Source organism: Kribbella sp. NPDC005582 (assembly GCF_040605415.1).
GTDB lineage: Bacteria > Actinomycetota > Actinomycetes > Propionibacteriales > Kribbellaceae > Kribbella.
Genome location: NZ_JBEXCU010000006.1, coordinates 398704 through 511860, shown reverse-complemented (window position 1 = coordinate 511860; position 113157 = coordinate 398704). Strand labels below are relative to the sequence as shown.

At 68.8% G+C, this 113157-nt stretch carries 107 protein-coding genes, 1 pseudogene and 1 riboswitch (2 of these 109 cut by a window edge); of the genes and pseudogenes, 42 read left to right on the top strand and 66 right to left on the bottom strand.

The features are described from left to right. The 3 genes from ABZS29_RS31695 to ABZS29_RS31685 all read left to right on the top strand — a co-directional run. Window positions 1-1241, top strand: the 3' portion of a protein-coding gene (locus tag ABZS29_RS31695; protein ID WP_355467499.1) for an acyl-CoA dehydrogenase family protein. The gene continues 391 nt to the left of window position 1, outside the view; only the last 1241 of its 1632 coding nucleotides appear in the window; its start codon lies off the left edge, out of view; the stop codon is at window positions 1239-1241. Beyond that, a riboswitch (ZMP/ZTP riboswitch) is annotated at window positions 1240-1322 on the top strand. Its footprint overlaps the gene before it by 2 nt. A 28-nt stretch (window positions 1323-1350) precedes the next feature. Further along, window positions 1351-2799: a glycine hydroxymethyltransferase gene (locus ABZS29_RS31690; protein ID WP_355467497.1), complete on the top strand. Its 1449-nt coding sequence runs from the start codon at window positions 1351-1353 to the stop codon at window positions 2797-2799. Window positions 2800-2864: 65 nt separating this feature from the next. Next, the gene (locus ABZS29_RS31685) at window positions 2865-3329 is read left to right on the top strand and encodes a MarR family transcriptional regulator (RefSeq protein ID WP_355467495.1); all 465 of its coding nucleotides are present in this window, start codon (window positions 2865-2867) and stop codon (window positions 3327-3329) included. Here the strand turns inward: ABZS29_RS31685 and ABZS29_RS31680 are convergent. The 4 genes from ABZS29_RS31680 to ABZS29_RS31665 form a co-directional block, all read right to left on the bottom strand. After that, window positions 3326-4480 carry an amidase gene (locus ABZS29_RS31680; protein WP_355467493.1) on the bottom strand — a complete coding sequence of 385 codons (1155 nt, stop codon included), beginning with the start codon at window positions 4478-4480 and terminating at the stop codon, window positions 3326-3328. The genes ABZS29_RS31685 and ABZS29_RS31680 overlap by 4 nt on opposite strands. Continuing rightward, complete coding sequence (locus ABZS29_RS31675; RefSeq protein WP_355467491.1) at window positions 4474-4842, bottom strand: ACT domain-containing protein; 369 nt, start codon at window positions 4840-4842, stop codon at window positions 4474-4476. Before ABZS29_RS31675 ends, ABZS29_RS31680 begins: the two co-directional genes overlap by 7 nt. A 28-nt stretch (window positions 4843-4870) precedes the next feature. Continuing rightward, the gene (locus ABZS29_RS31670; protein ID WP_355467534.1) at window positions 4871-6706 is read right to left on the bottom strand and encodes a glycoside hydrolase family 9 protein; all 1836 of its coding nucleotides are present in this window, start codon (window positions 6704-6706) and stop codon (window positions 4871-4873) included. A gap of 70 nt (window positions 6707-6776) precedes the next feature. Further along, the gene (locus ABZS29_RS31665; RefSeq protein WP_355467489.1) at window positions 6777-7337 is read right to left on the bottom strand and encodes a helix-turn-helix domain-containing protein; all 561 of its coding nucleotides are present in this window, start codon (window positions 7335-7337) and stop codon (window positions 6777-6779) included. A 382-nt stretch (window positions 7338-7719) separates the two neighbouring features. On the opposite strand from ABZS29_RS31665, the gene ABZS29_RS31660 reads away from it, so the two are divergent. The 8 genes from ABZS29_RS31660 to ABZS29_RS31625 all read left to right on the top strand — a co-directional run bounded on the left by ABZS29_RS31660 (window position 7720) and on the right by ABZS29_RS31625 (window position 16617). Then, the gene (locus ABZS29_RS31660) at window positions 7720-9420 is read left to right on the top strand and encodes a nitrite/sulfite reductase (protein WP_355467487.1); all 1701 of its coding nucleotides are present in this window, start codon (window positions 7720-7722) and stop codon (window positions 9418-9420) included. A gap of 142 nt (window positions 9421-9562) precedes the next feature. Beyond that, window positions 9563-10249, top strand: a complete 687-nt coding sequence (locus ABZS29_RS31655) for a phosphoadenylyl-sulfate reductase (protein ID WP_355467485.1) — start codon at window positions 9563-9565, stop codon at window positions 10247-10249. Beyond that, the gene (gene cysD / locus ABZS29_RS31650; protein ID WP_355467483.1) at window positions 10246-11181 is read left to right on the top strand and encodes a sulfate adenylyltransferase subunit CysD; all 936 of its coding nucleotides are present in this window, start codon (window positions 10246-10248) and stop codon (window positions 11179-11181) included. Before ABZS29_RS31655 ends, cysD begins: the two co-directional genes overlap by 4 nt. Next, on the top strand, window positions 11181-12467 hold the full coding sequence (locus tag ABZS29_RS31645) for a GTP-binding protein (protein WP_355467481.1): 1287 nt from the start codon (window positions 11181-11183) through the stop codon (window positions 12465-12467). The genes cysD and ABZS29_RS31645 overlap by 1 nt, the downstream gene beginning before the upstream one ends. Further along, entirely contained in the window at window positions 12464-13243 is a 780-nt protein-coding gene (locus tag ABZS29_RS31640) for a sirohydrochlorin chelatase (protein ID WP_355467479.1), read from the top strand. Before ABZS29_RS31645 ends, ABZS29_RS31640 begins: the two co-directional genes overlap by 4 nt. A gap of 66 nt (window positions 13244-13309) precedes the next feature. Then, complete coding sequence (locus ABZS29_RS31635; protein ID WP_355467477.1) at window positions 13310-15292, top strand: hypothetical protein; 1983 nt, start codon at window positions 13310-13312, stop codon at window positions 15290-15292. Between the two features lie 39 nt (window positions 15293-15331). Continuing rightward, entirely contained in the window at window positions 15332-15559 is a 228-nt protein-coding gene (locus ABZS29_RS31630; RefSeq protein WP_132414664.1) for a ribbon-helix-helix protein, CopG family, read from the top strand. Continuing rightward, window positions 15559-16617 carry a Clp protease N-terminal domain-containing protein gene (locus tag ABZS29_RS31625; RefSeq protein ID WP_355467475.1) on the top strand — a complete coding sequence of 353 codons (1059 nt, stop codon included), beginning with the start codon at window positions 15559-15561 and terminating at the stop codon, window positions 16615-16617. The genes ABZS29_RS31630 and ABZS29_RS31625 overlap by 1 nt, the downstream gene beginning before the upstream one ends. A gap of 2 nt (window positions 16618-16619) precedes the next feature. On the opposite strand, the gene ABZS29_RS31620 is transcribed toward ABZS29_RS31625, so the two are convergent. From ABZS29_RS31620 to zapE, 3 genes are read right to left on the bottom strand one after another with little or no spacing between them, the layout of a single operon-like run. Beyond that, on the bottom strand, window positions 16620-17486 hold the full coding sequence (locus tag ABZS29_RS31620; RefSeq protein WP_355467473.1) for a polyphosphate kinase 2 family protein: 867 nt from the start codon (window positions 17484-17486) through the stop codon (window positions 16620-16622). A gap of 14 nt (window positions 17487-17500) precedes the next feature. Then, window positions 17501-18103: a hypothetical protein gene (locus tag ABZS29_RS31615; protein WP_355467471.1), complete on the bottom strand. Its 603-nt coding sequence runs from the start codon at window positions 18101-18103 to the stop codon at window positions 17501-17503. Window positions 18104-18128: 25 nt separating this feature from the next. Beyond that, window positions 18129-19133, bottom strand: coding sequence for a cell division protein ZapE (gene zapE / locus ABZS29_RS31610; RefSeq protein ID WP_355467470.1), 1005 nt, complete (start codon window positions 19131-19133; stop codon window positions 18129-18131). 30 nt (window positions 19134-19163) lie between these two features. Between zapE and ABZS29_RS31605 the strand changes: the two genes are divergently transcribed. Beyond that, the gene (locus tag ABZS29_RS31605) at window positions 19164-20111 is read left to right on the top strand and encodes an aldo/keto reductase (protein ID WP_355467468.1); all 948 of its coding nucleotides are present in this window, start codon (window positions 19164-19166) and stop codon (window positions 20109-20111) included. On the opposite strand, the gene ABZS29_RS31600 is transcribed toward ABZS29_RS31605, so the two are convergent. After that, on the bottom strand, window positions 20032-20568 hold the full coding sequence (locus ABZS29_RS31600) for a hypothetical protein (RefSeq protein WP_355467466.1): 537 nt from the start codon (window positions 20566-20568) through the stop codon (window positions 20032-20034). The two genes, ABZS29_RS31605 and ABZS29_RS31600, sit on opposite strands and share 80 nt — an antisense overlap. Before the next feature lie 61 nt (window positions 20569-20629). On the opposite strand from ABZS29_RS31600, the gene ABZS29_RS31595 reads away from it, so the two are divergent. Continuing rightward, window positions 20630-21604 (top strand): zinc-binding dehydrogenase, encoded by a 975-nt coding sequence (locus ABZS29_RS31595; RefSeq protein WP_355467465.1) that lies wholly within the window; start codon window positions 20630-20632, stop codon window positions 21602-21604. 98 nt (window positions 21605-21702) lie between these two features. Here the strand turns inward: ABZS29_RS31595 and ABZS29_RS31590 are convergent, their stop codons facing one another. Next, window positions 21703-25020, bottom strand: a complete 3318-nt coding sequence (locus ABZS29_RS31590; protein WP_355467463.1) for a M28 family peptidase — start codon at window positions 25018-25020, stop codon at window positions 21703-21705. Window positions 25021-25218: 198 nt separating this feature from the next. On the opposite strand from ABZS29_RS31590, the gene ABZS29_RS31585 reads away from it, so the two are divergent. After that, entirely contained in the window at window positions 25219-26196 is a 978-nt protein-coding gene (locus tag ABZS29_RS31585) for a LysR family transcriptional regulator (RefSeq protein ID WP_355467461.1), read from the top strand. Here the strand turns inward: ABZS29_RS31585 and ABZS29_RS31580 are convergent, their stop codons facing one another. Both ABZS29_RS31580 and ABZS29_RS31575 read right to left on the bottom strand, forming a co-directional pair. Continuing rightward, on the bottom strand, window positions 26197-26784 hold the full coding sequence (locus ABZS29_RS31580) for a DUF1707 and FHA domain-containing protein (protein WP_355467459.1): 588 nt from the start codon (window positions 26782-26784) through the stop codon (window positions 26197-26199). 44 nt (window positions 26785-26828) lie between these two features. Then, a complete protein-coding gene (locus ABZS29_RS31575) occupies window positions 26829-27533 on the bottom strand; it encodes a hypothetical protein (RefSeq protein WP_355467457.1) in 705 nt (234 codons plus the stop codon). A gap of 87 nt (window positions 27534-27620) precedes the next feature. Here ABZS29_RS31575 and ABZS29_RS31570 point away from each other — a divergent pair, with 87 nt between their 5' ends. Next, complete coding sequence (locus ABZS29_RS31570) at window positions 27621-28697, top strand: ATP-dependent DNA ligase (protein ID WP_355467455.1); 1077 nt, start codon at window positions 27621-27623, stop codon at window positions 28695-28697. Beyond that, window positions 28697-29473, top strand: a complete 777-nt coding sequence (gene uppS, locus ABZS29_RS31565) for a polyprenyl diphosphate synthase (RefSeq protein WP_355467453.1) — start codon at window positions 28697-28699, stop codon at window positions 29471-29473. The genes ABZS29_RS31570 and uppS overlap by 1 nt, the downstream gene beginning before the upstream one ends. On the opposite strand, the gene ABZS29_RS31560 is transcribed toward uppS, so the two are convergent. From ABZS29_RS31560 to ABZS29_RS31550, 3 genes are read right to left on the bottom strand one after another with little or no spacing between them, the layout of a single operon-like run. Then, window positions 29470-29763 (bottom strand): DUF1330 domain-containing protein, encoded by a 294-nt coding sequence (locus tag ABZS29_RS31560; protein ID WP_355467451.1) that lies wholly within the window; start codon window positions 29761-29763, stop codon window positions 29470-29472. The two genes, uppS and ABZS29_RS31560, sit on opposite strands and share 4 nt — an antisense overlap. 28 nt (window positions 29764-29791) lie before the next feature. Next, window positions 29792-31183 (bottom strand): MFS transporter, encoded by a 1392-nt coding sequence (locus ABZS29_RS31555; protein ID WP_355467449.1) that lies wholly within the window; start codon window positions 31181-31183, stop codon window positions 29792-29794. After that, a complete protein-coding gene (locus tag ABZS29_RS31550; RefSeq protein ID WP_355467447.1) occupies window positions 31180-31614 on the bottom strand; it encodes a MarR family transcriptional regulator in 435 nt (144 codons plus the stop codon). The genes ABZS29_RS31555 and ABZS29_RS31550 overlap by 4 nt, the downstream gene beginning before the upstream one ends. A gap of 132 nt (window positions 31615-31746) precedes the next feature. Here ABZS29_RS31550 and ABZS29_RS31545 point away from each other — a divergent pair, with 132 nt between their 5' ends. Then, window positions 31747-32250 (top strand): hypothetical protein, encoded by a 504-nt coding sequence (locus tag ABZS29_RS31545; protein ID WP_355467445.1) that lies wholly within the window; start codon window positions 31747-31749, stop codon window positions 32248-32250. Here the strand turns inward: ABZS29_RS31545 and ABZS29_RS31540 are convergent, their stop codons facing one another. Both ABZS29_RS31540 and ABZS29_RS31535 read right to left on the bottom strand, forming a co-directional pair. Continuing rightward, the gene (locus ABZS29_RS31540; RefSeq protein WP_355467443.1) at window positions 32251-32427 is read right to left on the bottom strand and encodes a hypothetical protein; all 177 of its coding nucleotides are present in this window, start codon (window positions 32425-32427) and stop codon (window positions 32251-32253) included. It abuts the gene before it with no gap. A 24-nt stretch (window positions 32428-32451) separates the two neighbouring features. After that, window positions 32452-34329, bottom strand: coding sequence for an ABC transporter ATP-binding protein (locus ABZS29_RS31535; RefSeq protein WP_355467532.1), 1878 nt, complete (start codon window positions 34327-34329; stop codon window positions 32452-32454). Window positions 34330-34475: 146 nt separating this feature from the next. On the opposite strand from ABZS29_RS31535, the gene ABZS29_RS31530 reads away from it, so the two are divergent. From ABZS29_RS31530 to ABZS29_RS31520, 3 genes are read left to right on the top strand one after another with little or no spacing between them, the layout of a single operon-like run. Next, a complete protein-coding gene (locus ABZS29_RS31530) occupies window positions 34476-34907 on the top strand; it encodes an SRPBCC domain-containing protein (protein ID WP_355467441.1) in 432 nt (143 codons plus the stop codon). Then, window positions 34907-35257, top strand: a complete 351-nt coding sequence (locus tag ABZS29_RS31525; protein ID WP_355467439.1) for a metalloregulator ArsR/SmtB family transcription factor — start codon at window positions 34907-34909, stop codon at window positions 35255-35257. Before ABZS29_RS31530 ends, ABZS29_RS31525 begins: the two co-directional genes overlap by 1 nt. A 3-nt stretch (window positions 35258-35260) precedes the next feature. Next, window positions 35261-35701 carry an SRPBCC domain-containing protein gene (locus tag ABZS29_RS31520; RefSeq protein ID WP_355467437.1) on the top strand — a complete coding sequence of 147 codons (441 nt, stop codon included), beginning with the start codon at window positions 35261-35263 and terminating at the stop codon, window positions 35699-35701. Here the strand turns inward: ABZS29_RS31520 and ABZS29_RS31515 are convergent, their stop codons facing one another. Together ABZS29_RS31515 and ABZS29_RS31510 are read right to left on the bottom strand one after the other, a co-directional pair. After that, the gene (locus ABZS29_RS31515; protein WP_355467436.1) at window positions 35702-36472 is read right to left on the bottom strand and encodes an enoyl-CoA hydratase/isomerase family protein; all 771 of its coding nucleotides are present in this window, start codon (window positions 36470-36472) and stop codon (window positions 35702-35704) included. Between the two features lie 24 nt (window positions 36473-36496). Next, window positions 36497-38095: an ABC-F family ATP-binding cassette domain-containing protein gene (locus ABZS29_RS31510; protein ID WP_355467434.1), complete on the bottom strand. Its 1599-nt coding sequence runs from the start codon at window positions 38093-38095 to the stop codon at window positions 36497-36499. A 97-nt stretch (window positions 38096-38192) separates the two neighbouring features. Between ABZS29_RS31510 and ABZS29_RS31505 the strand changes: the two genes are divergently transcribed. Next, a complete protein-coding gene (locus tag ABZS29_RS31505; RefSeq protein WP_355467433.1) occupies window positions 38193-39092 on the top strand; it encodes a neutral zinc metallopeptidase in 900 nt (299 codons plus the stop codon). A 188-nt stretch (window positions 39093-39280) separates the two neighbouring features. Here the strand turns inward: ABZS29_RS31505 and ABZS29_RS31500 are convergent, their stop codons facing one another. The 12 genes from ABZS29_RS31500 to ABZS29_RS31445 form a co-directional block, all read right to left on the bottom strand. Continuing rightward, window positions 39281-42280 (bottom strand): BTAD domain-containing putative transcriptional regulator, encoded by a 3000-nt coding sequence (locus ABZS29_RS31500; RefSeq protein WP_355467431.1) that lies wholly within the window; start codon window positions 42278-42280, stop codon window positions 39281-39283. 24 nt (window positions 42281-42304) lie between these two features. After that, complete coding sequence (locus ABZS29_RS31495; RefSeq protein WP_355467429.1) at window positions 42305-43249, bottom strand: hypothetical protein; 945 nt, start codon at window positions 43247-43249, stop codon at window positions 42305-42307. 103 nt (window positions 43250-43352) lie between these two features. Further along, a complete protein-coding gene (locus ABZS29_RS31490; protein WP_355467427.1) occupies window positions 43353-43997 on the bottom strand; it encodes a hypothetical protein in 645 nt (214 codons plus the stop codon). Window positions 43998-44008: 11 nt separating this feature from the next. Next, a complete protein-coding gene (locus ABZS29_RS31485) occupies window positions 44009-44821 on the bottom strand; it encodes a pilus assembly protein TadG-related protein (RefSeq protein ID WP_355467425.1) in 813 nt (270 codons plus the stop codon). Beyond that, a complete protein-coding gene (locus tag ABZS29_RS31480) occupies window positions 44811-45242 on the bottom strand; it encodes a TadE/TadG family type IV pilus assembly protein (RefSeq protein ID WP_355467423.1) in 432 nt (143 codons plus the stop codon). Before ABZS29_RS31480 ends, ABZS29_RS31485 begins: the two co-directional genes overlap by 11 nt. After that, window positions 45239-45703, bottom strand: coding sequence for a TadE family protein (locus ABZS29_RS31475; protein WP_355467421.1), 465 nt, complete (start codon window positions 45701-45703; stop codon window positions 45239-45241). The genes ABZS29_RS31480 and ABZS29_RS31475 overlap by 4 nt, the downstream gene beginning before the upstream one ends. A 6-nt stretch (window positions 45704-45709) precedes the next feature. Continuing rightward, on the bottom strand, window positions 45710-45934 hold the full coding sequence (locus ABZS29_RS31470; protein WP_355467419.1) for a hypothetical protein: 225 nt from the start codon (window positions 45932-45934) through the stop codon (window positions 45710-45712). An 81-nt stretch (window positions 45935-46015) separates the two neighbouring features. Continuing rightward, window positions 46016-46927: a type II secretion system F family protein gene (locus ABZS29_RS31465; RefSeq protein ID WP_355467417.1), complete on the bottom strand. Its 912-nt coding sequence runs from the start codon at window positions 46925-46927 to the stop codon at window positions 46016-46018. Further along, on the bottom strand, window positions 46927-47823 hold the full coding sequence (locus ABZS29_RS31460; protein ID WP_355467415.1) for a type II secretion system F family protein: 897 nt from the start codon (window positions 47821-47823) through the stop codon (window positions 46927-46929). Before ABZS29_RS31460 ends, ABZS29_RS31465 begins: the two co-directional genes overlap by 1 nt. Before the next feature lie 4 nt (window positions 47824-47827). Next, on the bottom strand, window positions 47828-49138 hold the full coding sequence (locus ABZS29_RS31455; RefSeq protein ID WP_355467413.1) for an ATPase, T2SS/T4P/T4SS family: 1311 nt from the start codon (window positions 49136-49138) through the stop codon (window positions 47828-47830). Next, window positions 49128-49928 (bottom strand): hypothetical protein, encoded by an 801-nt coding sequence (locus ABZS29_RS31450; RefSeq protein WP_355467412.1) that lies wholly within the window; start codon window positions 49926-49928, stop codon window positions 49128-49130. The genes ABZS29_RS31455 and ABZS29_RS31450 overlap by 11 nt, the downstream gene beginning before the upstream one ends. Beyond that, window positions 49928-50659 (bottom strand): hypothetical protein, encoded by a 732-nt coding sequence (locus ABZS29_RS31445; protein WP_355467410.1) that lies wholly within the window; start codon window positions 50657-50659, stop codon window positions 49928-49930. The genes ABZS29_RS31450 and ABZS29_RS31445 overlap by 1 nt, the downstream gene beginning before the upstream one ends. Window positions 50660-50864: 205 nt before the next feature. On the opposite strand from ABZS29_RS31445, the gene ABZS29_RS31440 reads away from it, so the two are divergent. Both ABZS29_RS31440 and ABZS29_RS31435 read left to right on the top strand, forming a co-directional pair. Next, window positions 50865-57755, top strand: a complete 6891-nt coding sequence (locus ABZS29_RS31440; RefSeq protein WP_355467408.1) for a hypothetical protein — start codon at window positions 50865-50867, stop codon at window positions 57753-57755. Beyond that, window positions 57755-58318, top strand: a complete 564-nt coding sequence (locus ABZS29_RS31435; RefSeq protein ID WP_355467406.1) for a hypothetical protein — start codon at window positions 57755-57757, stop codon at window positions 58316-58318. The genes ABZS29_RS31440 and ABZS29_RS31435 overlap by 1 nt, the downstream gene beginning before the upstream one ends. Here the strand turns inward: ABZS29_RS31435 and ABZS29_RS31430 are convergent. Genes ABZS29_RS31430 through ABZS29_RS31390 form a run of 9 tightly spaced genes read right to left on the bottom strand, consistent with a single transcriptional unit; the run spans window position 58297 to window position 65484 of the window. Continuing rightward, complete coding sequence (locus tag ABZS29_RS31430) at window positions 58297-58929, bottom strand: acVLRF1 family peptidyl-tRNA hydrolase (RefSeq protein WP_355467404.1); 633 nt, start codon at window positions 58927-58929, stop codon at window positions 58297-58299. The two genes, ABZS29_RS31435 and ABZS29_RS31430, sit on opposite strands and share 22 nt — an antisense overlap. Then, entirely contained in the window at window positions 58926-59321 is a 396-nt protein-coding gene (locus ABZS29_RS31425; protein WP_355467402.1) for a metal-sulfur cluster assembly factor, read from the bottom strand. The genes ABZS29_RS31430 and ABZS29_RS31425 overlap by 4 nt, the downstream gene beginning before the upstream one ends. Next, on the bottom strand, window positions 59314-59772 hold the full coding sequence (gene sufU / locus ABZS29_RS31420) for a Fe-S cluster assembly sulfur transfer protein SufU (RefSeq protein ID WP_355467400.1): 459 nt from the start codon (window positions 59770-59772) through the stop codon (window positions 59314-59316). Before sufU ends, ABZS29_RS31425 begins: the two co-directional genes overlap by 8 nt. A 2-nt stretch (window positions 59773-59774) precedes the next feature. Next, complete coding sequence (locus tag ABZS29_RS31415; protein ID WP_355467399.1) at window positions 59775-61031, bottom strand: cysteine desulfurase; 1257 nt, start codon at window positions 61029-61031, stop codon at window positions 59775-59777. Beyond that, window positions 61028-61789: a Fe-S cluster assembly ATPase SufC gene (sufC, locus tag ABZS29_RS31410; protein WP_355467397.1), complete on the bottom strand. Its 762-nt coding sequence runs from the start codon at window positions 61787-61789 to the stop codon at window positions 61028-61030. The genes ABZS29_RS31415 and sufC overlap by 4 nt, the downstream gene beginning before the upstream one ends. A gap of 26 nt (window positions 61790-61815) precedes the next feature. Further along, window positions 61816-62154 carry a non-heme iron oxygenase ferredoxin subunit gene (locus ABZS29_RS31405; protein WP_355467395.1) on the bottom strand — a complete coding sequence of 113 codons (339 nt, stop codon included), beginning with the start codon at window positions 62152-62154 and terminating at the stop codon, window positions 61816-61818. Continuing rightward, window positions 62151-63353, bottom strand: coding sequence for a Fe-S cluster assembly protein SufD (sufD, locus tag ABZS29_RS31400; RefSeq protein WP_355467530.1), 1203 nt, complete (start codon window positions 63351-63353; stop codon window positions 62151-62153). The genes ABZS29_RS31405 and sufD overlap by 4 nt, the downstream gene beginning before the upstream one ends. After that, window positions 63350-64762, bottom strand: coding sequence for a Fe-S cluster assembly protein SufB (sufB, locus tag ABZS29_RS31395; protein ID WP_355467393.1), 1413 nt, complete (start codon window positions 64760-64762; stop codon window positions 63350-63352). Before sufB ends, sufD begins: the two co-directional genes overlap by 4 nt. Beyond that, on the bottom strand, window positions 64759-65484 hold the full coding sequence (locus tag ABZS29_RS31390; RefSeq protein WP_355467391.1) for a metalloregulator ArsR/SmtB family transcription factor: 726 nt from the start codon (window positions 65482-65484) through the stop codon (window positions 64759-64761). Before ABZS29_RS31390 ends, sufB begins: the two co-directional genes overlap by 4 nt. Before the next feature lie 127 nt (window positions 65485-65611). Between ABZS29_RS31390 and ABZS29_RS31385 the strand changes: the two genes are divergently transcribed. The 3 genes from ABZS29_RS31385 to ABZS29_RS31375 are packed head-to-tail and all read left to right on the top strand — an operon-like array spanning window position 65612 to window position 68053. After that, window positions 65612-66334 carry an ABC transporter ATP-binding protein gene (locus ABZS29_RS31385; RefSeq protein ID WP_355467389.1) on the top strand — a complete coding sequence of 241 codons (723 nt, stop codon included), beginning with the start codon at window positions 65612-65614 and terminating at the stop codon, window positions 66332-66334. Beyond that, window positions 66331-67107 (top strand): ABC transporter permease, encoded by a 777-nt coding sequence (locus ABZS29_RS31380; protein WP_355467388.1) that lies wholly within the window; start codon window positions 66331-66333, stop codon window positions 67105-67107. The genes ABZS29_RS31385 and ABZS29_RS31380 overlap by 4 nt, the downstream gene beginning before the upstream one ends. Before the next feature lie 19 nt (window positions 67108-67126). After that, a complete protein-coding gene (locus ABZS29_RS31375; RefSeq protein WP_355467386.1) occupies window positions 67127-68053 on the top strand; it encodes a COX15/CtaA family protein in 927 nt (308 codons plus the stop codon). On the opposite strand, the gene ABZS29_RS31370 is transcribed toward ABZS29_RS31375, so the two are convergent. Together ABZS29_RS31370 and ABZS29_RS31365 are read right to left on the bottom strand one after the other, a co-directional pair. Beyond that, the gene (locus ABZS29_RS31370; RefSeq protein ID WP_355467384.1) at window positions 68046-69080 is read right to left on the bottom strand and encodes a ScyD/ScyE family protein; all 1035 of its coding nucleotides are present in this window, start codon (window positions 69078-69080) and stop codon (window positions 68046-68048) included. The two genes, ABZS29_RS31375 and ABZS29_RS31370, sit on opposite strands and share 8 nt — an antisense overlap. Window positions 69081-69563: 483 nt before the next feature. Then, the gene (locus ABZS29_RS31365) at window positions 69564-70457 is read right to left on the bottom strand and encodes a heme o synthase (RefSeq protein ID WP_355467529.1); all 894 of its coding nucleotides are present in this window, start codon (window positions 70455-70457) and stop codon (window positions 69564-69566) included. Between the two features lie 297 nt (window positions 70458-70754). Between ABZS29_RS31365 and tkt the strand changes: the two genes are divergently transcribed. The 7 genes from tkt (at window position 70755) to ABZS29_RS31330 (ending at window position 80194) form a co-directional block, all read left to right on the top strand. Next, a complete protein-coding gene (gene tkt, locus ABZS29_RS31360) occupies window positions 70755-72923 on the top strand; it encodes a transketolase (RefSeq protein ID WP_355467382.1) in 2169 nt (722 codons plus the stop codon). Window positions 72924-72964: 41 nt separating this feature from the next. Beyond that, a complete protein-coding gene (gene tal / locus ABZS29_RS31355; protein ID WP_355467380.1) occupies window positions 72965-74074 on the top strand; it encodes a transaldolase in 1110 nt (369 codons plus the stop codon). After that, window positions 74071-75648 carry a glucose-6-phosphate isomerase gene (locus ABZS29_RS31350; RefSeq protein WP_355467378.1) on the top strand — a complete coding sequence of 526 codons (1578 nt, stop codon included), beginning with the start codon at window positions 74071-74073 and terminating at the stop codon, window positions 75646-75648. The genes tal and ABZS29_RS31350 overlap by 4 nt, the downstream gene beginning before the upstream one ends. Before the next feature lie 22 nt (window positions 75649-75670). Then, window positions 75671-77221 carry a glucose-6-phosphate dehydrogenase gene (gene zwf, locus ABZS29_RS31345; RefSeq protein WP_355467376.1) on the top strand — a complete coding sequence of 517 codons (1551 nt, stop codon included), beginning with the start codon at window positions 75671-75673 and terminating at the stop codon, window positions 77219-77221. Beyond that, on the top strand, window positions 77218-78471 hold the full coding sequence (locus tag ABZS29_RS31340) for a glucose-6-phosphate dehydrogenase assembly protein OpcA (RefSeq protein WP_355467374.1): 1254 nt from the start codon (window positions 77218-77220) through the stop codon (window positions 78469-78471). Before zwf ends, ABZS29_RS31340 begins: the two co-directional genes overlap by 4 nt. Beyond that, on the top strand, window positions 78468-79241 hold the full coding sequence (gene pgl, locus ABZS29_RS31335; protein ID WP_355467372.1) for a 6-phosphogluconolactonase: 774 nt from the start codon (window positions 78468-78470) through the stop codon (window positions 79239-79241). The genes ABZS29_RS31340 and pgl overlap by 4 nt, the downstream gene beginning before the upstream one ends. 125 nt (window positions 79242-79366) lie before the next feature. Then, window positions 79367-80194 carry an isocitrate lyase/phosphoenolpyruvate mutase family protein gene (locus ABZS29_RS31330; protein WP_355467370.1) on the top strand — a complete coding sequence of 276 codons (828 nt, stop codon included), beginning with the start codon at window positions 79367-79369 and terminating at the stop codon, window positions 80192-80194. A 46-nt stretch (window positions 80195-80240) separates the two neighbouring features. Here ABZS29_RS31330 and ABZS29_RS31325 read toward each other — a convergent pair whose 3' ends face one another. The 3 genes from ABZS29_RS31325 to ABZS29_RS31315 all read right to left on the bottom strand — a co-directional run bounded on the left by ABZS29_RS31325 (window position 80241) and on the right by ABZS29_RS31315 (window position 84220). Then, the gene (locus tag ABZS29_RS31325; protein WP_355467368.1) at window positions 80241-82502 is read right to left on the bottom strand and encodes a S8 family serine peptidase; all 2262 of its coding nucleotides are present in this window, start codon (window positions 82500-82502) and stop codon (window positions 80241-80243) included. A gap of 92 nt (window positions 82503-82594) precedes the next feature. After that, window positions 82595-83539 carry an XRE family transcriptional regulator gene (locus tag ABZS29_RS31320; protein ID WP_355467366.1) on the bottom strand — a complete coding sequence of 315 codons (945 nt, stop codon included), beginning with the start codon at window positions 83537-83539 and terminating at the stop codon, window positions 82595-82597. A gap of 63 nt (window positions 83540-83602) precedes the next feature. After that, complete coding sequence (locus ABZS29_RS31315) at window positions 83603-84220, bottom strand: NAD(P)-binding domain-containing protein (protein WP_355467364.1); 618 nt, start codon at window positions 84218-84220, stop codon at window positions 83603-83605. A gap of 65 nt (window positions 84221-84285) precedes the next feature. Here ABZS29_RS31315 and ABZS29_RS31310 point away from each other — a divergent pair, with 65 nt between their 5' ends. Next, window positions 84286-84633 carry a helix-turn-helix domain-containing protein gene (locus ABZS29_RS31310; RefSeq protein WP_355467362.1) on the top strand — a complete coding sequence of 116 codons (348 nt, stop codon included), beginning with the start codon at window positions 84286-84288 and terminating at the stop codon, window positions 84631-84633. Here ABZS29_RS31310 and ABZS29_RS31305 read toward each other — a convergent pair. Continuing rightward, window positions 84630-86141 (bottom strand): ATP-binding protein, encoded by a 1512-nt coding sequence (locus tag ABZS29_RS31305; protein WP_355467360.1) that lies wholly within the window; start codon window positions 86139-86141, stop codon window positions 84630-84632. The two genes, ABZS29_RS31310 and ABZS29_RS31305, sit on opposite strands and share 4 nt — an antisense overlap. A gap of 58 nt (window positions 86142-86199) precedes the next feature. Here ABZS29_RS31305 and ABZS29_RS31300 point away from each other — a divergent pair, with 58 nt between their 5' ends. Beyond that, window positions 86200-87015, top strand: coding sequence for an LLM class F420-dependent oxidoreductase (locus ABZS29_RS31300; RefSeq protein ID WP_355467358.1), 816 nt, complete (start codon window positions 86200-86202; stop codon window positions 87013-87015). A gap of 28 nt (window positions 87016-87043) precedes the next feature. Further along, window positions 87044-87643, top strand: a complete 600-nt coding sequence (def, locus tag ABZS29_RS31295; protein ID WP_355467356.1) for a peptide deformylase — start codon at window positions 87044-87046, stop codon at window positions 87641-87643. Between the two features lie 4 nt (window positions 87644-87647). Here the strand turns inward: def and ABZS29_RS31290 are convergent, their stop codons facing one another. Continuing rightward, complete coding sequence (locus ABZS29_RS31290; RefSeq protein WP_355467355.1) at window positions 87648-88199, bottom strand: AAA family ATPase; 552 nt, start codon at window positions 88197-88199, stop codon at window positions 87648-87650. A 7-nt stretch (window positions 88200-88206) separates the two neighbouring features. Then, entirely contained in the window at window positions 88207-88728 is a 522-nt protein-coding gene (locus ABZS29_RS31285) for a GNAT family N-acetyltransferase (RefSeq protein WP_355467353.1), read from the bottom strand. A 29-nt stretch (window positions 88729-88757) separates the two neighbouring features. Between ABZS29_RS31285 and ABZS29_RS31280 the strand changes: the two genes are divergently transcribed. Beyond that, window positions 88758-89795, top strand: coding sequence for a LacI family DNA-binding transcriptional regulator (locus ABZS29_RS31280; protein ID WP_355467352.1), 1038 nt, complete (start codon window positions 88758-88760; stop codon window positions 89793-89795). Here ABZS29_RS31280 and ABZS29_RS31275 read toward each other — a convergent pair. After that, a complete protein-coding gene (locus ABZS29_RS31275; protein ID WP_355467350.1) occupies window positions 89790-90170 on the bottom strand; it encodes a nuclear transport factor 2 family protein in 381 nt (126 codons plus the stop codon). The two genes, ABZS29_RS31280 and ABZS29_RS31275, sit on opposite strands and share 6 nt — an antisense overlap. A gap of 82 nt (window positions 90171-90252) precedes the next feature. Here ABZS29_RS31275 and ABZS29_RS31270 point away from each other — a divergent pair, with 82 nt between their 5' ends. After that, window positions 90253-91011: a helix-turn-helix transcriptional regulator gene (locus ABZS29_RS31270; RefSeq protein ID WP_355467348.1), complete on the top strand. Its 759-nt coding sequence runs from the start codon at window positions 90253-90255 to the stop codon at window positions 91009-91011. Here the strand turns inward: ABZS29_RS31270 and ABZS29_RS31265 are convergent. The 4 genes from ABZS29_RS31265 to ABZS29_RS31250 are packed head-to-tail and all read right to left on the bottom strand — an operon-like array spanning window position 91001 to window position 95457. Continuing rightward, complete coding sequence (locus ABZS29_RS31265) at window positions 91001-91852, bottom strand: carbohydrate ABC transporter permease (RefSeq protein ID WP_355467346.1); 852 nt, start codon at window positions 91850-91852, stop codon at window positions 91001-91003. The genes ABZS29_RS31270 and ABZS29_RS31265 overlap by 11 nt on opposite strands. Beyond that, the gene (locus ABZS29_RS31260) at window positions 91849-92736 is read right to left on the bottom strand and encodes a sugar ABC transporter permease (protein WP_355467344.1); all 888 of its coding nucleotides are present in this window, start codon (window positions 92734-92736) and stop codon (window positions 91849-91851) included. The genes ABZS29_RS31265 and ABZS29_RS31260 overlap by 4 nt, the downstream gene beginning before the upstream one ends. A gap of 1 nt (window position 92737) precedes the next feature. Beyond that, the gene (locus ABZS29_RS31255; protein ID WP_355467342.1) at window positions 92738-94042 is read right to left on the bottom strand and encodes a sugar ABC transporter substrate-binding protein; all 1305 of its coding nucleotides are present in this window, start codon (window positions 94040-94042) and stop codon (window positions 92738-92740) included. Between the two features lie 8 nt (window positions 94043-94050). Then, window positions 94051-95457 carry an aldehyde dehydrogenase family protein gene (locus tag ABZS29_RS31250; RefSeq protein ID WP_355467341.1) on the bottom strand — a complete coding sequence of 469 codons (1407 nt, stop codon included), beginning with the start codon at window positions 95455-95457 and terminating at the stop codon, window positions 94051-94053. A 177-nt stretch (window positions 95458-95634) separates the two neighbouring features. Between ABZS29_RS31250 and ABZS29_RS31245 the strand changes: the two genes are divergently transcribed. After that, complete coding sequence (locus tag ABZS29_RS31245) at window positions 95635-96462, top strand: MarR family transcriptional regulator (RefSeq protein ID WP_355467339.1); 828 nt, start codon at window positions 95635-95637, stop codon at window positions 96460-96462. Here the strand turns inward: ABZS29_RS31245 and ABZS29_RS31240 are convergent. The 3 genes from ABZS29_RS31240 to cobT all read right to left on the bottom strand — a co-directional run bounded on the left by ABZS29_RS31240 (window position 96459) and on the right by cobT (window position 99734). After that, a complete protein-coding gene (locus ABZS29_RS31240) occupies window positions 96459-97313 on the bottom strand; it encodes an RNA methyltransferase (RefSeq protein ID WP_355467338.1) in 855 nt (284 codons plus the stop codon). The genes ABZS29_RS31245 and ABZS29_RS31240 overlap by 4 nt on opposite strands. Window positions 97314-97467: 154 nt before the next feature. Beyond that, a complete protein-coding gene (gene cobA, locus ABZS29_RS31235; protein ID WP_355467336.1) occupies window positions 97468-98697 on the bottom strand; it encodes a uroporphyrinogen-III C-methyltransferase in 1230 nt (409 codons plus the stop codon). Next, window positions 98694-99734 carry a nicotinate-nucleotide--dimethylbenzimidazole phosphoribosyltransferase gene (cobT, locus tag ABZS29_RS31230; protein ID WP_355467334.1) on the bottom strand — a complete coding sequence of 347 codons (1041 nt, stop codon included), beginning with the start codon at window positions 99732-99734 and terminating at the stop codon, window positions 98694-98696. Before cobT ends, cobA begins: the two co-directional genes overlap by 4 nt. A 133-nt stretch (window positions 99735-99867) precedes the next feature. On the opposite strand from cobT, the gene ABZS29_RS31225 reads away from it, so the two are divergent. After that, window positions 99868-100395 (top strand): YbhB/YbcL family Raf kinase inhibitor-like protein, encoded by a 528-nt coding sequence (locus ABZS29_RS31225; RefSeq protein WP_355467332.1) that lies wholly within the window; start codon window positions 99868-99870, stop codon window positions 100393-100395. A 308-nt stretch (window positions 100396-100703) separates the two neighbouring features. Here the strand turns inward: ABZS29_RS31225 and ABZS29_RS31220 are convergent. From ABZS29_RS31220 to ABZS29_RS31195, 6 genes and pseudogenes are all read right to left on the bottom strand, one after another. Further along, window positions 100704-101426: pseudogene (locus tag ABZS29_RS31220) on the bottom strand (AAC(3) family N-acetyltransferase). A 165-nt stretch (window positions 101427-101591) separates the two neighbouring features. After that, on the bottom strand, window positions 101592-102476 hold the full coding sequence (locus ABZS29_RS31215; RefSeq protein ID WP_355467330.1) for a carbohydrate ABC transporter permease: 885 nt from the start codon (window positions 102474-102476) through the stop codon (window positions 101592-101594). Beyond that, window positions 102476-103411 carry a sugar ABC transporter permease gene (locus ABZS29_RS31210; RefSeq protein WP_355467328.1) on the bottom strand — a complete coding sequence of 312 codons (936 nt, stop codon included), beginning with the start codon at window positions 103409-103411 and terminating at the stop codon, window positions 102476-102478. The genes ABZS29_RS31215 and ABZS29_RS31210 overlap by 1 nt, the downstream gene beginning before the upstream one ends. Beyond that, window positions 103408-104694: a sugar ABC transporter substrate-binding protein gene (locus tag ABZS29_RS31205; protein ID WP_355467326.1), complete on the bottom strand. Its 1287-nt coding sequence runs from the start codon at window positions 104692-104694 to the stop codon at window positions 103408-103410. Before ABZS29_RS31205 ends, ABZS29_RS31210 begins: the two co-directional genes overlap by 4 nt. 263 nt (window positions 104695-104957) lie before the next feature. Beyond that, window positions 104958-107111, bottom strand: a complete 2154-nt coding sequence (locus ABZS29_RS31200) for a 3-hydroxyacyl-CoA dehydrogenase NAD-binding domain-containing protein (RefSeq protein ID WP_355467324.1) — start codon at window positions 107109-107111, stop codon at window positions 104958-104960. Further along, window positions 107108-108325: an acetyl-CoA C-acetyltransferase gene (locus ABZS29_RS31195; RefSeq protein WP_355467322.1), complete on the bottom strand. Its 1218-nt coding sequence runs from the start codon at window positions 108323-108325 to the stop codon at window positions 107108-107110. The genes ABZS29_RS31200 and ABZS29_RS31195 overlap by 4 nt, the downstream gene beginning before the upstream one ends. Window positions 108326-108386: 61 nt before the next feature. Here ABZS29_RS31195 and ABZS29_RS31190 point away from each other — a divergent pair, with 61 nt between their 5' ends. Together ABZS29_RS31190 and ABZS29_RS31185 are read left to right on the top strand one after the other, a co-directional pair. Beyond that, window positions 108387-109130, top strand: a complete 744-nt coding sequence (locus ABZS29_RS31190; RefSeq protein ID WP_355467320.1) for a MerR family transcriptional regulator — start codon at window positions 108387-108389, stop codon at window positions 109128-109130. A 33-nt stretch (window positions 109131-109163) separates the two neighbouring features. Further along, window positions 109164-110288, top strand: a complete 1125-nt coding sequence (locus tag ABZS29_RS31185) for a hypothetical protein (protein WP_355467318.1) — start codon at window positions 109164-109166, stop codon at window positions 110286-110288. Here the strand turns inward: ABZS29_RS31185 and ABZS29_RS31180 are convergent. The 5 genes in view from ABZS29_RS31180 to ABZS29_RS31160 are tightly spaced (at most 60 nt apart) and all read right to left on the bottom strand, a layout consistent with a single transcriptional unit that may run on beyond the window. After that, window positions 110264-110524 (bottom strand): DUF6510 family protein, encoded by a 261-nt coding sequence (locus ABZS29_RS31180; RefSeq protein ID WP_355467316.1) that lies wholly within the window; start codon window positions 110522-110524, stop codon window positions 110264-110266. The two genes, ABZS29_RS31185 and ABZS29_RS31180, sit on opposite strands and share 25 nt — an antisense overlap. A 3-nt stretch (window positions 110525-110527) precedes the next feature. Further along, window positions 110528-111298: a ferredoxin reductase gene (locus ABZS29_RS31175; RefSeq protein ID WP_355467314.1), complete on the bottom strand. Its 771-nt coding sequence runs from the start codon at window positions 111296-111298 to the stop codon at window positions 110528-110530. Continuing rightward, complete coding sequence (locus tag ABZS29_RS31170) at window positions 111268-111864, bottom strand: sulfite oxidase-like oxidoreductase (protein WP_355467312.1); 597 nt, start codon at window positions 111862-111864, stop codon at window positions 111268-111270. Before ABZS29_RS31170 ends, ABZS29_RS31175 begins: the two co-directional genes overlap by 31 nt. Window positions 111865-111924: 60 nt before the next feature. Further along, window positions 111925-113067 (bottom strand): acyl-CoA dehydrogenase family protein, encoded by a 1143-nt coding sequence (locus tag ABZS29_RS31165; RefSeq protein WP_355467310.1) that lies wholly within the window; start codon window positions 113065-113067, stop codon window positions 111925-111927. Between the two features lie 13 nt (window positions 113068-113080). Continuing rightward, on the bottom strand, window positions 113081-113157 hold the final stretch of the coding sequence (locus tag ABZS29_RS31160) for a CaiB/BaiF CoA-transferase family protein (RefSeq protein WP_355467308.1). The gene runs 1045 nt beyond the window's last position; only the last 77 of its 1122 coding nucleotides appear in the window; its start codon lies off the right edge, out of view; the stop codon is at window positions 113081-113083.

The window sequence follows — 113157 nt, the reverse complement described above, 5'->3', positions numbered from 1 at the left end:
GCCCGATCTCGATGACGTACGCCGCCGTACCGGCTCTGCGCGCGGATGAGCGGCTGGCGGCGGAGTGGGTGCCGCGGCTGGCCTCGACCGAGTACGACGTACGGCGGTTGCCCGGGGCAGCGAAGCGTGGCGTGCTGGCCGGGATGGGGATGACCGAGAAGCAGGGTGGTTCCGATGTGCGGGCCAATCTGACGACTGCGACACCGGTGGGTGCGGACGGTGAGTACCTGCTCGACGGACACAAGTGGTTCTGCTCGGCGCCGCAGGTCGATGTGTTCCTGGTGCTCGCGCAAGCGCCGGACGGGTTGAGCTGTTTCGTGGTGCCGCGGGTGCTTGCTGATGGCAACCGGAACGCCTTCGCGTTGCAACGGTTGAAGGACAAACTCGGCAACCGCTCGAACGCGTCCAGCGAGGTCGAGTTCCACAGCACCGTCGGCTACCGCCTCGGCGACGAGGGCGCCGGCGTCCGCACCATCATCGAGATGGTCGCCGCCACCCGCCTCGACTGTGTCCTCGGCTCCGCCGCTCTCCAACGCCGAGCGCTGGTCGAAGCCACCTGGCACGCCCAGCACCGCTCCGCCTTCGGCGGCCTCCTCGCCGACAAACCCGCCATGCTCAACGTTCTCGCCGACCTGGCAATAGAAAGCGAAGCCGCCACCGCCCTAGCCATGCGCCTAGCAGCCGCCGCCGATGCCTCGACCGCAGGCAACGCCGAGCGGGAAGCGGCGTTCCGGCGGATTGCGCTTCCGTTGGCGAAGTTCTGGGTGTGTAAGCGGACGTCGTTCATGGTCGCCGAGGCGTTGGAGTGTCTCGGCGGGAACGGGTTCGTGGAGGAGTCGGGGTTGCCGTTGCTGTTCCGGGAGTCGCCGCTGAACTCGATCTGGGAAGGCTCGGGCAACGTGAACGCGCTCGACGTACTGCGGGCGCTGCGCAGGCCGGAGTCGCTGGAGGCTTGGCTGCTGGAGGTCGGCGCGGCGCAGGGGGCGGACCACCGGCTGGATGCCGCCGTGAACGACGTACTGCAGGCGTTGGCAGATATCGAAGGCGCCGAAGCAGGGGCGCGGAGGCTCGCGGCGCGGATGGCGTTGTGTTTGCAGGCGTCGTTGCTGGTGCGGCACTCGACCCCGGCCGTGGCGGACGCGTTTGTGGCCAGCCGGCTGGGCGGGGACTGGGGTGGGGTGTTCGGGACGCTCCCGCGGACGACACCGTTCCGGGAGATCGTCGAGCGCACGATAGGCTGACCGCTGTCGCGACTGGCGCGCTGAAGGTGGAGTACCACCGGGGAGCGAAACCCGTCGGCACCGTGCGCCTGGGTGCCTTCGACCGACTGCAACCGCAGGAGACTTGATCATGACTCAACCCTTCGACGCCGCCGCGGCGTCGGCCGCGTACAACAACGCCCTGCAGGTGATCGCCAGCGTCGAGCCGACCATCGCCGGTGCGATCAAGGCCGAGCTGGCCGACCAGCGCTCCTCGCTGAAGCTGATCGCGAGCGAGAACTACGCCTCCCCGGCGACCCTGCTCACGATGGGCAACTGGCTCTCGGACAAGTACGCCGAGGGCACCGTCGGGCACCGTTTCTACGCCGGCTGCCAGAACGTCGACACCGTCGAGCAGACCGCGGCCGACCACGCCAAGGCCCTGTTCAACGCGCCGCACGCCTACGTCCAGCCGCACTCCGGGATCGACGCGAACCTGGTCGCCTTCTGGGCCATCCTGGCCAACCGGATCGAGGCCCCGGCGCTGGCCGAGGCGAGCGCGAAGCACGTCAACGACCTGTCCGACGAGGACTGGGACAAGCTCCGCAAGGCGCTCGGCGACCAGAAGATGCTCGGCATGTCGCTGGACGCCGGCGGTCACCTGACGCACGGCTTCCGGCCGAACATCTCCGGCAAGATGTTCAACCAGCACTCCTACGGCACCGACCCCGAGACCGGCCTGCTCGACTACGACAAGGTCGCCGAGGCCGCCCGCGAGTTCAAGCCGCTGATCCTGATCGCCGGCTACTCGGCGTACCCGCGCAAGGTGAACTTCGCCAAGATGCGTGAGATCGCCGACGAGGTCGGCGCGACCCTGATGGTCGACATGGCGCACTTCGCCGGTCTGGTCGCGGGCAAGGTCTTCACCGGCGACTTCGACCCGGTACCGCACGCGCACGTCACCACGACCACCACCCACAAGTCGCTGCGCGGCCCGCGGGGCGGCATGGTGCTGTGCCAGCCCGAGTACGCCGACGCCGTCGACCGCGGTTGCCCGATGGTGCTGGGCGGCCCGCTCAGCCAGACGATGGCCGCCAAGGCGGTCGCGCTGGCCGAGGCCCGGCAGCCCTCGTTCCAGACCTACGCGCAGGCTGTCGCCGACAACGCGGTCACCCTCGCCGAGGGCCTGATGAAGCGCGGCGTGAAGCTTGTCACCGACGGCACCGAGAACCACCTCGTTCTGCTCGACGTCTCGTCGTACGGGATCACCGGCCGGCAGGCCGAGTCGGCGCTGCTCGACGCGGGCATCGTCACCAACCGCAACGCGGTTCCGCGCGACCCGAACGGCGCCTGGTACACATCGGGCGTCCGGATCGGTACGCCGGCGCTGACCACGCGCGGGTTCGGCGCCGACGAGTTCGACCGGGTGGCCGAGCTGATCGTCGACGTACTGTCCGCGACCACGCCCACCACCACCGCGGCCGGCGCCCCGTCGAAGGCGAAGTACGTGCTGGCCGACGGCGTCGCCGACAAGACCCGTGCGGCCTCGGCCGAGATCCTCGATAAGCACCCGCTCTACCCGGGCCTCGAGCTCAGCTGATCACGCCTGCGAGCGCCCGTTCCTGGTCACCGGGAGCGGGCGCTCGGTTTGTGTAGGGTTCAATCATGGCGCCCACCACGGAAGAGATCAGTCAGTACGTCGAGCGCTTCGCGGGTGTGATGGCGAGCAGCGGCGTACCGACGATGTCGGCCCGGGTGATGGGCCGGATGCTGGTCAGCCCGAACGGGACGATGACCGCGGCCGAGCTCGCCGAGACGCTGCAGATCAGCCAGCCCGCGGTCTCCGGCGCGGTGCGGCAGCTGATCCAGATGTCGTTCATCTCCCGGGAGCGGATGCCCGGTTCGCGCAAGGACCACTACCGGATCCGCGAGGACGTCTTCGCCGCGATTCTCGAGCGCCGCAACCAGGCCCTGACTGAATGGGCCGCGAGCAGCAGCTACGGCGCTGCGCTGTTCGGGCCTGACACGACCGTCGGTCGCCGGCTCGCGGAGGCGGCGGACTTCTTCACCTTCGTGCACAACGATCTCGAGCAGACGATGAAGGACTGGCGCGCCAAGAACCCCAGCTAACGCAGCTGGACCATCAACCGCTTCGCCACCGCGAGCGCCGTCGCGTCGTCGCCGTACGGCGTCACCACCTGCGCGCCGACCGGCAGACCGTCCAGGAGCCCGACCGGGACGCTGACCGCAGGATGCCCGGTCACGTTGAAGGCCCAGCACGGGTCGCCGACGATGATGTTCTCGTTGTGCTGGTCGTAGCCGTGGGCAACGGTCAGCGTGGTCGGCGTAACCAGCGCGTCGACCACCTCGAAGAGGTCGGCGAGCGCGGTGTGGTTGTGATCCCGCACTTCACGAGCCCGCTGCGCCTCGGCAGCGCTGGCTCCCCGGCCTGCGTCAAGCGCGGACAACACCTGCCAGGCGTCATCGGTCGGCAACAGCTTCAGCGGTACGTCGACCACCTCGACCACCGAGAGCCGGTCGCGAATCACCTGGTCGACGCCCGGATCCACGGCGTACTGGGTGTTGAGCGTGGGCAGATACGCCACCCGAAAGGGGCCCTCGGCAAGGATCGGCTCCGGCCACTGCGGCAACGCCGTCGGATCGAGCCGATGCGGGCCGCTCACCACACTCGTTGCCAGCATCACGTCATCGAGGTTCGCGCCGATCACACCTGCTGTGGTCAGTCCGCCGAGCGACCGTCCCACTGCCCGCGGCACCCGGCCGTAGGTGCCTTTCAACCCCACCAATCCACAGAACGACGCCGGAATCCGCAGCGACCCACCGCTGTCCCCACCGGTCGCCAACGGCACGACCCCCGCCGCGATCGCCGCTGCTCCCCCGGCCGTCGACCCACCCGGTGACCTCGAGACGTCCCAGGGATTCCGGGTGTACTCACGCCCGTTCCACCCGTAGGTCTGCGACCCCGGTCCCGGCCGCGCGCGAGTCGCCGTACCGATCGGGATCGCGCCGGCCGCCAGCAACCGCTCCAGAATCGGCGACTCCGGCGGCGTCCGCGCCTTCACCACAAACGGCACCCCGGCCAACGGGCCGCCCGGATCCACCTCCCGAGCCAGCCGCAACGCCGTACCGGCGTCAAGCTCGTCGAGAAAATGTAGTATCGGATCCAACCGCCGAGCCGCCTCCAACGCCTCCTCGACCACGGCCACCGCCGACAACGCCCCCGCCCGAACCCCAGCCGCAATCTCCCCCGCACTCAGCACGCCGCCACCACGATGATCGTGTGGCCGGCGGCTTGGAGGGTTTGGATGGCTGCGTCCAGATCAGGCTCGGCGACCAGGACGAGGTCGGCCTGGTAGGTCGAGGCGGCGCAGACGGAGAGTCCGACGGCGGCCAGCGGCTGGACGATGGCGGCGAGCATGCCGGGCTGGTCCAGAGCATGCGGTTCGTTGTTGTAGAAGGCTCGCCAGGGCTCGACCGCATCAAGGGACTCGGCGATGACCGTGGTACCGAGAGGGGTTCGGGACATCGCCCACCAGTCGCCGGACGGGACAGCCGGTACGCCGTCGGTGACGTGGGTGATCGTGAAGCGCGGCCGGAGGAGGGTCAGGGTTTGGGCTGGCATGGACCCAGTCTCCACCGGCCGCGGTTTGTCAGCGGGTGAGGGCGTAGACGGCGATGGCGGCGAAGTCGTCGGCCGGTTCGGAGGCTTGCCAGGAGCGGACGTCGTCGACGTAGCGCGAGCCGCGGCCGGTGAACTCGGCGTACTGGTCGACGCCGTTGGCCGGGCAGGGGTTCATGCCGTCGAGGTGGTCGCCGAGTCCTTCGTCAAACAGAGAAGCCGAGTTCGGGCCGTTGACGACCGCGCCGATCACCTGCTTGCCGGCGATGTTGCCGATCTGGTGATGCGGGCAGCGTCCCGCGTTGGCGCCGACGCCGACCATGAACGAGACACCCCAGGCGTTGGCGCCGAAGGCCCAGTCGAGCTGTTGCGCGCCGAAGGTGTCGTAGCGGCGGTCGCCGGTCGCCTTCCGGTAGAGCCGCGCGGTCGCCGCCAGACCGAACGTGTGCGGTACGGCGTCGAAGTTGTCGTACTGCGCCCCCGCGCGGAAGGGATCGCCGGCTGCCCGCTGCGTGCCGATCGCGAGCTGGGCCCGCAGATCGCCGGTGAGCTTGGCGACCAGCGCTCGATCAGCACGCGCTGCCCGGATCAGATCCGCATGCGCCAGCGCGCTCACGTCGTACAGGTTCAGCGTGTCCCCACCGGCTTCGTGCTCCAGGTATTGCCCAGCCCAGTACGCCGCCTGCCGCACCCAGCCGGATGCCCGCCGATCGCCGAGCCGCTGTGCGGCCAGTGCGAGCTCGGTCGCCCCCAACTCCAAGTCGTCGCGCCACGCCGACTCCGGATAGAACGCGAACGGCAGCGACGTCACCAACTGCCCGACATCACGCGTCTTGGCCTGCGCGAAGATCTGCGCGGCCGTCTCGAGGTGCTTGCGCGCCAGCCGACGATCGGTCCGCGCCTCGACCTGCGCCGCGAGCGCGAAGGCCGCCGCGGTGCGGCCGGCCAGGTTCGGGCTGATCGGCTGCCCCGGCGCAGCGGCCCGGAAGACCGGCCGGTTGCGCAGATGCCGCTCGGACGGGTCGGTCAGGTGGTCGTCCACCTCCGGCAATCGCCAGACATCGTGATCACCGATGAACGTTTCCTCGACGTTCCCGGTACCGACGCCGACCTGGATGTAGAGCGTCTTCGACCGCTCGTCCCACATCTTGTCCAGCCACTTCAGCCCGTGCCGAGCTTCGTTGGTCACTTGACGATCCGGCCGCTTGGCGTCCCGAGCCGATGCCCACAGCAACGATTCCGAGTACGCCGCGATGTGCGTGAACTTCAGGTAGTCACCGGCGTCGTACCAGCCGCCCTCGACATCCACCGGACCGCCGATCCGGCGCAGCTCACCGACCGTCTGATCGGTGTCCGGGTCGACGAAGGTCGGCGTCTCGTAGACCTGCGCCGCCCGATCGGTCAGGTGCGCGGGCTTGCGTCCCAGCGACCCCGGTACGACGTTCGCGCCGTCCCGCTGCTCGGTGAAGAACGTGACCGCCTTGTCCTTGGCCGACGTCGCCAGCGCGTCCCCGTCGGCGCGGACAACGAACGGCGGTGAGGCCGCCACTCCCGGCACCTCGACCCGATATGTCCCCGGAACCCACAGCCGCGTCAGGTCCAGCTGCGAGACGTGCTGGTACTTCGCGTTCCACTCCCCCAACTCCGCGCCGACCCGACCGGTCAGCACTCGCCGGCCGCGGCTGTCGACCACTCGAAACGACTTACCGGTCACCGCGCCCTGGCTCAGCACGTACGCCGCTTTGCCGTCGAAGGCGCCGTACCCGAGCTGGTTGACCCGGACCGCGCCGCCCGTCGCCGCCTCCACGGGACCGACGAACCCCAGCACCAGCCCCGCCGCCACCACAACCGACCCCACCCGGCGCATCGCCTTCACCGCAGCCTCCTCGAAGAACAGTTAGGAAAGTTTCCTGTCCTTTCGCGGAAAAGTACAGGCCTCAGGGCTGGGCGGGCACACCCTGGGCGAAGACGTACACCGGCTCAGCCTCCGGCTCGGTCGACGGTTGGTCGACGTAGTCCTCGAGGACCTCCTGGATCCGCTCGCGCAGCTCGACCAGCCGCTCGGGCGTGAGCTTCAGCCAGACGTCGATCGACAACTCGGCCTCACCCCAGGCCGCCCCGTACTCCGGCCGCTTGGCGACCCAGTCCCGGATCTTGCCGGCGCGGTACGTGACATTGCTCTCCTCGGCCACTCCGCCGATCAGCTCAGCCCCCGGCTCGTCGTCGCCGACGCGCCACGAGTACGACGACCAGACGCTCTTCCACCACCGCTCGCGCCGATCCTTGGCCAGCTCGGGGACTTCCTCGATCACGCCCGCGGTCGCGAGCACCTTCAGGTGATGACTGATGTTGCCGACCATCTCCCCCGTCCGCGCAGCGAGCACCGACACGGTGGACGGCCCGTCGACTGCCAGGATGTCCAGCAGGCGGCGCCGTAGCGGATGGTCTACGGCCTGCACTCGAGAAGCTCCCGGCGACCGGGTCTTTTTCGGGGTCATGGCTCCAGGGTAGTTAGACAAGATTTCTTGTACAAGCTCTATTGCCAGCGTGTTCCCGAGCGCGAAACAATACCCACCAGACTGGTAGAGATAGCCACATCGTGAGATTGCGTCTCGCGATGCAGGATGATGGGTTGATTTGTCAGCCGTTCCCGCTGACTCTTGTGGACATGCTCGCTGCCCGCTCCACTCACCTCGTAGGTCGGATTCACGTCGACCTCGGGCGGATGCGCAGCGCCATCTGTCGTCCTTCGATGCTCTGACAGCCACCCTGCTCGAAACATCAGCTGGGTGCGCACCGCGCAGACCAGGTCGAATCGACGACGCTTCGAGCTAGGCCCCCGCGGACGCACCTGTCTCTAGGACAAGGACACCGTTCCGGATGACTGGCGTCTCCTCACCGCAGGCCGGTACCCCCCGCAAGCCCGCCCGCCCCCGCAAGGGCAAGGGTGAAGGTCAGTGGGCGCTCGGCTACCGCGAGCCCTTGAACAAGAACGAAGAGAACAAGAAGAACGACGACGGCCTGAACGTCCGGGCCCGGATCGAGAACGTCTACGCGCACCGCGGCTTCGACTCGATCGACCCCGCCGACCTGCGCGGCCGGTTCCGCTGGTGGGGCCTGTACACGCAGCGCAAGCCCGGGATCGACGGCGGCAAGACCGCGACCCTGGAGCCGGAGGAGCTGGACGACAAGTACTTCATGCTCCGGGTCCGGATCGAAGGCGGCCAGCTCAGCGCCGAACAGCTCCGGGTGATCGCCGAGATCTCCAGCACCTATGCCCGCGACACCGCCGACATCACCGACCGGCAGAACATCCAGCTGCACTGGATCCGGGTCGAGGATGTGCCGGCGATCTGGCAGAAGCTCGAGGCGGTCGGTCTCTACACGACCGAGGCCTGCGGTGACGTCCCGCGGGTCATCATCTCCAGCCCGGTCGCCGGGATCGCCGCGGACGAGATCATCGACCCGACCCCGGCCATCGACGAGATCGTCGAGCGGTACATCGGCAGCACCGAGTTCTCGAACCTGCCGCGCAAGTTCAAGACCGCGATGACCGGCCACCCGTCGCACGACGTCGTACCGGAAGTGAACGACATCAGCTTCGTCGGCGTCGTGCACCCCGAGCACGGCCCCGGCTTCGACGTCTGGGTCGGCGGCGGCCTGTCCACCACACCGATGCTCGCTCAGCGCGTCGGTGCGTGGGTCCCGCTCGACGAGGTGCACCTGGTCTGGAAGGGCGTCGTCGGCATCTTCCGCGACTACGGCTACCGCCGGCTGCGCAACCGCGCCCGGCTGAAGTACCTGGTCGCCGACTGGGGCATGGAGAAGTTCCGCGAGATCCTGGAGAGCGACAAGTACCTCGGCTACAAGCTGATCGACGGCCCCGCGCCGGAGATCCCCGCCGTCCAGGGTGACCACGTCGGCGTCCACCAGCAGAAGGACGGCCGGTACTACGTCGGGGTCGCTCCCGTCGTCGGCCGGGTCTCGGGGAGTTCGCTGGCCAAGGTGGCCGATGTTGTCGCCGCCCACGGCTCGGACCGGATCCGGACCACCGCCCAGCAGAAGTTCATCGTGCTGGACGTCGAGGAGTCGAAGGTCGAGTCGCTGGTCGCCGCGCTCGCCGACCTGGGCTACCAGGCCCGGCCGTCGGCCTGGCGGCGGAACACGATGGCCTGCACCGGGATCGAGTTCTGCAAGCTGGCGATCGTCGAGACCAAGGCCCGCGCGGCCGAGCTGATCACCGAGCTCGAGGAGCGGATCCCCGACCTCGACGTACCGATCACCGTCAACGTGAACGGCTGCCCGAACTCCTGCGCCCGGATCCAGGTCGCCGACATCGGCCTCAAGGGCCAGCTGGTACTGGATGCCGAGGGCAACCAGGTGCCCGGCTACCAGGTGCACCTCGGCGGCGGGCTCGGCCTGGACGCCGGCTTCGGTCGCAAGCTGCGCGGTCACAAGGTGACCTCGGCCGGCCTCACCGACTACGTCGAGCGCGTCACCCAGAACTACCTGAAAGAGCGGTCCGAGGGCGAGCGCTTCGCCCAGTGGGTCGTCCGTGCCGAGGAAGGAGCCCTCCAGTGAGCGAACGAGCTGCACCTCTGTACTGCCCGTACTGCGGGGACGAGGACCTTCGTCCTTCCGAAGAAGGCCATGGCGCGTGGGAGTGCCGGCCGTGTGCACGGGTGTTCTCGCTGAAACTGATCGGACTGCGGGTGAGTGTGGAATGAGTACGGATCTGAAGACGATCGCCGAGGAGGCGAACGAGCGGCTGGCCGATGCCTCGCCGCAAGAGGTGCTGGCGTGGGCACGCGAGACCTTCGGCGACGACCTGGTCGTCACCGCCTCGATGGCTGACGGCGCACTCCCCCACCTGGCGGCCGAGGCCGCGCCGGGGGTCGACGTACTGTTCCTGGACACCGGCTACCACTTCGTCGAGACGATCGGCACCCGGGACGCGGTCGCCTCGATGCTGCCGATCAACCTGATCAACGCCACGCCCAAGCAGACCGTCGCGGAGCAGGACGCCGAGTACGGCGAGAAGCTGTACGAGCGTCAGCCGGACAAGTGCTGCGCACTCCGCAAGGTGGAGCCGCTGAACCGGCACCTGTCGCACTACAAGGCCTGGGTCACCGGCATCCGCCGCGAAGAGGCACCGACCCGCGCGAACACCCCCGTCGTCGAGTACGACGAGAAGCGCGACATGGTCAAGCTCAACCCGATCGCGCCGTGGACGCAGGAGGACCTCGACTCCTACATCACCGACAACGGCGTACTGGTCAACCTGCTCCAGTACGACGGCTATCCGTCGATCGGCTGCGAGCCGTGCACCCAGCGGGTCGCGCCGGGCGAGGACCCGCGCAGCGGCCGCTGGTCCGGCACCGGCAAGGTCGAATGCGGGCTGCACACATGACCGCCGTACTTGAGACAACGGAGGCTCCCCTGAACACGCACACGGTGACCGAGCTGGACGCACTCGAGAGCGAGTCCATCTTCGTGTTCCGTGAGGTGGCGGCGGAGTTCGAGCGGCCGGTGGTCTTGTTCTCCGGTGGCAAGGACTCGATCGTGATGCTGCACCTGGCTCGCAAGGCGTTCGCGCCGGCCGGGGTGCCGTTCACCCTGCTGCACGTCGACACCGGCCACAACTTCCCCGAGGTCCTGGCCTACCGCGACTCTGTGGTGCAGCAGTTGGGTCTGCGGCTCGAGGTCGCCAAGGTCGAGGACTACCTGGCCGACGGCCGCCTGCGCGAGCGCTCCGACGGGACGCGGAACCAGTTGCAGACGGTGCCGTTGCTGGACGCGATCAACGAGCACCGCTTCGACGCGGTCTTCGGCGGCGGCCGGCGCGACGAGGAACGCGCGCGCGCCAAGGAGCGCATCTTCAGCCTGCGTGACGAGTTCGGCCAGTGGGACCCACGCAACCAGCGCCCCGAGCTGTGGTCGCTCTACAACGGCAAACACAAGCCCGGCGAGCACGTGCGGGTCTTCCCGCTGTCGAACTGGACCGAGCTCGACGTGTGGAACTACATCGAACGCGAGCAGATCCCGCTCCCCTCGATCTACTACGCCCACGAACGCGACGTGTTCGAACGCGACGGCATGCTGCTGGCCGTCGGCCCCTACTCCCAGCCCCGCGACGGCGAAACCGTCACCGAACGCACCGTCCGCTACCGCACCGTCGGCGACATGTCCTGCACTGGCGCCGTCGCCTCCACCGCGGCCACGGCGGCTGAGGTTGTTGTCGAGGTCGCCGCCTCCACCATCACCGAACGCGGCGCGACCCGCGCCGACGACCGGGCCAGCGAGGCCGCCATGGAAGACCGCAAACGAGAGGGGTACTTCTGATGAGCACTCTTCTGAGACTGGCCACGGCCGGTTCGGTCGACGACGGCAAATCCACGCTGGTCGGACGGCTGCTGCACGACTGCAAGGCGATCCTGGCCGACCAGATCGCGCACGTGAAGACCGTGTCCGAAGCCCGCGGTGGTGACTTCGACTTCGCGCTGCTGACCGACGGGCTGCGGGCCGAACGCGAACAGGGCATCACGATCGATGTCGCCTACCGGTACTTCGCGACCGACAAGCGCTCGTTCATCCTGGCCGACTGCCCCGGACACGTGCAGTACACCCGCAATACCGTCACCGGGGCCTCGACCGCGGACGTCGTCATCATCCTCGTCGACGCCCGGCACGGTGTCCTGGAACAGACACGGCGGCACTTGGCCGTCGCGGGCCTGCTCCGGGTCCCGCACGTCGTCCTCGCGGTCAACAAGATCGACCTCGTCAACTACGACGAGGCCGTCTACACCGCGATCACCAAACAGGTCCAAGAACTCGCCGAGCAGCTCGGCATCACCGACCTCAAAACCATCCCCGTCTCCGCCCTCGTCGGCGACAACATCGTGCAGCGCTCCGAGAACACGCCCTGGTACGCAGGTCCCGCGCTGCTCGAGGTCCTCGAGAACGCGACCGGCCGCACCGACACCTCGAACCAGCCACTACGGTTCCCGGTCCAGTACGTCATCCGCCCACAGACCGACGACCAGTACCGCGACTACCGCGGCTACTCCGGAACCGTTGCCTCCGGCACCGTCACGGTCGGCGACCAGGTCATCGTGCTTCCGGCAGGACGTCGTACGACGGTCGCCGGCATCGATCACGCAGTCGTGTCCGCGACCGCGACCGCAGTCGCCGAACGGCCCAGCGCGGTCGCCGGGGAAGCCGTCACCGTCCGGCTCGCCGACAACCTCGACGTCGCCCGCGGCTCGGTCATCGTCGCGGCCGAGTCCTCTCCCGGCACCCGCCGGGAACTGTCCGCGACCGTGGCCTGGCTGTCGGACCGCCCACTCACCGTCGGCGCGAGGCTGCTGATCAAACACACCACCACAACGGCCCAAGCGATCGTCACCAAGATCGCCGGGGTGCTCGACCTGGACACGCTCGGCGTCATCGACGCCGCCGGGCTGGACCTGAACGACATCGGCAAGGTGCAGCTCAAGATCGCTGCACCCTTGGCGGCCGACCCGTACTCCAGTAACAACATCACTGGATCCTTCCTGCTCATCGACGCCCACGACGGATGGACGCTGGCCGCAGGCATGATCGACGACGAAGAAGGGGAACTGCTGTGACTGCTCCAGCTCTTGTGATCCTCGCCCACGGCAGCCGTGACCCGCGCTCGGCCGCCACCGTCCACTCGCTCGTGAAGTGCCTGCGCGAGATGCGTGACGACCTGCGGATCGAAGCCTCCTTCCTCGACCACTGCCCGCCCACGCCGTACCAGGTGCTCGGCAAGCTCGCCGCCGAGGGCGTCGAAGAGGTCGTCGTCCTGCCGCTGCTGCTGTCGTCCGCCTTCCACGCCCGGATCGACGTACCGGCCGTGATCGACGAGTCGCGCAGCCGGTTCCCGCACCTGCGGATCATCGCCTCCGACGTCCTCGGGTACGACGACACGCTGCTCGACGTCCTGGACCGGCGGATGCGCGCCGAGCTCAAGGACGGCCGGGTGCGTGAGCTCGACGCGCTCGTCCTGGCCGCGGCCGGTTCCAGCGACTCGCAGGCCAACGCCAGCGTGACCCGCCTGGCCCGCCTGTGGGGTCAGCGGCACAAGTTGCCGGTCACCGCCGCCTTCGTCTGCGCCGCGACGCCGTCACCGGCCGAGGCTGTCCTGCAGTGGCGGCTCGAGGGTCGCCGGCACGTCGCGGTCGGCTCGCTGTTCCTGGCACCCGGCGTACTGCCGGACCGCGCCGAGTCGATGGCGCGCAAGGCCGGCGCGGTCGCGGTCTCGCAGCCCCTCGGCGTCAGCGCCGAGGTCGCGCGCCTGGTCCTCCTCCGGTACGGCGTCGCCGGGCTCGACCTGCTCACGCTCGCCCCGGCCCCACGCCCGGTGCTCGTGCAGTCGGCCTAAAGCTGGACCCTCCGGGAGCTACGGTTTCGCGCAACAGGCGAGCCGTAGCTTCTGGAGGTGCAACCCTTGTCCGAGCAGGTGAAGTCTTTCGACGCGTTGGTGCGTTCGGCCGCCGGCACAACCGTTGCCATGGACAAGTGGGCGCGCAGCTCGCGCTGGACCGAGGGCTCGATCCACCTCGCGCCTGAGCGCATCCAGGCGCTGCGTGAGATGTTCGACAATCCGCAGACTGACCCCTCGGCCCTGACTCGCTACCGCGGAGCGCTCCAATCGCTGCTGCGTGAACACAGCCGACTGCTCAACCGCGCCGGGTACGACGGGAAGCGCGCCGAGGCCATCGCCGATCACACCTGGGCGCGTGTGCTGGACCAGGGCGTCTCCGAACTCTGGGCGGCGTGGAACGTCGACGACTTCATCGACCGGCTCGGGCTGGAACAGGTTGCCCCCGGCCTCAAGTCTGTGAAGGCCGATCCTGAGTTCACCAAGGAGGGCGCCGCGGCCGTCGGCTACGTCAGTACCTTGGCGACCACCTGGAAGTGGCGCACCGAGCGGATCGTCGAGGAGGTCCACCGGCGCCCGCCGCACCAGAAGCTCGAATGGGCCAGCAAGCTCTGGTACGAGAGCGAGGAGCTCGAGTTCCTGGTCCCGCCGCATTCCCAGCACGTGACGATCGGGCGGGCCGAGAAGGTCGTCCGGGACCAGCTCGACAAGATCGACGACGTCCGCGGCGAGGATCCGCTCAAGGTGTTCACCGCGTGTCAGGCGCATGGCGAGCAAGCGGTTCGCGGGCTCGAGGCCGAGCTCGCGGCGATGCGCAAGGAGTACGACAATCCGGCGCTGATGGCGTTCCTGACCAAGGACGCGCAGGCCGCCGTACTCAAGATCACCAAGGCCGGCCAGTCCGCGCACAACAAGGCACTGGACGAGACGAAGGTTGCCGGGGGCATCGCTGCCTGGGACGGCCGGATGCACCTGCACAACAAGGCTGTCGTGCAGCAGCTGCGGGAGATGTTCGCCAACCCCGGGCAGCAGCACGACGAGCAGACGCTGCGCAGATTCCGGTGGGCGGTGGGCGTCGTACTGCACGAGAACGCGCACTTCGCGATTCCGGACAAGGAGAACTACCAACTGTCGGCGCAGCCGTTCGGCGATCGCAAGTGGTTGCGCTGGGGTGAGGAGGGCTTCGTCGAGGCGTTCAACAGCGCCTATCTGGACCAGTTCATCAAGGAGACCGGGATCGACAAGGTTGCCCCCGGCATCCTCGAGGTCGAATCGCCGGAGACTTACGAGTCGTTCGCGCCGGCTGCCCGAGCCGTTGCCCAAGGCCTCGACAGCCGAACCGGGATGATCGGCGAAGCCCTGCGACGGCAAGCGGCGGCCTCGCCGCGCGGGCAGTGGGACGCGTTGGCCGACCAGATGTTCGAGAGCAGCAAGCTGCCGGAGCTCGTGCCCGCGCCGGACGTCGCGTTGGTGAAGCGCGAGATCGGCGAGGCCATGCGGACCCACTTCGCCTGGCTGGACGAGAACACCGGGCGCGGCAACGTCGAGCAGACCCGGGCGCTCAGCACGCTGCGCGGCCAGCAGGCGTTCCAGGCCGGCGTCTACACGGTCGAGTCCTTCGAGAAGCTCTACAGCAGTCCCACGGCTCAAGCGCTGTACGAGTCGCGCCTGACCGGCGCCGGTGTCGCCCAGCCGACGCCCGAGTTCGAGTCCGGACCCGTGCGGGAAGGTCAGTGGGAGCGCGCCGCCGCCGACCTGTACGCCGGCAGCAAGCTGCCCAAGCTCGTACCGCCGCCCGAGGTTTTCCACGTCAAGCGTGCGATCGAGACGGCGCTGGGCCCCGACGGAGCTGCCGAGCCCGCACAGTCGTTGATCACCCAACTCGAAGCGCAGTACGCCAGCTCGGACTCCAAGGCGCTCTACCAGTCGCTCATCGCGGCACACAGCGGTGTGGCGCCGGCCGGGTCGGCGAAACCGGCCCAGGACTCCCCCGCAGCCGCCGCCGTCGCGGCCCGCGTCGCCGCTTGCCGCCACGATCGGGAGCTCTGACATCTTGCGATAGCGTGATATCACGCTATCTTGGTAGCCATGGCGAAAGAGGCAACCAAGAACATCCTGCTCCGGCTCGACCCGGAGCTGGCTGAGCACCTGCAGACGGTGGCCGCGGTCGAGGGCCGCTCGGTGTCGGACGTCGCCCGCGAGGCGATCGCCGAGCTGGTCGACCGGCGCCGTACCGACAGCGGGTTCAGCCGGCTGCTGGAGGAGAACCTGTCCCGGCACGAGGAGTCCTTGCGCCGCCTGCGCGGGGACGACTGATGCGTCACCTCGACCTGTACGACGTCCTCGCGGTCGCCGCGAGGGTGTTGCGCTGCGAGTCCGAGGAGGCGGTCCGCCGTACCGATCTCGACTGCGTCCAGCGGGTGCTGTCCGACGTACGGCGTGCTCGCGGTCTGGCGGAAGCGGCGGCGGTGCTGCTCGCCGGACTGGTCCGCGACCGGCCGTTCAGCGGCGCGAACCGGGTGGTCGCGGTGGCGGTCGTGCTGCAGTTCGTCACGCTCAACCACGCCGACCTCCGGCTCGAACCGGTCGCGGAGGTCGACGACGTACTGGATCGGATCGCCGCTGGTGACAGCAGCGGAGCAGCGGACTTCGTCCGTGAACGACTGGTGCTGCCCGATGTGACGGCAGCGCTCGAAGAACACCTACGGCTCGACCTGAATCTCGAAGACGAGATCGGCAACTGGATCTGGAGGCGAGTCGGTATGTACGAACGGTTCACCGAGACGGCGCGCAAGGTCGTCGTCCTCGCACAAGAAGAAGCCCGGCAACTCGATCACAGCTACATCGGCACCGAGCACGTCCTGCTCGGCCTGATCGGTACGGCGGAAGGCGGCGCGTCGAAGCTGCTCTCCGGAGCAAGCGCACCGACGGTGCGTGAACTCGTGATCGAGATCGTCGGTCGTGGCCAGCGCTCACCGGACGGGTTCGTCCCGTTCACCCCGCGCGCCAAGTCCATTCTCGAAGAGGCCAACAACGAAGCCCGCCGCCTCGGTTGCGACCACATCGACACCGAGCACCTGCTGCTCGGCCTGCTCAAGGACACCGAAGGCGTCGCGGCCCAGGTGCTCTCCCGGCTCGGCATCGACCTCGACGAGGTCCGGGGTCTCGCCGAGCAGCGACTCGATCGGCGCCAGCGGTCCCGGACAGCGGTCGAGGCGATGGTGGCCGGCGATCCGGACTGGACGACGTACGGGCGCAGGCATCACCTGATCGCCGAACTGCACGCCGTCCTCGACGAGAACGAGCGCCTGCACGAGCAGGTCGCCCGCCTCCGCGACCTGCTCCGCAAGAACGACATCGACCCAGAAGCCTGACCTCAGGTCGCGGCGAGGCGCTTCTTCTCGCCGGCGACGTCGAAGTCGGCGGTCGGCCACTGCGGGTCGAGCGACTTCAGGGTCTCCAGCAGGAGGGTGGTGACCGCCCAGTTGCGATACCACTTGCGGTCACTGGGGATCACGAACCATGGGGCCTGCGGGCCGTTGCAGCGCTCGATCGCGGCGTGGTAGGCGTCCATGTAGTCCGGCCAGAGCTGGCGCTCGTCGACGTCGCCGGGGTTGTACTTCCAGTGCTTGGTGGGGTTGTCGAGGCGCTCCTCCAGGCGGATCTTCTGCTCCTCCGGTGAGATGTGCAGGTAGCACTTCAGCACCGTCACACCGCTCTCGGCGAGCTCTGCCTCGAAGTCGTTGATCTGGTCGTACCGCTTGTCCCAGACATTCGGTGCGACCAGGTTGCGGACGCGCGCGATCAGCACGTCCTCGTAGTGCGAGCGGTCGAAGATTCCGATCATGCCGGGGCCGGGCGTGGCTTGCCGGATCCGCCAGAGGAACCCGCGGCGCTTCTCGGCCGGCGTCGGCGCCTTGAAGGACGTGATCTTCAGGCCCTGCGGGTCCATCAGGCCGGCGCCGTGGCGGATCACGCCACCCTTACCGGAGGTGTCCATCCCCTGCAGCACCAGCAGCACGCTGCGCTGGCCGCCCTTGCGGCCTTCGGCGAACAGCCGTTCCTGCCAGTCGGAGACCTCGGCGCCGAGCGTTTCCAGCGCGGCCTTGCCTTCGTCCTTGGTGCCGGCGAACCCGGTCGTCGCGCCCGGATCGTAGGTGGTCAGATCCACCGGGCCGACTGGGACGCGCAACTGTTCGAGCAGCCCCCCGGCCGCTGCCTTCGCCTTCTTCTGCTTCGCCATCTGCCTATCCTGCCCTATCGAGCGACCGGCATCACGGAGGAGCGACGGCGCCGCCACAGCACGACCTCGATCACCACGATCGCGACCAGGCAGACCACGACGGCACCGGCACCCCAGAACATCCCGCCGAGCAGCGCGAGGCAGTCGCCGCTGTCCTCGGGCGAGCACATGGTCTTGTCGTAGTACGCCGTACCGACGCGGACCGCGAGGTAGCCGACCAGAGTCGTACCGCACACATAGGCGACGATCCGCGACGGCCAGCCGGCGCGCAGCCGCACCGACAACGCGGTACCGATCAGGATCACCGCCAGCACGAGCAACAGGAACTCGAAGGCGGCGAGCTCGAACTCGTCGCGTGCCCAGACGAACCTGAAGCCGGCGCTGGCAATCCCGATCACGATCAGCAGCACGCTCAACGCGGCCAGCTCGGCCCCTAGCCAGATACGGGCCTTCGGCAACGGCCAGGCGACGGCCGGCGCTGCGATCCCGAGCACGGCCGCGAGATAGCCCAGCGGCAGGTTCCATTGCTCGGAGCCGAAACCCGAGGCGTCGTCGAACTGGACGAAACCACCGACGGCGAGCAGCACGAGACCGATCACGAGGAGCGCGGAACCCACTAACCCACGGTTCTTCACCATGTGCTCAGCGTGACAGGGCGATCAATCGAGACAAAGCCCGGAGGTACTTCTTCCGGTAGCCGCCCTTGAGCATGGCCGGCGAGAACAACTGATCCAGCGGCACGCCGCTCGCGAGCAACGGCAGATCGCGGTCGTACATCCGGTCCGCCAGGACCACCATCCGCAACGCGACGTTCTCGTCGTCGAGCGGCCGGATGTCGGTGATCGCGACCGCCTCGATGCCGTCGAGCAGAGCGCCGTACCGGCTGGGGTGGAGCTCGGCCAAGTGATGGTGCAGGTCGACGAAGTGGTCGCACGACGCCGCTGGACGCTCGGCCGCGGCCTGCTCGACACGCTCGTCGGTCCACGGCTCGGGCGCTTCCGGCAGGCCGCGATGACGGTAGTCGGGCCCGTCGATCCGCCGTACGTCGAAGTTGGCGGCGAGCGCCTGGATCTCGCGGAGGAAGTCGACCGCCTGGAAGCGGCCCTCCCCCAGTTTGTCGGGCAACGTATTCGAGGTCGCGGCGAGCTGGACGCCGGCCGCGACGAGTTGACCGAGGAGACGGCTGATCAGCATCGTGTCGCCGGGATCGTCGAGCTCGAACTCGTCGATACAGATCAACCGGTACGACGACAACGCCTCGACCGCTGCTCGCAGTCCGAGCGCGCCGACGAGGTTGGTGAGCTCGACGAACGTGCAGTACATCTTCGGCCCGGCCGCTTCGTGCCACAGCGAAGCGAGCAGGTGCGTCTTGCCGACACCGAACCCACCGTCGAGATAGATGCCAGGCTTGCCCGGGTCCGGCGTACGGCCGCGCAGCCTCGACCACAGGGTCGGCGCTTGCCGTGGCTTGGCCAGCAACTCGGCGCGCTCGGTCAGCACACCCAGCGCTTCGGCCTGGGACGGCTCCGCCGGATTCGGCCGGTACGTCGCGAACCGCGCATCCGCGAACCGTGGCGGCGGGACGCACTCGGAGAGCAGCCGATCCGAGCTGACCTCCGGCCACCGCTCGCTCAGCCGAATCACCATGCAGCCAACCCTAGTCGTAGGCTCGTCGGCATGGACCTACGACCACTGGGCAGCACCGGACTGACCGTCTCCCCCGTCTGCGCCGGCGGCAGCGGGCTGGGCAGTATGCCCGCCGTCTTCGGGTACGACGTACCGGCCGAGCAGGCGATCGAGGTCGTCCTCCGGATCTTCGACAGCCCGATCAGCTGGATCGACACCTCGAACGGCTACAGCGACGGCGAGAGCGAGCGCCGGATCGGCGCCGCCATCCGCCAGTACGGCGGCCTCCCCGACGGCTTCCTGGTCGCGACCAAGGTCGACGCCGACGGCGCGGACTACTCTGGCGCGCGGGTCCGCGCGAGCGTTGCCGAGAGCAAGGAACGTCTCGGCCTCGACGACCTGCCGCTGGTCTACCTGCACGACCCCGAGTTCCACGACTTCGACTCCATGCGCGAAGCGGTCGACACGCTCATGCAGCTGCGCGCCGACGGCGAAATCGGTCACGTCGGCCTGGCCGGTGGCAACCCGACCGAGCTCGCCCGCTACCTGGATCTCGGCGGGTTCGAGGTGCTGCTGGTCCACAACCGTTGGAGCCTCGTCGACCACTCCGCCGAAGTGTTGATCCAGAGGGCGCTCAAGGATGATGTCGCCGTGGTCAACGCCGCGATCTACGGCGGCGGCATCCTCGCCAACCCGCAGGCCAGCACCAAGTACGGCTACCGCGAAGCCCCCGCCGCCGTACTCGACGCAGTCACCAAGATGGACGCCGCCTGCCGCGAGTACGGCGTCGACCTCGCCACCGCCGCGCTACGCCACTCGGTCGACAACCCCGCCATCACCGGCACAGTCGTCGGCATCACCAAACCAGCCCGCGTCGACGCCCTGCTGACCGCGCTGGCCGTCGACTTGCCCGAGGCCCTTACCACCCAACTCGACGCCCTCCTTCCGAACTCGCAGTACTGGCTCGACCCCAGTCCCTCGCGCACGATGCCCGCCTGAAGTGCCAGATCGCGGAGTCCGCGAGGTCCGCTCGCTGCATGACCTCGCGGCCCTCGCGGCGGCGCTCCGGATGTGAGCTCCACGCCCAGCGCAGCGGATGCGTCCGGTCGCGCCACGCGCCGAAGCCACCGGGGCGGTGCGCACCCACCGTTCGGCGAAGGACTTCGACGGCGAATGTGCGTCGCAGGACTCGCCACATCACGAACCACCTGGGGTAGTCGAGGACGATGACAGTGTCGGCCGCCGCGTAGATGAGGTCGTCCTCGTAATAGGGCGCGCCGTCCAGGATCCAGGCCGGCTGGTCGGCCAGCCCGACGAGTGCCTGGCGATACTCGGGCGACCCCATGACGCCAAGGGCGTCCCGCTCTGTCAGCGGCAAGCCGGTCCGGGCCGCCAGTTCACGACACAGTGTTGACTTGCCACTGCCGGCACAACCGATGACCACAACACGCTGCACGGTGACCAGTCTGTCAGCAATGATTGACCTCAAGCTTGGTTGAGGTCATAGCTTGCTCGGCATGAAGAGTATTCAGCTGCATGCGTTCGGACCGCCGGAGAATCTGCGCTACGAAGAGGCGCCCGATCCGGTGCCGGGATCCGGGATGGTGCTGATTCAGGTGGAGGCGGCCGGGGTCCATCTGCTCGACACGTTCCTGCGGGCCGGCGACGTGTCAGGCACAGCTTTCGCCAAACCGGAGTTGCCGACTATCCCCGGGCGCGAGGTCGCTGGGATCGTGCGTGAGGTCGGGCCTGACGTCGACGAGAGTTGGGTTGGCAAGCGGGTCGTCGTGCATCTCGGGATGGTGCCGGGCGGGTACGCCGAGCTCGCGGTGGCCAAGGTGGAGTCGCTGTACGAGTTGCCGGACCACGTCGACGGCGTACAGGCGGTGGCGGCGATCGGGACCGGGCGGACCACCGCGGGGATCCTGGCGGAGGCGGCTCTGACCGCGGAGGACGTCGTACTGGTGACTGCGGCCGCGGGTGGGATCGGCAACTACATCGTCCAGGCGGCGCGCAATGTCGGCGCCACGGTGATCGGGCTCGCCGGTGGACCGGACAAGGTTCAGCTCGTGCGTGACCTCGGCGCGCAGTACGCCGTCGACTATCGCGATCCGGACTGGGCGAGCGCTCTCCGGAAGGATCTCGGCGGCGAGCGTCCGGTCACAGTGTTGCTCGACGGGGTGGCCGGGCCGAACGGACTGCAGGCGCTGGACCTGGTCGCGGATGGCGGACGGGTCCTCACGTTCGGGTGGTCGGGTGGTGAACCGCTGCCGGTGGACTCCCCTGATCTGTCCACCCGCCGCGTCTCGGTGACCGCGCCGCTCGGTGACATCCGCAGCCGGCTCCGGGAATTCGAGGGTGCGGCCCTCGACGAAGTCGTCGAGGGCCGCTGGAGAACGCTCTCGACCACGTTCCCGCTCTCCGAGGCACCCTCCGCTCACCGGGCCCTCGAAGAACGGCGAACCGTGGGCAAGGTCGTTCTCCTGCCGTAATCCGCACACACCGGAGCCTTCTCCCACCTCATCAGGAGAAGGCCCGGTGCGGGGACGGGCCGCGGAAGACCTGGTGGGTTCCGCCGCGGCCCCGCTTGTTAATAGATGGTGTAGCTGAAGGTCGCCTTGCCGGTGGCGCCGCTGGAGTCCTTCCCGGTAGCGGTCACGGAGTAGTTGCCACGGGTCGTCGGCATCCCGGAGATCGAGCCCGAGGAGCTGATCGTCAGGCCGGGCGGCAGACCGGTGGCGGTGAACGTCACCGGCAGGCCGGCGCTCGAGGTGGCCCGCAACTGCAGCGGGAAGCTCGACCAGCCGACGAATCCGAACTGGCTGCCCGGGTTCTCCACGGTCACGGTGCCGGTCTGCGTCCCGGTCACCGTCAGCCGGTACGTCGACTGGTGGCTGACCGCGCCGGTGCCCTTGACCACGACGTCGTACGAGCCGGCCGCCGTTGACGCCGACGCGGCGATCGTCAGCGTCGACGACGAGCCCGACGTCACGCTGGTCGGCGAGAACGTCGCGGTCACTCCGCTCGGCAGCCCGCTGGCGGCCAGTTGCACCGACTGCGCGTCACCGCTCGTGGTGGCCGTCTTCACGGTCGTCTGCACCGAGTTGCCCGGGGCAACCGATCCGTTGGCCGGGTCGAGGCTCAGGCTGAAGTCGTTCCCGGCCGGCGGCTGATCGCCGACGGCCAGCTTCCACAGCCCGTACGCCGTCGCGTCGGCGCTGCGGTCGAGCACCGTCGTGGCGATGTTCGACGGGTACTTGTCACACGCCGAGTGGTAGCAGGAATCGTAGGCCGAGCCAGCGGTGCCGCCCCACTTCTGTGCCTGCGCGCTCGTCTTGCGGGCACTTGCCCCGGCGGCGACACCGCTGGTCGGGATCCCGGCATTCTTGAAGGACGCGTCGTCCGAACGTCCCGCACCTTCGGTGTTCTCCTCCGGCGCCAGGTTCAGCCCGTCGTAGAACGCCTTGAGCACCTTGCCGGTGTCCGAGGTGATGTTGTTGATGAAGTACCCGGCGTTGGTCGAGGCGACCATGTCGAAGTTCAGGTAGGCCTTGATCTTCGACTTGTCGGTCGACGACAGCTGGCCGACGTAGAACTCCGAGCCGTTCAGGCCCTGCTCCTCATCGGTCCACCACGCGAACCGCACGTGCTTGGCCAGGGTCGGCTTCTGCTGTGCCAGCGCCAGCGCCACCTCGAGGATCGTGGCCGATCCCGAACCGTTGTCGTTGCTGCCCGGACCGGCGCTCACGCTGTCCAGGTGCGCACCCAGCATGACGACCTGGTTCGCGTCCCCACCCGGGAAGTCGGCGATCAGGTTGTCCGACGGGTACTGGCAGTTCGTGCAGCGCTGCTTGGCCACCGTGTAGCCGGCGTCGCGCAGCTTGCCTTCGATGTAGCTGACCGACGCGGTGTGGCCCGCGCTACCGGCCCGGCGGTTACCGCCGTTGTTGTCCGCTGCCGTCTGGAGCGCCTGCAGGTGCGCCTTCACCTTCTCGACATCGATGTTCGGTACGTCGGCGGGCGGGGTGGAACCGCCGACGGTCAACCGGTACGTCGCGGTCCGGTCGACGTTCGCGCCGTCACCGGTGATCCGCACGTCGTACGCGCCTTCCGGCGTACTCGAGGTGGTGGTGATCTTCAGCGTCGACGAGTTGCCGGACTGGATCGAAGCGGGGTCGAACGACGCGGTGGCGCCGGACGGCAGCCCGCTGGCGGTCAGCTGGATCGACTGGGCCGAACCGCTGCCGATCACGGTGTTGATCGTCGCGGAAGCGCTCTCGCCGGGCTTCACCGTGCCGCTCGCGGGCGAGACCGACATCGTGAAGTCGTTGCCGGTCGGGGCGCAGGTCGCCTCACCGGACTGGGCCGGGACCGAGACGGCGTCCCAGGCGGCCTTGACCTTCCCGTGCCAGGCGCAGCTGCTGTCCAGGTTCTTCGCGGCGGTCAGGGTCACCGAGCGCCACTTGCCGTAGGACATCCCGGAGGTCTTCGACAGCATCGCGTTGTAGACGATCTTGCCGGCGTCCTTGATCCCGATCCCGGTCAGCGTGGTGTTGTTGCAGGTCGGGCTGTCCGGCTTGCCGTTGCCGGGGTTGGTGCCCTCGGCAAGCAAGTAGAACCAGTGGTTCATCGGACCGGCCGAGGCGTGGATCTCGTTCGGCAGGCTGCTGGAGTTGCAGTCGGGGTGGCCGGAGACGTTGGACGGTTTGTACATGACCCGGATCGGGCCGTTGCCGGTCAGGTCGATCTTCTCGCCGACCTCGTAGTCGGGGGCGTCGTTGGGGTTGTTCAGGTACGCCTCGGTGAGCGCTCCCCAGATGTCCGCGACGGCCTCCTGTGAGGGATAGCCCGAGATGCCGCCGGGCGTGTTCGCGTCCAGCCCGTGGCCGTACTCGTGGGCCACCACGTCGGTCGCGGTGATCCACTCGCGGGCGTTGTTGTAGCCGAAGACGACACCGTCGGGGTTGTACTGCGAACCCCAGTAGGCGTTCACGTCGCCGAGACCGACGAGCGCGTCGGCCCACTTGCCCTGGTTGTCCAGGCCGTTGCGCCCGTACCAGTTCTTCAGCAGATCCCACTCGCCGGCGGCGATGTTCATGACATCGACGCATCCGGCTTCGCGGTCGGTCTTCGACGTGCTGCCCCAGGTGTCGTCCGGTCCGGAGTACGTCGTGCCGTTGGACTGGTTGCCGCACCGCAGGGACGGGCGGGCCGGGTCGGTCATCGTGTACGTCGAGCCGGACTGCGTCGTACCGATGGTCAGGTTCGAGCCGTTCCAGATACCGGTACCGGTGCCGGCCGCGCTCTCCTCGATCGCGTGGACGACCTTGCCGGTGTGGGCGTCGACGTACACCTTCTGGCGGGTCGCCGTACCGTGGTCGTGGCCCTGGACGCGGGCCTCCCAGGCGAGCACCGGCTTGGCGCCACCGGCGTACACGACCAGCGTCGGCTCACCAGGCGTCGCGTCGGCCTTCTGGATCGTCTTCCGCGCCGCCTTCTGGGCGGCCGCCTTCGTCACCGTGGGGGTGCGGTCGACGCCGATGGGCTGCTTCTGGGCGACCGTGATGCCCTTCGCGTTCCCGGCGGCGTCGGTGGTGACGACGAAGTCGCCGCCGATCACGGCCAGGTCCTGGTACGTGCGCTGGTAGGCGACGTACTGCAGACCCCACGGCGTGCTGATCTCCTGCTGACGGATGAACCGGTCCCCGGAACCGGCCTTCAGCTCGGCGGCCCGGCCGCCGACCAGGCGGTCGGCGGTGCGGATCGCGGCCGCCCGGGGATCGGGCTTCGGTGCGGCGCTCGCGTCGGCGTCGGCCGACGGGAGCTTGGTGGTGACCACGGCGGTGGCCAGGAGCGCGAGACTGAGCACGCCTCCGACCGTCGCCGTACGCAGGGCAGTGCGTTTCACTGGGACACGTCCTCACTGGATGGGGGCGGAGCATCCGCCACCGGCCGCTGGGGCTGCAGTCCGGGCCGGCCGGTGGCGGATGCAGAGGAGACCGGAACCGGCAGGGCAGGCAGGTGAACGTCCGATGTCCTCTGTCCGTTGAGATTGACACCTGCACGTGATGGCTGTGATATCCCAGCAGGGCATAACCTCGCCGCTATGGAGCTCGAACTTCGCCATCTGCGCGTGGTCTGCCGCCTTGCGGACACCGGCAGCGTCTCCAAGGCCGCCGCCGCACTGGGCGTCTCACAGCCGTCACTGACCGCCCAGCTGCACCGGATCGAGGAGGCGGTCGGCGGATCGCTGTTCGAGCGCGCGTCGACCGGCGTCGTACCGACTCCGCTGGGCAAGCACGTGCTGAGCCGGTCGCGGGCGATGCTCGCGGACATGGACGAGCTGATCGGATCGAGCCGGCGTTATACCTCCGGCTCGGGCACGCTGCGGCTGGGTTCGTCGCGCACGGTCATGTTCGGTGCCTGGCTGGCGCGGCTCGAGGGAGTGCTCGCCGACCGGGAGATCGCGACCCAGGTCGACTCGTCGAGCGCCGTACTGACCGATCTGCTGGCCGCCGACGTACTGGACATCGCGATGATCGGCCGCGCCGAGGACGCCTATGCGCCGCAGTGCCCGCCCGGCATCCGCGAGCAGACGATGGTCTTCCCCGAACCGTTCGGGATCGCGCTCCCCGCCGACCACCACCTGGCCGCCGCCGACGAGGTGAAACTCGCCGACCTGGCCGACGACATCTGGATCTGCCCGCCGGCCGGCAAGGAAGACGGCGAGCTCGCCTACCTGCGCGAGGTCTGCGAGGACGCCGGCTTCACCCCGCAGTTCCGGTACGGGAACCTCGACACGACCGAGATCGAGCAGCTGATCGGCGCCGGCCGCGGTATCTGCCTCTGCGCGCCGACCGTCCGCGAGCTCCCTCGGACAATCGTGAAGCCGCTGGCCGGCCAGCCCTTCTCGTGGCGCCGTACGCTGCGGTGGCGCGTCGACAACGTGCCCCAGGAAACCGTCAACACAATCCACCGCGCCTTCGTCGAGACCTACCGCGAAACCATCGCCGAAAACTCGTTGGCCCGCCCCTGGTGGAGCGCACACCCCGAGTCGCATCCCACCGTCATCGATCCGGACTGACTACTCGGGTTCGTCCGACCAGGTGAGCGTGAACGGCACGGCGCCGAAACTGAGCCGGTCACCGGGGCGAACGCGAACCGGCGTCGTGATGCGGCGGCCGTTGTGCTCGGTGCCGTTCATCGAGCCGAGGTCGCGGACCATCCAGCCGTCGCCGACATGCCGCAGTTCGGCGTGAAAGCGCGAAACCGAGATGTCGCCCAACCGAAGCGTCGCGCCCGGCCCCCGACCGATCCGGACGGTCGGCGACCCAGCCGGCGGCAGCGCAAGATTCGTCACCGGTACGGCGGGGCGCTCGCGCCGGGCCAGCGGAATCCCGAACACGTCCTCGAGCCGCCGCCACACGTCGACCCGCGCCAGCCGGGTGCGCGTCGTGCGCATCCAGCCGGCGATCCGCGGTTCGGGCCGCGGCAGGTCAGTCAGAACCGAGTCGAGCTCCCCGCGACTCTGCGCGCCCAGCACGAAGTTCATCCGCCGGATGAACGTGTCGTGCGACAACCGCCCCGAACCCGCACCCTCCCGCAGCACGGCGAGCGCCCGATCGCGCTCTGCGTCGGACGGACGCGCGTTCACCAGCGGAAGCGGACCCATAACGGAAATTGTCGACGCCGACCGGCTCACTGTCCACAGAAGCCCTACTTGTACTGCACCCGATCGGCCGCGTGGGCGTCACCTTGGCTCAGTCCGATGTTCGAAACGCCAACCACCAACTGGTGCCCGGTGACGTCGTTCCGATAGGTCACGTACGTCGACCCGCCGCCCGCGTCGGCCGCGATCCGGCGCCAGGCCGAACCACCGGTCGGGGAAATCTTCGTCAACGCCTTCGTGACGTCCGGCGTGGCGTAGTACGCCATCCACTTCGTGTCACCGCGGCCCCAGGCACGGATCAGGTTGTCCGACCAGTCCACCGCGCCCCACGCCTTCGGCTCTTTCAGGAACTTCGCACTCGTCGCTGCATGCCAGCCTCCGCTTCCCCGCAGGCCGACGTTCTGTACGCCGATCGTCAGATCTCCGCCGCGCGCGTCATCGTGGTATGTCACGTAGATCGTTCCGGCTGCACCTTCCGCGCCGGTACGACGCCAGTGGATGCCACCGGGGTTCGCCTGCGCCGTGAGCGCCCGGGCGGTCGCCGTACTGGCGTAGCAGGACGTGGCCGTCTGCTCGCCGCTGCCCCACGCCCGCACGAGCCGGTCGGCGTACGTCACCGCGTCGACCTTCGCCACAGACTTCCCGCAGGCTGGCGCGGCCGTCGCCGGCGCGGCACCGCCGAGCACGAACGGCACGGTCACAGCGAGTGCGGCCGCCGTACCAAGGAGCTTCTTCTGACCGTTGATGCGCATGATCAACCTCCCGAGTTGGTCAACATCTGTTCACCCGGTAGGACGCGGTTCATCGCTCCAGAGTTGAGGCTGGGTGAGAATGGCCATATGGACCTGCCTGTGATGCCGCCGGTGAAGCCGATGCTCGCGAAGCCCGTGAAGGGGATCCCGCACGGGGACCTGAGCTACGAGCCCAAGTGGGACGGATTCCGCTCGATCATCTTCCGCGACGGTGACGAGGTCGAGATCGGCAGCCGCAACGAGAAGCCGATGACGCGGTACTTCCCCGAGCTCGTCGAGGCGATCAAGGCGAACCTGCCGGAGCGCTGCGCGATCGACGGCGAGATCGTGGTGATCGGCGAGTCCGGCGATCGTCTCGACTTCGAGGCGTTGCAGCAGCGGATCCATCCGGCCGCGAGCCGGGTGAACATGTTGTCGGAGAAGACGCCGGCGCGGTTCGTCGCCTTCGACCTGCTGGCACTGGGCGACGAGGACTTCACCGAGCGCCCGTTCAGCGAACGCCGTACGGCGCTGCTGTCCGCGCTCGCCGACGTCAAGGAGCCGATCCACATCACGCCGGCCACGACCAACCACGAGACCGCCGGGCAGTGGTTCGAGCAGTTCGAGGGCGCGGGCCTGGACGGGCTGATCGCGAAGCCGCTCGACGGGCTGTACCTGCCGGACAAGCGGACGATGTTCAAGGTGAAGCCGGAGCGTACGGCGGACTGCGTGGTCGCTGGCTACCGCCTGCACAAGAGCGGCCCCGACCGGATCGGCTCGCTGCTGCTCGGCCTCTACAACTCCGACGGCACGCTGGCCAGCGTCGGCGTCATCGGCGCGTTCCCGCTCGAACGGCGCAAGGAACTCTTCGTCGAGATGCAGGAACTCGTCACCACCTTCGACGACCACCCGTGGGCCTGGGCCAAGCAGGAGGACGGCGTCCGTACGCCGCGCAATGCCGAAGGCAGCCGCTGGCAGGCCGGCAAGGACCTCTCGTTCACGCCCCTGCGCCCCGAACGCGTCGTCGAGGTCCGCTACGACCACATGGAAGGCATCCGCTTCCGGCACACGGCCCAGTTCGTGCGCTGGCGCCCGGACCGTACGCCGGAGTCTTGCACCTACGAGCAGCTCGAAGAGCCGGTGAAGTTCGACCTGGCCGACGTACTGACGAGTGCGACCAGCTGATGAACCCGCTGTACCGGCTGTACACCCGCCGACTGCGTCGCCAACTCGTTGGCCTCCCCCGCCCACGCCACATCGCCATCGTGATGGACGGCAACCGCCGCTGGGCCCGCCGAGCCGGCCTGGACGACGTACGCCTCGGTCACCGCTTCGGAGCCCAGCACCTGGAGCAGTTCCTCGGCTGGTGCGCCGCCGCCGACGTCCGCTGCGTCACCGCCTGGGTAGCCTCGGCCGACAACATCCGCCGCCGCGACTCCGCGGAGGTCGACTACCTGATGCAACTGGCCGAGACGGTCCTGGCCGACCACGTACGCCGAGACCACCGCTGGCGACTCCACATCGCCGGCCAACTCGACCTGCTCCCCGACTCCACGGCCCGCGCGCTGAAAGAAGCCGTCGAAGCCACCCGAGACCGAACCAACGCCGGCGACCTCACCATCGCCATCGGCTACAGCGGCCGGCTGGAGGTCATCGACGCGATCCGCGGCGTACTCGACGAAGCCGCCGCCTCCGGCCGCTCCCTGACCGACGTAGCGACCACTCTCACCGAGGCCGACATCACCAGCCACCTCTACGTCCCCGACCTCCCCGACCCGGACCTGGTCATCCGCACCAGCGGCGAACTCCGCATGTCCGACTTCCTGCTCTGGCAAGCCACCCGCTCCGACATCCACTTCAGCGACCACTACTGGCCCGCCTTCCGCGAGGTGGACCTCCTCCGGGCCCTGCGAACCTACGCCCGCCGCAAAGCGGTTGCTGCAAGCAACAATCTCGGTTAGTCGACGCCTTCGACGATCCGGAAGTCGCGCTCGACAGCGTCCGCGAGAGCGTCCAGGGCCTTCTGGTACGCCGCGCTCTCGCGCGCCGCGACGGCCTGCTCGAAGCTGTCGAACTCGACCAGGATGGTGCGTTCGGCGAGTCCGGCGTCGTAGGCAACGACCTGACCGCCGCGGATCAGCGTCCGGCCACCGAAGGCCTGGACGGCCGCCCGGGCGAGCTCGTTGTAGGCGGCAAGTTTCTCAGGGTCGGAAATGGTGCGGTAGACGCTGACCCAGTAGCCCTTGGGCATGGAACCTCCAGTGTTGGATGAAAGAAGCTTAAGAGCGTCGGCGGGCCAGCACGAGGCTCGCCAGCGTCGTGATCGTCACAGCGCCGATACCGACCAGCGCCGCGGTGGTGTACGCACTGTCGTCGGGGAGGAGATGGCCGGAGCCGGTGCCCGCGGCAAGGATCAGACCGCCGATCGCGCTGCCCAGCGAGAACCCGACGCTGCGGACGACGTAGTTGAAGCTCATCGCGCTCGACGTCTCGCTCTTGGGAGTGACGGCCAGGATGACACCGGGCATTGCAGCCGAGAACCCGCCGACGCCGAAGCCGAGCACGCCCATCGCCAAGAACAGTTCGGCGAGGTTCGACCGGGCAACCGCGAACAAAGCGAACCCACCGCCGACCACAACCGCACTGCCGGCCAGGAGCAGCGGGTCGGCGACTCGCGTCCGGAACCGTGGTGTGAGCTTGCCGGCAACGAATCCCAGCACCGAGAACGGGACAAGGATCAGCCCGGCGACGAAGGTCGTCAGTCCGAAGCCGTACCCGGCGCCGTCCGGCGTCTGTGCGTACCGGGTGATGAGCGTGAGCAGCAGGTACATGCCGATCCCGCCGACGAACATCGTGAGGTTCGCCCCGGCGACCGCCGGGTGCCGCATCGCCCGTACGTCGACCAGGGGCGCGGTACTGCGAAGCTCCAAAACTACCCAGGCGGAGAGCAGCACCACCGCAACGACGGCGAGGCCCCCAGCCACGGCGAGGTGCCGGCTCCAGAGATTGCGTTCACCGGCGAGGAACAGCACCAGGAGCAGCGCACCGGCGAGGACGACCGCGCCGGGCACGTCCACGTGGGCGGAGCGGCCTTCGGGAGCTTCGGGTATGGAGCGCGACGCGGTCAGCAGGGCAACGGCGGTGACCAGCAGACCGAAACCGTAGGCGGCCCGCACGCCGCCCAACTCGGTGAGGAGCCCGGCGAGCGGATAACCAACGCCGATCCCGATGATCGAGACCACCGAGATCGTGGCGACGGTGGCCGCGCTGCGCGCCTCGGAGAGATGGTCGCGGGCCACGCCCATCATCAGCGCGGTCAGACCGAGCCCGACGCCTTGGGCGGTCCTGCCGACGAGCAGCCACGCGAACGGCAGCGGCAAAACGGTCAGCGCGCTACCGGCGACGACAACCGCCAGCGTGGCAAGGATCGTGGCTCGCCGATGCGGGCCCGCTCCGAGGCGGCCGAGGACTGGCGTGGCGACAGCGCCGCTCAGCAAGGCGATGGTCAGCGTCCACTGCGCGCTACCGAGCGAGACGCCGTACGACGTTGCCACGCTGGTGATGAGCGGCGCACCAAGGCTGGCGACTGCCGCTACGACCAGAGCGATGAACATCAGGGAAGGGACCAGCAGCCGCGGCTCGGTCTGGTCCGGCAAAGCGCCCCGGGTCACTGGTCCTGACTTTCCAGCTCCGCCAGATGCTGCAGTGCCGGCAGGGCCGCCGCGAGCGCCTCGATCTCGTCGGCGGTGAGCTCGCCGATCAGCCGCTCGAACGCCTGGACGCCCGCCTCGCGCCGCGCCCGAACATAGGCGGTGCCGGCCTCGGTCAGGCAGACCAGCGTGACCCGCTTGTCGGACGCGTCGCCCCACCGCTCGACCAGGCCGGACTCCTCCAGCACCCGGACCAGCGCTGTCATCGCGGGCTGGGTGACAGCCTGGACTGCGGCCAGATCGGTGATGCGCCGCGGACCCGTCAGGTCCAGGGTGGCCAGGGTGGCGGCGGACGTCAGGCTCATCTCCCGGGGCAGGCGCCGGACGGCTCTGAGGGTCAAGCCGTAGAGGGCGGCCCCGATAGCAGCAGGATCGGTGTCTTCACGACTCATGGCCAGAGCATAACAGCTTTATATAAACTCTTTATGGACATGCCGACCGACGCGTCGGGCGGGATGGTGGCATGCGGGACCGAGTAGGGGCAGTATGGGTGCATACCGACTGGTAGGACCCGGAGGTGCACGATGTACGACGTCGTACTGCTCGTGGAACAGGAACTCTCGGAGCCGGACGCCAAGCGTGTGGTCGCGTTGCACGAGGACATGCCTGAGCAGGTGAGGTACCACGTGCTCGTGCCGTGTCACAACGCGGAGGCCGGGGTGGAGGCGTCGATCAGCGCACTGGGGACCGCGGATCTGTACGGGCCGGGGCTGGCAACGCAGCGGCAGGATCTGGCCGAGGCGCAGAAGGCGATCGACAGCGAGGCCAAGGGGTGCAGCGGGCGGAGTGTGCAGCGGCTGCGCGAGCTCGGGAAGGCGGCCGAGGGCGGCATCTCGCACGAGCGGCCGATCGATGCGTTGATCGCGACCGTGGACGCCACGAAGGGCCAAGAGGTGGTCATCCTGACGCGGCCGCACGTCGTCGCGGAGTTCTTCCAGCTGGACTGGACCAACTCGGCCCGGCGGCATCTCAAAGTGCCGGTGCTCCATCTGCTGGAGCAGTCGACGGAGAAGGAGCCGGCCTCGTAGTCAATGCCGGAGCATGGCCGCGTAGGTGATCCCCGCGGCCAGTGCTCCGATCAGCAGTGACAGGGACGTCCGCAGCACCCGGTCGCCGATCTTGCCGTAGTGCTCGCCGTCTTCGGAGTGGTAGGCAACCTTGTAACCCGCGTAGCCCGCGAGCAGGACCAGCGCCAGCTTGATCACGCGGTTGCCTCCCCTCCGGACGCGTCAGGTCAACGGTAGCGCGGTCTCCGCGAACTGGGTGTGGTACAGCTCGGCGTACTCGCCGTTGCGCGCGAGCAGCTGCTCGTGCGTACCGCGTTCGACGATGTTGCCGTGGTCAACGACCAGGATCAGGTCGGCGTTGCGAACCGTCGACAACCGGTGCGCGATCACCAGCGACGTACGGCCTTCGAGCGCGGTATCAAGCGCTCGCTGGACATGCACCTCGGACTCCGAGTCAAGGTGCGCTGTCGCCTCGTCCAGTACGACGATCTGCGGGGCCTTGAGCAACAACCGGGCGATCGCCAGTCGTTGCCGCTCGCCACCGGACAAGCGGTGACCGCGGTCGCCGACGACCGTGTCGAGGCCGTCCGGCAGCGACTCGACCAGGTCCCACACCTGCGCCGCGCGCAGCGCCTCGATCATCTCGTCGTCGGTCGCGTCGGGCTTGGCGTAGCTGAGGTTCGCGCGGATCGTGTCGTGGAACATGTGCGCGTCCTGCGTGACGTAGCCGATCCGGTCGTGCAGCGACTCCAGCGTCACTTCCCGGACGTCGGTTCCGCCGATCCGGACGGCTCCCCCGCTGACGTCGTACAGGCGGGCGACCAGGTTCGTGATCGTGGTCTTGCCGGCACCGGACGGGCCGACCAGCGCGACCATCTGACCGGGCTGGACGACGAAGTTCACGTCCTCGAGGACTTGCGCCGAGACGCGCTTGTCGAGGACGGCGACCGATTCGAGGCTGGCGAGTGAGACCTGCTCGGCGGTCGGGTACGCGAAGGTGACGTGGTCGAACTCGACACTGGCCGCATCCTTCGGCAGATCTCGAGCGTCCGGAGCGTTGCGGATCATCGGCTCCAGGTCGAGCACCTCGAAGACGCGCTCGAAGGAGACCAGCGCCGTCATCACGTCGACGCGGACGTTGGACAAGGCGGTCAGCGGGCCATAGAGCCGGCCGAGCAGCGCCACGAGAGCGAGCAGTGTCCCAACGGTTAGCGTCTGGCGGACGGCCAGGTTGCCGCCCACGCCGTACACGAGGGCTGTTGCGAGCGCCGCAACCAGAGTCAGCGCAGTGAAAAATACCCGGCCGAGCATTGCGATCCTGATGCCGAGGTCACGCACCTGGCCGGCGCGCTGGCCGAACTCCCGGTTCTCGATCGACGGCTGCCCGAACAGGGTCACCAGCAGCGCGCCGCCGACGCTGAACCGCTCGGTCATCGACGTCGACATCGCGGCATTGAGGTTCATCTGCTCGCGGGTCATCGAGGCCAGCCGGCGGCCGAGGATGCGAGCCGGGATCAGAAACACCGGCAACAGCAGGATCGCGACCAGAGTCAGCTGCCAGCTCAGCACGAGCATCGCGCCGACCACGAGGATCAGGCTGATCACGTTGGAGACGACACCGGAGAGCGTCGAGGTGAAGGCTTGCTGCGCACCGATCACGTCGTTGTTGAGGCGCGAGACCAGGGCTCCGGTCTGCGTCCGGGTGAAGAAGGCGACCGGCATCCGCTGCACATGCGCGAACACCTTGGTGCGCAGGTCGAAGATCAGTCCCTCACCGATCCGCGCCGAGAACCAGCGCTGCATCAGACCGAGCACCGCCTCGACCAGGGCCAGCCCGGCGACGACCAGCGCGAGCGCGGTCACCAGACCGCCGTTCCCCTTGATGATGCCGTCGTCAACGATCTTCTTGAACAGCAGCGGCGATGCGATCACCAGCACCGCCGACACGATCACGAGCAGCAGGAAGAGCGTGATCTGCCACCTGTACGGCTTCGCGAACGCGGCGATCCGCCGCAACGTCCCTTTGGCCAGCTTCTGGTCCTTCACCGACGAGTCCATCCGGCGCCACATGCCGCCGCCCATCGGCATCCCGCCACCCATGCCCGACATCCGGACTCCTTCCAGTCTCCCCACAGCAACACCGCGGATCGCGTCGATCTTCCGACCTGCAACTGAAGGTTGCACATCGCCGCCGGTTCCCCTAAGGTTATGTGCAACAAAAGGTTGCGAAAGAAACGGTGGAACCGATGACGCGAAGTATTACCCGTGAGCTGCGGATCGACGCCTCGCCCGAGGTCGTCTACGCAGTGATCAGTACGCCGGAGCACCTGCGCGAGTGGTGGCCGGACGACGCCGATGTGAAGGCCACGCCGGGCGCGATCGGCACGGTCACGTTCGACACGGACAAGGCCGTACCGCTGACCGTGGTCGAGGCCGACCCGCCGCGGCGGTTCTCGTTCCGCTGGGCGCACCCGGTGGACGAGCCGGCCACGGCGGCGAACTCGCTGCTCGCGACCTTCGACCTGATCCCGGACGGCGAGGGCACGCTGCTGAAGTTCGCCGAGACCGGGTTCGACGAGGCCGCGCGCTCCGACGACGAGTTCAAGGACCACACCAGCGGCTGGGACTACTTCCTGCCCCGGCTGACGCCGTACGCCGCGCGGGTGGCCGGCGCGTAATGAGCGTCGACAACGAGCTCTGGTCCGCGATCGGCGATCCGACCCGGCGGGAGATGCTCGACCTCCTGCTGGCCTCCGGCGGCGGTACGGCGACCTCGCTCAGCGACCGGTTGCCGGTCACCCGGCAGGCGGTCGCCAAACATCTCGGCGTCCTCGAGCGGATCGGCCTCGTGCACGCCACGACGGCCGGCCGCGAGCGGGTCTACACCGTCGACGAGGACCAGCTCGCCCGCGCGATCACGCAACTCTCGACCGTCCGCGACGCCTGGGACGGCCGCCTGCAACGCATCAAGCGGATGGCGGAAGCCCTCCAGAAAGCATCCAGTCAGCAAACCCGAAAGAGGACTTAGATCATGGTGGACATCCTGCACAGAGTCGGCGCGGTGGGTTCGGTCGACGACATCTACAAGACCCTCAGCACCGTCGACGGCCTGGCCGCGTGGTGGACCGAGGACACGACCGGCGACAGCGCGGTCGGCGGCGTACTGAAGTTCCGCTTCCCCGAAGGCGGGTTCGACATGTTGGTGCTCGAGAGCGAGCCCGGCAAGGTGGTCCGCTGGGAGGTCGTCGGCGGGCCCGACGAGTGGATCGGCACGACCGTCCGGTTCGACCTCCACCAGGAGGACGAGTTCGCGATCATCATGTTCGGGCACGAGGGCTGGCGCGAGCAGGTGCCGTTCATGGCGCACTGCAGCACGAAGTGGGCGACGTTCCTGATGAGCCTGAAGCAGCTCGTCGAGACCGGCGCCGGCGACCCGGCACCGAACGACGTACGGGTCAGCAACTGGCACTGATTACCCGAAGGCGGCCAGGAGCTCCTTCAAACGACGCTCCTGCGCTGCGCCCTCGGCCTTGAGCTGCTCGGCGTACGGGCGATCGGCGGCACCGAGCAGCAGCGCCTTCGTCTCGCGGACAGCGCCCGCGAGCGGCGTCAGGACGGCGTCGGTCAGGTCCTTCACCGTCCCCGCCAGCTCCTCGGCCGGTACGACGATGTTCGCCAGACCGATCTCCTTCGCCTCGGCCGCCTCGACCCAGCGAGTGGTCGCACAAATCTCGAGGGCCCTCGAGTAGCCGACGAGCTGCACCAACGGCTGCGTACCGCCGAGGTCGGGAACCAGCCCGAGCGCCGGCTCACGCATGCTGAACCGGGCATCCGGCGTGACGACCCGCAGGTCGCAGGCGAGCGCGAGCTGGAAGCCGGCGCCGACCGCGTGGCCCTGAACCGCCGCGATGCTGATGATGTTCGGGTTCCGCAGCCACGAGAAGCCGGCCTGGAACTCGGCGACGATCTCGTAGACCTCTTCGGTCGGCTTCGCCCCGAGGCTGAGCAGCGGCTCCTCACCCTGGTCGTTCTCCCCCATGATCAGCCGCCGATCCAGGCCCGCCGAGAACGACTGGCCCTCCCCCGACAGCACGACCACGCGGACCTCGTCCGGCAGCGACCGGCCGAACTCGGCCAGCGCGCGCCACATCGCCGGGGTCTGCGCGTTGCGCACCTCCGGCCGGTCCAGTACGACGCGCGCCACCGGGCCATCCACCGAGAACCGCAGTCCGAGATCAGTCATGCGGCGTACATTACTGCAGAGTAATCAGGCGAGCGAGACCAGATCGGCGTAGTCGTTGGTCCAGAGGTCCTCGACACCGTCGGGCAGCAGCAGGACCCGCTCCGGCTCGAGCGCCTGGACCGCGCCCTCGTCGTGGGTGACCAGCACGATCGCGCCCTGGTACGAGCGGATCGCGTTCAGCACCTCTTCGCGCGAAGCCGGGTCCAGGTTGTTGGTCGGCTCGTCGAGAAGCAGGACGTTGGCCGCCGAGACGACCAGCGTGGCCAGCGCCAGCCGGGTCTTCTCGCCACCCGACAGCACACTGGCCGGCTTGTCGGCGTCGTCCCCGGAGAACAGGAACGCGCCCAGCACGCTGCGCGCCTGGGTCTCGTTGAGATCCGGGGCGGCGGACTTCATGTTCTCGATGACCGTCCGGTTGACGTCCAGGGTCTCGTGCTCCTGGGCGTAGTACCCGAGCTTGAGGCCGTGGCCGTCGATGACCTCGCCGGTGTCCGACTTCTCGATCCCGGACAGCACCCGCAGCAGCGTGGTCTTGCCGGCGCCGTTCAGCCCCAGGACGACGACGCGCGAACCGCGGTCGATCGCCAGGTCGACGTCGGTGAAGATCTCCAGCGAGCCGTACGACTTCGAGAGCTCCTTCGCCATCAGCGGCGTCTTGCCGCACGGCGCCGGAGTGGGGAACGAGATCTTCGCGACGCGGTCGGTACGGCGCTCGTCCTCGAGCCCCGACATCAGCTGCTCGGCGCGCTTCAGCATCTGCTGGGCCGCCGTCGCCTTGGTCGCCTTGGCGCGCATCTTGTTCGCCTGGTCGACCAGCTGGGTCGCCTTCTTCTCCGCGTTCGCCCGCTCCCGCTTGCGCCGGCGCTCGTCCTGCTCGCGCTGCATCAGGTACGTCTTCCAGCCGACGTTGTACACGTCGATCTCGGCCCGGTTCGCGTCCAGGTGGAAGACGCGGGTGACGGTCTCCTCGAGCAGGTTCACGTCGTGGCTGATCATGATCACGCCGCCGGCGTACGACTTGAGGAAGTCGCGCAGCCACACGATCGAGTCGGCGTCGAGGTGGTTGGTCGGCTCGTCGAGCAGCAGCGTCTCCGCCTGCGCGAACAGGATCCGCGCCAGCTCGACCCGCCGCCGCTGACCACCCGACAACGTGCCCAGCGGCTGGCCGAGCACGCGATCCGGGAGGCCCAGGTTCGCCGCGATCCGCGCGGCCTCCGACTCAGCGGCGTACCCGCCGGCGGCGTGCAGCTCCGCCTCGGCCCGCTCGTAGCGCCGCATGCCCTTCGCCCGGACCTTGTCGTCCGCGCTGGCCATCGACTTCTCCGCGCTGCGCATCCGGCGTACGACCTCGTCGAGGCCGCGGGCGGACAGGATCCGGTCCCGCGCCAGGACGTCGAGGTCCCCCGTGCGCGGGTCCTGCGGGAGATAGCCGATCTCGCCGGACTTCGTCACCGATCCGCTGGCCGGCAGCCCCTCACCGGCCAGGATCTTGGTCAACGTCGTCTTGCCGGCGCCGTTGCGCCCGACCAGCCCGACCTTGTCCCCCGGACCGACCCGGAACGACGCCGGGGACAACAGTTGGCGAGCGCCGACACGCACCTCGAGATTGGAAGCAGTGATCATGGAGTTGCAGGCGTCCTCAGGGGTCGGAACAGTTGGGTCGGCGGCGCGGAGTCACGACACGGCAACAACCCTCGCTCTGAGGTCTAGTCTAGTCTGTGTGAAATTCAATCCGGACGCGGATCTCGATACCGGCGGTATCGAGGACACCCGCGGCAGTGGCGGCGGACGCAGCGGTGGGCTACCGGGCGGGGCGATCCCGGTCGGCGGCGGGATCGGCGGCATCATCCTGCTGGTGATCATCGTCCTGCTGAACGGCGGCATCCCCGGCCTGGGCAGCGGCGGCTCGGACGAGCCTACGAGCCAGAACACAGGCCCCGGCAGCCTGAGCGCCTGCAAGAACGTGAACACGAATAAGGATTGCCGGTTCGTGGCCGACCAGAACTCCATCGAGGGTTTCTGGGCGACCGAGCTCCCCCGCCGCGGCAAGAAGTACGTCCCGGCCCCCATGCGCGTCTTCGACGGCCAGGTCAGCACCGGCTGCGGCGCGGCCACCAGCGCGGTCGGCCCGTTCTACTGCCCGCCTGACAAACGTGTCTACCTCGAGCTCGGCTTCTTCGAGACCCTGGAGACCGACCTGGGCGCCAAGGGCGGCGACTTCGCCGAGGCCTACGTGATCGCCCACGAGTACGGGCACCACATCCAGAACCTCTACGGCATCCTCGACCGGATCAAGACCCGCTCCGGCCCCACCTCGGACTCGGTCCGCTCCGAGCTCCAGGCCGACTGCCTGGCCGGCATCTGGACCAACCACGCCACCACCGTCCCGGCCAAGAACGGCAAGCCCTACATCCTCGATCTCACCGACGACGACATCGCCCGCGGCCTCGACGCCGCCGCCTCCGTCGGCGACGACCGCATCCAGTCCAAGACCCAGGGCCAGGTCAACCCCGAGTCCTTCAGCCACGGCACCGCCGAACAGCGCATGCGCTGGTTCAAGACCGGCCTCGACTCCGGCGACATGACCGCCTGCGACACCTGGTCCGCCGCCACGCTGTAAGCGCGACGCCCCGCCGTACCGCCGTCGACCGACAACAGCGACGGATATCCGCTCTTGGTGCCCGTTCTCCCCTCGTATACGGGGGTGAGAACGGGGCCTGGGGACGGATATCCGTTCGTGTTGTTGCGGGGGATGGCGAAACCCCCTTGCCTGGGTGGCAGGCGAAGGGGGTCTCGGGTGGTGCTGGGTCAGGCGACTTGGGCTGGGCGGTGGTAGCCGGGGAGGAGCTCGTCGACTAGGGCGTCGGTTTCGGGCTCGGGGCCTCGGGGGCCGCCGTGCTTGGCCAGGGCGGTGTAGAGCTGGGTGGCCACGTTGGTGACGTCCTGGGTGGTGCCGAAGTGGGCGGCCAGGCGCAGGGTTGCTCGCCAGAGGTCCTCGGAGGCCGGGGAGAAGCTGAGACCGGTCTGGAGGGCTGTGCGGGCGGTTTGGCCGTCGTTGTGGGTGAGGGAGGCTTCGGCGAGCTTGAGGGCCGCGTCCACCACGGATTCGACCATGCGGCGCTCGATGCCGGAGGCGGCGAGCCACGAGTAGCGGCCGGCGGGGATGTTCGCCCAGGCGGGGCCGTGGACGAGGCTGAGGGCTGTGGAGAGCGGTGCCCGGGGGTCCTCGATCATGGTGGCCTGCTTGGTGAGCGTGCGGAACACGTCCCAGTCGACGCGGACGATGCTGCGGTTCAGCATCCAGCGGCCGGACTCGTCGGCGTACATGGCGTCGTTGCCGACCCAGCGGCGGGTGTGCTCCAGCGCGGAGTCACGCAGTTCGTCGCTGATGCCGCGCGGCCAGATGGCTCCGGCCAGCACGTTCGGGTGGACGCCGTAGTCCTGGCTGGCCAGGAAGGCGACGATCTCGGTCGAGAGGGCGATCCGGCCGTCGTCGATCGGGCCGCGCGCGTCCACCTCGACCGGGCCGAGCAGGTCGACCTCGACCGGCGCCGGCAGGCTGAGGTCCTGGGTCGAGAACTCGTACGCCGGCATGTTCTGCTCCGTACGGCGCTTGTCCCGGGCATCCGAGTCGGCCGCGTCGAACAGGGCGACCAGCTCGGTGACCTGCTCCGGAGTGACGGTGTGGGCCTCGACCTCGAGACCGAGGAGGCGGCAAACGGCCTGGTTCTTCTCGTCGACGACGAAGCGCCACGGCGAGTTGATCACGTCGCCGACCACGACGACCGCGACCCCGCGCCGGGTGTCGGCGGCCAGCCGGTTCAGCTGGTCCTGCTCCTCCGGTGACGGCGGCGCGGAGACGAAGATGATCTCCGCACCCCACAGCGCCGCGTCCGGGTGCGCGGTCCGCGCCTCGGCGACCGAGGCGACCTTCCGCCGCTCGCAGGCCTGGACCTGAGCGTCGGTACGGCGGGTGACCTCGTCCAAAGCGGCGTCGAGCCGGACCCAGTAGCTGAGGCGGGCGGGAGCCAGCGACGACAGGTCGTCACCGAATCCGACCATGCTCACGTGCGCACCCTCGGACCACAGGTTCGTCGCGAGCTCGACCGCCAGCGAACCGACGACGTCACGCGAAGCCTCGGTGACACCACCGAAGCTGACGATGCCGTTCGCGGTGTCGAGGTCGACCAGCACGGTCGCGCCGTCGGCGTTCTGACCGATGGTGACCAGCGTCGGGTACGGCGCCGGCGCGGTGATCTCGCCGGTCGGGGCGTAGGCGCGGCGCAGCGTCCAGCGGGTGCCTTCGGCGATGGCCTGCCACGGGCCGGGAGGTGCGGACTGCGCCTCGTACGGGTCGAGGACCAGCGTGAGCGCGCTGTCGGTCACCAAAGCGGCGACGACCTTCGGCATCGGGCGCTGGGTCTTGGCCATGTCCGCGCCGAGCTGGCGCAGCGCGGCGTCCACGAACTGTGCGGTCGGGATGTCCGAGGCAAGCCGCAGACCGACCTCGGTCTGCCGGTGCCCGGCCGCCTTCGGGCCGGGGCCCTGTGCCCAGCCGCGGCGGCGCTTCAGCGCCAGCGCGAGACCGGCCGCGAGCAGCGTGCCACCGAAGCCGTAAATGCCGGCTTGCGTCAGGTCGAAGCCCTGGTCCGCCGCCACCGGAACAACCTCCGGCACGCGAGTGCCGCCGGCCGCCGGGTCGCCCGGCTGGGACTCCCCCGCCTTCGGGTCGTGCGCGGGGATCTCGGTGGACGGGTCGCCGGGCTTGATGTCCTTGGCGCCCGGGTCACCAGCGACGCCGCCGATCGTGACCGACGATCCGGACTCGATGCCCTGGTCGGCCCACCGGGTGCCGTGGCCGGGCTTGACCTCAGCGGAAGGCTTCGTGGCCGTCTTCGCGGGGGTCTGCACCTTGGGCGGTGTCTGGGTCGTGACCGGCTTGATCTCGTGCGACTTGCCGGGCTGCTCGATGTTGACCCGAACCGTGTGCACACCGGCGCCCTTGGCGTCGGCCGGCAGGCGCACCTGCCAGCCCGGCATGATCAGGTCCGGATTGGTGAGCCGGCGACCGTCCGGCTGCAGCTTGTTCTTGTTGAGGTCGTAGATCTCCTTGTACCGCCGGCCCTCGCCCAGGTACCGCTCGGCGATATCCCACAGGCAGTCGTAGTTCCGCCCCTGCGGAGGCTTGACCTCGGTGTACTTGACGACCTGACCCTTCTGGTCGTTGTTCGTCCGTACGCCGGTCGCCGTCTTGCCCTGCTGCACAGATCCGGACAGCACACTGCTCCGCTGCTCGGTCTGCCGGAACGACGAACCCGACTGGTGCTCACCGCCCTGCACGACCGACACCGACGTCGGAACCGTGCCAGGACTCGTGGTGACCGCACTCGCCACCGGCAAGCTCACGCTCGCGGCACCAGCGATCAGCACGACGGTCGAGATCAGGCGACGAGCCAGCGTCTGCGAACCGCCGCCGAGCGGAATGCGTGGCGACAACCCGTGCCCACGGATCTCGGCGATCGCCTCCACCAGCAGACAGACCACGAAGTGCGCCCACGCCACCCAGATGAAGAACGCGAAGATCCCCAGCACCGCACGGATGTCGAGCTCGTCGAACAGCACGTTCCACTTCGGCATCTGGTCCGGCCACGGCGTACCGAAGAAACGCAGCAGCACATACGGCACCCCGCCGACGATCGCCACGATCGCCAGCAGCGCCACGAACCCCTTCAGCCGATCCGCGCCCGAACTCGCCTGCCGCTGCTGCGGCAACCGCGCCGACCGCACCGGCTCACCGGTCTTCACCATGCTCGCTCCCTCGTCCCCACCACGTCACCCACCGATAGCCTGCACTTCCTGCACAGGCAACCGCTGTACTGCGTGCACATCCGCCGAACCGAGGAACTTCCAGTCCGGCGGGCCGATCCAATACGACACGTCCCACCTGATCGTCAGCTTGACCGTGTACATCCCGTCCGGCTGATTCGCGCTTGACCGCGTATAGGTATGGCGGCAGGTACTCATCTGGGTGAACGGGTCGCTGGACTCGTCGTACCCATCGGTGTCACCAGCCGGCACCACTCCCATCGGGCAGGTGAACGGCGGCGTGCCGTCACCGGGATCGACGATCATCTGCCCGACCAGACCCCGCATGACGAAGTCGTGACTGCCGCTCCAGTACATGTCCTGGTAGTTCGCTTCGGACTGGTTGTGCAGGATGTACGAGCTCTTCGGAGTCAGCGAGAAGTACGCCGGCACGTTCACCCGAGGGGTGTAGGTCGGCTTCACCACCAGCTCAGGGTCCTCGTACTGGTTGTGGAACTCGTCCCAGAACTCGTCCATGTACCCGCGTTGCGGGCACTGGTTCTGCTCCTGCTCACCGACCGGAACAATCGCCCGCTCGATGTGGACCTTGTCGCCGCCGTCCTTGGTGTTCAGGTCGTAGTCGACGATCGTCAGCCGCAGCTTCCACTTCTTGCCGTCCGGCGGAGCCGGCAGCTCGATGCCGGCCGGGACCTCCAGATCACGGCACGGGATGAAGACGTGGTTCCCGAGCCGCTCTTTCCAGGTCGGAATGGGCAGGCCGCTGCCGTAGGTCACTTGGCCGTTGCTGCAATAGGCGCCGAAGCCGACCGCGTTCACGTACATGCTGCAGCTGCGAGTCCCCTGCTGCACCGTCTCGCCGCCGCCGGCGAAGGCGGTGGTGACGCCAGGGGAAATCAGCAGCGTGAGCACGGTACCCAGGGCGATCAGCCCGCGTCCCACGCGATTGCGCATTCTCACTCCAGAAGTCGTCCTAGCGGCAGATTATCTTCGACCAAGGGCACTGTGCCCGTTAATCGCTCCCCCGTCACCTTTTCGGAATAACGCCTATTCAGGTCTAGGCCGGATATTTCACACCGGCACAGCTGATCCCGGCGGACGGGCCGACGCGGTACGGCCGCCAGCCCAGTCCGGTCTTGATCATGTCGATCGCCTGCGGCTGGCCGCTCGGTGCGATCAGCGTCCAGCCCTTCTTCTTCGGGTCCCAGTACTGCGTCGTCTGCGACCGGCAGGTCTTCACGCGCACCACGCCCAGCGGCTGGTTCGAGATCCCGCGCACCACGACGCTGCCCGGTGGTTTCATCACCCAGCCGTTGAGCTTGGCATCGACCATCACCTGAGAGACGTCGGCGTAGAAGTACGCCGGGAACTGCTTGATCATGACGTTCCCGTCGCGCGCGATCAGCGCGTCGAAGTACACCGGGTACATCTTCACGAGGCCTTGGACGGCCGGATTGCTCGCGTAGTTCCCGGGAACCACGATGACCTTGGCCTTCTTCGACGGCGCGGAGCTCGTCTCTACCGGCACGGACGGTTGGGTCGTCGGTGTCGCGCTGCTCGCGGTCGGTGCCGACGTACTGGACGACTCCGAGCCGCCACCGCCGACCGGAACCGGGCGGCCGCCGTCGGTGGAGTTGCCGCCGCAGCTGGTCAGCAGCACTGCACCTACCAGTGCGGCAACCGTCAGAGAAGCACTACGCACGATCATGGTCCTTAACGTCCGAGGCTCGGTGGGAGGGAGTTCTGCGGCGGCATGATGCCGGCCGGGGCACCGCCGCCCGGCGGCTTGCTGGTCACCGGCCCGGTCGGACCGGTCGGGCTCTCCTCGCCGTCGGTCGGAGTCGGGCTCGGCGTCGGCGTGATGCTCGGCGTACAGGTGGCCGGGAACGGGATCGGCGGATCGAGAGTCCAGATCGGAGTCGGCGAACCGATCGTCCACTTCGGGCACGGCACATTGAGGGTCGGCGGCACCGCCGTACTCGAGATCGTCGCGCCAGGGCCTTGCGGGCCGGTGCTGACGAAGATCGGCGGGATCGTGGGGCTGTCGTTGTTTTTCACGACGCCTTGTTCGGCGTGGGCAGTGCCGGTGCCGGTGGACTTGAGGGTGGACTTGCCGATCAGGCCCAGGAAGGTGGTCTTGTTGGCGATGCCGACGGAGATATCCACCTGGTCGGTGGTGAGTTTGGTGGGGGCGCAGGAGGTGACCGTCGGGTCGTTGGAGGCTACCTGGGCGCAGAAGCCGGCGATGGCGGTGGCGGCTTTGGCGGTGTCGATCTTGGCTTCGGAGGTGTTGAGCTCGATGGTGGCGGCGCCGACGCGGGCGGCTTCCTGGGCGTAGCCGACGGCGCGGGAGCGGGCGCCGAGCTGGCGGCCGCCGTCGATGACGAGGCCGGCCAGGGTGAAGATCATCACCGCGAGGATGGCGACCGCGGGACTGAGGGCGCCGCGCGGGAAGACGCGGTGGTTGCCGGGGGCATCGATTCGGAGGAACTCGACGATGCGGGAGCGGTGCTGCTCAGGAGCCATCACGGACTCCCCGGTACGGATCCACGCTGGAGGTGAAGCGCTTGGTGATGGTGGTGTCGCCGCCGAGGCCGAGGAAGCTCAGGTCGCGGTAGTCGATGGTGCAGGTGACCTCGACGGACAACGGGGTGCCGGCGGCCAGGGTGGTGGTCATGACGCCGGAGGCGGTTTCCTTGCAGGACTTGACCGCCTGCCCCATGGTGCGGGTGACGGCGTCGTTGACGCGTGCCTGGGCTTCGGCTTGGGACCGGGACATGCTGGCGGCGCGGGCGCCGTCGCGGGCGGCACTCTCGGCCAGAGCTGTGGTCTGGAAGTAGCGGCCGGCGGCCAGCAGGAACATGAACAGCAGCAGGAGAATCGGTGCGAGCACCACCATCTCCAGCGCCATCGTGCCGCGCTCGCCGCGAAGTTGAGGTCGCCTCACTTGTCGTCCGCCTCGAACTGCTCGATCGGGCCGGTGGCCGTGCGCTCCACGTGCAGCTCGAGCCCCGGGACCAGCGAGACCGTGTCGCCGCTGACGGTGAACGAGACCATCCCGGCCGGGTTGTTGTACGTCGGTGAGGCCACCTTCGCGTTCTGCAACGTCGTCCCGGCCAATTGGTTGACGTAGGCCTCGATGTCGACCCGCACCTTCTCCCCCACCGCCGGGCTGTAGACCGGAGGCTGCACCAGCCGGAGCCGGGAAACGCCTTCCTGGGCGGCGTTCAGCGCGACCGAGCGGCCGTACAGGTAGAGCGCCGTCTGGATGGAGACGAAGATCAGCGCCATGATCGTCGGCGCGAGGATGGCGAGCTCCAGCGAGCTCGCCCCACGCTCGGACCGGCGCCCGAACAGACGCAGGCACAGCCGGCGGGCGCGCGCGGCGGTCGGGGGGCGGACCGGCACGACGGGTCAGCCGTTCTCGATCTCGCCGGTGCGCTTGTCGATCACGCGCCGCACCACCAGGCCGATGGCCAGCGCGGCCGCGACCAGGATCGCCGAGATGATCGCCCACTCCAGTGCGGAGGCGCCGAGCTCCGTGCGGCCCTGCTTGGCCCGCGCGCGCTGCGCGTGGGCGCGGGCGACCGCGTAACCGGCCATCGAGCGCCAGAACTGCAGTTCGGTGTTCATTCGCATGCCTTCCACTCACGAGGCCGGGGCTGGCCTCAGTATGCCCTGTACGACGGACAGAACCGTGCTACGGATCCCTACCCGCGATCAGCTGCCGAGGATCGCGATCGCGGCCGGAAATCCGAGGAACAACATGAACGCCGCGCACATCACCAGCTGGGCGACCAGCATCGACTGCGACCGCTCACCCGCCTTGCCTTCCACGTCGGCGAGCTCTTTGCGGCGCAGCGACGCGGCCCGGGCCAGCAGCGAGGCGCGGATCTTGGCGCCCTCGTCACCGGCCAGCGCGAGCGCCGACGCCAGGTCGCGCAGCTCCTCGACGCCCAGGTCCTCGCCGAGCCGGGCCATCGCGTCCCACGGCGTGATGCCGATCAGCCGCGCGTTCGCCAGCGCCTGCCGGATCCGGGCCATCGCCCAGTGGTCGCCGATCGTGGAGGCGGTCATCAGCGCCTCCGGCAGACCGCGGCCGCCGGCCAGGTTCATCGCGACCAGGTCGAGGAAGCTGCCGACCACGTGCCGGAAGTCCCGCCGCCGCGCCTCGGCCTCCTGGCGCAGCGCCAGGTCGGGCAGGAAGAACGCGAACGCCATCGCGCCCAGCGTGACGATCGCCGGGGTCGCCCCCGGTGCGCCGAAGCCGAGCGCCGAGAACATGAACAGCACGAACGGGATGAAGATCATCGCGCCGAGCGCGAAGAACACCTTGGTGGCCAGCATCGCCGCGAACGGCTGGTTCATCACCGCGAGGTCGCGGCGCAGCTTGCCGAAGGCCCAGCCGCGCGCGTTCGCCTCGGCCTCGAGCCGCTGACCGAGTGTGTGCCGGGCCTTGTCGAGACCGCCGAGCACCCGCTCGCCGGCCGCGCTCGTGGTGACCCCGCCGCCGCCTCGGCCCGCGTCGATGCGGGCGATAGTGGAGAGCACGTTGGCCCGCGGCCGGATCAGCATCCGCACCAGCAGGTACGCGCCGAGTCCCACCAGGGCACCGGTGAAGAAGGCCCACATCACTGGCCCACCACCTCCATCCGCTCGTCGCCGGACCGCCGGCTGCTGCCACCGATCAAGAACCGCTCGGGGACCTCGATCTTGGCCAGCCGGCGCAGCCAGACCAGCCCGACCGCGTACAGCGCGATCACGATGAAGAGCACGAACTGCCCGATGAAACTCGTGTACGGCGCCACGTACGCCGGGTTGAACAGCACCAGCGCCGCCGCGACGAGCAGCGTGATCGCGACGACCACCTGCACCGAGCGCCGGGTCGACCGCCGTTCGGCCGCGACCTTCCGCCGTACGTCGAGCTCCTCGCGGGCCGAGTCGGCGAGCGCACTGAGCACCTCGCGCAGACCGGGTCCGCGCAGCCGTGCATTGAGGACCAGCGCCGCCACGATCAGGTCGGCGGACGGGTCGTCCAGGTCGTCGGCGAACCGCATCAGGGCCGAAGGCAACGGTTCCCGGATCCGCAGCCGGTCGACCAGCAGGTTCAGGCCGGGCTTGATCGCCGGTGCCGCGTTCACCGCGGTGGCCGGAATCGCCTGCTCCAGACCGACCGCGCCGGCGATGGTGTCGCGCAGCGCCTCGGTCCAGGTGGCCAGCGCTTCGAGCCGCTCGATCGCACGCCGTTCCTCACCAGTGCCGCCGAAGAAGCGGTCGGCCAGCGCGGCCAGCAGTCCGAGGGCGGCCGCGAGTACCAGCCAGCGCGTCACCGCCAGTACGACGAGGCCGACGCCGATGCCGGTCCCGAGCCGAATCAGGTTCTTCCGGTTGTCGGCGCTGCCGCCGCGGCGGAACATCGACGGCGTCTCGTCGCGCGGCTCGGTGCCGCGGATCGCGATCACCAGCAGCAGAATGGCGCCGCCCACGACCGCTCCGCAGAGCAGGGCCAGCAAGGTCTGGTCGCTCATCGCGTCACGCCCACGTTCCGTGGACCATCGGCCGGTACCCGTAGTGCTCGAGCTCGTCCATACAGGCGATCGGCGCATGCGCGGCAGCCCGGCCGTCCGGTCCCGGGGCGAACACCTCGCCGGACAGCACTCGGCCGTCCCACCCGGTCACTTCGCGGATGCTCTCGACGTACCGGGTCAGGGTGCCGCCGTGCTGGTAGTCGTTCTGCTTGCGGACGAAGACGACGAAGTCGAGCGCGCCCGCGATCAGCATCTGGGTGGCCTCCATCGGCAGCCGCTCGGTCGCCTGGATGGCGTAGGTGCTGATCCGGTTGAACACCTCCATCGAGCTGTTCGAGTGGATCGTCGACAGCGAGCCGTCGTTGCCCTGGCTCATCGCGTTCAGCATCGTCACGATCTCGTCACCCAGTACCTCACCGACGATCACCCGCGACGGGTTCATCCGCAGCGAGCGGCGGACCAGGTCGGCCATGTGCACCGCACCCATGCCTTCCGAGTTCGGCAGCCGCTCCTCGAACGCCACGACGTTCGGGTGCAGCTCCTTGAACTCGCCGAGGCCGAGCTCGAGCGACCGCTCGACGGTGATCAGGCGCTCGTGCGGCTGGATCTCGTTGGCCAGGGCGCGCAGGAGAGTCGTCTTCCCCGAGTTCGTCGCGCCCGCGATCATGATGTTCTTGCGGGCTGCGACCGCCGCGCTCAGGAACGAAGCCACATCCTGGGAGATGGTGGCGTTGGCCACCAGGTCGCGGAGGAAGACCCGGCCGAGCCGCGCACGCCGGATCGAGACCGCCGGCCGGGACGTCACGCCCATCACGGCGGAGAGTCGCGAACCGTCGGGCAGCCGCAGGTCGAGCTGCGGGTTCGCGGAGTCGAACGGACGGCTCGTCAGACCGGCGTGGGCGGCGAGCACCTGGATCAGCTCGATCAGCTCGTCGTCGCTCTCGGCGACCGGGCCCGGCATCTCTTCGCGGCCGTCGCCGTACTGGACGAAGACCTGGTCGCAGCCGTTGATGTCGATGTTCTCGACCTCGGGGTCGTCGATCAGCGGCTGCAGCCGCCCGACGCCGAACAGCGCGGAGTGGATGGCGCCGGCGATCTGCGCGTCGTCGTCCGGAGTCGGCGGCGTGCGGCCCTCGGCCAGCTCGTAGCGCGCGTGGTCCTCGAGCACCTGCACGATCAGCGAGCGGGCGTACTCCCGCTCGTCCTCGGCGCTCATCGGCGGTACGCCGTTCACCTGGTCGCGACGGCGTTGTTCGTTCAGCCGATCGGCGACCTGGGAACGCAGCCTGCGGACCAGCTCCTGGTCAGCGCTCATTCCAGTCCCCCTGTGGGAACGCGGCGTGGGCCATGTCGAAGTCGTGCGGCGCGGCGACCAGAGCGGCCAGCTCCGCGGTGATGTCGGTGGCGGAACGAATCAGCTGGGTCTTCTCGAGCCGGCCGTGCCCACGTCCGTCGAAGAACGCTGCACCGATCGGGTCGTAGGCCAGGTGCCACCGGTGCCGCACCGGCACCGACATGGCGTCCAGCACGGACCACACCTGCTTCACCGCGTCGCGTTTCTTCGGGTCGGCCACGACGATCACGCCGAGCTGCGCGTCGACGTGGTGCACCAGTGCGGCCAGCCGCTCGCGCAGGTGCGCCACCGACGAACCAGTGGCCGAGCACACCATCACGATCAACCGTGCGGACTGGATGATCGGCAGCTGCGGCGAGGTGGCGCCGATGCGACCACAGTCAGCCAGTACGTCGCCGTGCTGCATCTGGTTGAACGTAATCCCCAGCGGATGCCAGAGACCGCCCATACCGCCGACCTGCTCAGGTGCACGCACACCGAGCAGTACGTCGAGACCACCGTCGAGCTGCTGACTGTGCGCGAGGATCACCTCGTCGCCCAAGCCCTTGCGGCTCGCAGCCGCCAGACTGACCAGACCACGGTCGGAGTTCAGTGGAGTGCCACCAGGTGCGGTCATCCGGATCGCCACGTCGCTACCGGACGGGTCGCACTCGGCCATCAGCACCTGCCGTGGCCAGAGCGCACCCAGCACCAGACCTGCGGTCGTGACGCCGGGCGACCCCTTCGCACTCGCAAGGGCTACGAGTGCCATCAGCCACCCCCGTTGGTACGCGCAACGTCCGGCTTGGTCGCCGGGTTGAGCTTCACCAGCACCAGCGTCTTCGAAGCAGCCGCCGCAGCCACCGCGGTCGCCTTACCGGATGGCACGAGGATGGTCACGTTGAGCGTGTTGACCGTACTGGTCTTGTCCGCGACGACGCCACCGGATTGGGCCGTCACCTCGGCCGCCGCGACCAGCGATGCCGGACCGACACTGTCCTGGTTCGCGGACGGAACGCGGACGACCTGCACGATGTCGCCGACCTTCACGCCGTCGGACGGAGCCCGGCCGGCGTCGAGCACGACACCAACCTGTGCTCCGCCGCTCGGGATCGGCGGTAGGTCGGTCACGTTCAGCTCGCCGATGTACTGCTCCTGGTAGAGCCAGCCGGTCGCGTACTTGCCGACGATCTTGGAGCGGTCGGACCACTTGGTCAGCGCTCCGGTCTCACCTGCGAGGTCACCGCTGGTGATGTCTTCGGCGGCAATCTGATGGCCGGGTGCTACCGACTTCACCTTGATCGCGACGTAGGCCTCGCGGTTGCCGCTGTTCAGGGCGATCAAGGCGGATCCGGCGGCGCCGAGCAGAATCAGGATGACCGCCAGCGCGGCCAGGGCCGGACGGCGCTCTCGGCTGTTCGGGAGGCGGTTCGCGCCGCCCGCCGGCCGGCCCGCGGTACGGGCGTTGGGGGCAGGAGGACGCGTGGAGGACGAGAGACTCACGCGCCCTACCGTAATGGCATCGAGGTGCCATCTTCGCCAACCGGTCGGGGCTGTTACCGGCTCGCGACCCGCGGCGGTCACTGGTCTAGCCAGGTGCTTGACCCCCGGCGGGGCGTAAATCGTTAACAGAACGGTGGCGCCGAGTAGCTGGCGAGTAACCGATTCTTTGCTAGCGTCCCGGCCAGACGACCCTGCTGGAGGTGTGGTGCCCGATCCGCAGACCCGTGCTCGGACGGCGATCGCGACCGCGCTGGGAATCGCGTGGCCGACCGCCGTTCCGCTGCGGGACGGCCGCGTCTGGCTGACCAGCCGGTACGACGTCCTGCCCGCTCACGTCGCCGACGGCCTGCAGACGTACCTCGCTCGCCGGGCCGGAGATCAGGTGCGGGACGAGCGGATCCTGGCTGAGGCCGTCGCCATGCTCGGCGCCGAGTCCGCCCGGGGCCGGGACGAAGTGCCCGGGCTCGGCGCCGCGGCCGCGCTCGATCGGCTGCTCGCAGTGCCTGGACTGGACCAATCGCAGTACGGCGAAGCCCGCGCGATGCTCCGAGTCGCGCTGCGGAGTGCTTCCGAGGAGTCGCCCGAGGCAGCAGCTCGCCTCAAGACATTCCCGGGCGATGCAAGGCCTGCTTCGCTGACCGCTGTGGTCGCGAGCGCCAACCGAATCAGCGACACCACCCAGCGGCTCGGCGCCCCACCGCCAGTCGCACCGCAGCGACGACTGTCCCGCCGTCGGACGCTCACTCGCGCTGTCGACGCCACCCGGCTCGTCGCAGCCGGCCGCCCGGCCGGCTCCGAGCTCACGCCCGATACCGCCCTGGCCGCGCTCACGCAGCTCAGCGCGGACGACCTGGGCCTCACCGAGTCCCCTACCCTCAACTCCGGCCTCGCCGTCCTGCAGACCGCGCCGGGCGAGCCGCCACAGCACATCCGCGTCGAGGTCCTCCCGACCGTCGGCAGCCTGCTCGCCCAAGGCCGCCTCGGCGCCGGTACGGCGGAAGACCCGCACGTACTGCGGATTTCGCCCGACGTGGCCGACGCCCAGCTCGGCCAGGTCTGGACCCACCAGGTCAGCCTGATGACGCAGGAGGTGGCCGCCGAACGCAATCGCCCCGAGGGCGTGTTCGGTCGGCTGCGGTCCGCGTTCGGGGCAGAGCGCCGCGATATCCGCCTGCGCGCGGACTTCGCGACGTACCAGCTGCTGTCGAAGGAGTGGCGGCAGGCGCAGGCCGAGACGGTCGCGAACGGCGCGCCGAGCGGAACGCGCACGGTCGACGAGATCCGTGGCGACATCGAAGGTCTCGCCCGCGCCATCAAGCGTCGCGGTGGCGCGCTGCCGGAGCTTCCGTGGGCGGCCGATGCCCGGATCGCTCCTGAGGCGACCGCGGTCGGTCGTGCCGTCGAGCGGCTGCAGGCCGAGGCGGCGCCCAACTCACCGGCCGATCTCCGGCGCCAGGTCAGTGAGCAACTCGGCGAGCTCGAGACCGCGGTGACCCAGCTCAGCGGCCTGGCCGACGCCAAGGTGACCAGCGCGGCGGAGGCCACCAGCGAAGCCGCAGACCTCGAGGCCAAGGCCGTCGCAGAGGAGCGCCTGCGGGATCTCGGCGCTCCGGAGCGAGCTCGCGGCTTCCGTGTCGATGCTGTTGCCGCTAGCAACAAAGCACACCGGCACACGGAGCTTGCGGCCGGCTATCAGCAGGCAGCCGACGACGCTGCACACGCGCTCGCCGGATACCGCGATCTGCAGACCGCACTCGACAACCCGCAGACGCCGCAGGCCGAGCTCACCGTGCTGGCCGCCGAGGCGGCCGATCGGGTCGAGGTCTTCGAGGCGAGCAGTGAGCAGGCGATACCGGTCAAGGACCTGCTCGAGACCGGCGTCCCGACCGGACCGCCGCTGCTCGTTCCGGTCCAGGACATCAATCGCGTGCTGGCCGAACACGGCATCCGGCCGCGGCTCGACGGGAAAGCTCCGCGCCCGGTTCCGACCGCCGAGTACCGGCGGCTGATGTCGGCCGACGGCATGGTCGTTCCGGTCGGCGACGGGCTCGCGCAGGCGCGGCTGCGGATGAAGCGCCGCGACTTCACCGAGATCCCCGGCCGCGACCGCGACTACGACCTCGCCGAGCAGATGAACGGAACCGTCGGCGCGGGAGGCCAGGGCGTCGGCACCTCCAGTACGTCGTCGACCGGCACGTCGTACGGCGTGAACCTGCAGCCGTTCCTCGCCGCCGCGCCACCCGGCAGCGTGGTGCACACCGTCGGCCAGGTGATCGCGCCGCGCGGTGACATCAGCCACGGCCGGTCGGTGACCCGGGCCTCGGGCCTGTCGACGCACGCTCAGTTCGGGCAGGTCGACGACGACCGCGGCGAGTCGCTGCTCTACGAGTGGACCGGCGAGTGGGAGATCGAGGTCCGCGACTCCCCCACCGATTCGTGGTCGCCGGTCGAGACCGTCGACGCGGGGCGGCAACTCACCTGGGTTCCCAGTGCCTACACGGTCAAACCGCCGGACACTGTCACGCTGGCGGATCTCGGCCACGGTGACGAGGTCGAGGCCGGCTTCCCGGCGCACACCGTCACCCGGTTCAACGGCCTGCAGGACGTCAGCGACCGCCTCGTCCGCCAAGCGGGTGACCTGGACCGAGTCGGCTACGACCAGCTCAACAACATGGTCACCGGCGATCCCGCCCGGTTGCTGAACGAGTTCACCAAGCCTGGCGGACTGACCCGCTCCATCTCGGTCGGCGGCCGCCCGGAGTACGAGCTGACGCTGGAACTCGAGCCGGTTTGGAGCACGGCCAGACTCAGCGGCGAGTCGACCACCGAGGTTTGGAAGGAGGCCGTCGAGGTCGATTTCAGCGGCATCAACGCCAGCGAGACCTACGCCACGACGGTGACCGCGACCGGCGGCTTCGCCGCCACTCCCCTGTACGACGTGGGCTCGACCAGCGTCGACGTGTCGCCGAACATCGGCGCCGGCCGCAGCGTCAGTCACTCGGGCGGCCAGAGCGTCAGCACGACCGCCATCACGCCGGTCGTGCATCGCGATCACGGCCCCACGCAAGGCGTGCTGCTCGACTTCAAGGTCAAGGCGACGCTGCGCAAGCTCCACGACCGCAAGGCCGAGCCGGTCGTCGTCGAGAGCGTCTGCGAAGGCCGGCTCCGCATCACCGAGAACGACCTGCTCCGCGCCGGCGGTCCGGCCGCGAAGGACGCCGTACGGCGGGATGATGCCGGAGCGATTCGGCTGGATGCGGACGGTCGTGCGCTGCTGCGCGGCGACCCTGAGCCGCCCACCGGGCCACAGACCTTGCCGCCGTGGCATGGTCCGGGCCCGCACCAGCTGCGTGGTCCGGGTAAGGCGCTCGCTCATGATCTCCAAGGCGCGGACGAGGCTCAGCTGCAGGCATTGGCCAACCTCAGCCGGATGGGCCTGGTGCCGCCGCTGGACGCCGACTACCAGCCACTGCCCAAGCCTCGCCTCGCCGACGATGTGCAGTACGCCGGCCAGTCCGCCAACTACGACCGGATCGTCGAGAACATCACCGCTCATCGGATCCAGGCCGGGATGAACCAGGCCTGCCAGGGCGGGATCCCGATCACACTGGTCGACCAGCACACCGGCCGGACCACGAAGTACCGCCACTTCCGGCTCGGTGTCGAGCAGGACTTCGACGACGTCACCGGCCGCGGCACGAGGCCCGGCCGGAACGTCGTCCGCCTCGGCATCGCCTCGGGCGCGACCAGCCGCTCGTCGAGCCGATCGCGGTCGGTCCCGATCGCCGGCGGGGTCGGCGCCGCCGACGGGCCCGCCCAGGGCATCCGCGGGCTGGCCGCCAAGTTCGGCGCGAAGTTCAACCGGAGCGCCGTCGGCCGCAGCTTCTCGTGGGCGAGCGGCCGCCGGGTCAACCGGGTCACGCTGACCGAGAGCTCCGAGCCGCTCGACGAGCTTCGCCAGGGCATCCGGATCACCCTGCGCGAGCTCACCGACAAGGGCCTCAGCGAGCCGATCGCCGACGTCCGCGGCCGGGTCGACCTCTCGTACGAGCGCTCGATGACCCGGGCCGAACCGCCGGACCTCACCGCAGCACCGAAGGCACCGCATCCGCAGGCTGTCCGTGCGGCGGTCACGGTTGCCGTCGACGCCGGGAATCCGGCCGATCGGATCTTCACCGAGTCGGCGGTCTTCCGCGCCGACTCCAGCGCCGTACTGCAGCTGCACGCGGCGCTGTCGTCGGAGAGCCTGGTCGCGCATCCGGACTGGATGAACGGCAGCTTCGAGGTGCCGATGATCGTCACCGCGCCCGATCCGTTGCACGGCGGAAGCGTGCGGGCGCAGGACTACAAGGTGGTGCTCCGCGGCCGCGCGGTCGACCAGAAGTTCCTGACGATCAATCAGCAGAACACCGCCAAGATCAACCTCACCCTGACCGACGCAGCGTTCACCTCCGGTACGTCGGCCGCGGGCGGCGTCGGCGTCGAAGGTGGCGGCGGCGAGGTCGGAGCCGACGGCTCCTCGGGCACCGGTACGGCGTCGATCAACCGCACCGGCGGTACGTCGCAGTCCACCACGATCAGCCGGGCCAGCGGACAGGAGTGGCTGCTGGTCGACACCGGAACGCACTACGAGTTCCTGGAGCGGTACGAGCTCGAGGCCGACATCGTCGACAGCAACGGAACCGTCGTCCAGACGATCCAGCTGGACGACGCGCTGGCGCAGAAGGCGATGGCCGAGCGGCACGCGCTGGCGCTCTACGCGAGCGGCAAACTCGACCTGCCGCTGCCGGTCGTCGCCGATGTCGCCGAGCGGTACCTGACCGACCGCGTGACGATGGAGCCGCAGGTCGCGACCGGCTTCGTGCGGCGCTACAACCTGGAGCGCGCCGGCGTCAGCACCGGTCTGGCGGCCGAACACGAGACCGAGAAGCTCATCGCCAAGGTCTTGGAGACGACCGGGCAGCCGACCACTCAGACCACGAAGGTCGAAGAGACCCTGCAAGCGACCGAGCAGCTGGCCGCGCAACGCGTCGCGGTCGACCTCGGACCGTCGTACGACGAGAGTGTCGCCTCCGGGCAACTGCAGTCGATCACCCCGGCCGGTCGGCCGGACGAGCAGGTCGACCTGTTCGAGCTGGTCCGCCCGCAGTTCGAGGAGATCGCGCCGGGAGTCCTTGCCGAGAGCAAGCTGCTGGCGCCGGCCTTGCGGGTGAACCTGAACCCGGACGCTTTCGAGGGCAGCTTCGAGAACATGCTCGGGCCACGCGGCTTCGTCGCGACCGTCGAGGTGCCGGTCGAAGGGCAGCTGCCCGACCTCTACCAGGTCCGGATCACGGCGCGCTATGTCGGCGCGTACACGAAGAACGGCACCCCGGAGAGCCCCGCGGTCGCGGCGATCGGTCTCGACCAGGGTTACGCGTTCAACATCCGCGAGCAGTCGGTCGGACGGGATTCGGCGTACGGCGCGAGCATCGGCGGCAGCGCGGCCGACGGCGAGTCGGGCAGCGGCGGAGCAGCCGCCGAGCGCGCCCGCGGTACGTCGGCCGGCAGCTCACGGGTCGCCGTGACGGTCAACCGGTCCGGTCACTTCGATCTGGACGAGGTGCGGCGGTCCGTGGTCTTCACCTCCGAGGTGATCCGGATCCGCGGCGCCGGCGCGGCCGAACTGACCAGCACCGGCCGGAAGCTCGGCCGCACGACGCCGACCGAGCGGATGACCGTGGCGACGCCGCGTGAGCTGGCGGCCGAGGTCGCGCTGCTGGTGCCACGGGAGCTGATCCGCGAACCCGGCACGCGGGAGCAGCCGGCGCAGCAGGTCGCCGAGCATCGACCGATCCAGGTCACGGAGAGCGCCGTACCGGAGAGCATCCAGCCGTACGCCGCCGGGGCGCCGCGCACCAACGAGTTGTACGACGTCCTTGAGGCCGAGCTCAGCCGGCCCGACGGCCTCGGCGCTGCCGGGTTCGCCGAGCACTCGGGCACGCTCGACGGCTACCTCCAGGCGACCGCGATGAAGGCCAACTTCGCCGAGCTGACCAGCGACGGCGGTTTCCGGCTGCCGCCGATGGCGACCCGCGGCAACGGCCGGACCACCCTGCAGGTGACAGTCAGGGCCCGGATGACCGGCTTCGAGCTGGTCGAGGACCCGATCGGCGACGCCCAGACCGGGGCGGTCAGCCGGCTCGAGACTTCCACGAAGTCCGCGAGCAGCGCGAGCCACCTCGGCCCCGGTACGGCGAACGTCGGGGCCGGCGGCGGACCGGTCTCGGTCGGGGCATCGGTCGGCCAGCAGGTGAAGGAACAGAACTCCGACGCGACCGGCGGCCGGCTCGAGACCAGCAAGTTCGAGGAAGGCGAGCTCGTCACGGTCCGGATCCCGGTCAGCTACGACGTGGCGATCGCCAAGGCCACCGACCGCGGGAACGGCAGCCCGGCGGAGAAGCGCGCCAAGCAGCTTCCGAACGCCGCCCAGGGCCAGTTCTTCGTCAAGATGCTCAAACATGAGTACCTCGACGCCCTCCGCACGATGGAGACCGGCGCCGCCGCGGACGCGGCGCTGGCCGGCGCCCGGCTGCAGATCACCCCGGACGACTTCGGACCACCGGACATCCGGGCCGACGCCGTCCATAAAGATGCCTCAGGCAACGAAGTGTACGAGCCGTACCAGCCGCTGGTGACCGCGCTGGCCCGGGCGAACGCCGAGGACGGCCCGGTCGTGGTGTCGGTCCGCGACCGCGACGGCCGCGAGGACACCTACGTCGCGCTGCCCCGCGGCCGGATGATCGGCGGCGACGGCGGCTTCGGGGCGGCGTTCGCGAACCTCGACCAGCGGATCCCGCTGATGGCGCAGGGCCGGGTCGATCTCCGGGCGCTCTACAACTCGCTCGGGCCCGACGACGACTTCACCGCGAAGGTGGCCGAAGCGCTGGTGCAGAAGGGCGTTCCGGCGAGCATGCTCAAGGGGCTCGACTACCGCACCACCGCGCAGCAACTGAGCCCCGCGACCACAGAGCAGCTGAGCCCCAGGGCCGCCCCGCCTGCAGCCGCGCACGCTAAGGTGCAAGCCGGACCGCAGACACAGGAGCGAACTCACTGATGCTGACCGCCAGGACGCTGATCGAGGCGCAGGTCTACGAGAGCGTGATGACCGCCGCGGACGACTCCCTGCCGTCCGTTCCGCCGCTGGGCCCGAAGTCCGGGGTCAACGTGGACGAGGGCGAGACGGCCTGGACCTTCCACTCGACCGTCGGCGACATCGAGATCCCGTACGTCAGCGAGGATGCCTCCCGCAAACTCGGTCTGCCGTTCGGCCTCGGGGCATCGAGCCTGCTCGACGCGGCCCAGTGGGCGATGCTGGCGGCCACCTTCGGCCGCCGGGCACTCGACGCCGACCTGGCCTACACCGGTCAGCCCGGGCAGGACCGCTACCTCGTCGAGCTCAACTGGGAGTACGCCGCGTACGCCGTACGGGAGGCGTTGAAGTTCCTGCCCGAGGATGCCGACCGAGTGCCGGAGTCGGCGATCTGGTCGGAGTTCGGCCGGCGGGGGCTGGCCGAAAGCCCGCAGCTGGTCCACCGCGCGAAGCTCGTCGACGATCTGGAGTACTTCGAGGGCACGCTGTCGGACTTCCGCGCGCTCTACGGCCCGTCGGTGGACTGAGGCTCGGTCAGCTCGATCCGGATCGCGCGGGCGTCCGCACCGGCCGCTTCCAGGACCTTCTGCTTGGGATCGGCCACGCCGAGAAACGGCGGCCGGACCAGCTTGGCAACGTCCTTGAGCCGGGGATCCTCCAGCACGGTCTCGATCGCGCGCCGGTCTCCCCCACAGACGACCGCGTCCAGCCGAGCCCCGGCCAGAATCCGTACGGCGACCTCCGTGGCCGCCGCGAACGCCTCGCGCGCCTGGTTGTCGCGCCGCCGGGCGAACCGCTGCTGTGACCAGCCACCGGCCTTGGTCGTCCCCTGCACATGGCGTGAGCCCACCTTCGAGTCGACCAGCTTCGGGCCGACGAAAACACCCGCGCCGTAGCCACCACGCCGTACTAGCAGGAGACCGAGGCGGTGGTCGGCCAGCACATGCGCGACCAGCCCCTCGCGGCTGAGATCCGCAAGAGGCTGGAAGGGTACAGACACCACGGCGACCGCCCCGTCCGCCGCAGACACCGTCACCTGATGCGGTGCTGCGGCGAACGAGAGGTCGCCGTGGCGTTCACCGAATCCGCTCAGCCACCTGTCCAAGCGCTCCGGTGCGACTGTGATCAGTCGGCTCACACGTTGAAGCCGAGGGCGCGCAGCTGGTCGCGGCCGTCGTCGGTGATCTTCTCCGGGCCCCACGGCGGCATCCAGACCCAGTTGATCCGGAAGTCGTTGACCAGGCCCTCGAGCGCCATCCGGGTCTGGTCCTCGATCACGTCGGTCAGCGGGCAGGCCGCCGAGGTCAGCGTCATGTCGATGATCGCCGTGGAGGTGTCGTCGACCGTGACGCCGTAGATCAGGCCGAGGTCGACGACGTTGATCCCGAGCTCGGGGTCGACGACATCCTTGAGCGCCTCGGTCACGTCCTCGACCGGCGGCGGAGTGGTTCCGACGCCGGACTTGCCCGCGGCGGCTGCTTCGAGGTCCACCTCGGGCAGCTCGATCTTCTCGTCGGTCTGGTCAGGCATTCTTCACTCCTTCGTTGGCGGCCAGCGCTTGCGCCGTCGCGTCGCGCCAGGCGGACCAGCCCAGCAGTGCGCACTTCACGCGGGCGGGGAACTGCGCGACGCCCGCGAAGGCGACGCCGTCCTCCAGAACCTCTTCGTCGGGTTCGATGTTCCCGCGGCTCTGCATGAGCTCCAGGAACTTCTCGTACGTCGCCATCCCCTCGGTGACCGGCTTGCCGATCACGAGGTCCGACATCACCGACGTCGCCGCCTGGCTGATCGAGCAGCCGACGCTGTGGTGGGTGACACCCTTCACGACGTCGCCGTCGAGCTCGACCCGGAGCGTGACCTCGTCCCCGCAGGACGGGTTCACGTGGTGCACCTCCACGTCGTACGGGTCCGCGAGGCCCGCGTGGTGCGGGCTGCGGTAGTGATCCAGGATGATCTCCTGGTAGAGACTGTCGAGCTGCATTATCAGTCCACCTTGAAGAATGACCGGACGAATCCGAGGCCGTCGACGAGCGCGTCGATCTCCTCGGGAGTCGTGTACAGGTAGAAAGACGCTCTGGTCGACGATTGCATTCCGAACCGCTCGTGCACCGGACGCGCACAGTGGTGACCGGCCCGGACGGCGATGCCGCGCGTGTCCAGCACGGTCGACACGTCGTGCGGGTGGACGCCGTCCAGCTCGAAGCTGATCGCGCCACCGTGATCCACAGCGTCGGCCGGGCCGAGCAGCTTCAGACCGGGAACCGTCTTCAGGCCTTCGAGCGCGTACTCCACGATCGCGTGCTCGTGCGCCGCGATCTTGTCCATGCCGATCCCGGACAGGTAGTCCAGCGCCGCGCCGAGACCGACCGCCTGCGCGATCGGCGGCGTACCGGCCTCGAACCGGGCCGGCGGCGGGGCGTAGGTCGAACCGGTCATCCGGACGATCTCGATCATCTCGCCGCCACCGAGGAACGGCGGCAGCTCGGCGAGCAGGTCGTAGCGGCCCCAGAGCACGCCGATACCGGTCGGGCCGACCGCCTTGTGTCCGGTGAAGACGAGCAGGTCCACCCCGAGCGTGGAGACGTCGACCGGGAACTGCGGCACCGCCTGCGAGGCGTCGACGACGACGGTCGCACCGACCGCCTTCGCCTTGACGGCGATGTCGGCGATCGGGTTGATCGTGCCGAGTGCGTTCGAGACCCAGGTCAGCGAGACGACCTTGGTCTGCTCGGTCAGCAGCTCGTCGATGTTCGACAGGTCGAGCCGGCCGTCCTCGGTGACGCCGAACCACTTCAGCGTCGCGCCGCTGCGCTCGCACGCCAGCTGCCACGGGACGATGTTGCTGTGGTGCTCCATCTCGGAGATCACCACGACATCGCCCGGCTTCAGCGACGCGCCGAGCGTGTGCGCGGCCAGGTTGAGCGCCTCGGAGGCGTTCTTGGTGAAGACGATCTCGTCGCGGTTGGTCGCGCCGATGAACGCCGCCACCTTGTCCCGGCCGTCCTCGTACGCCGCCGTGGCCTCCGCGCCGAGCTGGTGCATGGCGCGGGCGACGTTGGCGTTGTGCTTGAGGTAGTGGTCGGAGATCGCCTGGACCACCTGGGCCGGCTTCTGCGAGGAGTTCGCCGAGTCCAGGTAGACCAACGGGAATCCACCCGCGAGCTCACGGCTCAGGATGGGGAAGTCCGCCCGGACCGACTGCAGGTCCAAGGGACTGCTGAACGTCCGGGCGTCGGTCACTTGGCGCCGGCCTTCAGGAAGCGCTCGTAGCCGTTGGCCTCGAGCTCGTCGGCGAGCTCCGGGCCACCCTCTTCGGCGACGCGGCCGTCGACGAACACGTGCACGAAGTCCGGCTTGATGTAGCGCAGGATCCGCGTGTAGTGGGTGATCAGCAGAACGCCCTTGTCGCCCTTCTCGGCGTACCGGTTGACGCCGGTGGAGACGATCTTCAGCGCGTCGATGTCGAGGCCGGAGTCGGTCTCGTCGAGGATCGCGATCTTCGGGTTCAGCAGCTCCAGCTGAACGATCTCGTGCCGCTTCTTCTCACCACCGGAGAAGCCCTCGTTCACGTTCCGGTTGCCGAAGTCGGTGTCCATCTCCAGGTCGGAGAGCGCCTTGTTGACGTCCTTGACCCAGGTGCGCAGCTTCGGCGCCTCGCCGTCGACGGCGGTCTTCGCGGTGCGCAGGAAGTTCGACACCGACACGCCGGGGACCTCGACCGGGTACTGCATGGCCAGGAACAGGCCGGCCCGGGCGCGCTCGTCGACGGACATGTCGAGCACGTCCTCGCCGTCCAGCGTCACGGTGCCGCCGGTGACGTTGTACTTCGGGTGACCGGCGATCGAGTACGCCAGCGTGGACTTGCCGGAACCGTTCGGGCCCATGATCGCGTGCGTCTGACCACCGGCGATGGTCAGGTCGACGCCGCGCAGGATCTCCTTCGGGCCGTTCTCGGTGTCGACCGACACGTGCAGGTCGCGGATCTCGAGTGTCGCCATGAGGTTTCTTCTATCTCCGTCTGTGTCTACAGGGACTGCTGGTTCAGGGGGTTCTTCACGTCGACGAGGACGTCGTCGCCGTCGACGCGGACCGGGTAGACCGGCACCGGGTCGTAGGCCGGCAGGCTGGTCGGCTCGCCGGTGCGCAGGTCGAAGCGGGATCCGTGCAGCCAGCACTCGATCTCGCAGCCACCGACGTCACCCTCGGACAGCTGGATCTGCGCGTGCGAGCACTCGTCCCGCACCGCGAAGAACTGTCCTTCGCTCTTCACGACCGCGACCTCGACGCCGGCGATCTCCACCGAGACGACTCCCTCGTCCGGTACGTCGGCGGCGGCGCAGGCGCGCTCGAAGCTGTCGCTCACTGGCCGAGCGCCACCTTCGCGGAGGCGCTCAGCTCGGCGGTGCGGGCCAGCTTGGTCTCGATCACCTCGTGCAGGTGGTCGACGACCTCGGGGACACCGATCTTGCCGATGATGTCGTTGAAGAAGCCGGACACGACCAGCCGGCGGGCGGCGTCCTCGGGGATACCGCGCGCCTGCAGGTAGAACAGCTGCTCGTCGTCGAACCGGCCGGTCGCGGACGCGTGCCCCGCGCCCTCGATCTCGCCGGTCTCGATCTCCAGGTTCGGCACCGAGTCGGCGCGGGCGCCCTCGGTCAGGACCAGGTTGCGGTTCAGCTCGAAGGTGTCGGTGCCCTCGGCCGCGGCCCGGATCAGCACGTCGCCGATCCACACCGAGCGGGCGTGGTCACCGGCCAGCGCACCCTTGTAGAGCACGTTGCTCTTGCAGTTGGTGGCCTCGTGGTCGACGAACAGCCGGTGCTCGTGGTGCTGCCCGGACTCGGCGAAGTACACCCCGAGGAACTCGGCGTCGCCGCCAGGACCGGCGTACCGGACGTTGGCGTTGATCCGGACGACCTTGCCGCCCAGCGTCACGACGACGTGCTTCAGCTTGGCGTCGCGACCGACCAGCGAATCGTGCTGGGCCAGGTGCAGCGAGTCGTGGTCACCCTGCTGGATGCTCACGACGCGCAGCTCCGCGCCGTCGCCGACCTTGATCTCGACGTTGCTGCTCAGCTCGCCGGCGCCGGTGTGGTCGATGATGACCAGGGCGCGGCTGTGCCGGCCGGCCTCGACGATCAGGTGCGTGTAGCCGCGGCCGCCGAGGCTGGCCACGTTCACGTGCACCGGCTCGGTCAGCTCGGCGTCGTTCGGGATGCGCACGGCCAGCGCGGACGGGGACTGCTTCCACGCGATCGCGGACGGGCGGTCCTGCGGGGTCAGCACCTTGAGCGCGTCGGCGACGACGGTCTCGATGGTGACCTGCTCCGGACCGGAGGCGTCGATCTTCGGCGTCTCGGTGCCTTCGGCGTCCTCGAAGAGCGACTTCAGCGCCTTCACCGGGGTGAAGCGCCACTCCTCCTCGCGACCGTTCGGCACCGGGAAGGTCTCGACGTCGTACGACGTCGGCCGCTCGCTCCGGGCCTGCAACGGGACCGGTGAACCGGGCCCGTGCGAGTGCGCCTTGTTGCCGGTGGCAACCAGAGTTTCGGTCGACATCAGCCGACGGCCCCTTCCATCTGCAGCTCGATGAGCCGGTTGAGTTCCAGCGCGTACTCCATCGGGAGCTCGCGGGCGATCGGCTCGATGAAGCCGCGGACGATCATCGCCATCGCCTCGTCCTCGGCCATCCCCCGGCTCATCAGGTAGAAGAGCTGGTCGTCGCTGACCTTGGAGACGGTCGCCTCGTGTCCCATCGCGACGTCGTCCTCGCGGACGTCGACGTACGGGTAGGTGTCGGAGCGGCTGATCGTGTCGACCAGCAGCGCGTCACAGCGCACCGTGGACTTGCTGTGGTGCGAACCCGGCGCCACCTCGACCAGACCGCGGTACGACGTCCGGCCGCCACCGCGGGCCACGGACTTCGAGACGATCGAGCTCGACGTGTACGGCGCGTTGTGCACCATCTTGGAGCCGGCGTCCTGGTGCTGGCCCTCGCCCGCGAACGCGACCGACAGGGTCTCGCCCTTGGCGTGCTCACCCATCAGGTAGACGGCCGGGTACTTCATCGTCACCTTGGAACCGATGTTGCCGTCGATCCACTCCATCGTCGCGCCGGCCTCACAGGTGGCGCGCTTGGTGACCAGGTTGTAGACGTTGTTCGACCAGTTCTGGATCGTCGTGTAGCGGCAGCGGGCGCCCTTCTTCACGATGATCTCGACCACCGCGGAGTGCAGCGAGTCCGACTTGTAGATCGGCGCGGTGCAGCCCTCGACGTAGTGGACGTAGGCGTCCTCGTCGACGATGATCAGCGTCCGCTCGAACTGGCCCATGTTCTCGGTGTTGATCCGGAAGTAGGCCTGCAGCGGGATGTCCACCTTGACGCCCTTGGGCACGTAGATGAACGAGCCGCCGGACCAGACCGCCGTGTTCAGCGCGGCGAACTTGTTGTCGCCGACCGGGATCACCGAGCCGAAGTACTCCTGGAACAGCTCCGGGTATTCCTTCAGGCCGGTGTCGGTGTCGACGAAGATGACACCTTGCTCCTCCAGGTCCTCGCGGATCTGGTGGTAGACGACCTCGGACTCGTACTGCGCGGCGACGCCGGCGACCAGGCGCTGCTTCTCCGCCTCCGGGATGCCGAGCTTGTCGTAGGTGTTCTTGATGTCCTCGGGCAGCTCTTCCCAGCTGGTCGCCTGCTTCTCGGTCGACCGGACGAAGTACTTGATGTTGTCGAAGTCGATCCCGGACAGGTCGGCGCCCCACGACGGCATCGGCTTGCGGTCGAAGAGCTTCAGGCCCTTCAGGCGCAGGTCGAGCATCCACTCCGGCTCGCTCTTGAGCGCGGAGATCCCGCGCACGACGTCGGCGCTGATGCCGCGCTGGGCGACCGCGCCGGCGGCGTCGGAGTCGGCCCAGCCGTACTGGTAGTTGCCGAGGCCTTCCAGTTCGGGGTGAGCTGTTTGCGTCATCGTGCAGTCCTCGCAGATTCGCCGTCGGATACTGAAGAAACCGGAGCAGGCCCCGGGATATGTGTGGTGCAGACACCGTCGCCGTGGGCGATGGTGGCCAGCCGCTGGACGTGCCGGCCGAGCAAGGTGGCGAACACCTCGGTCTCGGCCTCGCAGAGCTGGGGGAACTGCTCGGCCACGTGCGCGACCGGGCAATGGTGCTGGCAGAGCTGGGCGCCGTGGCCCCGCTCCGCGGTGGAGGCGGCGTAGCCGTCGGCCGTCAGCGCCTCGGCCAGCACCTCCGCCTTGTCACTGTCCGGAGCCGCGTCGATCAGCTCCTGGTACCGCTGTCCCACCTCGAGCGCGCGCCGGCGGGCGAACTCCGCTACCGCCTGCTCCCCGCCGGCCTCCGCGATGAAGTGCAGCGCGGTGGCGGCCAGGTCGTCGTACGCCTGGTGGAACGCGTGCCGGCCGGAGTCGGTCAGCACGAAGACCTTCGCGGGGCGGCCGCGGCCGCGCGGGCCGTAAACACGCTCCTCGCGGGACTCGACCACGCCCTGCTCGAGCAGGTGGTCGAGATGCCGCCGGACGGCGGCCGGGGTCAGCTCGAGGCGCTCGGCGAGCACCGCGGCGCTGGACGGGCCGTTGGTCAGGATCGACCGGGCCACCCGGTCCCGGGTGGACTCGTCCCGCGCGCTGCCGGTGCCGGCAGGCGCCGCACTGGAGGTGGCGGGAGTTTTCACAACATCAGTGTCGCGTAATTCAGGGTGCCCTTCAAATAAGGCTCCCCTAACCGGTTCACGCCGCTCCGCTGAGCAGAAGAGGTGGGCGTGAGCAGGGTCACGTCCGGGGGTTCTCTATGCTGCGGTTGTGCCAGTCGCGGTAGAGATCGACAACCTCGTCGTGCGGTACGGCGAGAAGGCCGCTGTCGACGGACTCACCCTCACCGTAACCGCCGGCGCCGTCACGTCCGTGCTCGGCCCCAACGGGGCCGGCAAGACCACGACCGTGGAGAGTTGCGAGGGCTTCCGGCGGCCGGACTCGGGCAGTGTCCGGGTGCTCGGCCTGGACCCGATCGCCGACCACGACGAGCTGATGCCGCGGATCGGCGTGATGCTGCAGGAGGGTGGCGCCTGGTCCGGCGTGCGCGCCCTCGAGATGCTCAAGTACGTCGCCACGCTGCACGCGCATCCGCTCGACATCGGCACGCTCGTGGACCGGCTCGACCTCGGTACCTGCGGCAAGACGCCGTACCGGCGGTTGTCGGGTGGGCAGAAGCAGCGGCTGTCGCTCGCGCTGGCGATCGTCGGCCGGCCGGAGATCGCCTTCCTCGACGAACCGACCACCGGCCTGGACCCGCACGGGCGCCGTGAGATCTGGCAGTTGATCCGCGATCTGCGCGACGACGGAGTGACCGTCGTACTGACTACGCACGCGATGGACGAGGCCGAGCAGTTGTCCGACCAGGTGCACGTGATGGCGGCCGGGAAGCTGATCGCCTCCGGCACTCCGGACACCTTGACCGAACACGGCACCAAGTCGCTGGAGGACGTGTACCTCGAACTGACCGCACCGAAGCGAGAGAACTCATGACGACGTACGCACCTCAACCGGGCAGTGCGCCGTGGTCGCAGAAGGTGCTGGCGCATACGCGGATGGAGTTCAAGCTTCTGATCCGCAACGGCGAGCAACTGCTGCTGGCCCTCGTCATCCCGCTTGGGCTGCTTCTGCTGCTCGGTGCGACCGGCCTCGGTAATCGGCTGCCACTGGGTGACGCGCGGCCGATCGATGACGCCGTACCGCGGGTGCTCGCGCTTGCCGTGCTCTCCTCGTCGTTCACCTCGCTGGCGATCGCCACCGGCTTCGAACGCCGGTACGGCGTGATCAAGCGGCTCGGCGCATCGCCGCTGTCGCGGGGCGGACTGCTCGCCGGGAAGATCGGCGCGGTGCTGATCGTGCAGGTGATCCAGTTCGCCGTACTGATCGGGACCGGGTTCGCCCTCGGCTGGAAGCCGGTCGGCGGCGTGGACGCGGTCGTCGGCGTCGTACTGACAGTCCTCTGCGGTACGGCGGCCTTCGCGTCCCTCGGTCTGCTGATGGCCGGCGTACTGCGCGCCGAGGCGACTCTCGCCGCCGCGAACCTGCTCTATCTCCTGCTGCTGGCCGGTGGTGCGGTGATGACGCCGGTCACCGAGTACCCGGAAGCCATGCGGGGCGTGGTCCGGCTGCTGCCGAGCGCCGCGCTGGCCAGCGGGCTGTCGAACTCCACTGTCGAGGGGATCATCCCCTGGGCCGCCGCCCTGGCGCTGGCGCTGTGGGCGGGAGTCCTCGGGTACCTGGTCTCCCGAACCTTCCGATGGGACTGACCTTTAGAGTGTGCCGGTGATGACGACCGAACTTCCGCCCCAACAGACTGAACCAGTCGGCCGGCTCTGGCGCCTGGTGCCCGAACCGAGCCTGGACGCGGTCCGGCGCTGGGGCTGGGCGTCGGTGATCGTCAACATCGGCATCGTGGTCACCGGCGGTCTGGTCCGCCTCACCGGCTCGGGACTCGGGTGCCCGACCTGGCCGCAGTGCACCGACGAGTCGTACGTGCCGCATGCCGCGCTCGGGATGCACGGCGCGATCGAGTTCGGCAACCGGATGCTCGGCTTCGTGGTCGCGATCGTGGCGATCGGAACCTGGCTGGCCGTGATGCGGTACCGCCCGATCCGCCGGGACCTGCGGAGGCTCGCCACCGCAGCCGCGCTCGGCGTACCGCTGCAGGCCGTCATCGGCGGTGTGAGCGTCCTCACGGGCCTGAACCCGTGGATCGTCTCCGCGCACTTCCTGGTCTCACCGATCATCATCACGCTGACGGTGTCGATGATGCGGCGGTCGCGCACCAGTCCCTACCCGCACACTCCCCCGGTCGTCCGGGCCCTGGCCACCGCGTCCGTCGTGGCCGTCTGGCTGACCGTTGCCATCGGCACCTTGGTGACCGGCGCCGGGCCGCACTCCGGCGACCCGGACACCGGCCGGAACGGATTCGACGAGGAGCTGATCAGTCAGCTGCACGCCGACGTGGTGTTCGGCCTGCTCGGCATCACGATCGCCCTGGTCATCGCCACCCGGGTGACCGCGACCTCCCGCACCCTGCGGAAGCTTGCGGCCTGGCTGTTGGCGGCCGAGCTCCTGCAGGGTGCGGTCGGCTTCACTCAGTACTTCACGCACCTCCCTTGGGTGCTCGTACTGATCCACATGTTCTTCGCCGGGCTGCTGATCGCCTTGGTCACTGCCGTGTACGGCGAACGCGGGACACCGGCTACCTGACCCGGTAGACCGCGCCCGTCCCGAAGACCGGCGACGAGACGAAGAGCTGCCCCCAGCGGTTGTAGGCGACGCCGCCGGGAAGGTTCAGCTTGCCGCGGGCAAGCTCTCGCCGGTGGCCCCACTTGTCCTGCACGATCAGCGATCCGATCGGCGAACCGCCCATCTCGAACTTCAGCCAGCTCTCGCGAGCCAGCTGTACCACGGCGAGCTGGCGATGCGGTCCACCGGCGAGGTCGACGATCGACGTGTAGCCGTCGGCGTACCGCTTGCAGTTGCCCTTCCACGGCTTCGCCGGATCGCAGACCGCGCCGACCGAGCCGGGCTTGATCCGCCAGATCTCCGAGGTCCCTGGTGTGGCCGGGAAGCCGCGGAGCTCACCGACGTACCAGTAACCGTCCGAGCCGACCGTGACCGACGTCGCGACCGCTTCGGCCAGGAACGGCGTACCGGCTGGTGGTGCTTCCGATCCCAGTCCGGCCGGCGTCTTCACCCACCGCGGCTTCAACCGTGCCACGGTCTTGATCGTCCCGTTCGGCCAGACCCGGAGCAGATCGTTGTTCGCGGCATCGGAAACCAGCACCGTTCCGTCCCGCAGCGCCGCCACCCCGAACGGGTTGCTCTCCGTCGGCGGGTCGGCCTGGTTGTACGGATCGGGATCCTTCGCCTGGTACTTCGCGATGTCCGCCACCACGACCGCCGACCTACCCGGCCGCAACCGGTACAAGGTCGCCCCACCCGGCGGCAGCGGCTGCCCCGGCTCACCACCCGCGCCGGTCAGCGCGTACGTCGTACCCCAAGCATTGGTGTCGATCGCCGGCGGGAACCCGCCCGGCACCTGCCCGAGCTTCCACCGCCGGTGCCCGTCCGTCGCGTAGACCGACCCGTCCGTGACGCTGTAGATCACCTTGTGTCCGTACGTCGCCACACCCCGTGGACCGTTCAGATTGGTTGCCACCGGCCTCAGTACGCCAGTCGCCTCCGCCTGCCCCGCCACCAGCACCGAGCCCACCATCGCGAGCGCTGCCATCGCAGCGATACGTGTTCGTACCCCCACAGTCATGCCCCCTGGATTCGTGTCTCCCCAGACGCGGAGTCACTCCACAGACCCCAACATCGCAACACCGCACCCCGACCCGGTCAAGGTCCACAAGGGCATAACTATCTGCACCCCACCCCTCACCCCCGGACAACCCGATGACGTAGGCAACAACACGTAGTGGTGCCTCGACACCCATCGCGCCACGCTCACCCATGCCTGCTCGGCACCCCGCCGGACAACCATCACGTGTTCTTACCGACAGCCGGACCGCCAGCACTCACCAACGCGAGCGACACCAACACCCCCACGCTCACGCGCTCCGGCTCGACCGCCGAAAGCGCCTGTTGGTGAGTGCTGCACGTCCGCCCGACATGGTTGATCGGGGGTGTGCTCGTCAGCATGTGAGGGCGGCACCACGTGCAGCCGCGCCGGAGGCGCCCAAAGAACTGTCGCCGCCGGAGGCGGTGTCCTTTAGCGGAGGAGGGGGTCGATCGCGGCGGCGATGAAGAGGAGCGCCAGGTAGATGTTGGAGAAGTGGAACAGGCGCATGGGGCGGAGGGCCGCGCCGTCGGCGCCGGTGTGGGCGCGGCGGAGGAGGTTGCGGGCTTCGCGGAGGAAGACGACGCCGAGGACGATCGAGGCGACCGGGTAGACGAAGCCGGTGCCGGCGACCGGCCACAGCGCGATCGAGGTGAGGACCATGACGATCGAGTAGGCGAAGATCTGGCGGGCCGTCTGGACGGGGGTGGCGACGACAGGGAGCATCGGTACGTCGACCGAGGCGTAGTCCTCGCGGTAGCGCATGGCCAGGGCCCAGGTGTGCGGGGGCGTCCAGAAGAAGACGACGCCGAACAGGACGAGCGGGGTCCAGGCGATGTCGTTGGTGACCGCGGTCCAGCCGATCAGGGTCGGGAAGCAGCCCGCGATTCCGCCCCAGACGATGTTCTGGACGGTACGGCGCTTCAGCACCATCGTGTAGCCGAAGACGTAGAACAGGTTCGCGGCGAGCGCGAGGCCGGACGAGAGCCAGTTCACGAAGAAGCCGAGCTCCAGCGTGGCGAGCACACCGAGCACGACGCCGAAGATCGTCGCCGAGCGCGGGCTGACCGCGTGCCGGGGCAGCGGGCGGCGGCGGGTACGGCGCATCTGCTCGTCGATGTCGCGGTCCAGCACGCAGTTGATCGTGTTGGCGCTGCCGGAGGCGAGGATGCCGCCGACCAGGGTGGCGGCGACGACTCCGAGGCCCGGAACTCCCCCGGCGGCCAGGAACATCACCGGCACGGTGGTGATCAGCAGCAGCTCGATGATGCGTGGCTTGGTCAGACCGACGTACGCCTTCACCACGTCGCGCACCGACGGAGTCATCGCACTGGATGGATCCGGCAGCGGCGTCGGGTACGACGTCGTCGCGGCTGGACGCGGGTCGACGGCCGTCACGAACACCTCGAACTCAGAAGGTTGACGCCGGGGTACCGGCGCTGACGGTTCGACAGTCTACGACGAGCGGTAGGAGGGCCCGACCACCCCCCTGCGTGATGGGGGGAACAACGACGTTCACGTCCGGGTTGCTCATCTGTGAGGCGCCTGAAACGCAGCGGCGAGTAGGCTCCTGACCGAGAACCAGCAGCAGTGTTCGCAGCCATCGAGAGGAGCGCCGCCGGCGTGACGGAGAAGACCAGCCCCAAGCTTGAATGGACCGAGCTCGACAAGCGCGCGGTCGACACTGTGCGGGTCCTTGCGATGGACGCGGTGGAGAAGGTCGGCAACGGCCACCCCGGGACCGCGATGAGCCTGGCACCCGCGGCGTACCTGTTGTTCCAGAAGGTGATGCGGCACAACCCGGCGGATCCGCACTGGGCCGGCCGGGACCGCTTCGTGCTGTCGGCCGGGCACTCCAGCCTGACGCTCTACATCCAGCTCTACCTGGCCGGTTTCGGCCTGGAGCTCGACGACCTGAAGGCGCTGCGCACCTGGGGCAGCAAGACCCCGGGCCACCCGGAGTACCGGCACACCCCCGGCGTCGAGACCACCACCGGCCCGCTCGGCCAGGGTGTCGGCAACGCGGTCGGCATGGCGATGGCGGCCCGCCGCGAGCGCGGTCTGTTCGACCGCGAGAGCGCGAAGGGCGAGAGCCTGTTCGACCACCACATCTACGTGATCGCCTCCGACGGTGACCTGGAGGAGGGCGTCTCCTCCGAGGCCTCGTCGCTGGCCGGTCACCAGCAGCTCGGCAACCTCACGGTGATCTGGGACGACAACAAGATCTCGATCGAGGACGACACCAACATCGCGTTCTCCGAGGACGTCGCCGCCCGCTACGCGGCGTACGGCTGGGACGTCCGCACGGTCGACTGGACCAACGGCGGCACCGGCTACGAAGAAGACGTCCAGGCCCTGTACGACGCGATCGAGGCCGGTAACGCGGTCACCGACAAGCCGAGCTTCATCCAGCTGCGCACGATCATCGGCTGGCCGGCGGCGACCAAGAAGGGCACCGGCAAGGTGCACGGCAACGCGCTCGGCGCCGAGGAGGTCGCGGCCACCAAGGAGATCCTCGGCTGGGACCCGGCCAAGGACTTCGAGGTCGCCGATGACGTGATCGCGCACACCCGCGAGGCGATCGAGCGCGGCCAGGCCCTGCAGGACGCGTGGAACGCCGAGTTCGAGAAGTGGAAGGTCGGCCACACCGAGCAGGCCGAGCTGATCGACCGGCTCTCCAAGCGCGAGCTGCCGGCCGGCTGGCAGGACGCCCTCCCGAGCTGGGAGCCGGACGCCAAGGGTGTTGCCACCCGCGCGGCCTCCGGCGAGGTGCTCACCAAGCTGGCCCCCGGGCTGCCCGAGCTGTGGGGCGGTTCGGCCGACCTCGCCGGCTCGAACAACACCACCCCGAAGGGCGAGCCGTCGTTCATCCCGGCGGAGCGCTCGACCGACGAGTTCCAGGGCGACGAGTACGGCCGCGTGCTGCACTTCGGCATCCGCGAGCACGGCATGGGCGCGATCCTGAACGGCATCGCCCAGCACGGCGGCACCCGTCCGTACGGCGGCACGTTCCTGGTCTTCTCCGACTACATGCGCCCGTCGGTCCGGCTGGCCGCGCTGATGAAGCTGCCGGTCACCTACGTCTGGACGCACGACTCGATCGGCCTCGGCGAGGACGGCCCGACGCACCAGCCGATCGAGCACCTGTCGGCGCTGCGCGCGATCCCGGGTCTGGACGTCGTCCGCCCCGGTGACGCCAACGAGACGGCGGCCGCTTGGGCCGCGATCCTCGAGCACACCGACCGCCCGGCGGCGCTGGCGCTGACCCGGCAGAACGTGCCGACCTTCCCGCGCGGGACCGACGGCTACGCCACCACCGAGAACGTCAAGAAGGGCGCCTACACGCTCCTCGACACCGAGGGCACGCCGGACGTGGTGCTGATCGGCACCGGCTCCGAGCTGCAGATCGCCGTCGAGGCCCGCGCCAAGCTGGCCGAGGAGGGCATCAACGCCCGGGTCGTGTCGATGCCGTCGCGCGAGTGGTTCGACGAGCAGGACGACGCGTACCGCGAGAGCGTCATCCCGGCCGACGTCCGGGCCCGCGTCTCGGTCGAGGCCGGGATCGCGCAGAGCTGGCACGCCGTCGTCGGTGACGCCGGCCGCAGCGTCAGCATCGAGCACTACGGCGCGTCCGCCGCCTACCAGACCCTGTACGACGAGTTCGGCATCACGACCGCCGCGGTCGTCCAGGCGGCCAAGGACAGCATCGCGACGGCGGCCGGTATCTCCGGTCCCGGCGTACCGCCGAAGCGCGCCTCGTCGGGCCCGGTCGGCCCGGCCGACGCCGCCTGATCACCCTCACAACAGAAGATTCCGGAAGAAGGCATCGGACAATGAACGATCGCTTGAAAGCACTCGCCGACGCGGGTGTCTCCATCTGGCTCGACGACCTGTCCCGGCAGCGGCTGACCAGCGGCAGCCTGCGGACCCTGATCGAGGACAAGCACGTCGTCGGCGTGACGACGAACCCGACCATCTTCGCCAAGGCGATCTCGGACGCGAACGCGTACGCCGAGATCGTCGGCCGGCTGGCCGCGCAGGGCGTCTCGACCGACGAGGCGATCCGGGTGATCACCACCGACGACGTGCGGGACGCGGCCGACCTGTTCAAGCCGATCTACGACGACACCGACGGCCAGGACGGCCGGGTCTCGATCGAGGTCGAGCCGGGCTTCGCCCGCGACACCCAGAAGACGATCGACCAGGCCAAGGAGCTGTGGGAGATCGTCGGCCGCGAGAACGTCTTCATCAAGATCCCGGCCACCAAGGAAGGGCTGGCCGCGATCACCGCGACGCTGGCCGCCGGGATCAGCGTGAACGTGACGCTGATCTTCTCCCTCGAGCGCTACAAGGCGGTCGCGGACGCGTTCCTGTCCGGCGTCGAGCAGGCGATCGACAACGGTCACGACGTGACCAAGCTGGCCAGCGTGGCGTCGTTCTTCGTCAGCCGGGTCGACACCGAGATCGACAAGCGCCTCGACGCGATCGGCACCGACGAGGCCAAGGCCCTCAAGGGCAAGGCGGCCGTCGCGAACGCGCGGCTCGCCTTCCAGGCCTACGAGGAGATCTTCAGCTCCGACCGCTGGCGCGAGATCGAGACCGCCGGCGCCAAGCCGCAGCGTCCGCTCTGGGCGTCCACCGGCGTCAAGGACCCGTCGTACTCCCCCACTCTGTACGTCGACCAGCTGGTCACCAACGGCGTGGTGAACACGATGCCCGAGGCAACCATCAAGGCGGTCGAGGAGCACAGCGAGGTGACCGGCGACACCGTCCGCGGCAACTACGACGCCGACCGTAAGGTGATCGACGACCTGGAGAAGCTGGGCATCTCGTACGACGAGGTCGTGCAGCTGCTCGAGGACGAGGGCGTCTCGAAGTTCGACGCTTCCTGGTCGGAGCTGCAGGACACCGTCACGTCGGCCCTGAAGGGCGCCGCCAAGTGACTGCCGTAACGACTCACAACGGCGACTGGACCGAGGTCGTCAACAAGCTCGTCGAGGAGAAGATCGCCTCCCGGATCGCCGCGAAGGACGCGACGATCTGGGGGCCGGACGCCGAGTCCGAGGCCGCGATCCGGCTCGGCTGGGTGGACCTGCACGAGACCTCGCGGCCGCTGCTGGTCGAGATCGAGGCCCTGCAGGCCGCACTCCGCGCCGAGGGCGTCGACCGGGTGGTCCTGTCCGGCATGGGCGGTTCGTCTCTCGCGCCCGAGGTGATCACCCGTACGGCGGGTGTCGACCTCGTCGTCCTGGACTCGACCGACCCGAGTGTGGTCGCGCGGGCGCTGGCCGGCGACCTGTCGAAGACGGTCGTGGTGGTCTCCAGCAAGTCCGGTGGCACCGTCGAGACCGACAGCCATCGCCGGACCTTCGTGAAGGCGTTCACCGACGCCGGAATCGACGCGGCCTCGCGGATCGTGGTCGTGACCGACCCGGGTTCGCCGTTCGAGAAGCTGGCGGCCGACGAGGGGTACCGCAAGACATTCCTCGCCGACCCGAACGTCGGCGGCCGCTACAGCGCGCTGACCGCGTTCGGCCTGGTGCCGTCCGGTCTCGCCGGGGCGGACATCGCCGAACTCCTGGAGCAGGCCGCCGAGGCCGCTCCGGCCCTGCAGGCCGATTCGACCGACAACCCGGCCCTGTGGCTGGGTGCGGTGCTGGCCGCGTCCGAGGGTCGCGACAAGGCGATCATCACGGCCGACGGCTCCGACATCGTCGGTTTCCCCGACTGGGCCGAGCAGTTGATTGCCGAGAGCACCGGCAAGCTCGGCACCGGCGTACTGCCGGTGGCCGTCGAGCTCGGCGCGCCTGAGCTCACGAGCGAGGCGTCCGACCTGACCAACGCGTTGCTGGCCTCGAAGCCGGCCAGCGGCGTACCGACGGCACTGACGTCGGGTTCGCTGGGCGGGCAGTTCCTGCTCTGGGAGGTAGCGACGGCGGTGGCCGGCTACCTGCTGGGCATCGACCCGTTCGACCAGCCGGACGTCGAGAGCGCGAAGAAGGCCGCCCGCGGTCTGCTCGACGCGCAGCCCGAGCCGGAGGCCGCTGCCTTCACCGACGGTGTCGTCGAGGTCCGCGGTTCCGAGGGGCTGCTCGACGGTGTCGACTCGCTCCAGGGCGCGGTCGACGCGCTGCTGGGACAGCTCGACGAGAAGGGGTACCTGGCTGTCATGGCCTACCTCGACTCCGAGCGTGACGCGGAGCTGACCGGCATCCGGCCGGCCTTCGCGGCGAAGACCGGCCGCCCGGTCACCTTCGGCTGGGGACCGCGGTTCCTGCACTCGACCGGCCAGTACCACAAGGGCGGTCACCCCGAGGGCGTGTTCCTGCAGATCACCGCGGCACACCCGGCCGACGTGGAGATCCCGGATCGCCCGTTCACCTTCGGTACGTTGATCTCGGCTCAAGCAGCCGGTGACGCGAACGTACTCGCCGAGCGTGGCCGGCCGGTGCTCCGGCTGCACCTCACCGACCCGGCGAGCGGCGTACGGCAACTGCTGTCCCTGTTCACGAAGTAAGCACTCAGGAGGATTGCGGCTGATGACCGCTGAGCTTGACGACGGGCCGGTCGGCCCGGTGAACCCGCTGCGGGATCCGCAGGACCGGCGGCTCCCGCGGATCGCCGGGCCCTGCAGCCTGGTGATCTTCGGTGTCACCGGCGACCTGGCCCGGAAGAAGCTGATGCCGGCGGTCTACGACCTGGCGAACCGGGGGCTGCTGCCCCCGGGCTTCGCCCTGGTCGGCTTCGCCCGGCGCGACTTCACCAACCAGGACTTCGCGCAGATCGTGCACGACTCGGTCAAGGAGCATGCGCGGACACCGTTCCGCGAGGAGGTCTGGCAGCAGCTGGCCGAGGGCTTCCGGTTCGTGCCCGGTGACCTCACCGACGACGAGGCGTTCAAGCGGCTGCGGGAGACCGTGGACGAGCTGGACGTCAGCCGTGGGACCGGTGGCAACCACGCGTTCTACCTGTCCATTCCTCCGGGCCTGTTCCCGCAGGTCGTGCAGCAGCTGTCCGAGCACGGCCTCACCGAGGAGAAGCCGGGCTCGTGGCGGCGCGTCGTCATCGAGAAGCCGTTCGGCCACGACCTGCAGAGTGCTCGTGAGCTGAACCGCGTGGTCGAGTCGGTCTTCCCGCCCGAGGCGGTCTTCCGGATCGACCACTACCTGGGCAAGGAAACCGTCCAGAACATGCTGGCGCTCCGGTTCGCGAACGCGATGTTCGAGCCGGTCTGGAACAGCCACTACGTCGACCACGTCCAGATCACGATGGCCGAGGACATCGGCATCGGCGGCCGGGCCGGGTACTACGACGGCATCGGCGCGGCCCGCGACGTGATCCAGAACCACCTGCTCCAGCTGCTCGCGCTGGTCGCGATGGAGGAGCCGGTCAGCTTCGACGCGTGGTCGCTGCGGCAGGAGAAGAAGAAGGTGCTCGCGGCGGTCAAGCTGCCCGATCGCCTCGACCTGCACACCGCCCGCGGTCAGTACGCCGCCGGCTGGGCCGGTGGCAGCAAGGTCAAGGGTTATCTGCAGGAGGACGGCATCCCGGCGCACTCCGCGACCGAGACCTTCGCCGCGATGCGGGTCGACGTGGACACCCGGCGCTGGGCCGGCGTCCCGTTCTACCTGCGCACCGGCAAGCGCCTCGGGCGTCGCGTCACCGAGGTCGCGGTGATGTTCAAGCGCGCCCCGCACCTGCCGTTCACCAAGACCGAGACCGAGGAGCTGGGCCAGAACGCCCTGGTCCTGAGGATCCAGCCGGACGAGGGCATCACGATGCGCTTCGGCGCCAAGGTGCCCGGTACGTCGATGGAGATCCGCGACGTCAACATGGACTTCCAGTACGGCGGCTCGTTCACCGAGTCGTCGCCGGAAGCCTACGAGCGGCTCATCCTCGACGTCCTGCTCGGCGACCCGCCGCTGTTCCCGCAGCACACCGAGGTCGAGCTGGGCTGGAAGATCCTCGACCCGGTGATCAACTACTGGGCCGAGCACGGTACGCCGGAGCAGTACGCCTCGGGTGACTGGGGACCGGACTCGGCGCACGAGATGCTCGCCCGCGACGGACGCGCTTGGAGGCGGCCATGATCATCGACCTCACCGACACGACGTCGAGCGAGATCGCGTCGGCGCTGCTGAAGGCCCGCCGGAGCGCGGGTTCACCGGCCATGGGCATGGTCGGGACCATCGTGGTGGTCGTCGACGAGGCGTCCCACCACGACGCGATGAAGGCGGCCAACGAGGCCGGGCGCGAACACCCGTCCCGCGTCCTGGTCGCGATCCTGCGGCCGGGTCGCGGTGCGTCCGGTCTGGACGCCGAGGTGCGGGTGGGCGAGGGCATTCCGGGCGAGGCCGTGCTGCTGCGGCTGCACGGTGAGCTGGCCCGGGTTCCCGAGTCGGTCATCACGCCGCTGCTGCTGCCGGACTCCCCCGTCATCGTCTGGTGGCCGGGTGGCGGACCGAAGGTCCCGGCCGAGGACCCGCTGGGTCGCCTCGCCCGTCGCCGGGTGACCGACGCGGCCTCGGGCCGCCGCTCGACGGTCGACTTCACCGCACGCGCCGAGGGCTACGCGCCGGGCGACACCGACTTCGCCTGGACGCGGCTCACGCCGTGGCGTGCGCTGATGGCGGCCGCTCTCGACCAGTACCCGACCAAGGTGCTGGCGGCGGAGGTTGTGTCGGCGAAGGGCAACCCTTCGGCAGACTTGATGGCGGCCTGGCTGCAGGATCGGCTGGGTGTGCCGGTCGAGCACAAGAACTCACGTGGTCCGGGCATCACCGCCGTACGCATGTTCACGGGATCGGGACCGATCGCGTTGACGCGTCCGGATGGTTCGGTCGCGACGTTCACGATTCCCGGTGCGCCGGATCGGCCGGTCGCGCTCAAGCGCCGTACGCCGTCTGAGCTGTTGAGCGAGGAGTTGCGGCGACTCGACCCGGACGACGTGTACGCGAAGACGCTGGCCTGCATGGTCGAGCGGGAGAACATGCCTGCCTCGGCCAAGACGGTCAGCGAGGCGGACCGGCGGTCGACGCAGGCTGCCGTGAGCAGGGCGGCGGCGAAGACCGCTGCCGTTGCGGGCAAGGCTGCGTCGGACGAGCTGGCGGCGCACGCTGACGGCAAGAAGGCCAGCCCGGCTAAGAAGGCGGCGAAGAAGTCGGCGGTCAAGAAGACTGCCAAGTCTTCGTCTGCCTCCCGCTCGACGACTTCTCGCTCGACCGCCACTCGCTCGACCGCCAAGAAAACCGCAGCCAAGAAAACTGCGGCTACGAAGGCTGTTGCGAAGAAGACGACCGCGAAGAAGGCTGCGGGCAAGCGCGTGGCGGGTCGGTCATGAGCGGGCCGACGCCGGAGCGCGTCGTCGATCCCGAGCTGCTGATCCACCGCGACGCCAACGCGTTGGCGCATGCTGTGGCGGCTCGGTTTGTCACGGCGCTGGTCGATGCCCAGAGCAACGGTCGGGTCGCTCAGGTGGTGCTCACCGGTGGCCGGGTCGCGGCAGCTGTTTACCGCGCCGTGGCGGAATCGCCGGCCAGTGCGACGATCGACTGGCACCGGGTGGAGTTCTGGTGGGGCGACGAGCGGTTCCTGCCGCCCGGTGACCCCGAGCGGAACGAGACCCAGGCCCGGGACGCGTTGCTCTCGAAGGTCGAGTTCGATCCGGCCCGCGTGCACCCGATGCCCGCGGACACCGGCCAGACCCCCGAGGCTGCGGCCGAGGCCTACGCGACCGAGCTGGCCGCCACGATCTCGGCGCTCAGTGACGTCAAGGGCCGCGCCGTACCGGCGTTCGACGTACTGATGCTGGGCGTTGGACCCGACGGTCACGTGGCCTCGTTGTTCCCGGGCTACCCGCAGCTCGAGGTCATGGATGTCTCGGCTGTCGCCGTCCACGACTCCCCCAAGCCGCCGCCGACCCGGATCTCGCTCACGATCCCGGCGCTGAACCGGTCCCGCGAGGTCTGGTTCGTCGTCTCCGGCGCGGACAAGGCGTCCGCGGTCGCCGAGGCTCTCACCGAGGCCAGCACCTTGCCGGCCTCGGCCCCCAAGGGCCGCAACCGCACCCTCTGGCTCCTCGACGAAGAAGCCGCCGCCGAAATCAAGTAGCCCCATTTGATGGGCTGACCCACGGCAGTGTGGGTCAGCCCACTGCATGCGGTGGGCCCACCCACAACCGCGTGGGCCGGCCCACCAAACGCAGAACGGTCGGTGGGTGGTGGGACGATTCGGGGATGAGTGAATTTCGTGCGTTGCATGAGGCGGCGACCGGGTTCGTGATGCCGAACGCGTGGGATGCGGGCAGTGCGGTTCTGCTCGCCGCGGCGGGGTTTCCGGCGATCGCGACGACGAGTGCGGGGATCGCGTTCTCGCTGGCCAAGGGCGACCACACACTGCCCGATGGCGCGCCCGGCGTGTCCCGGGAGGACATGTTCGAGCGCATCCAGCAGATCGCCGCGGCGGTCGCTGTACCGGTGAGTGGTGACCTCGAGGACGGGTACGGCGCCGCGCCCGACCAGGTCGCCGAGACGATCGTCCTGGCGCGAGAGGCCGGGCTGGCCGGCGGCAACATCGAGGACTACGACGGCCACAAGCTGTACGACGTGGAGCTCGCTGTCGACCGCATCACCGCGGCGCGCGAGGCCGCGGGCGCCGACTTCGTCCTGACCGCCCGCACCGACGGCCAACTCCTCCGTACGCCGACCTCCCTCGCCGACTCGATCGACCGCGCGAACCGCTTCCGCGCAGCCGGCGCCGACTGCCTCTACGTGCCCGGCGTCAACGACCTCGACACCATCAGCACGATCGTCCGCGAGGTCGACGGCCCGGTGAACGTGGTGATCGGCCTCGGCTCCTCCACCCTGACCGTCCCCGACCTGCTGGCCGCCGGCGTCCAGCGGATCAGCCTCGGCGGCAGTATCGCCCGCGCCGCCCTCGGGTTCATCCGGCGCAGCGCGGAGGAGCTCGCGACGCACGGCACGATCAGCTTCGCGCAGGACCAGATCCCGCAGGCCGAGCTCAACGAGCTCTTCGCCCGTTCAACAAAATTGCGCGATAGCTGAAACGCAGGCCCGCCGTCTCGCGACAGCGGGCCTGGTCTTGCTCGAGCTAGAAGCAGAAGCCCTGGCCGCTGCCGAAGGACCAGCATTGGAGCTGCTTCTCGGCACTTCCGGTCTTGCCGGAGTTGTCGGTGACGGTGAGCTTGACCGTGTAGGTCCCGTTCTTGCTCGGGTAGGTGTGTGTGGTCTTCGCCCCGGAGCCCGTCGTACCGTCGCCGAAGGTCCACGCGTACGACGCGATCGTGCCGTCCGAGTCGGTGGACGCGGAGCCGTCGAGCGTGCAGGTCAGGCTGCTGGCGCAGTTCACGTTGAGGCTGGCCGTCGGGGCCGAACCACCGGGCGGCGGCTCGGTGTTGCCGAGCTGCTCGTTGGCCCAGTCGCCCATCACACCCCAGAGCTTGCCGTGCGCGTTGTACGACGCGCAGTCGGTGCGGAGCCACGAGAAGACGCCGTACACCTTGCCCTGGTAGTAGTACGGGCCGCCGCTGTCACCCTGGCACAGACCGAGGCTGCCATCGCCGTACCCGCTGCACATCATGTAGCGCTCGTCGAACTGCTGGTTGATGGTGGCGCAGTTCTGCTTGTCGACCGTGGGCAGGACTGCCTCGTACAGCTTGGTGTTGCGCTGGTTGTCGTTCGCGTCCGTCTTGCCGTAGCCGATCGCCGTACCGCGGGTGCCGAGCGGCAGCGAGTCCGAGGAGTTGGCGATCGTCGGGTAGGCCATGCCCGCCGGGGTCGGGATGTCGGTCTTGGTGATGATGACGGCGACGTCCCAGCCGGTTCGCCAACCGTCGTTGGAGTTGTAGTTCGGATGCGTGCGGTACTCCTGGATCTCGATCCGGGTGCCCTTGGAGGTGTCGGCGAGGTCGTCACGCCCGTAGATCAGGTACTTGTCGCCCTGAGCGAACTTGCAATGCGCCGCAATCAGTACGACGCGCTTCGCCACGACTGTTCCCGTGCACGACTGCTCGGTCGGCCGGGCTCCGCCGGCTCGGTGCTGCGAGATGATGAACGGGTACTTGCAGACCGTCGTCGGCGTACCACCGATGACGTTGGGGTGCACGGTGCTGTCACAGCCGGGCGGCGGCGTTGTCGGCCCGTTCGGGATGTAGAGCAGCTTGTTCGGGGTGTCCGAGGAGAGTCCGGACATCTTGCCGGTGCTGGCGTTGTCCATGATCCACTGCTGCAACTGCGCCGGTGTGCTGCTCGGCTGCTCGGACAGACGCAGCGCCATCGCCCCGGCCACATGCGGCGCGGCCATCGACGTACCGCTGAGTTGCCCGTACGCCGTATCGCTGCCCTTGAACGCGGAGTCGATCCCCGAGCCCGGAGCGAACAGGTCCATGCAGCTGCCCGCGTTGGAGTCGCCGGCGCGGGTGTCGTTGCTCGTCGCATTCGCCACCTGCAGTGCGGCCGGCGTCTGACCGCCCGGGCCGTAGTTGCAAGCGTTGCCGCCGTTGTTGCCGGTGATCAGTGACCACTGCACGCCGGAGTCGATCGACGCCTTGATCGCGTTGACCGCGATGTCCTTGTCGTCGGTGTAGACGCTCAGGTTGACGACCGCGGGCTTGACGGCGTTCTTGGTCACCCATTCGGCGGCCGTGATCAGGTCGGCGTCCTCGCCGTACCCGTCGCAACCGAGGATGCGGACCGAGATCAGGTTGGCCTTCTTCGCGACCCCGCGGGTCTTGCCGGCGGCGATCCCGGAGACGTGCGAGCCGTGGTTGTTGCAGTCGTTGCCCTGGTTCGGCGTCGCGTGGAAGTCGGCGCCGAACTTCGCCCGGCCCTCGAATTCCTGATGCGTGTAACGGATGCCGGTGTCGACGATGTAGATGTTCACGCCCGCGCCGTCGTTCGGATAGGTGTAGCTGCGGTCGAGCGGCCGGTCGCGCTGGTCGATGCGGTCGAGACCCCAGTTGATCGGGCTGCTCTGCGTGCCGCCCGGCCCGCCGATCGAGGCGCGGCCGCTCTGCCGCACCTCGGCGACGGCTGGGTCGTTCGCGAGCTTGCGAGCCTGGCCGGCCGAGAGGTTCTTGACGACGTAGCCCTGCATTGTTGCCGTCAGCACGCTTTTGACGTCACCGCCGTACCGGTCGGCGAGGGCGGCCGCCGTACTGGTGACTGCGGCCACACTGCGTTGTGGGGCGAGCGTGACGAGATAGGTGCCGGGGACGGGATGACTGGCGTGGTTGACGACCGCGCGCGGCGGCGACGGATCCTGAGCCGACGCGGCGGGGGTCGTCGAGATCACGGCGAGGCCCGCCGTGATCGCGACGACCGAGGCGGCCGCGCGCCGTACTGCTCTGCTCATGCTTCCTCCTGTGCGATGGGGAACGCACTGAAGGTAGGCAGCGGGCCGAGGGCGCGAACACCTCTGTTAAAAGGCGGCTTTCACAGTCAGGATCAATTCTGTTGAGACCAGCTCCAGCGCATGCCGACGATCCCGGACGGTACGTCGGTCTCCGCGAGCAGCGCCGAGTCCGCGCCACCGATCCACAGCTCGGTGTGGTTGCCTTCGGGCGCGGCCACCGTCCGCCGGTCGTAGCGATGACACTGCGCCGGTACGACGCCTGGCGCGAACCGCGTCTGCAGCACGTACTCGCGGACGGGCTCGACGAACCGGTGCTCGTAGTTGACCATCAACGTGCCGGGCGCGAACCGCCATTCGTACTCGACCAGTGCGGGCTCACCGACCTCCAGCACGCGATCCAGGATCAGCTCGGCCACGACCAGGCCGGCCGTGCGATCCGTCTCCACCTGACCGATCCGCGCATTGGACACCACAGTGAGCTCGGGCGGCTGATCCGGTCGCTCTTCCGCGAAGTACAGCACCGCCAGCCGGGAAACCCGATGCGCAGCGGCCCGGAGCAGCTCCCGGATCCGGATCCGCTCGACCATCCGATCCGCGCCCAGCTCGACAGTCACATGCACACTGACCCGCCGCAGCCGCCCCTGCTGCGGTACGCCGACCGTCCGCATCAGCGCGTCCGGCCGGGAGTCAGCGAAGAGCAGCTGCGGCGGAACACTCCCCGGCACATGACCGATCCAGCGGCCACGCACCCGGCGCGGTCCCAGCAACGACATCAACGCGTTCGGCGGAAGCCCCAGCAGTTCCTCGAGCAGCCGGACCGCCAGCATCGAGGCCGCCCGCTCCGGCCGGCTCCGCCCACGACGCCAGTAGCTGAGGGTCGCGATGCTCAAATGCGCACCGCGCTCCCCCAGCCAGTCCCGGATCTCCTCCAGCGTCAGTCCGCTGGCCTCGATCGCCAGGTGCAGCGCAGCCGGAAACGGCCCGTTCCGCAACGCCAGCTCCAGCTCATGCCGGACCCGCGCATCAGTGGCCTGCATCGCGCCCACCTTCCTCACGAAGTGTGTTCACCTTCTAACACTTCGCGACAAGTTTGGCGAGAGCTAGGCAGCGCCAAGCGGCGTGAACAAGCCCCGGACATCGCCGCCGGTCACCCAGATACCGATCGCGAACGCGGCGGTCGCCTCCAGCAGGGCGGCGCGCACGAGCCCTCCGGAGGGCACCGGCTCACAACCGATGTCCCGAACCAGCCCGGCTACCCGCTCCACCGCTGCCGGCTCGTCACCACAGAGCGGCACCCCGAGCGGACCGCCCTCGAAGACGTGCGGCGCAGCTCGCCACACCGTGTCCGCGGCCAGATTGAACGCCTTCACCACCTGGGCATGCGGGACAGCCTCGCTGATCGCCTCGGCCACGGCGGGCTGTGCGAGCGTGAAATCGCTGTGCTCGATCGCGTTCGTGCAGTCGATCAGCACTGTGCCGGGGGCGATCGACAGCCGCGTGACCGCCTCGACCACGACCTCGGCCGGTACGGCGAGCAGCACCACCTCGCCGTACGACGTTGCCTCCTGCAACGAACCGGAGGTCGCACCGATTCGCTCCGCCGTCTCCGCGGCACGGGACAGGTCTCGCCCGCCGACCAGCACCTCGTGCCCGGCCTGCACCCAGTGCCGCCCGAGCGCCTCCGCCATTCCGCCGTTGCCCAGAATTCCGATTCGCATGTCGAGGACGCTAGACCGCCCGAAACGCACCAACAGGTGCCCAACAGCCCGGCACAATGGACGCCGTGGAGCCGAACTTCTTCTCGGACTGCCAAGCCCGCGTGGCCGTCGAACTCATCAGCGGCCGCTGGCCGATGGTCGTGCTCTACGCCCTGAGCCACGGCCCGACCCGGCCCGTCGACCTGCGCCGGCGCATCGGCGGTATCAGCCAGAAGGTGCTCACCGAGACGCTGCGCCGGCTCGAGGCCAGCGGCCTGGTCGAGCGACACCGGTACGCCGAAGCTCCGCCCCGCGTCGAGTACTCGCTCACCCCAGCCGGACACGACCTCCTCGTCCCGATCAACGCCCTCGGCGACTGGGCCGCCCGCCACGCCGACGCCGTACTGGCAGCCCAGGAGGCCGCCGGCGCCTAGTCGTCGTACGCGATTTGGAGGCTGGACGTGTAGGTGCCGACCATGCCGGGCGGGGCAAGTCCTGGCGCGGGTGCCGGAGCCGGTGCCGGAGCTGGCTCGGGTGCTCGAGCGGCGTGCGCGTCGGGGGTGGCGCCGAGGAGGCGGCGGGTTAGGGCGTCTCGGGACGAGAGGAGCTCGTCGGCGGCGGTGCGGATGTGGTCGGGGCCGGGTGGGGTGCCGGCTTGCGCGGCGAGTAGGACGGTACGGCGGACCAGCTCCTTCATGAAGGAGGCCGTGGTGCCTTCGGTGCGGGCGACCACTTCGTCGACGATCTCGGTGGACAGGTCGAGCGCGGGACCGTAGAGGCGGAGGAGGCGGGCGCGGCCGTCGGCGTCGGGGAGCGGGACCTCGACGGCCATGTCGACGCGGCCGGGGCGTTGGGCCAGCGCCGGCTCCAAGAGGTCGGCGCGGTTGGTGGTGAGCAGGAAGGCGACGTCGGCGTCCTGGGCCAGGCCGTCCATCTCGTTCAGCACTTGGAAGAGCAGCGGGTTCTCCATCCCGCGCGAGTAGTCGCGAGCCTCGGCGACCAGGTCGCAGTCCTCCAGGACCACGAGGGCCGGCTGCAGCATCCGCGCCAGCGCGCAGGCCTGGGCGATGAAGTGGATGCTCGTACCCGCCAGCAGTACGACGGTGAACTCGGGCAGCCGGGACAGCAGATAGCGAACGGTATGCGTCTTGCCGGTGCCGGGCGGGCCGTAGAGCAGTACGCCGCGCCGCAGGTGCTGACCCGCTTCCAGCAGCGTCTCGCGGTGCTCTGCGATCCCGACCACCTCACGCTCGACGCGCTCGAGGACGCCGTCCGGCATCACCACGTCGTCGCGCGTGATCCCCGGCCGCGGATGCAACCGGAACGGCCCCAGCCCCTGACCGAACTCGCTGCCCTCGAACGACACGACCTTGCCACGGAACACGTTGTGGGTGCGGATCAGCTCGGGCAGCGCGCTGAGGAACCGGTCCCCCGCACCCGCGCCGACTGTCAGCACCTCCAGGTCCACGGTCGATCGGCCGTACTGCTGGTTCGGGGCGCGCAACAGAGCGACGTACCGGTCGTTGCCTTGGACACCGAGGTAGAAGCCGAAGGCGACGCAGTCCATCTCCTCGTCGATGTCGACCGGGACCCGGACGTAGTCGACCGCCCCGATCCCGAACCGGTCGTAGACGGCGAGCTCGAGCACCTCGCCGAGCGAGTAGTGCCCGCGGTTCGAACCGGCCAGACCGACCACCTCGAAGGAGTCGAACCAGGCCTCGATCGCGCGCTGCACGTTCGGCAGGTCGTACGGCGCGAAGCTCGACGAGACCACCGGCACCTGCTCGGGCTCAGCGCCCAGATGCTCCATCAGCTTGTCGCGCAGACCAGTCCGGTTGATCCCGGCCGCGCGATGGTTCTGCATCCGCTCCAGGAACCCGGTGAACAGGCGTGCGAACTCGTCGATCTCGTGCTCGTCCGGCATCGCGGCAGGCCCTCCCACTGTCCGTCCCCCGACCCGATCCGGAGGGTCCTCCGAAACGCCCGATAGACTCTCCACCATGACAGATTCCGAGTCCACCGACCGTCCGTACGCGGCCTTCCCCGTCCGGATCGGTTTCCAGATTCAGCCGCAGCACGCGCAGTACGCCGATATCCGGCGTGCCGTCGCCCAGGCCGAGGAGATCGGCGTCGACATCGCCTTCAACTGGGATCACTTCTACCCGCTGTCCGGGGAGCCGGACGGCCTGCACTTCGAGTGCTGGACCATGCTGGCCGCCTGGGCCGAGGCGACCGAGCGGGTCGAGATCGGCGCCCTGGTGACCTGCAACAGCTACCGCAACCCTGACCTGCTGGCCGACATGGCCCGCACCGTCGACCACATCAGCGACGGCCGGCTGATCCTCGGCATCGGCTCCGGCTGGTTCGAGCGTGACTACGACGAGTACGGCTACGAGTTCGGTACGGCGGGCGGCCGGCTGAACGCCCTCGGTGAGGCGCTGCCCCGAATCGAGGCGCGCTGGGCCAAGCTGAACCCGAAGCCGACCCGGGACATCCCGGTGCTGATCGGCGGCGGCGGCGAGAAGAAGACGCTCAAGCTGGTCGCGCAGCACGCCAACATCTGGCACGGCTTCGGTGACGCCGAGACGATCGCGCACAAGCACGCCGTACTGGACGAGCACTGCAAGACGATCGGCCGCGACCCGGGCGAGATCGAGCGCTCGACCGCGGTCGGCGACAAGTCGCCGGAGGAGGTCGGCAAGGGCCTGCTCGACGTCGGCACCCGGCTGTTCACCGTCTCGGCCTCCGGCCCGGACTACGACACCGGCCTGCTCCGCGACTGGGTCGCGTGGCGTGACGAGGTCAACGCGAAGTAGCAGCGATCGGCCGGATAGGATTTCCCGCATGGTTTCGAAGTACGAGCGTGGCTCCGTCCGGCCGATCACCCGCTGGGGCACCGAGGTGATGCACCACCTCAACAAGCCGGTGACCGACTTCGGTCCCGAACTGCAGGCGCTGGTCGCCGACATGTTCGCGACGATGGACGCCGCCGAGGGGGTCGGCCTGGCCGCCAACCAGGTCGGGGTCGACCTGCAGCTGTTCATCTTCGACTGCCCCGACAAGGACGGCAACCGGGTCGAGGGCGTCGTCTGCAACCCGGTCATCGAGCTCCCCGAGGGCAAGGACCGCCGCCTCGACGAGGGTGACGAGGGCTGCCTGTCGCTGCCCGGCGCCTTCACCAAGTGCGCCCGCCCCGACTTCGCCAAGGTCACCGGCGTCGACGAGCACGGCGACCCGGTCTCCTACGAGGGCACCGGCCTGCTGGCCCGCTGCCTCCAGCACGAAACCGACCACACCCAGGGCACGGTCTTCGGCGATCGCCTCTCCCGCAAGTACCGCAAGCGCCTGTTCAACGAGGCCGAGGAGCTCGCCCCGGACTACCCCGAGGACTGGCCGGTCAGCCCGATGGTCGACCACGAGGACGAAGAGGTCCCCGCGACCTAGGCCGCTACCAGCGCGCCTTCTCCAGGTCGGCGAGGATCACGTCGACGGTCTGCTCCGGGGTCTGACCGGTGGTGTCCACCCACAGTCCCCGGCGTGGAATCTCCTCCAGCCCCACCCCCAACGCCCGTACGGCGTCCGCCAGCGACCCGTCGTTCTGCCAGTCCCGGTAGGAGTTGTTGCCGCCGCGCCCGAGCTCGCGCTCGACGATCGACTCGACCGTCGGCCTCAGTACGACGAGATACGCGTCGACACCGTGGAGCTGGTCGAACCAGCGCTCGACGTGCTCACCGAGCACGATGTCGCTGGCCACGAAGTCGAATCCGTTGTCCGCGTAATGCTGGGCCACAAGTGCGCTCGCGGCGTACCGGAGCTCCAGCTGGCGCACCGCCTCCGCGGTCGGGTTCGGTGTCATCACCTCGGCGCCGGCGACCACGCCGTGGTAGAACACGTCGCCGTCCAGCGTCGCGGCCGGCGGTCCGAGGCGAGCGGCCAGGAGCGGCGCGACGGTCGACTTTCCCGACGCTTGTAATCCGGTGACGAGAACGACCTTCGGCATGCCGGTATCAGATCATGCCGAAGGCCTCGGCCGTCACCGAATAAATCGTCGCGTTGAAGCGCTCACCGTCGGCCTCGAGGTCCGCGGTGCGCTCGAAGGTCATCCCGAGCCGGCGCATCACGGCGATGCTGCGCTCGTTGGGAGTGTCGGTGACCGAGACGATCCGCGTGAGCCCCAGCTCGTTGAAGCCGTAGGCGAGCCAGTGGGCAGCGGCTTCGGTGGCATAGCCATGTCCCCAGTGCTCGCGGGCCAGGCGCCAGCCGACCTCGAGCGTGTCGGGCGTCCAGGGCTCGCGAGACAGTCCGCCGGCCCCTAGAAAGACGCCGTCGCTCATCCGCTCGATGGCCAGGAAACCGAAGTGCTCGGCCTCCCACTGGCGGTTGATTCCGGCGGCTTCCCGGTCCGAATCGGCGCGGGTGAGCGGACCGCCGACGTACCGCATCACGTCGGGGTCGGCGTTCAGCGCGGCCCAGGCATCCAGGTCGCTGTCCTGAAACGGCCGCAGGATCAGGCGTTCGGTCGTACGCATCGTCTCCCCCTAGTCGATAAACTGCCCCGATGACCGGTCCGGGGGAATCTACGCAGAAGCGTCCAGTCACGCTCGACGATGTCGCGCGGGCCGCCGGCGTTTCCCAGCCGACCGCTTCGCGGGTGCTGAACGGCAGCTCCCGCCGGGTCGCTCCAAGCTACCGCGAGCGGGTGCTCAGCGCCGCCCGCGAGCTCGGATACACCCCGAATCTGCCCGCACAGGCAATGGCGCGCGGCACGTCGCGCACGATCGCGCTGGTGATCAGCCTGATCTCGGACCCGTACTTCTCCGCGATGGCCGCCGAGATCATGAAGCAGGCCGAGGCGATCGGGCTGCACGTCTCGATCGCGGTCACCGAACGCCAGGCCGAGCGCGAGCTCGACCTGATCCGTGAGCTGCGCGGCCAGCAGCCGCGCGCGATCATCCTGGCCGGTACCGGGTACGTCGATCCGCCGTCGGAGCAGGCGTTGATCGACGAGCTGCAACGGTACGAGGAGACCGGCGGCCGAGTCGTCCTGATCAGCCGGTCCGACCTGCCGTTCGAGACCGTCGACTTCGACAATCACGCCGGCTCCCGCCAGCTCGCGCGCGAACTGGCGGCGCTCGGCTACCGCAACTGCCTGGTCCTCGGCAGCGACACTCCCCTGCTCTCCATGCGGCAGCGGGTCGAAGGGTTCGTGACCGGGCTGACCGAGTCCGGAGTCACCGGCACCCGCGTCCACGAACCCGGCTTCAGCTGGGCCGGCGCCCGTGAGTACATCCTCGGCCTGAGCGATGCCGAAGCGCGCGCACTCGATCTGGTCTTCGCGGTCACCGACGACATGGCGCTCGGCGCGCTGGCCGGTCTGCGCGAGCGCGGTCTGCGGGTTCCGGAGGACGTCGGGGTGGCCGGCTTCGACGACATCAGCACGCTGCGCGACGTCGTACCGAAGCTGACGACGGTGCATGTCGCGCTGAACGCCGTCGCGCAGGAGGCCGTCTACCGCGCGACCACCACCGACGAGGTGCTGACCCGGCGAACTGTGCCGGCCTATCCAGTCATCCGCGCCAGCACGCCGCAGCTATAGCTCCCACCAGTGCAGGTGGGCCGCGGCCTCGGCGACCGGCTCGATGATCTCCCAGGCCTCGGCGATCAGTCCGTCGGCGATCCGCAGGATGTCGACGACCACGATCGCCGGCCCGCTGTCGGGCAACTGCCGACGCGTGTGGACTACGACGTGATCGCCACCGGAGAACAGGTGCACAATCTCGACCTTCATCTCCGCGAGCGGGATCAGCGCTTTGCCGACGTCCGCGAGCCACTCGCTCTTGGTGCGGACCAGACCGTCCGGTCGATGATGCCGGAAATCCCTGCTCAGCAAGGGTTCCAGGGCTGCGGCACCGCCAGGGCCCAGGAGCCGGCCGAGTGCCTGCTGGACGAGTTGTTCGTTCTCAGTTGTCATGCGGAGCAGTGTCGTGGCGGTGCTCGGTGTCTGTCGATGAACTCGCATTTCATCGACAACCCGCTCAAGCTGAGTAGGCTCGATGACCATGGCAACGATCGGCGAACTCCTGCGGCAGTGGCGGCACCGGCGTCAGCTCAGCCAGCTCGATCTCGCGATCGCGGCCGACGTCTCGCCCCGGCACGTCAGTCTGGTCGAGACCGGCAAGTCGAGGCCCAGCGCCGAGATGGTGCTCCGGCTCGCCGAGCAACTCGACGTACCGCTGCGGGAACGCAACGCCCTGCTGCTCGCGGCCGGCTTCGCACCCCGGTACGCCGAACGCCCCCTCGACAGTACGGCGTTGTCGATGGCGCGAGCTGCGGTCGAACGAGTGCTGCGGGCCCACGAGCCGTATCCAGCACTGGCCTTTGACCGCAACTGGGACATCGTGATGACCAACCGGGCACTCGATCCGTTCCTGGCCGGCATCGCGCCGGAGCTGCTCGAACCGCCGATGAACCTGCTCCGGCTCGGACTGGACCCGCGCGGCCTTGCCGGGCTGGTCGTCAACCTCGGCGACACCCGGCGCGTCTTCCGCTCCCGGGTACGGCGGCAACTCGCGGCGGCGCCGAACGACCGGCTGACCGCGCTGTACGAGGAACTCCTCGGACCGGATGACGGCGGTGAGGTGGCGGAGGCCGAGGTCGTGATCCCGATGGTGATCCGCGTCGACGGCGTCGAACTGCGGATGTTCTCGACGATCACGACCTTCGGCACTCCCCTCGACCTGACCCTGGAAGACCTCGCTGTCGAGTCCTACTACCCCGCGGACGAGGCGACGGCGGCGTACTTCAGAGCTTGACCCCGCCGCTGATCAGATCGAGCTTCCAGTAGCGCTGCAGGCTGAGGAACAGGATCGCGAGCGGCACGATCGAGACCAGCACACCGGCGATCACGATCGAGTACTGCGCGGCCTGCCCACCGGTGATGATCATCAACCCGTACAGGCCGAGGGTCAGCGGATACAGGTGATCGTCGTTGATCATCACGAACGGGAGCAGGAAGTTGTTCCAGATCCCGATGAACTGCAGCAGGAACACGGTCACCAGCGCCGGCAGCATCAAGGGCGCACCGACCAGCCGGAAGATCCGCCACTCGCTGCCGCCGTCGATCCGGGCCGCCTCCATGATCTCGTCCGGGACCGATGCCTCGGAGTAGATCTTGCACAGGTAGATCGCGAACGGGCTGACCAGCTGCGGCAGCAGCACCGCGGCGTAGTTGTTGGTCATCCCGAACTTCGCCAGCAGCAGGAACTGCGGGACCGCGAGCAGGATCTGCGGCAGCAGTACCGCGGCCACAATCGTCCGGAACAGCACGACGCTCCCGGTGAACCGGTACTTGCCCAAGGCATAACCCGCCGCCCCGGCGATTGCCGTCGACAACAATCCCCCGCCGACGGCGTAGATCACCGAGTTCAGCACCCAGCGGCCGAAGATGCCGTTGTTGTAGCTGAACAAGGCGTCCAGGTTCGACCAGAAGCCGCCGTGGAAGACCGGCACGAACGGCGCCGTGGAGAACAGCTCGTCGTTCGTCTTCGTCGCCGCGATCACGATCCACAGCACCGGCAGGACGCAGTACAGGGCACCGATCAGCAGGATCAGCGTGGGCACCCAGCGCGTCCGCTGTCTCGTGACCGGCCTCATCGGCTCCTCCCGATCCGGCGGCCGATCGCCGACACGACCACGGTGGCCGCGACCGTCATCAGGATCAGCAGGAACGACGTCGCCGCGCCCTCGTAGATGCTGTTGTCGACGAACGCGTCCGTGTACGCGCGCATCAGCGGGACCCAGGTGGACGAGATCGCGTTCGCCAGCGGCTTCAGCGTGGTTGGCTCGTTGAACAGTTGCAGGGCGCCGATGACGGAGAACAACGCCACCATCGCGACCGCCGGTGCCATCAGCGGCAGCTTGACCCGGACGGCGATCTGGAACTCCGAGGCGCCGTCGAGCTCGGCCGCCTCGAACAGCTCGCGCGGCAGGCTGCGCACGGTGGTGTAGAGGATCACCATGTTGAACCCGACCACGCCCCAGACCGCCACGTTCGCGACGCTGAAGAAGATGCCCTTGGTCCCGAAGTAGTCGATCGTGCCGCCGCCGATCGGGCTGGTCGCCGGGAGATACAGGAAGCCCCACAACAGGCTCGCGACGACACCAGGAACGGCGTAGGGGAGGAAGATCGCCAGCCGGGCGAACCCGATCAGCCGGGCCCTCTTGGCATCCAGGCACAACGCGAAAACAGTCGCCAGTACGACGGTGGCCGGGACGCCGAACGCGGCGATCAGCAGCATCCGGCCGAGGCTCGCCCAGAACTCGTGATCGTTCAGAGCGGCCGTGTAGTTGGCCAGGCCGGTCCACACTTCGGTGGGTTTGCCGCCGCCGAGCAGACCGCGGCCGACCTTGAGCCGGCGGAAGCTGAGGAAGATCGCATAGATCGCCGGGGCGACCGTGAAGAGCGCCAGCAGCGCGACTGCTGGAGTGACCAGTACGGCGGGCAGCGACCCGCCGTACTGTTTGGTGGGCCTGCTCATCTCAGCCGGCGACCTGGAAGCCGAGCTTCTTCATGTCGCTCACGGTCGCGTCCTGCATCGTGTCGAGAGCGCCCGAGAGCGGTGTCTTCTTCTGCAGCGCGCCACCGAAGGCGTTCGAGTACGCATCGAAGGTCACGTTGGCGTTCGGGCCCCAGATGTCGAACGTGCGCACGCCCTTGGCCGCGGTCGCCATCAGTGTGTTGTAGTCCGGCTGGTTCGACATGAACGGCGGCGGTGTCTTCAGCTCAGGCAACTGCTGACCGGCCGGGGACGCCGGGAACGCCTGCACGTTCTTGATCAGCGAAGACATGCCCGCCTCGGACGAGTTCATCCACTCGACGAACTTGGCCGCCTCGGCCGGGTGCTTGGAGTTGGCGGTGACGGCTTCGGTCTCGCCGCCCCAGATGCCGACAGTGGTGTCGCCCGCGGTCCAGGCCGGCAGCGGCGCGGCCGCCCACTTCCCGGCGGTGTCCTTGGCGATCGACGGCAGTTGGTTCGGCCCCCACTGGGCGCCGACCCAGCCGATCAGCGTGCCGTTGTTCATATCGGTGTTCCACTGCGCCGACCAGTTCGGCTGCGGGCTGACCAGGCCCTTCGTGATCAGGCCGTCCCAGAAGCCGGCGACCTTCTTGCTGGCCGCGTCGTTGATCGCGACCGTCCAGGTGTCGCCGTCGGCCTTCCACCAGTTGGCCCCGGCCTGCTGCGCGAGCCCCGCGAACCAGCCCGGGTCGGCGGCGGTGAAGTTGCCGATGTACTTCTTCGGATCGGCCTTGTGGATCGCCGCGGCCGTGGTCGCGTACTCGGCCCAGGTCGCCGGCGCCTTCAGACCGAGCTTGTCGAAGATGTCCTTGCGGTAGAAGAACACCATCGGGCAGACGTTCTGCGGTACGCCGTACGTCTTGCCCTCGAACTGCACCTGGGACAGCGAGGCCTTGTCGTACTTGGTGTCCAGACCCTTCACGTAGTCGTCGATCGGTACGACGACCTGGTTCGCGATCAGCGCCGGCAACGCCTGGTACTCGACCTCGGTGATGTCCGGGTTGGTCCCCGCCTTGTTGTTGGTGATCAGCTTGTTGTAGAGCGTGTAGCCAGTGCCCGACGGCTTGCTCAGCTTCACCTGGATGTTCGGGTTCAGCTTGTTCCAGTCGTCGACGACCTTGTCCATCCCGCCGTCCCAGTTGACATAGGTCAGCTCGATCGGTCCGCTGCTCGTCTTGGTGTCACTGCTCGTCTTCGCGTCGTTGCCCGAGCAAGCGGTCAGCGCCAACGCGGCCGCCAGCACACCGGCGCCGATACGTACGTACATGTGTGTCCTCACTTCTGGGCCCAGGCCGGGTAGTCGGTCGGCGTGGTCTGGATCCCGATCCACTGCCGGTGGGTGTAACCGGCCAGCTGGCCTTCGCCGCCGTGCCGGGCATAGCCGTCGTTCACGTGCACCTCGTTGCTCTTCACCTGTTCGGCGAAGGCGAGGCCGCGCATCGGGTCCTGGGTGAAGACCGAGTTCATCAACGTGCGGTGGCGATTCACCAGGTCGAGCGCCTCCGCCTCGGAGTCGACGACGGTGATCGGCATCACCGGGCCGAAGATCTCCTCGGTGAAGACCGGCATCTCCGGCGTTACACCGGTCAGCACGGCCGGTTGGTAGAACAGGCCGTCGTACGTGCCGCCGGTGGCGAGCTTGGCGCCGGCCGCGATCGACGGCTCGACGAGACCCTCGTGGAAGCGCTTCAGCTGGGTCTCGGTGATGATCGGGCCGAGGTCGACGTCGTCCCGCAGCGGGTCGCCGACGCGTAGCTTGGCCACCCGCTCGACCACGGCCGCGGTGAACTCGTCGGCGACCGAGCGCATCACGATGTGCCGGCCGGCGGTGATGCAGGTCTGGCCCTGGTACCAGAGCGACGACCACACCGCGCAACTCGCCGCCTGATCCAGATCCGCGTCGTCCAGTACGACGAACGCGTTGTCGCCGCCGAGCTCGGTCGCCGCGGCGCGGAAGTTCTTGCCCGCGAACGCCGCGATCTGCTGACCGACCTCGAACGAGCCGGTGAAGTGGATCAGATCGAGATCGGGATGCTCAGACAGCGTTCTCCCGGTTTCCGGGCCGTCTCCCGGGACCACATTGAAAACACCCGCCGGGACGCCGGCCGCCTTCGCCGCCTCGGCCAGCACCTGGCCGCCCGCGATCGGCGTGAGCTCGGCCGGCTTCAGCACCACGGCGTTCCCGTACGCGAGACCCGGCGCGAGAGCGCGCATCGCGAGGCTCATCGGATAGTTCCACGGCACGATCAGCCCGATCACACCGAGCGGGACCGCCCGGGACAGCGAGATCTTGCCGTTCTTGTACGGCGGCAGGATCGCGCCGGCGTTCTCGGTCAGCTGGGTGGCCGAGTTCAGCAGCTGGTTGATCGACTGGCCGAGCTCCTCCTCGGCCTTCTCTTTCGTGCCGCCGGTTTCGCGGATGATCAGCGTCAGCAACTCGTCGCGGCGGTTCTCCAGCTCGCGGGCGAAGGCCCGCAGGATCTCGCACTTGGTGTTCGCGTCGACCCCGGCCCAGCCCGGCTGGGCCCGGCGAGCGCTCCGGACGGCCCGGTCGACCTGTTCGGCGGATGCGGTCCCGTACCGGGCGAACGGCGTACCGGCTGCTTTGTCCAGGACCGGCGACCAGTCCGACGCCGGCGGCTCGGCCCATCCGTCGATCCACACCTGTGCCTCGTACTCCATGCGGGCCTCACTGTTCTGTGGGAATGCGCTTTCCTCGCAGGATTGCGCATTCCCGGAGTGGGGTCAAGAGATGGATCGGGGAAGTTTTGGGGTGGGTGTCGAATCAGGCGGGGCCACGTCGTAGCCAGGGTGAGGGATCGGCAACGGGCCGGATCCAGCCGACCACCGGAGGTCACGATGACCAATCTCGCTCGCTACCTGGGCCGCGATCTGCTGGAGCCGCTCCACCTGGTGGCCTACATGTCCGATGAACCGAACGAGGCGATGGAGGCGATCGGCTTCGACTCGGCCAACTACTGGCCGCTCTACTTCGCCGGTCGGGCCGCGCCACTGGGCCAGGTGCCGGCCGCGGTCGTGGACGCGATCTTCTACAACTTCGCCCCCGGCATGGCCGACGAGTTCTACACCGGCGTCTGGGAGATCACCACTCCTGGCGCCGCCCTCGCTGCGCGGGAGGCCGGTTGCGTCGCGGCTCTTCGGCGCATCCTCGGTCCGCTGGCCGATACTCCGGCGATCGCTCGGGCGGCCGACCTGGCCCTGCGGTTGGCGATGAGCGCACCGGTCGAAGGCCGTCCGCTGTACGCCGGGCTGCGGTCGATCGCCGTACCGACTGAGCCGTTGGCCCGGCTCTGGCACGCGGCCACGCTGCTGCGCGAGCATCGCGGCGACGGGCACAACGCGGCATTGGTCGCCGCTGGCATCGACGGGCAGGAGGCTCATGTCCTCGCCGCTCTGGACGGTGGGATGAAGCCGCGCGAGTACGGTCGGCTCGACCCGCTGACGGATGCTCAACTGGAGGCCGTCGTCGAGGGCCTACGCGCTCGTGGGCTGGTCGACTCCGGCTATAGCTTCACCGTGGCCGGCCGGGAGCTCAAGGACCGCATCGAAGCGCAGACCGACGCCGCGGCCGCGCCAGCTTATGCGAGCCTCACTTCGGAGGAGCTCGACCAGTTCGTCGCCGACCTGCAACCGCTCGCCGCGCGGATCGATGCCGTCGGCTACTAAGCCCGCGTCTCCTCGTGCCGCGTCTCCTCGCGCCGCGTCTCCTGCGGGCGCGTCGCGTAGAAGGCGACGGCGGCCGAGCTGGCGACGTTCAGCGAGTCGACGCCCCCGGCCATCGGGATCTTCACCGTCAGCTCCGCCTGCTCGAGAACATGCGGCTTCAGCCCGTGTCCCTCAGTCCCGAAGATCAGCGCCAGCCGCTCGTCGTTGCGCGCCACCAGGTCATCCAACGTGATCGACTCATCGGTGAGCGCCAGCGCGGCGGACACAAATCCCTGCTCCTTGAGGACGCTCAAGGAGCCCGGCCAGCTGTCGAGCCGGGTCCACGGCACCTGGAACACAGTCCCCATCGATACCTTGATCGAGCGCCGATACAGCGGGTCCGCGCAGGTCGGCGTGACCAGCACCAGATCCACACCCATCGCCGCGGCCGCGCGGAACCCGGCGCCCACGTTCGTGTGATCGACAATGTCGTCGAAGATCGCGATCCGCCGTACCGACGGGGTCAGCAGCTGCTCCAGCGGCGCGGTCGCCGTACGCCGGTACGACGCGAGCGCACCCCGGTGGACGTGGAACCCGGTGACCTGCTCGGCCAGTTCCTCCGACACGACGTACACCGGCGTCTCGGGCCACTTGGCCAGGACGTCGTCCAGCGACTCCAGCCACCGCGGCGCCAGCAGAAACGACCGCGGCTCGAACCCACCCTCGGCCGCCCGCCGGATGACTTTGTCGCCCTCGGCAATGAACAGCCCGTGCTCCTCCTCCAGCAACCGCCGCAGGTTCACCTCCCGCAGCTGCACATAATCCGCCAGCCGCGAATCCGCAGCATTAGTCACCTCAACCAGCCGACTCACGCCACCCCATCCCTCACGCCCACACCCCGCCCCACCCGGGCAGCACGTACGCCTCCCCGTCCCCGTGCATTTGAACGGATATCCCCTGAAATGGTCACCGGGCGGGGCACGTGGGGGTGGGTGGTGATCGGGTGGGAGAACGACGGCGTGCGGGTCACTGGGGGGTGTCCGTGGGGCCGACCGAGTTGCCGACGTCGACGACGTTGCCGATGACAACGATGGCGGGGGCGCCGACGCCGGCGTCGCGCATGGTGGTGGCGATGGTGGCGAGGTCCGCGGTGACCAAGTGCTGGCTGGGAAGGGTGCCGTCGGCAACGGCTGCGGCGGGGGTGGTGGCCGGGCGGCCGGCGGCGATCAGGCGCTCGGTGATGGCGGGGAGGTTCTCGACCGCCATCAGGAGGACCAGGGTGCCGGACAGCTTCGCGAGGGCGTCCCAGTTCACCAGTGAGTCGGGGTGCGACGGCGGGATGTGGCCGGACACCACCGTGAACTCGTGGGTGACACCGCGATGCGTCACCGGGATACCCGCGACGGCGGGCACCGAGATCGAGCTGGTGATACCCGGTACGACGGTCCACGGGACGCCGGCTTCGGCGCAGGCGATGGCCTCTTCGAAACCACGACCGAAGACGTACGGATCGCCGCCCTTGAGGCGCACGACGACCTTGCCTTCGAGACCGCGCTCAACCAAGATCCGGTTGATCTCCTCCTGCTGAGCAGCCCGGCCGCGCGGGAGCTTCGCGGCGTCGAACAACTCGACCTCGGGCGACAACTCGTCGAGCAACTGCTGCGGCGCGAGCCTGTCGGCGACGACCACTTCAGCCTCGGCCAGCAACCGTCGTCCGCGCACGGTGATCAGATCCGGGTCGCCCGGTCCCCCACCAACCAAGTACACGCCAGGCCGCTTGCCCGCCGCGTCCCGAGCGCCGAGCTCACCAGTCCGCAGCCCCTCGAGAATCGCATCCCGTACGGCGGCCGAACGGCGGTGATCGCCGCCACCCAGTACGCCGATCGTGACGTTGTCGTGCTGGCCGGATGCCGGCGTCCAGGCGGTCGCGCGGGAGCGGTCGTCCGAACGAACGCAGAAGATTCGACGCTCCTCGGCTTCCCGCGACACCTCGTCGTTCACCGCGGGATCGTCGGTGGCCACGACGACGTACCAGGCGTTCTCGAGGTCGCCGGAGACGTAGCCACGCTCGTGCCAAGTCAGTGCCGGGTTCGCCAGCAGGCCCTCGATGGTCGGCGTGATCGACGGGGAGATCAGGTCGATCACCGCACCGGATTCGAGCAGTCGGGGCAGCCGGCGCTGGGCGACGCCGCCACCGCCGACCACGACGACGCGGCGGCCGGTGAGGACGAGGCCGGACAGGTATTGGTCGGTCACGAGTCGATCCCGGCGGATTCGAAGGTCGCCATCTCGCCGAGGGCGCGGACCGCGCAGGCGAGGATCGGGTACGCGAGCACAGCGCCGGTGCCTTCACCGAGCCGCAGGTCGAGATCGACCAGCGGGGTCAGCCCGAGCGTCTTCAATGCGACCGCGTGACCAGGCTCGGCCGAGCGGTGCCCGGCGACGCAGTACTCGATCGCGTGCGGCTGCAGCGCCTGAGCCACGAGGGCCGCCGCGCCGGCGATGACGCCGTCGAGGATGACCGGTACGCGGTTGGCCGCACCGCCGAGGATGTAGCCGGCGAGCGCAGCGTGCTCGAGGCCGCCGTACGCCTGAAGTGCGCCGAGCGGGTCGGATGCCGGTACGGCGTGGAGCGCGAGCGCGGACTGCACGATCGCGGTCTTGTGAGCGAGGGTCGCGTCGTCGATCCCGGTGCCGCGCCCGGTCACCACCTCGGCGGTCGAGCCGGTGAAGGTCGCGATCAGCGCGGCTGAGGCGGTCGTGTTGGCGATGCCCATGTCACCGGTCAGCAGGCAGTGGTAGCCGTCCTTGACCAGCGTGTCGGCGAGGTCGAAGCCGACCGCGATCGCGGCCCGCACCTCGTCGTTCGTGAGGGCTGCTTCGACCGACAGGTCCCGCGTGCCCGGGCGAACCTTGGCGTGGACGATGTCGAGCTCCTCGACCGGCGTGGCCACGCCGACGTCGACGACCCGGACATCCACCCGGTTGTTGGTCGCGAACGCGTTCACCGCAGCGCCACCGGCGGCGAAGTTCGCCAGCATCCCGGCGGTCACCTCCTGCGGCCACGGCGAAACGCCCTGCGCATGGACACCGTGATCCGCCGCGAACACCGTCACCACGGCCGGCATCGGCACCACCGGCGGACAGACGCCGGTCATCCCCGCGACCCGGATCGACAGGTCCTCCAGCACGCCCAACGCGCCCGGCGGCTTCGTGAGCTGGCCTTGACGCTCCGCAGCCGCCCGCATCGCCACCTCGTCCGCGGGCGCAATCCGCGCCAGGTACTCCTCCACCGCATGTCCTCCAGGTCTCGTGCGCGCTCGTGCACCGATCTTCGCATCCCCGGACGGCTCCCCTGGGGCGGCATGCGATCCCGTGGACAGTAATGTCGGATTCACCACACGTCGCAATCGCGGAGGATCACCGATGTCGCTCGACCGACCCGTTGCCCCGGACCCGTATCAGCTGCTTCCTGAGGTAGGCACCTTCACCGTCACGAGCACCGACGTGACGGACGGTGAGCAGCTCTCCGACGCCCAGGTCTTCGCCGCCGGCAACACCTCGCCGCAGCTCAGCTGGTCCGGTTTCCCCGCCGAGACCGCGGGCTTCGTCGTCACCTGCTTCGACCCCGACGCCCCCATCGTCTCCGGCTTCTGGCACTGGGTCCTGGTCAACCTCCCCGCCGACGTCACCTCCCTCGACACCGGCGCCGGCACCACCGAACGCCTCCCCAACGGCGCCTTCCACGTCCGCAACGACTTCGGCACCAAGAACTTCGGCGGCGCCGCCCCACCCGCCGGTGACCAGCCCCACCGCTACTACTTCGTCGTCCACGCCCTCGACGAACCCCTCGACGTCGACGACACCGCCACCCCCGCCGTAGTCAGCTTCAACCTCGCCTTCCACACCCTCGCCCGAGCCATCCTCACACCCACCTACCAAACCGCCGAATAGCACCCGCCAGCGAACAGGACGTACACGGCTCGCTCGGCAATTCGCCCAAGCGGAAGCATGAGCGTGCGAGCTGCCGCCGGCTGCTGCACCGCGTCTGCCGACGGACAGGACGTATAGGTGTGCTGGGCGCTGGGCGTCCGCTCGGAGCCGGCGGCGCTGGGACTTGGTGGGCGTATACGTCCTGTCGGTCGGCATTTGGCGTGCGTCGGGAACGACACGTGGTGGTGTGTGCTTCGGGGTGATCGGCGGCTCGCTTGGGCGTAAGCGTGCGGGCTGCTGCCGACTACTACGTGTCCTTGCCGACACTGCTAGAAGGTTTGTTCTAGCCAGGTGACGGCTGCGGTGACTGTGGCTTGGGCGTTGAAGAGGTAGGTGGGCGCTGGGCCGACGTTGGCCGAGCTGCCGGCGCCGGACTGCAGGGCGTGGGCGGCCAGTACGGCGATTGGGTGCTCGATGCCGTGGGCGTCGTACGGGAGGGCGCCGTAGAAGGTGTCGAGAGTGCGGTAGGTGCGCCATTCGGGGCCGGTGGGGGTTTGGATGGGCATGCGGTAGGAGTGGTAGCGCTTGCCGGGGACGTCGGCGGTGGCTTCGGCGTGGTGGCAGAGGGTGAGGGTGTTGAGGGGGGCGCCTAGGAGGAGGACTTAGCCGTTGTGGGCGACCAGGCGGCCTAGCGGGCCGTCGGAGCCCCAGGGGTCGTCGACGTCGGGCAAGAGGTCCACAGCGTGGGGGCCGAGGGCGGCGAAGCTGACTTCGGGGTGCGAGCTGCGGAGGGCGCCGGGCCAGGTGCGGAGGCGCTCGGGGAAGCGGCCGAAGTCGCGGCGAGCCGAGGAGACGGCGGGGTCGAAGGCCGGGAGCTCCTGGTAGGCCTGTTGCCACAGCTCAGGCCAGAACTGCACGTGATACGGACTGTCGTCCCACCCGCAGAAGGCGAGCAAGGTCCCGGACGGACCGACGGCATCACGCAGCGCGTGGACGACGGCGTCGATGCCACCGACGACCCAGCCGAGCGCCGACAACCGCACATGCACCATCAGTACGCCGCCCGCCGCCACGCCAACTCGTCGCAAGCCATCGGAAAGCGTCCGGCGGGTGAGCGGGACGAAGGCGGGATCGGCCAGCATCTCGGCAGTAGGAAAGGCCATCGCCTCAGTATGGGGCGGGCCGGCGGGGAGCCTGGTGGACTCCCCGCCGGAGTCTCAGTCCTTGATGCCGGACTGGGTGACGCCCTGGATCAGGTAGCGCTGGAGGAAGGCGAAGATCAGCACCAGCGGCAGGATCGACACGGCGACGGCCATGAAGAGCTCATGGATGTTGACGGTCTGGGCGGTGATGAACGTGGACATCGCGACTTGGATGGTCCACGAACTGGAGTCCTGGCCGATCACCAGCGGCCACAGGAACGAGTTCCAGTTGCCGATGAAGGTGATGGCGGCGATCGCCGCGAAGAACGGCAGCGAGTTCGGTACGACGATCCGCCAGAACACGCCCAGATAACCGGCGCCGTCGACGCGCGCTGCTTCTTCGAGCTCTTTCGGAAAATTCAGAAAATATTGCCGGAAGAGAAAGGCGGCAAATCCCGAGAACAGTGTCGGGATGATCAGGCCGCGCAGCGTGCTGACCCAGCCCAGCGACGAAACCACGATGAAGCTCGGGATGAAGGTGACCGCACCCGGAATCATCAGCGTCGCCACGATCGCGTAGAAGACCTTGTCGGCGTGCCGGTACGGAATCCTGGCCAGGCCGTAGCCGGCCATCGACGCGAGCAGCAGCTGGCCGCCCGTACCGAGGACGCCGACGACCGCGGAGTTGTACATCGCCCGCGCGATCGGCACCTGGGTGTCGCTGAACAGCTCGCTGATGTTGCCCCACTGCAGGTCGGTCGGGAACAGCGTCCAGTCCGGTGCGGTGATGTCGGCCTCGGTCGACAGGGCGTTGCGCAGGATCAGGTAGAACGGCAGCAGGAACAGGACCACCGCGATGAACAGCGCGACCCAGCGCAGGCCGACGCCGACCCGGCCGAGCGGGCTGCGGGTGTAGCCGATCGGCTCCAGCGTGCCCGAGGTACGTTCGGCGGTGGCCATCAGTCACCTGCCTTTCCGAAGCCGAAGACCCTTGTCTGCAACAGAGTCACGAGCATGATGATCACGGCCAGGATCAGCGCGCCGGCCGAGCCGTGCCCGAGGTCCTGGATCGAGCCGAGCGAGATCCCGTACAGGTAGACCAGCGGCGGCCGCGCGTAGTTGACGTTGCCGATCAGGTTGTAGAACTCGTCGAAGGCCTGGTACGCCGCGATCAGGTTCAGGATCAGCACCGAGACCGAGGTCGCGCGCAGCTGCGGCAGCGTGATGTAGCGGAACACCTGCCAGCCGGGCTTCGCCCCGTCCACGTACGCCGCCTCGTACAGCGACGGGTTGATCCGCTGCAGACCCGCGATGAACAGGATCATGTAGAAGCCGAGCTGCAGCCACAGCCGGACGGTGATGATCGGGACCCAGTACCACGGCGGATCGACGGTGGACAGCCACGCGATGTTGTCGATCCCGAACCAGCCGAGCACGGTGTTGGCCAGACCGAACCGAACGCCGTTGAAGATCGACAACCGCCAGATCACACACGCGACGACGTACGAGCAGGCGGTCGGCAGGAAGAAGACCGACCGGAAGAAGGCCCGCGCGATCTTCACCTGGTTGACCAGCAGCGCCAGCGCCAGCGACATCACGAAGGTGAGCGGCACGATGAAGACCGCGAAGATCGTGAACGTGCCCAGGCTCGAGACGAAGTTCGAGTCGGTGAGCATGTCGATGTAGTTCTGCAGCCCGACGAACTTCGACGGCGTGACCGTGTTGTAGGCCTCGAAGAAGCTGAGGACCAGGCTCCAGATGATCGGCAGGTACGAGAAGATCAGCAGGCCGATCACGAACGGGCCGACGAACAGCCAGAACGACCGCGTCGTCCCGGCGATACCCTTCTGCCGCCGGCCCGTCGAGGGCCGGCGGACGCCGGTGCTGCTGCTCATCCGAACAGCCGTGACAGCTCTGCGTTGACCGTCTTCTCGGCCTTGGCGATCTCCGCGGAGGGGTCGGCTCCCTTCTTGATCACGTTCGTGAGCAGATCGGCGAAGGCCGTGCCCATCTTCGGCGTCCAGGACGGGTTGTCGGTGTGGCCGTAGTCCGTGGTCAGCTTGACGGTCTCGGCCGCGACCCCGCTCTGCAGCTTGGCGGCCTTGGCGGCCAGCGACTTGCGCGGCGGGATGTGGAAGCCGTAGTTCAGCGACCAGTCCTCCTGGAACTCCGCCTGGTCGATCCACAGCCACTTCACGAACTTCTTGGCCGCCTCGACGTTCGCGCTCTTCGCGGAGACGAACTGGGTCCAGCCACCGGAGTAGACGGCCGGCTTGCCCTGCGCGTCGAGTGCCGGGAAGGCGAAGACGCCGAGGTCGTCGCCGAGCGCCTTCTGCATGCCGGGCACGGCCCACATGCCGATCCACTGCATCGCGACCAGGCCCTGGTTGATGGCGCCCGGATCCCACCAGTCGGTCGGGGCGCCCAGCAGGACGGACTTGTCGGCGTACAGCTGGTGCAGCTTGCCGAAGGCCTGAGCGGCCCGGTCGTTGGTGAAGCCGGGCTTCTTGTCGTCGGTCAGGTACGTGCCACCGGACGACCACAGCGCGGGGCCGCCGAGCGCGTTGCCGCCGTCGTTGCCGACGAAGATGCCCTTCACCTTGTCGGTGGTGAGCTCCTTGGCGGCGGCGATCAGGTCGTCGACCGTCTCCGGCGGCTTGATCCCGGCCTTGTCGAGCATCGACTTGCGGTAGTAGATCACCTGCGGGTCGACGATCATCCGGATGCCGTAGATCTTGCCGTCGATCGTGTTGGTGGCCAGGTCGCCCTCGGAGAAGTCGCTCTTCACGTCGCCGATGATGTCGTCCAGCGGCACCACCTGGTTGCTCTTCACCATGCCGATGTTCAGCTGGCTCTCGAAGACGTCCGGGCCCTTGTTGGAGAGCAGGCCGGAGGCGAGCTTGCTGGCGTAGTCGCCGGGCGTCCACTCGACCGCGACGTTCGCGTCGGTGTAAGCCTTCGCGTACTTGAGCGCGGCCTCCTTGGTGCCGGCCTCGCCGTACTGGTGGTACCACTGCGACAGGTTGACCTTCGCACCGCCACCACTGCCGCCGCTCGCGGGCGGCCGTCCGGTATTTCCGCCGCAGGCCGCGGTGAACGCGGCGAGTGCGGCCAGACCACCGGCCCGCTTGAGCAGATCCCGCCGGTTCAGGCCAGCGTTCGGAACATGAGCAGGCATGAGTTCCACCTTCCCGAAGAGCAGCGCCGCAGGGGTAGAGGCGCCAAGAGTTCCGAGTTACTTAACGACGTTAAGCATCTCCGATTTCGCACACGCTACAACTAAAACCAACACCGCAACAGCCTTCATCCGAGGACGTTACTCGGGTGAATCGTTGAAGAACTGTTTGGCACCTTGACCCAAAAGCGCGCCCGGCGCAAGACCGGGCGCGCTGCTATTTGTTCGATTGTGTGGAATGTTGCGCGGACGGTACCGGCCTGTGATCAGTTAAACGATTTCCCAGCCTCGGCCATCCGGATCAACGACTCCGTCGGCGTGAAGCGCGACCCGTACGTCGCCGCCAGCTCCCGCGCGCGTACGACGAACTCCGGCACGCCGTACGCGTTGATCGCCTGCAGCGCGCCCCCGAGCAGCGGCGGGAACCCGATCCCGAAGATCGAACCGATGTTCGCGTCCGCGACCGAGCGCAGCACGCCCTCGTCCAGGCAGCGCACAGTCTCCAGCGACATGATGAACGTGAACCGGTCCTGCAGGTCGGTCAGCGTGGCATCCGACGACGTACCGGCGAAGTGCTCCCGCAAGCCCGGCCACAGCCGCTTCGGCCCGTCGGCCGGATAGTCGTAGAAGCCCGCGCCGGCCGCCTTGCCGCGGCGGTCGAACTCGTTGACCATCCGGTCGGTGACGGCCATCCCGGCGTGGTCGTCGAACGCGCCCGCACTCCCGCCGGCCGCGCGGGCCGCGTCGCGGATCTTCTGCGGCAGCGTCAGCGTGACCTCGTCCAGCATCGCCAGCGGCGGCGCCGGGAAGCCCGCCAGGGTCGCGGCCCGCTCGATCATGACCGGGTCGACACCCTCGCCGACCATCGCCGCACCCTCCATCACCAGCGTGCCGAACACCCGCGAGGTGAAGAAGCCGCGGCTGTCGTTGACCACGATCGGCGTCTTCTTGATCTGCCGGACGACGTCGTACGCCTTGGCCAGCGTCCGGTCCGAGGTCTTCTCCCCCACGATCAGCTCCACCGCGGGCATCCGGTCGACCGGCGAGAAGAAGTGCATCCCGACGAAGTCGTCCGGCCGATCGATGCCGTCGGCGAGCGACGTGATCGGCAACGTCGACGTGTTCGAGCAGAGCAGCGCGTCCGGCTCGACCACGCCGGCGATCTCGGCGAAGACCTTCTGCTTGAGCTCCTCGCTCTCGAACACCGCCTCGATCACCAGGTCGGCGCCGGCCAGGTCGTTCGGATCCGCGGTCGGCGTGATCCGGCTCAGGAACTCCTCGACCTTCGCCGCCGTGGTGCGGCCCTTCTGCAGCTGCTTGGCCAGCAGCTTCTCCGAGTAGGCCTTGCCCTTCTCGGCCGCCTCCAGCGAGACGTCCTTGAGCACGACCTCCATCCCGGCCTTGGCGCAGACATACGCGATGCCGGCGCCCATCATTCCCGCGCCCAGTACGCCGACCTTGCGCGCCTTGTACGCCGGTACGCCGGCCGGCCGCGACGCCCCGGCGTTGATCGCCTGGAGGTCGAAGAAGAACGCCTTGATCATGTTCTTCGCGACCTGACCGGTGGCCAGCGACACGAAGTACCGCGACTCGATCCGGGACGCCGTCGCGAAGTCGACCTGCGAACCCTCGACCGCGGCGCTCATGATCGCCCGCGGCGCCGGGTACGGCGCGCCCTTCAGCTGCTTGCGCAGGTTCGCCGGGAAGGCCGGCAGGAACGCCGCCAGCTTCGGCGAGGACGGCGTACCGCCCGGGATCTTGTACCCGTCCCGGTCCCACGGCTGCTTGGCATCACCCTCGTACGCCGCGATCCAGGCGCGGGCCGCGTCGAGGACCTGATCGGCAGGCACCACCTCGTCGACGATCCCGACCGACTTCGCGTGCGCGGGCTTCATCCGCTGACCCTGCAGCAGCACCTTCATCAGCGCGTCCTGCAGCCCGAGCATCCGCACGGTCCGCGTCACCCCACCGCCGCCCGGCAGCAGCCCGAGCGTCACCTCCGGTACGCCGAGCTCGATACGGTTGTCATCGGCAACAATCCGGTGATGACAGGCCAGCGCGATCTCCAGTCCGCCGCCGAGCGCCGTACCGTTGATCGCGGCAACGACCGGAACCCCGAGGGTCTCCAGGGCACGCAGTTGCCGCTTGACCTCCTCGACGGTGTCGAAGACCTGCTGCGCGTGCTCGGGCCGGATCTGGATCAGCTGCTCGAGGTTGCCGCCGGCGAAGAAGGTCGACTTGGCGCTGGTGACGATGACGCCCTTGATCAGCGCCCTCTCCGCCTGCAGCCGCTCGACGGTCTGACCCATCGCAGCGACGTACGCGTCGTTCATCGTGTTCGCGGACGCGTTCGGGTCATCGATGGTGAGAGTGACTGTGTATTTTCCTGGGCCGTCGTCGTGCTGAGTCCATTCGATCATGCCGCGAGCCTTTCGATGATCGTCGCGACGCCCATGCCGCCGCCGACGCACAGGGTGGCCAGACCGTAGCGGAGCTCGCGCCGCTCCAACTCGTCCAGCAGGATTCCGATCTGCATCGCGCCGGTGGCGCCGAGCGGGTGCCCGAGCGCGATCGCGCCGCCGTTCACGTTCACCTTCTCGTGCGGTACGTCGAGATCGCGCATGAAGTGCAGGACCGCCGCGGCGAACGCCTCGTTCATCTCGTACAGATCGATGTCTTCAGGCTCGAGCCCCGCCTTGGCCAGCGCCTTGCGGGCTGCGGGCGCCGGACCGGTCAACATGATCGTCGGATCCGCACCGCTCACCCCCACCGACACGACACGACCGCGGGGCGCCTGGCCGAGCGCCTCCCCCGCCTTCGCGCTGCCGACCGCGACCAGCCCGGCGCCGTCGACGATGCCGGACGAGTTGCCGGCGTGGTGGACGTGCTCGATCCGCTCGACCGTGACGTACTCCTCGAGAGCGACCGCGTCGAAGCCTCCGTGCTCACCGATCGCCGCGAACGACGCGGGCAGCCCGGCCAGCGTCTCGACCGTCGTACCGGGCCGGACCAGCTCGTCGTGGTCGAGAATCTGCAGCCCGTTCCGATCAACCACCGGTACGACGGACCGCGCGAAGTAGCCGTTGGCCCAGGCCTTGGCGGCCCGAGCGTGCGACTCAGCGGCGTACGCGTCGACGTCAGTGCGGGAGAAGCCGTCCAGCGTCGCGATCAGGTCGGCGCTGATCCCCTGCGGGATGAAGCCGGTGGCCAGCGCGGTCTCCGGGTCCATCGCCCAGGCGCCACCGTCGGAGCCCATCTTCACCCGCGACATCGACTCGACGCCGCCGGCCAGAATCAGGTCCTCCCAGCCGGAGCGAATCCGCTGCGCGGCCTGGTTGACCGCCTCCAGACCGGAGGCGCAGAACCGGTTCAGCTGGACGCCGCCGGTCGTGTTCGGGTAGCCGGCCATCAGCACCGCGGTGCGGGCGATGTCCATCCCCTGGTCGCCGATCGGCGTCACCACGCCGAGCACCACGTCGTCGATCACGGCCGGATCCAGCTGCGGGTTCCGGGCCCGATACTCCGCCAGCAGCCCGGTGATCAGCTGGATCGGTTTCACCTCGTGCAGGGCGCCGGTCGGCTTGCCCTTGCCGCGCGGCGTGCGGATCGCGTCGTACAGGAAGGCTTCGGTCATGGTCGCATTGTGACAGTGTTGGTGTCACGGTCGTCAAGGGGAACCGTTTATGATCTCCGCCATGCCTGAAGACGCGACGCTCACGGTCGACGAGCTGTCGGCCCGGGTCGGCATGACCGTGCGCACCCTGCGGTTCTATGCCGGGCGCGGGCTGATCCCGCCGCCGGTCCGGCGCGGCCGGGTCGGGTACTACGGCGCCGAGCACATCGCCCGCCTCGACCTGGTCCGGGAGCTGCAGGCGCACGGCTTCACGCTGTCGGCGATCGAGGGCTACCTGGAGCGGATTCCCGCCGACGCGACCCCCGAGGACATCGCGCTGCACCGGACCCTGCTGACTCCCTGGATGCGCGACCTGCCCGAGACCCTCGACCGAGCCGCCCTGGTACGGCGTACCGGCCGCGAGCTGAGCGATGACGACATCGTCGCCCTGGTCGCGCTCGGCGTCGTCGAGCCGACCCCCGACGAGGACGTGTTTCACGTTGCGACGGCGCATCTCGGGCTCGGCGCCGAACTGCTCGACCTGGACCTGCCGGTCGACGCGGTGCTCGCCGTCACCAAGGTCTTCTCCGAGCACGGCCGGGCGATCGCCGAGGAGCTGACCGAGGTGTTCCGGACCATGGTCTGGCCGCACTACCGCGACTCGGGCGGCGCACCGGAGCACATCCAGCAGCTGGTCGAGCGGTTCAAACCGGTCACGATCCAAGGGCTCGTGATCGCCTACGAGCGGGCCGTCGGCGAGACCCAGCGCGAGACCATCCGGCGCACCCAGAGCAAGCGCGGACAGAGCAAACGCAGCACCGGATGACAACCTGACGGATCGGTCGCGCGTCGAGGGTGCGTGAAGAAGATCCTGACCGCAGCGGCCGCCCTCCTGCTCTCGGTGGTTTGCTTGCCCTTGGCAACCACAGCCGCAACCGCATCCACCACACATCGGGTCGGCGTCGCCACCTATTCCCTGGGAGACTCGGTGTTCGAGCTCCCACCCGGCTCCGACGGGACGCCCGCGAAGGGCGAGCTCACCGCCGTCGTTCACTATCCGAAGGACCTGGCCGGCCACCGCTATCCCGTCGTACTGATCTCGCACGGGTTGTGGATCAGTTGTGCCGACAAGCAGGCCTGGAAGGACGAAGACTGGGAGAAGCTCGACGCCTGGCCGTGCGCCGCCGGTACACCCGAGATCCCCAACTACCGCGGCTACGACTACCTCGGTACGACGCTCGCCGCGCAAGGCATGATCGTCATCTCGATCAGCGCGAACGGAACCAAGGCGCGGATGGGCCAGGAGCAGGACGAGGCCCGCGCCGCACTGATCAACCAGCACCTGAAAATGTGGCAGCAACTGTCCAGCACCGGCCGCGGGCCGCTGGCCGGCAAGCTTCCGGTGAACTTCCAGGGCCACGCCGATCTGACGAACGTCGGCCTGATGGGTCACTCGCGTGGCGGCCGCGGCACGCTGTTCTACGCGGCCGATCAGCACCAGAGGGACTGGCCGGCCGGTGTCCGGATCAAGGCGGTCATTCCGCTCGCCGCCGCCGAGCCCTACTCCCCCGACGACGACCCGAACAACCCTGAGCTGGATGGCTACCGGATCACGAACATCCCGGTCGGCGCCTTCATCGGCACGTGTGACGGCGCGGTTCGCGGCAACGTCTACGACTACCTGCAGGCGAACAACAAGCAGCCGCTCTACGAGTGGACTGTGCGCGGCGCGAACCACGACTTCTTCAACACCCAGTGGTCACCGGCGAGCGGCCAGGTCGGCGCGTACGACGACGCGCCCGCGGACTGCACGGACAAGCGCATGACCGAACCGCAGCAGCGCTCTGTCGCGACGGCGTACACGTCGGCGTTCTTCAAGCGCTACCTGCTGAACGACCGCAGCGGGATGCCGTTGCTGACCGGCGCCGTGCGGCCGTTCGCGGTCGACGTGAAGGTCGATCAGGGCGTCGGAAGCCGGAGGTAGGTCAGGCCGCGTAAATCGACCCACGTCTCGGCCGGCGTGGTGACGACGCGCAGCAGCACGTGATCGCAGCCTGCGCACCGGGCGACCATGCCCGGTGCGTTCAGGTAAAGGCGGGTGTCGGCGAAGACACCGGTCTGGCCGCAGCCGTCGCAGCGAGCGATCGCGGCCGTCACATCGACCGCGAACACCTCGCTCAGCGCGCCGGCGGCGGCGTTGCCGTCCAGGTAGTCGGTCATCGCTCAGCCTCCTGTCGGTCCGAAGCGTTCGGTCCTGATGCGGGCGGGGTCGTGGCCGGCCGCGACCAGCAGATCGGCCACGGTCTCGACGAACGGCGTCGGTCCGCAGACGTACGTCGTCGGCCGGTCGGCCGGGGCGAACGCGAGCCGCTCGATCACGTCGGCGTCGATCCGGCCGACGCGGGTTTCTCCGGGCGGGGCTTCGCGGGTGTAGACGAGGCTGACGTGCACGTCGTCGGAGGTCGCCAGGTCGCGAAGGTCGTCCACGTAGATCACCGACGTCGGGCGACGGACCGAGTACAGCAGCCGGACCGGCGTCGTACTGGAGGCGTGGGCCTGCAGCATCGCCCGCAGCGGGACGACTCCGGAACCGCCGCCGATCAGCTGGACCGGCCCTTCCTGCTCAGGCGTCCAGACGAACCAGCCGCCGACCGGGCCGCGGATCTCCAGCGGATCGCCGGGTTTCAGGACCTCGACCAGGTACGGCGAGACCTCGCCGTCCGGAACCGACTCGACCGTCAGCTCGATCGTCGTACCGGACTTGTGCTCGATCCCCTCGCCCCGGCTCGTCCATGCCGAAGCGATCGAGTACGACCGCGACGCGCGGTAGCCGTCGTCCGCGGTGAGCCGGACATCGAGGTGCTGTCCGGCGAGGTGTCCCGGCCACTCCGGAACGTCGAGCACGATGGTGCGGGCGGTCGCTGTCTCCCGTCGTACGTCGGCGACGGTGGCGACCTGCCAGCTCAGTCGCCGGCGTACCGCTGTTCTTTCCATGGGTCTCCGTATTCGTGATAGCCGGCGGTCTCCCAGAACCCCAGGTCCTCGCTGTCGGACAGCGTCAGACCGCGGACCCACTTGGCGCTCTTCCAGAAGTACAGATGCGGCACCAGCAGCCGCGCCGGCCCGCCGTGCTCGGGGTCGATCGGCTCGCCCTCGTACTCGTAGGCGATCCAGGCCTGACCGTCCAGCAGGTCGTCCAGCGGCAGATTGGTCGTGTATCCGCCATAGCTGCTCACCAGCGCGTAGTCGGCCGACGTCTCGACGTCAGCGAGCAGCGTGTCGAGCGAGACGCCCTGCCACTCGGTCTGCAGCTTCGACCAGCGCGTCACACAGTGGATGTCCTTGGTGATCTCCTCGGCCGGCAACGCCAGCAGCGCGGCCCAGTCCCACTTGTGCTTCTCCCCCGACTCCGTGGTCACGGTGAATTCCCAGTGCTCGGTCCGCACCTGCGGCGTCGGCCCCGCCGACAGCACCGGGAAGTCATGGGTCAGGTACTGCCCCGGCGGGAGCTCTTCCGCACCCCGGCGGCGTCCGGTGAACCCCGGCGACACGATCCCCATCGCTGACCTCCCTCAAGCATCCTGAGGGCAGTCAACCATCTCGACCTCTCAGATGCCCAGTCAGATGCCCAGGGTCCTGCCGATGATTTCCTTCATGATTTCGGTCGTGCCGCCGTAGATGGTCTGGACGCGGGTGTCCAGGTAGGCCTTGGCGATCGGGTACTCGGTCATGAAGCCGTAGCCGCCGTACAGCTGCAGGCAGCGGTCGACGACCTTCTTCTGGAGCTCGGTGGTCCACCATTTGGCCATCGCGGCCTCGGCGACGGTGAGGGTGCCGGCGTTGAGTTCGGTGACGCAGCGGTCGACGAAGACCCGGGCGATCTGAATCTCGGTGGCGAGCTCGGCGAGCACGAACCGGCTGTTCTGGAACGAGCCGATCGGGCGGCCGAACGCGGTCCGTTCCTTGACGTAGCGCAGGGTTTCGTCGAGGACGTTCTCGCAGGCGGCGACGGCGATGACGGCGATCGCGAGGCGCTCCTGCGGGAGCTTCTGCATCAGGTAGACGAAGCCTTGGCCCTCTTCGCCGAGCAGGTTCGCGGCCGGGACGCGGACGTCGTCGAAGAACAGCTCGGCGGTGTCCTGGGCCTTCAGGCCGATCTTGTCGAGGTTGCGGCCGCGCTCGAACCCGGGCATGCCACGCTCGACGACGATCAACGAGATGCCTTGGGCGCCGGCGTCGGGGTCGGTCTTGGCGACCACGATCACGAGGTCGGCCAGGATGCCGTTGGAGATGAAGGTCTTCTGGCCGTTCAACACGTAGTCGTCACCGTCGCGGCGGGCGGTGGTCTGGATGCCCTGCAGGTCGCTACCGGCGCCGGGCTCGCTCATGGCGATCGCGGTGATGATCTCGCCCGAGCAGAAGCCGGGCAGCCAGCGTGCCTTCTGCTCGTCGTTCGCATAATCGAGCAGGTACGCCGAGACGATGTCGGTGTGCAGCGAGAAGCCAACTCCACTGGCGTGGGCCCGGGCCGCCTCCTCGAGCAGGACGGCGTTGAACCGGAAGTCGCGCGCACCACCACCGCCGTACTCCTCGGGGACCATGAAGCCGAGCAGTCCCTGCCGGCCGGCCGCAGTCCACAGCTCCGGCGGCACGATGCCGGCCTCCTCCCAGCTGTCGTGGTGCGGGACGATCTCCTTGTCGCAGAAGGCCCGGACGGTCTCCCGGAAGGCGTCGTGATCGGCGTCGAAGAGCTGACGTTCCACAGGCGGACCTCTTTCAGTTCTGGACGGCGGCGCCGGTCTGCAACAGACCGTCGATATCGGTGATGCCCCAGTCAGCCAAGGCCTCCCGGG

Coding starts and splice junctions, on each gene's coding strand:
- ABZS29_RS31690 (WP_355467497.1), top strand. CDS start 1,351: ATGACTCAACCCTTCGACGCCGCCGCGGCGTCGGCCGCGTACAACAAC.
- ABZS29_RS31685 (WP_355467495.1), top strand. CDS start 2,865: ATGGCGCCCACCACGGAAGAGATCAGTCAGTACGTCGAGCGCTTCGCG.
- ABZS29_RS31675 (WP_355467491.1), bottom strand. CDS start 4,842: ATGCCAGCCCAAACCCTGACCCTCCTCCGGCCGCGCTTCACGATCACC.
- ABZS29_RS31670 (WP_355467534.1), bottom strand. CDS start 6,706: ATGCGCCGGGTGGGGTCGGTTGTGGTGGCGGCGGGGCTGGTGCTGGGG.
- ABZS29_RS31665 (WP_355467489.1), bottom strand. CDS start 7,337: ATGACCCCGAAAAAGACCCGGTCGCCGGGAGCTTCTCGAGTGCAGGCC.
- ABZS29_RS31660 (WP_355467487.1), top strand. CDS start 7,720: ATGACTGGCGTCTCCTCACCGCAGGCCGGTACCCCCCGCAAGCCCGCC.
- ABZS29_RS31655 (WP_355467485.1), top strand. CDS start 9,563: ATGAGTACGGATCTGAAGACGATCGCCGAGGAGGCGAACGAGCGGCTG.
- cysD (WP_355467483.1), top strand. CDS start 10,246: ATGACCGCCGTACTTGAGACAACGGAGGCTCCCCTGAACACGCACACG.
- ABZS29_RS31645 (WP_355467481.1), top strand. CDS start 11,181: ATGAGCACTCTTCTGAGACTGGCCACGGCCGGTTCGGTCGACGACGGC.
- ABZS29_RS31630 (WP_132414664.1), top strand. CDS start 15,332: ATGGCGAAAGAGGCAACCAAGAACATCCTGCTCCGGCTCGACCCGGAG.
- ABZS29_RS31625 (WP_355467475.1), top strand. CDS start 15,559: ATGCGTCACCTCGACCTGTACGACGTCCTCGCGGTCGCCGCGAGGGTG.
- ABZS29_RS31620 (WP_355467473.1), bottom strand. CDS start 17,486: ATGGCGAAGCAGAAGAAGGCGAAGGCAGCGGCCGGGGGGCTGCTCGAA.
- zapE (WP_355467470.1), bottom strand. CDS start 19,133: ATGGTGATTCGGCTGAGCGAGCGGTGGCCGGAGGTCAGCTCGGATCGG.
- ABZS29_RS31605 (WP_355467468.1), top strand. CDS start 19,164: ATGGACCTACGACCACTGGGCAGCACCGGACTGACCGTCTCCCCCGTC.
- ABZS29_RS31595 (WP_355467465.1), top strand. CDS start 20,630: ATGAAGAGTATTCAGCTGCATGCGTTCGGACCGCCGGAGAATCTGCGC.
- ABZS29_RS31585 (WP_355467461.1), top strand. CDS start 25,219: ATGGAGCTCGAACTTCGCCATCTGCGCGTGGTCTGCCGCCTTGCGGAC.
- ABZS29_RS31580 (WP_355467459.1), bottom strand. CDS start 26,784: ATGGGTCCGCTTCCGCTGGTGAACGCGCGTCCGTCCGACGCAGAGCGC.
- ABZS29_RS31575 (WP_355467457.1), bottom strand. CDS start 27,533: ATGCGCATCAACGGTCAGAAGAAGCTCCTTGGTACGGCGGCCGCACTC.
- ABZS29_RS31570 (WP_355467455.1), top strand. CDS start 27,621: ATGGACCTGCCTGTGATGCCGCCGGTGAAGCCGATGCTCGCGAAGCCC.
- uppS (WP_355467453.1), top strand. CDS start 28,697: ATGAACCCGCTGTACCGGCTGTACACCCGCCGACTGCGTCGCCAACTC.
- ABZS29_RS31560 (WP_355467451.1), bottom strand. CDS start 29,763: ATGCCCAAGGGCTACTGGGTCAGCGTCTACCGCACCATTTCCGACCCT.
- ABZS29_RS31550 (WP_355467447.1), bottom strand. CDS start 31,614: ATGAGTCGTGAAGACACCGATCCTGCTGCTATCGGGGCCGCCCTCTAC.
- ABZS29_RS31545 (WP_355467445.1), top strand. CDS start 31,747: ATGTACGACGTCGTACTGCTCGTGGAACAGGAACTCTCGGAGCCGGAC.
- ABZS29_RS31535 (WP_355467532.1), bottom strand. CDS start 34,329: ATGGGTGGCGGGATGCCGATGGGCGGCGGCATGTGGCGCCGGATGGAC.
- ABZS29_RS31530 (WP_355467441.1), top strand. CDS start 34,476: ATGACGCGAAGTATTACCCGTGAGCTGCGGATCGACGCCTCGCCCGAG.
- ABZS29_RS31525 (WP_355467439.1), top strand. CDS start 34,907: ATGAGCGTCGACAACGAGCTCTGGTCCGCGATCGGCGATCCGACCCGG.
- ABZS29_RS31520 (WP_355467437.1), top strand. CDS start 35,261: ATGGTGGACATCCTGCACAGAGTCGGCGCGGTGGGTTCGGTCGACGAC.
- ABZS29_RS31515 (WP_355467436.1), bottom strand. CDS start 36,472: ATGACTGATCTCGGACTGCGGTTCTCGGTGGATGGCCCGGTGGCGCGC.
- ABZS29_RS31510 (WP_355467434.1), bottom strand. CDS start 38,095: ATGATCACTGCTTCCAATCTCGAGGTGCGTGTCGGCGCTCGCCAACTG.
- ABZS29_RS31500 (WP_355467431.1), bottom strand. CDS start 42,280: ATGGTGAAGACCGGTGAGCCGGTGCGGTCGGCGCGGTTGCCGCAGCAG.
- ABZS29_RS31495 (WP_355467429.1), bottom strand. CDS start 43,249: ATGCGCAATCGCGTGGGACGCGGGCTGATCGCCCTGGGTACCGTGCTC.
- ABZS29_RS31485 (WP_355467425.1), bottom strand. CDS start 44,821: ATGGCTCCTGAGCAGCACCGCTCCCGCATCGTCGAGTTCCTCCGAATC.
- ABZS29_RS31470 (WP_355467419.1), bottom strand. CDS start 45,934: ATGCGAATGAACACCGAACTGCAGTTCTGGCGCTCGATGGCCGGTTAC.
- ABZS29_RS31465 (WP_355467417.1), bottom strand. CDS start 46,927: ATGTGGGCCTTCTTCACCGGTGCCCTGGTGGGACTCGGCGCGTACCTG.
- ABZS29_RS31460 (WP_355467415.1), bottom strand. CDS start 47,823: ATGAGCGACCAGACCTTGCTGGCCCTGCTCTGCGGAGCGGTCGTGGGC.
- ABZS29_RS31455 (WP_355467413.1), bottom strand. CDS start 49,138: ATGAGCGCTGACCAGGAGCTGGTCCGCAGGCTGCGTTCCCAGGTCGCC.
- ABZS29_RS31450 (WP_355467412.1), bottom strand. CDS start 49,928: ATGGCACTCGTAGCCCTTGCGAGTGCGAAGGGGTCGCCCGGCGTCACG.
- ABZS29_RS31435 (WP_355467406.1), top strand. CDS start 57,755: ATGCTGACCGCCAGGACGCTGATCGAGGCGCAGGTCTACGAGAGCGTG.
- ABZS29_RS31425 (WP_355467402.1), bottom strand. CDS start 59,321: ATGCCTGACCAGACCGACGAGAAGATCGAGCTGCCCGAGGTGGACCTC.
- sufU (WP_355467400.1), bottom strand. CDS start 59,772: ATGCAGCTCGACAGTCTCTACCAGGAGATCATCCTGGATCACTACCGC.
- sufC (WP_355467397.1), bottom strand. CDS start 61,789: ATGGCGACACTCGAGATCCGCGACCTGCACGTGTCGGTCGACACCGAG.
- sufB (WP_355467393.1), bottom strand. CDS start 64,762: ATGACGCAAACAGCTCACCCCGAACTGGAAGGCCTCGGCAACTACCAG.
- ABZS29_RS31380 (WP_355467388.1), top strand. CDS start 66,331: ATGACGACGTACGCACCTCAACCGGGCAGTGCGCCGTGGTCGCAGAAG.
- ABZS29_RS31375 (WP_355467386.1), top strand. CDS start 67,127: ATGACGACCGAACTTCCGCCCCAACAGACTGAACCAGTCGGCCGGCTC.
- ABZS29_RS31370 (WP_355467384.1), bottom strand. CDS start 69,080: ATGGCAGCGCTCGCGATGGTGGGCTCGGTGCTGGTGGCGGGGCAGGCG.
- ABZS29_RS31365 (WP_355467529.1), bottom strand. CDS start 70,457: ATGACTCCGTCGGTGCGCGACGTGGTGAAGGCGTACGTCGGTCTGACC.
- tal (WP_355467380.1), top strand. CDS start 72,965: ATGAACGATCGCTTGAAAGCACTCGCCGACGCGGGTGTCTCCATCTGG.
- zwf (WP_355467376.1), top strand. CDS start 75,671: ATGACCGCTGAGCTTGACGACGGGCCGGTCGGCCCGGTGAACCCGCTG.
- ABZS29_RS31340 (WP_355467374.1), top strand. CDS start 77,218: ATGATCATCGACCTCACCGACACGACGTCGAGCGAGATCGCGTCGGCG.
- pgl (WP_355467372.1), top strand. CDS start 78,468: ATGAGCGGGCCGACGCCGGAGCGCGTCGTCGATCCCGAGCTGCTGATC.
- ABZS29_RS31330 (WP_355467370.1), top strand. CDS start 79,367: ATGAGTGAATTTCGTGCGTTGCATGAGGCGGCGACCGGGTTCGTGATG.
- ABZS29_RS31325 (WP_355467368.1), bottom strand. CDS start 82,502: ATGAGCAGAGCAGTACGGCGCGCGGCCGCCTCGGTCGTCGCGATCACG.
- ABZS29_RS31320 (WP_355467366.1), bottom strand. CDS start 83,539: ATGCAGGCCACTGATGCGCGGGTCCGGCATGAGCTGGAGCTGGCGTTG.
- ABZS29_RS31315 (WP_355467364.1), bottom strand. CDS start 84,220: ATGCGAATCGGAATTCTGGGCAACGGCGGAATGGCGGAGGCGCTCGGG.
- ABZS29_RS31300 (WP_355467358.1), top strand. CDS start 86,200: ATGACAGATTCCGAGTCCACCGACCGTCCGTACGCGGCCTTCCCCGTC.
- def (WP_355467356.1), top strand. CDS start 87,044: ATGGTTTCGAAGTACGAGCGTGGCTCCGTCCGGCCGATCACCCGCTGG.
- ABZS29_RS31290 (WP_355467355.1), bottom strand. CDS start 88,199: ATGCCGAAGGTCGTTCTCGTCACCGGATTACAAGCGTCGGGAAAGTCG.
- ABZS29_RS31285 (WP_355467353.1), bottom strand. CDS start 88,728: ATGCGTACGACCGAACGCCTGATCCTGCGGCCGTTTCAGGACAGCGAC.
- ABZS29_RS31280 (WP_355467352.1), top strand. CDS start 88,758: ATGACCGGTCCGGGGGAATCTACGCAGAAGCGTCCAGTCACGCTCGAC.
- ABZS29_RS31275 (WP_355467350.1), bottom strand. CDS start 90,170: ATGACAACTGAGAACGAACAACTCGTCCAGCAGGCACTCGGCCGGCTC.
- ABZS29_RS31270 (WP_355467348.1), top strand. CDS start 90,253: ATGACCATGGCAACGATCGGCGAACTCCTGCGGCAGTGGCGGCACCGG.
- ABZS29_RS31265 (WP_355467346.1), bottom strand. CDS start 91,852: ATGAGGCCGGTCACGAGACAGCGGACGCGCTGGGTGCCCACGCTGATC.
- ABZS29_RS31260 (WP_355467344.1), bottom strand. CDS start 92,736: ATGAGCAGGCCCACCAAACAGTACGGCGGGTCGCTGCCCGCCGTACTG.
- ABZS29_RS31255 (WP_355467342.1), bottom strand. CDS start 94,042: ATGTACGTACGTATCGGCGCCGGTGTGCTGGCGGCCGCGTTGGCGCTG.
- ABZS29_RS31250 (WP_355467341.1), bottom strand. CDS start 95,457: ATGGAGTACGAGGCACAGGTGTGGATCGACGGATGGGCCGAGCCGCCG.
- ABZS29_RS31245 (WP_355467339.1), top strand. CDS start 95,635: ATGACCAATCTCGCTCGCTACCTGGGCCGCGATCTGCTGGAGCCGCTC.
- ABZS29_RS31225 (WP_355467332.1), top strand. CDS start 99,868: ATGTCGCTCGACCGACCCGTTGCCCCGGACCCGTATCAGCTGCTTCCT.
- ABZS29_RS31215 (WP_355467330.1), bottom strand. CDS start 102,476: ATGGCCACCGCCGAACGTACCTCGGGCACGCTGGAGCCGATCGGCTAC.
- ABZS29_RS31210 (WP_355467328.1), bottom strand. CDS start 103,411: ATGAGCAGCAGCACCGGCGTCCGCCGGCCCTCGACGGGCCGGCGGCAG.
- ABZS29_RS31205 (WP_355467326.1), bottom strand. CDS start 104,694: ATGCCTGCTCATGTTCCGAACGCTGGCCTGAACCGGCGGGATCTGCTC.
- ABZS29_RS31200 (WP_355467324.1), bottom strand. CDS start 107,111: ATGATCGAATGGACTCAGCACGACGACGGCCCAGGAAAATACACAGTC.
- ABZS29_RS31195 (WP_355467322.1), bottom strand. CDS start 108,325: ATGACCGAAGCCTTCCTGTACGACGCGATCCGCACGCCGCGCGGCAAG.
- ABZS29_RS31190 (WP_355467320.1), top strand. CDS start 108,387: ATGCCTGAAGACGCGACGCTCACGGTCGACGAGCTGTCGGCCCGGGTC.
- ABZS29_RS31180 (WP_355467316.1), bottom strand. CDS start 110,524: ATGACCGACTACCTGGACGGCAACGCCGCCGCCGGCGCGCTGAGCGAG.
- ABZS29_RS31175 (WP_355467314.1), bottom strand. CDS start 111,298: ATGGAAAGAACAGCGGTACGCCGGCGACTGAGCTGGCAGGTCGCCACC.
- ABZS29_RS31170 (WP_355467312.1), bottom strand. CDS start 111,864: ATGGGGATCGTGTCGCCGGGGTTCACCGGACGCCGCCGGGGTGCGGAA.